The following is a 103,351-nucleotide window of genomic DNA, read 5'->3' as shown; positions in this document are numbered from 1 at the left end:
AAAAGCTAACAGAAAGGGTTAACGCAAACTGCGTTAACTCTTTTTTATTTATATTCATTTGAAACCATGGGCCTTCGGCCCGATATTCTCCAAAATCTCCGGATATCTTCATAATAGCGGTAATGGGGTACCGGTTCGAGCCTAAGGTCTCTCACCTTTAAAGCCTCAAAAAGGGAGTAAGGAATAAATTCCTAACTCCCTTTAATTCGCATTTAATACGATTCCCCATTACTGCTATTATAGAATCCGAGATTTTTCCGAATATCAGGCCTCAGGAGGGAAGAATAAATAAAAAGTTAATCCTTTCTTGAATAAGAGAAGGTGACAGGTGTGTGCAATACTGAGTTCTCTGGCGCGGGGAAGGGAGAATATAAAGTGTGTGCTGAAAAATGGGTAAAGAAAAAACGGATGAGGATTCATCCGTTTTGTTGTATTTTATGACAGAAGAAGGTGAGCGAGAGTAGGTCTGCGCTGCCTCCAGGGCTGAGGTTACGCTCGATAAGGACGTTGTCGTAGTCCTCGAGTCGGTTAGCGAGCTGCTCTTCTGTGAGGTTTTTGGCTTCTTCGAATAATTGTTGTGCTTCTTGTTGCACTTGTTTATACGCATCGATTCCGCCACGGTGAATAAGGTTTCCGTCTTCGACAAATGTCATTAGATACAGAAGAAGGAGTAGGTCGCGGTGACGTGGTGTGTGCGTGTCTAGTGTATTGTAATAGTCGAGGGCTTTTGCAAGGCTTGGGTAGCCTGTTGCTGCTTCGCCTCGAATTCCTGTGATGCCATGTTCGACGTAGAGTTTTTCACCGTAAGAGAGATGTTCTTTTTGGTCGAGGTTGGCAAAGTCCACTTCGATGAGGTGGCGCGTCATTAGGTGGCAGTAATGCAAGGCTTCAGGAATGTCGCCTTTTGTATGAGCTGTAGCCCCTAAGACGAGGGCAAAGGAGAAGTTGGCTCCTTTATGAGTGTTAATATTGTTGGTAGCGGCCATCATTGCGTCTTCGGCTTGTTTTCCAAGGAATCGAAGCTCGTTAAATAAGTCGAGTGGAGTGCCATTGTGGCGGCTTCCTGCTTCGGCGTAGGCCAGTAAATAAGGGCGGAGAGCAACGATACTTTGATAGAAGGTTTCCTTTGTCATGTCCTTATGAGCGCCGACAGAAATAGGGTCCACTAAGCCGGGTTTTGGCGCGAGATTGACTTCTTGTAGAAGTGCGTCTGTAGCCACTTTTGCTAAAAACTCAGGATTAATCAATGTGTAATTTCTCCATCTGTTTCAAAATAAATTGTAATGAGCGGTCTAAGTGCTCGTGTGTAATCAGCGTGATTTGTTCCACATCGTTATTGAGCATGCCGCGATAGATGAGTTTGTGTTCCTCGAGCGCTTTTGTACGGCGTTCTGATGAACGGATCGATAGGTCGCGGAAGTAAATCACGTATGTACGTAATTCAAATACGATTTCTTTTAGACGTGTCATTTGGCATTTTTCGTAGATGAAATCATTGAAAGTCGTGAAGTTTGCAAGTACTTCGTCGACTTTGTCTTCGTTGTTGAGACGTTCGCATTCTTCGAGGATGCCGCTCAACTCTTTGAAGTCTTCTTTCGTCATAAGTTTCATCGCATTAATTGTTGCCAATGTGTCGAGTGATTTTCTAATTTCGTAAATTTCATGGGCATCTTTAATGGAAATTCCTTTTACGATGACACCAATCTTAGGGATGTGCTCTACTAGGTGCTCTTTCGTTAACTCGTTAAGAGCGTAGCGAATGGGTGTACGGCTGATGTTTAACTCAGTCGAGAATTCTTTCTCGTTAATACGCGTACCTGCAGGGATTTCTCCTAAGATAATCGTTTTACGAAATGCTTCGTAGAGCGAAATTTTAAGAGGTTTGTTTTGGGTAATATCTAAATTTTTCTTTACCGCTTGGATAATCGCTGACATAGTAGCCTCCTGGAAATTATTGTAAACATTAGAAATAGTATAAACGATAAGATGGTAAAATGCACAAAAAAAGACTTGTTAGGCTAAGCCTAAACAAGTCTTTTTCACAAATTCAATTGTTTGATTATTGTGGTAAGTATAATGGCATGTGACCCATTAATACGATTGTTACAACGAAGATGACGAAGATAACAGCTGCGTATTTAGCTGATTCTTTTTGCCATTCACCCATGTCTAATCCTGTTAGACGTAATAGTAAGTAGATGAACGCTACTAATGGGCTTAATAAGTGGAATGCTTGACCCATTAATGAAGCTAATGCCATTTGCATATCTGTGAAGCCGTATTGACGTCCAACTTCAGCGAATGGAATTAATACTCCGTAGTAGAATCCGTCGTTTGTTAAGAAGAATGTACCAGGGATCGAGATTAATGCAATGATTAATGACCAGAATCCTGCTAATTGTTTAGGGATGATTTGAACGATGCTATCTGTTAAAGCAGTTGCCATTCCAGTTCCTTGGAATAATCCCATGAATACTCCGGCACCGAATACTAGTAATACTACTTGTACAGCATCCCCAGCGTTGTCCCCAATACGTTTAGATTGAGCTTTTAAGTCTGGGTAGTTAATCATTAAGGCTAAACCTGTACCAACTAAGAATAATACAACTGGTTTCACTTCGATTGAATTGATGAATGAACCAGCAACTAACCAACCGATTAATACGATTGTTAAGATAGCGTTGATTACGAAGTTTTGTGGACGACGTTTTTCTAATACTTCAGGATCAGAAATTGTAGTCAATTCGTTTAATTCTTCTTCAGTTAATTCTTGGATACCTAAACGAGCGCGTTCTTTTTTACCCATTGAGCGAGCAACAAAGAAGATTACGTAAAGAACTGAAAGAATCATACCTGGTGCTAAGTAAGCTAGGATATCTGCTTCTACACCAAGAACTGACATCGCACGAGCAGTAGGTCCGCCCCATGGTAATAAGTTCATGATAGTGTTTTGTAAGATAATAAGAACCCCTAAGTTCATTAATTTCATGTCTAATTTTTTGTAAATTGGCACGAAAGCTGAGCAGCAGATTAATGTAGTTGTTGTTCCGTCACCGTTTAATGATACGGCAGCAGCAACGATAGCAGTAGCCATCAATACTTTCATTGGGTCGCCTTTAGCGAAGCGAATCATTTTGTTAGTGATTGGATCGAATAATCCAGCGTCTAACATTGTAGAGAAGTAAAGGATTGCGAATAGAAGCATAATTCCTGTTTCAGCAGTCCCTTTCATCGCTGTTAATTTATCTTTTGAGTTATTTCCGAATAACCCTTGGCGAATTAATGTACCGATGTTAACGTCTTGGACTTGACCTGTAGCAACTAAAATAATTGCAAAAACTAATGGAATTAATACTAAAGCTGTAAATGGTGACATTTTTTTCTTCATGATAACGTACATGAAAATTGCCATCATTACGTAAGCTGAAATTGTGATAACCATCATATCTTCCTTTCTTTATTAAAAAAATTTGTTTTTTTAGTTGGAGAACCGTTCAGTCGCTAAAACCTGAATGGGAGCTCCACGAACTCATTGGGTAGAATGAATTCGTTTACTTATAGCGATATCTTAAACAATATTTAATAAAAAAGATAGTGTTTTCATAACGAAAAACATTAAAAGAACAGTTTGATGTGACAAATTGAGCATAACTTTTATATCCTATATATAATAAAACACCAAAAGAACAGGGAAAACCCCAGTTTCTAGTTTAGGAATGATAATGTTTTCTGTATAATAATTGCATGTAGATTATGTTGGGAAGGGAGTGAAGGAATGGGAATTCTCCAACGATTATTTGGCAAGAAGAATTCTGAAGCAACGGAACACGCATCGACGCAGTCTGCACAGACAGAATCTGAATGGGAAAAATTAGAAGCTTTTGTACCGGTAGAAGCAGAAGAAGCTAAGCACGTCTCCATCATTGCAGCGGCGATTGCGGCATCAGATTATCCTGAAAGCCAATTTGTGGTCAAACGCGTCCTTAAACGCAACCCAGAAACCAAGATTATCTCGGTTATTGCCTCAGCGATTGCTGCAGGTGAATCAAACGACAGTCAATGGGCTGTTAAAGAAATCTACCAAAAACGCAAATCATAATATATTTTAGGAGGAATGTTACGATATGTTACGTAAATTCAAAATTAAAGTAGACGGTCAAGAGTACCAAGTAGAAATGGAAGAAATCGGAGCAGTTGCCCCAGCAGCTCCTGTAGCACCAGTTGCAGCTCCAGCGGCACCTGCAGCACCAGCAGTAGAAGCTGCTCCAGCTCCAGCAGCTCCTGTAGCATCAACACCAGCCGGCGCAGACGCAATGCCATCTCCAATGCCAGGGAACATCTTACGTATTTTAGTAAACGTAGGAGACACTGTTACTGAAAACCAACCATTAATGATTTTAGAAGCAATGAAAATGGAAAACGAAATCGTTGCAGCTAAAGCAGGGGTTGTAGCAGGAATTCACGTTAAAGAAGGTCAAGTGGTAAACCCAGGAGACGCTTTAATTACAATTAACTAATTTTAATAACTTTCAAGGAGTGAAACAGTGGAAACATTAGTTCAAAATATAATGTCTATTACTGGCGGCCAAATCTTCATGATGCTTGTCGGTGCCCTATTAATGTACTTAGGGATTAAAAAAGAGTACGAACCAACATTATTAGTACCAATGGGATTAGGTACAATTTTAGTAAACTTCCCTGGAACTGGGGTTCTTGACCAAGTCGTTGGTGGACAACAACAACACGGGGTTCTACAAATCTTATTCGAAATCGGTATCGAAACTGAATTATTCCCATTATTAATCTTCATCGGTATCGGTGCGATGATCGACTTCGGTCCATTATTACAAAACCCATTCATGTTATTATTCGGTGCGGCAGCTCAATTCGGTATTTTCTTCGTAGTCGTTGTAGCTGTATTATTCGGATTTGACATTCGTGAAGCAGCTTCAATCGGTATCATCGGTGCTGCTGACGGCCCTACATCAATCTTCGTTGCGAACCAATTAGCCCCTCAATTACTTGGAGCGATTACGGTTGCGGCCTACTCATACATGGCGCTTGTTCCGATTATCCAACCAATCGCTATCAAGATGGTTACAACAAAAGCAGAACGTCGTATTCGTATGACATACCACGCTTCAGGCGTATCTAAATTAACTAAAATCTTGTTCCCAATCATTATCACAATTGTGGCAGGTTTCATTGCTCCAATTTCATTACCACTTGTTGGATTCTTAATGTTTGGTAACTTATTACGTGAATGTGGCGTTTTAGATAACTTAGCTCAAGCGGCTCAAAATGAATTAGTAAACATTGTTTCTATTCTATTAGGGATTACAATCTCAGTTAAAATGCAAGCTGATTTATTCTTAAATGTTCAAACATTAATGATCATCTTGTTCGGTTTAGTAGCCTTCATCATGGACTCAATCGGTGGTGTGGTATTTGCTAAAATCTTGAACTTATTCCGTAGAGAAAAGATCAACCCAATGATCGGAGCTGCAGGTATCTCTGCATTCCCAATGTCAAGTCGTGTTATCCAAAAAATGGCGACAGACGAAGATCCTCAAAACTTCATCTTAATGTACGCTGTTGGAGCTAATGTTTCTGGACAAATCGCTTCAGTTATTGCTGGTGGATTATTATTATCATTCTTCATGTAATAATATAGAAGGAAAAGGAGGAAAACGATGACTTTCAACGCAGAACATTTAACACAAGCTTTCGAATTAATGGCTTTAGGGATGGGTGGAGTTTTCCTAGTATTAGGAATTCTATATGCCGTTTCTGCTCTTTTATTAAAAGCATTCCCGCCAGGTAAGGAGTAAGATTCATGGAAAATTTCATTCTCAAACGGTTATGGCTCGATCGCGATAAAAAAGCACGCCAAGATTGGGAATGGTTAATGGATCAGGCTAACCTTGGTAAAACAGAGCAGGTTGATTATACAATTGCGATTTACCATACTTCTGGTGAACCTGCAGCAACCGGTTCTTTAGACCGCAACATTTTAAAATGTTTAGTGGTTTGTAAAAAGTATCAATCAGAAAATCTGTTAACGCATCTCGTGATGGCGCTCTTAGATGAATTAAGAGAACGTTCTTATACAAATAGTTTTGTCTACACGAAGCCAAAGAATATTGTCTTCTTTAAATCTTTGGGGTATCGCGTAGTTGCCGAGACAGAAAATCTTGCCTTTTTAGAACAAGGCATTCCGTCCTTTAGTGATTACTTGAAATTGCTAAAAGAACATTTCGTAGAAGGAACTAGCAATAGTGCGATTGTCATGAATGCGAATCCTTTTACACTGGGACACCAATACTTGGTAGAAACGGCTGCTCGTCAGTCGAGCCACCTCTACGTATTCGTTGTTTCCGAGGATCGTTCGTTCTTTCATACGAATGACCGAATGGAAATGGTGAAACGAGGCGTGAGTCATCTGCCGAACGTAACGGTGCTTCCGACTAGAGACTATATGGTCTCTAGCGCTACTTTCCCATCGTACTTCTTGAAAGAGAAGGCGGATTTGGAAGTGGCAAAAGTGCAAGCAACATTGGATGCAACACTCTTCTTAGAAAACATTGTTCCAACGTTACAATTGACCAAACGTTATGTTGGTCAAGAACCACTCTCTCCAGTAACCTCCGTTTATAATGACGCGCTAAGAGCTGCTTTTGGGAGCGACTTAGAGCTAGTGATTATAGACAGACTTTCTGCCGGGGACGAAGTGGTGAGTGCGACGCGGGTGCGCGCTGCCATTCAAGACAAAAACGTAGACGAGTTGAAACAGCTCGTTCCAGCAACTACGTATCATTATTTAGAAGAAAAACATTTCATTGGTTAAAATCCAAAAGAAAAGGTGGAAACAATAATGGAAATTAAAAAAAGTGCAGTAGTCGGCACTTTGGAATCAAGTGACATCATGATCACTTTAAATCCAAGTACCGCTGGTCGAATCGACATTCAATTAGAAAGTAGTGTCGAAAAACAATTCGGAAATCAAATCCGTCGTGTGATCGAAGAAACTTTAAAAGAATTAGGGGTTACTTCAGTAGAAGTCATCGCAGTTGATAAAGGTGCTTTAGATTGCACAATTCAAGCTCGTACAGTGACAGTGGTTCACCGTGCAGCAGAAGTTGAAAACTACGACTGGAAGGAGATCGACTCATGGAACGCTTAAGAAGAACAATGATGTTCGTACCTGGTTCAAACGCAGCAATGTTGCGTGACGCTCCACTTTACGGCGCAGACTCAATTATGTTTGACTTAGAAGATGCTGTTTCTTTAAAAGAAAAAGACTCAGCTCGTGTATTAGTACATTTCGCTTTAAAAACTTTTGACTACAGCAATGTAGAAACAGTTGTACGTATTAACGGTTTAGATACAACAGGTGCTTTAGATATTGAAGCCGTTGTATTAGCTGGTGTTAACGTTGTTCGTTTACCAAAAACTGAAACAGCTCAAGATATCGTAGACGTGGATGAAATCATCACTCGCGTTGAACGTGAAAACAACATCCCAGTAGGTCGCACTAAAATGATGGCTGCGATTGAATCTGCTGAAGGTGTGTTAAACGCTCGCGAAATCGCTAAAGCAAGTGACCGTTTAATCGGTATCGCTTTAGGTGCTGAAGACTACGTAACAAACATGAAAACTCGTCGTTACCCTGATGGACAAGAGTTATTCTTCGCTCGTAGCATGATTTTACACGCGGCTCGTGCTGCAGGAATCGCTGCAATCGATACTGTTTACTCTAACGTAGACAACATGGATGGATTCCGTGAAGAAGTAGAACGCATCAAACAATTAGGTTTCGATGGAAAATCTGTTATTAATCCTCGTCAAATTCCTGTGGTTAATAAAGTTTATGCACCAACAGAAAAAGAAATTCAAAACGCTAAAGAAGTTATTTGGGGAATTCGTGAAGCTGAAGCTAAAGGATCAGGTGTTATCTCAGTTAACGGTAAAATGGTCGATAAACCAATCGTGGAACGTGCTGAGCGCGTAATCGCATTGGCAAAAGCGGCTGGATTGATTAGCGAGGAGGAAATTTAAGATGGTATTAAATAAAGCTGGACGTGAAATTCCACAAGAATATGCAGATCAATATGGGGTATACGAAGGTGAGTTAGCTCGCATTAAACCTTATGAAGCAGCTAGCCGTAAAATCAAACCTGTTGAACCTCGTCAAGAAAAATTATTAGGTAGCATTCGTGAAGCTATCGAAAAAACTGGCTTAAAAGATGGCATGACAATCTCATTCCACCACCACTTCCGTGAAGGAGACTATGTAATCAACATGGTTATGGATGAAATTGCAAAAATGGGGATTAAAAACCTATCAATCGCGCCTTCTTCAATCGCGAACGTACACGAACCATTAATCGAACACATCAAAAATGGTGTCATTACAAACATCACTTCATCTGGTTTACGTGATAAATTAGGGGCAGCCATCTCTAGCGGTATCATGGAAAACCCAGTTGTGATTCGTTCACATGGTGGACGTGCTCGTGCGATTACTGCAGGAGACATCCACATCGACGTTGCCTTCCTTGGAGCTCCAAGTTCTGACGAGTACGGTAACATCAATGGTACAAAAGGAAAAGCAACTTGCGGTTCTTTAGGATACGCAATGATCGACGCTAAATACGCTGACCAAGTAGTTGCCATTACTGACAGCCTTGTACCTTATCCAAACACTCCAATCAGCATTCCGCAAACAGACGTGGACTACGTGGTTGTTGTAGATGAAATCGGGGATCCTAAAGGGATTGCCAAAGGGGCAACTCGTTTCACGAAGAACCCTAAAGAATTATTAATCGCAGAATACGCTTCTAAAGTAATCACTGGTTCTCCATATTACAAAGAAGGATTCTCATTCCAAACTGGTACAGGTGGAGCTTCTCTTGCTGCAACTCGTTTCATCCGTGAAGCAATGATTAAAGACGGCATCAAAGCAAGCTTTGTACTTGGTGGTATTACAAACTCAATGTGCGAATTGTTAGAAGAAGGTTTAGTTGAGAAAGTCATCGACGTTCAAGACTTCGACCACCCATCAGCAATTTCACTTGCAAACAATGCAAACCACTATGAAATCGACGCAAGCATGTATGCAAACCCATTATCTAAAGGTTCAGTAATTAACCGTTTAGACGTTGCAATTCTTTCTGCTTTAGAAGTAGATACAGACTTCAACGTAAACGTAATGACAGGTTCTGACGGAGTTATCCGTGGAGCTTCAGGTGGTCACTGTGATACAGCCTTTGCTTCAAAAATGTCAATGGTTATCAGCCCATTAGTACGTGGACGCATCCCTACATTCGTAGAATCAGTAAATACTGTGATTACTCCTGGTACAAGTGTGGACGTGGTTGTTACTGAAATCGGTATTGCGATCAACCCTAACCGTCAAGACTTAATTGAACACTTCAAAGGGTTAGATGTACCTCAATACACAATCAAAGAATTACAAGAAAAAGCATACAGCATCGTTGGAAACCCAGAACCAATCCAATATGGTGATAAAGTGGTTGCGGTAATCGAATACCGTGATGGAAGCATCATCGACGTTGTTCGCAATGTTTAATTCTTTGTTTGATGGAGCACCGGTGGATATCATGCAAATGCTTGATGCCAGAGAAAGACGTGCTCGTACCCAACAACAATTACTAGAACAATTCAATCCGTGTGTGCTCGTGTCCATCACGCTGAATATTCCAGGTCCTGTTAAAAATTCAGAGGCGATTACAGCCGTCTTCGCCTCTGTCATTTCTGAATTAGATGAGGCGTTAATGCCTTTTGAAAACCTTCATCAAGAAGACTTCTCGCTTGGGACAGGAATGGAATTTTACCGCGTACTTCGCGCAAATGCACTTCGTGTAAAGCGCGCTTGTACGGAATTTGAAGAAGGACACCCACTCGGACGATTACTCGATATCGATGTCGTGGAAATGGCTGGAGAGACTCCAACGCCAATTTCCAGAACAACTCTTGGAATGACTCCAAGACGTTGTTTTATCTGCAATGAGGAAGCAAAAGTGTGCGCCCGTTCTAGAAAGCACACGGTCCCAGAGATGCAAGAGCATATTGCGCGCATCGTTGCAGCATACACATCCATCGAAAGACCTTAAGAAAGGAAGATATTATGAGCAAAATTATCCGTTTAACTGAAACGGTTTTGCGTGACGGACAACAAAGTCAAATCGCGACTCGTATGTCAACTGAAGATATGTTACCGATCTTGGAAACATTAGACCAAGCTGGCTTCCATGCGTTAGAAGTATGGGGAGGAGCAACTTTTGACTCTTGTATTCGTTTCTTGAATGAAGACCCATGGGAACGTCTACGTCAAATTCGCGCAGCAGTTAAAGATACAAAATTGCAAATGTTATTACGTGGACAAAACCTATTAGGATACCGTAACTATGCTGATGATGTGGTACGTTTATTCGTAGAAAAATCTGTACAAAACGGAATCGACATTATTCGTGTATTCGATGCTTTAAACGATGTTCGTAACATGAAGACATCCATCGAAGCAACAAAATTAGCAGGCGGACACTGCCAAACAGCAATCTCTTACACAACAAGTCCAGTTCACACTGTGGACTATTATGTTGATTTAGTAGGACGCATGGCAGAATTCGGTGCAGATTCAATCTGTATTAAAGACATGGCTGGGGTATTAACACCTCAAACAGGTTACGAATTAGTAAGCCGTATTAAAGAAAAAACTGATCTTCCTTTAGAAGTTCACACTCACGCTACAAGTGGTATTTCTGAAATGACTTACTTAAAAGTAGCTGAAGCAGGTGCAGACATCATCGACACTTGCTTATCATCATTCTCTGGTGGTACAAGCCAACCTGCAACTGAATCTATGGTGTTATCTTTAGAAGAATTAGGATTTAATACTGGCGTGGACATGAAGAAAGTAGAAGAAGCAACAGCTCACTTCAACGGCATTCGTGATAAATTCCGTGCAGAAGGAATCTTAAACCCTAAAGTAAAAGATACAGAACCAAAAACATTAATTTACCAAGTACCTGGTGGAATGTTATCAAACCTATTAAGTCAATTAACAGAACAAGGCTTAGCTGACAAATACGACGAAGTATTAGCAGAAGTGCCAAAAGTACGTGCGGACTTAGGGTACCCACCACTTGTAACGCCATTATCACAAATGGTTGGGACACAAGCGGTAATGAACGTGATTTCAGGCGAACGTTTCAAACTCGTTCCAAAAGAAATCAAAGACTATGTTTTAGGATTATATGGACAAGCTCCAGCAGAAATTAATCCTGAAGTAAAAGCGAAAATTATTGGAGATGCAGAAGTTGTGACAGTTCGTCCAGCTGACTTAATCGAAGATCAATTACCAGAAATCCGTGAAGAGATTAAAGAGTACGCTAAATCTGATGAAGATGTATTAATGTACGCACTCTTCCCGCAACAAGCAAAAGACTTCTTAGGACGTCGTGAAGATCCATTCTACGATGTACCATTACAAACAGTAGAAGTTACTTTAGACTTAAAATAGTTTTGCTAGAAAGCTGAAAAGCTAGGCCCCGCAGCCCGGCTTTTCAGCTTTTTGTGTGCTTTAAACTGTGTTATAATGAATAGAATAGACAAATGTAAAGGAAGTGAAGGAATGGGACGTTTTAGAGAAGATATGGATACTTATAAGAGAAATGATCCAGCGGCAAGAAGCAGCTTGGAAATCGTCTTGACGTACCCAGGATATCACGCAACGGTCTTACACCGGGTGGCGCATTGGTTCCATACGAAGGCGAAAATGAGACTCCTTGCACGGATGGTCGCTGGATTTAGCAGATTCCTAACGGGCATCGAGATTCATCCAGGCGCAACGATCGGAAGACGATTCTTTATCGACCATGGCATGGGAATCGTTATCGGTGAGACCACTATTATTGGAGATGACGTGAGAATGTTCCATGCGGTGACCTTAGGCGGAACCGGGAAAGATACAGGCAAGCGTCATCCAACCATCGAAAACGGCGTGCTTTTATCAGCGCATTCGCAAGTCATTGGACCTGTAACGGTTGGAGAATATGCCAAGATTGGAGCAGCGGCAGTTGTGTTAGACGACATTCCTGCACACACCACAGCGGTTGGACTGCCGGCACGAGTGGTCCGCGTCCATACACCAGAAGAAATTGAAAGAGATACGACTATCGGAGGAAACTTATGATTCAAATCTACAATACCTTAACAAGACAAAAAGAAGCATTTAAACCGATTAAAGAAGGAAAAGTGAGCATGTATGTGTGCGGGCCAACGGTTTATAACTATATTCATATCGGAAATGCACGTAGTACGGTTTCCTTTGATACGATTCGTCGTTACTTTGAATACCGCGGTTATGACGTGAATTTCGTTTCGAACTTTACAGATGTGGATGATAAAATTATTCGCGTGGCCAACGAAACAGGCATGACGGCTGAAGAAGTCTCAAAGAAATATATCGAAGCGTTCTTTGAAGATACAAACGCCCTAAACGTGAAGAAGGCAACACTAAATCCAACGGTAATGAACACAATGGATGACATTATTGCCTTTGTAGCAGATTTAATCGAAAAAGGCATGGCGTATGAATCAGAAGGCGATGTGTATTTCATCACTGAGAAATTCGAAGGATACGGAAAACTCAGCGACCAACGTATCGAAGACTTACAAATGGGTGCAAGTAATCGTACAGCCTCAGAAGATGATGCGAAGAAACGCAATCCGTTAGACTTTGCATTGTGGAAGAGCGCAAAACCAAATGAAATTAGCTGGAACTCTCCATGGGGCAAGGGACGCCCAGGATGGCATATTGAATGCTCGGTAATGGCGACAAAACACTTAGGAGATACGATTGATATTCACGGTGGTGGACAAGACTTAGCGTTCCCTCACCACGAAAATGAAATCGCGCAAAGTGAGTCAAAAACTGGCAAGAAATTTGCGAACTACTGGATGCATAATGCGTTTGTGACGATGGGCGAAGAGAAAATGAGTAAATCTCTTGGAAACTTCGTGCTTGTTCATGACTTAATCCAACAACTCGACCCACAAGTACTTCGTTTCTTCTTAGCAAGTGCGCACTATCGTCGTCCATTAAAATTTAGTGAAGCGGCTCTTCAAGAAGCTGCCGTGAACCTTGAAAAAGTACAAACGACCTTCAAGAATGCACGCTACCGCTTAGAAACAGCCGTGGATGCATTGCCAGAAGATGCAGAACGCTTAGCAAAATTCGAAGCAATTGAAGCGGAATTCCAAAAAGAAATGGATGATGACTTTAATGCGGCAAACGGTATGACGGTGTTATATCAATGGTTGAAAGAATGGAATGTGTATTTAGAACAAGAAGTCGTTTCAAAAGCAGTACTCGAAGCGCTCCTTGAAAAAGCAACTGTTCTATTTGGAATCTTCGGTATCGTTGAAAAACAAGAAGCACTGCTCGACGATGATATTCAAGCATTAATCGATGAACGTCTTGAAGCGCGTAAAGCGAAAAACTTTGCTCGCAGTGACGAGATTCGTGATTTACTAAAAGAACAAGGGATTGTATTAGAAGACACTCCACAAGGAACAAGATGGAGAAGAGAAGCATGACAGAAAAAAACTGGAAGCTGCTAAACGGTTTGGCCTTGGCTTACATGGGTGACGGGATTTATGAAGTGTATGTCAGAAATCACGTGATGCAAAAAGGACTTACAAAGCCAAATCAATTACATGCGACCGCAACAAAATTTGTTTCGGCAAAGGCACAAGCGCGCTTGATGCAACAAATGCTGGAACAAGAAAACTTCTTAACGGAAGAAGAATTAGAAATATACAAACGAGGACGCAATAGTAAGAGTCATACGGTTGCCAAAAATGCAGATGTAGGGACTTACCGTATTGCGACTGGTTTTGAAGCATTAATGGGGTACTTATATTTATCAGGCCAACAAGCCCGACTAGAAGAACTCATTAATTGGTGCTTACAACAAGTGGAAGGTGAACAGTAACATGGCACGAAATGAATATGCACCAAAGAAAAAATCAAGAAACGGAAATCGTCCAGACCGTGGGCGTCCTGAACGTAGTGAAAAGAGACAACGTCCTGCTCGTGAACACGTGGAACGCGTAGAAACTCAAGAAGTAGTAGACTTCGTGTTTGGTCGCCATGCAGTGGTAGAAGCCTTGCAAACGCCGGACCGCGTGAACCGTGTCTTTATTCAAGAAGGAACTTCTGGACGAGATGCTGCAAAAGTCATTGAACTCGCACGTGAAAAGGGTATTCAAGTTCAAACCGTTCCAAAGACGAAGATTGAAGATCTTGTCGGCAATGCCGTTCACCAAGGACTCGTGGCTTCGATTGCAGCCTACGAATATGCCGACTTAGAAGACGTCTTTAAGAAGGCCGAAGAAAAAGGCGAAGATCCATTTATCGTGATTTTAGACGGAGTGGAAGATCCGCATAATTTAGGAAGTATTTTACGTACGGCAGACGCAACAGGCGTTCATGGGATTATTATTCCAAAACGCAGATCGGCTTCATTGACAGCGACTGTTGCCAAAGCCTCAACGGGTGCCATCGAGCATGTGCCGGTTGTTCGCGTGACGAATTTAACGCAGACGATTGAACAATTGAAGGCGCGTGGCATTTGGGTGTTTGGGACCGACATGAATGGAACGGACTACCGCAAATGGAATACAAGTGGCCCTCTTGCGATTGTGATGGGGAATGAAGGAAAAGGCGTCTCTCGTATCGTGAAGGAAAGCGTGGACGAAATGGTGACGATTCCGATGGTGGGACATGTCCAAAGTCTGAACGCGAGCGTGGCGAGTGCCTTAATGATGTACGAAGTCTTCCGTAACCGTTCGTTATAGGAAACGGGGGATGCACATTGAAAAAGCAACTCTATATTATTGATGGCTACAATATGATTGGTGCTTGGCCGGAATTGGTGGCATTAAAGAAGCAAGATGACTTAGAGAGCGCGAGGGATTTACTCATTCAACGGTGCTCGAATTTTCAGAAATTTGAAAATATCGAAGTCTGGATTGTCTTTGATGCGCAGTTCGTACCAGGAATTACCCAGTCATTTGACGAAGCCGAAGTGAAAGTGATTTTTACGGCTGAAGGGGAGACGGCGGATAGTTATATTGAGCGTACCGTATCAGAAATGAATATGCGTCTTGTTCAAGTATCTGTAGCAACCAGTGACTTGGCCGAGCAGTGGCTCATTTTCCAAAAAGGAGCCCTGCGTAAATCAGCTAGAGATTTTTATAAGGAATTAGAAAGTAGTAGGGATAAACAAACGGAGATGGCACGAACTTTCCATCATAAAGGAAGTACGCGTCGAAATCCCTGGAGTGACGCACAAATGGCACTATTGAATCATTTGCGCTTTAGCTTAGGAGGCAGTGTAAAAAAGAAAAAATAGTGAATTAGCGCATTTCAAATACGCAACTTCACACTTTCTTCATAAATTGTGGTGTGTGATTTCATATTAATGATGTACAATCTGTGAAGAAAACTTATAATAATTATAATTTAGCTATAAAAAAGGAGTGTATGTCATGCATATCTTAATGATTGAAGATACAGAAGCAGTTTGCGAAATGATGGAGATGTTTTTTGAAAACGAAGGTTGGAAGGCAAGCTTCTATCACGATGGTAAAGAAGGTCTTGATGCGTTCTTAGAAAACCAAAACAAATGGGGCGTTGTCATCTTAGATGTGAACTTACCAAGTATGGACGGAATGCAAATTTGCCGTCAAATCCGCCAAGTGAACCAAAACGTTCCAATCGTAATGCTTACAGCACGCGATTCAGAAAGTGACCAAGTCATCGGTCTTGAAATTGGTGCGGATGACTACGTTGCAAAACCATTCAGTGCCGTAACAATCATGGCTCGTATTAAAGCATTATTACGTCGTACACAACGCGCTACTGTTGCAGACAACACATTTGCTTCAGAATTCGATGTTGAAACAGATCACGTGAAAATCAATACGAAAACACACGAAGCATTTATCGATGGCAAACAAATCGAAAACTTAACACCAAAAGAATTTGACTTATTAATGGTTATGGCGAAACACCAACGCCAAGTATTCACTCGTGAACACTTATTAACGAAGATTTGGGAAGATCCATTCTATGGTGATGAACGTACGGTTGACGCTCACATCAAGAAACTTCGCCAAAAAATCGAGGCTGTTGGTCCTCATGTAATTCATACGGTTTGGGGCGTAGGGTATAAATTTGACGATAGCGAGTTGTAATCCATGAAATACTTTTATCAGCAACTCTTCGGGTTCGTTTCCGTGGTGCTGTTAACGATTGCTGCCTGTGGAATTCTTTTCTACAACGTAATGAGTAATAATGTGTATACACAGCGGTCTCAGCAATTACAGTCGTATGCTAAAGGATTAATTGCGACTGATATGAGTGATGCGGATATTTATAAGTTGGGTACCATTTTACGCGAAGAAAATGTCAGTATAGCGATGTTTGATGAAAACAACGCGATGACCTATCCGTCTAGTAGTTTAGATACAAATTCTGCACTAACAGAGGATGAATTAAATCACTTAAAAAATGGTGCTGCGATTAACTTGAAAGAAGTTCAAATGAACTTTACCGGAGAAGCCGTAGATAACTTAATCACGGTCTACTATCCCATTATTAAAAATGGACAGTATAAAGGATATGTGGCTTTAGCCAGTCCGATGAGTCGTATTCAAACCGAAGTACGCGAACTTCGTAATTCGATGTTTATTGCGTTTGGTGCTGCGATTATCATTGGAATTATGATGAGTTTTGTTTTTGCAAACTATCAAACACGTCGGATCAACAAACTACGTAAGGCGACTCATAAGATTTCGGAAGGGGACTTCGATGTTAAACTTCCTGTCGAAAGTCGAGACGAGTTTGACGACTTAATGAAAGACTTTAACAACATGGCGCGTTCGCTGCGTGAGTCTGAAAAAGAGGTTGAGCGACAAGAAAATGTCCGCCGCCAATTTATGATGGACGTGGCGCACGAAATGCGTACACCATTGACAACCATGAATGGATTGCTCGATGGCTTGAAATACAATATGGTGCCAGAGTCTCGTCGTGGACGTTCACTGGAACTCATTTCTAGTGAAACACAACGATTGATTAGGCTTGTTAACGAAAACCTCGACTACGAGAAGATTCGTTCGAACCAGATTGTATTAGTACAACACCGTTTTGCAGGGATTGGAGCTATCCAGACCGTTGTAGAACAAATTCGCGAACTAGCGAAAGTAAAAAATAATATTTTGCGCTATGAATGCGATACAGACTTCAGCGTTTACGCCGACTATGACCGCTTTGTCCAAATCTTGGTGAACATTACAAAGAATGCCAACCAATTTACGGACAACGGGGAAATTCTAGTGAAGGCGTGGAACGAAGGTAAAAAAGCGATTGTCGAGATTTCTGATACAGGTATCGGAATTGACGAGAGAGAAATCAAAGAAATCTGGGAACGTTTCTATAAAGCAGATGTTTCAAGAAAGAGCACGAAGTACGGAGAAAGCGGCCTTGGCCTTGCGATTGTGAAGTCGCTGGTAGATAGTCACCACGGTAAAATCTCTGTGAAAAGTGAAGTTGGCAAGGGAACGACCTTTAGAGTGGTATTTCCTGGCGAAAGTGAATTGTAATTTAAGGAGAACGAACAAGGAGGAAGGAAATGTATTTACTTGGCCCATTCTATCAATGGCTAGTCCAATTATTTGATGGGCGAGTGAATCACCTTCCACTTGTTCGTTTGTTTATTTTTAGTGTAGACCACGCAATCGTCCTGTTTATCGGATGGTTGATCGTTTGGTCTATTTATTTATCTTCACGTAGAAAAGGGGAGATCTCCTGGAAGTGGGAACTCTACCGAAATTTATTTATCTTCTATATTATATTATTAGCGCAACTGACGATTTTTAGAAATACCGATGAGACCTTTACGGTAAAAGTCGTCACGCACCCGCTCTCGGATATTATGTGGGTGCCGTTTGTTGATAGCATCAAGTTATTTATGCAAGGTTCAGTCTTTGCAGCGTATTATAATGTAGTAGGAAATATCGTCTGGTTTATGCCGCTTGGATTTTTCTGCGGACTACTCTATGGCAAAAAGGATGGACAATATCGTTCGCTTTGGTATGGCTTTTGGACGTCCTTTACGATCGAGTTTTTCCAATTTATCTTCTACACCGGCGTCAGCCATATCGATGATATCATCTGTAATGTGTTCGGAAGCTGGATGGGTTTCTTACTATATCGAGGCATTATGAAATGGAGGGGAAAATAATCTATGGGAACAATCATCGTGAAACAAAAAGCAGCGGGATTGATTAAAAAAGGAAGTCCACTGATTAGTCAGATGGACCTAGCGCAAGAACTTCGCGCAGATGAAGGCGAAGTGGTGAAAGTGTATGACCAACAACGTCATTTCTTAGGAATGGCCTATGTCGGATTCCAAAATAAGGGAGTTGCATGGGTATATAGCCGTTCGGAAGACGAAGCGTTGGATGATGCGTTCTTTAGTGGCATTTTCAAGACGGCATTCGAGAATCGCCGTGCACTCATCCATTCGGAGAATACGACGACTTTCCGTCTCTTCAACGGCGAAGGCGACGGCTTTGGCGGAGTGACGATTGACTGGTACGACGGTTTTATAGTTGTCTCTTGGTATAGCGAGGGTGTCTATCATTACCGTGACTTGATTTTAACGCAAGCACTTGCTTCGTTTGAAGGTGTCAAAGGGGTCTACGAAAAGATTCGTTTCAAGAATGAAGCAGACTTGCCAGAAAGTCAGTTTGTCGGCGGAGTAGAAGCGCCAGAACCATTAATCGTATTAGAAAATGGTGTCAAATACGCGACGTATATGAATGAAGGATTGATGACTGGAATCTTCCTAGACCAACGCGAAGTGCGGGAAACGATTCGCCAGCGTTACAGTGCAGGACGTACCGTATTGAATACCTTCAGTTATACCGGTGCCTTTTCGGTTGCTGCAGCAATGGGTGGCGCAACTAAAACAATTAGCGTAGACGTTGCCAATCGTAGTCTTGAGAAGACAAAAGAGCAGTTTGCAGTCAACGGCATCGACCCAGAAACGCAACAAATCTATGTCATGGACGTGTTCGATTATTTCAAATACGCTGTGAAGAAACAGTTGAAGTTTGATACGGTCGTGGTAGATCCACCAAGCTTTGCTCGCACGAAGAAGAGAACCTTCTCTGTAGCAAAAGACTACGGCAAACTAGTGGAACAAATCACGCCATTAGTCGCACCAAAAGGAACGCTCGTGTTATCTACAAATGCGGCAAATGTGAGCGAATCTCAATTTCAACAAATGATTGAGAAAGGAATCCGTGAAGCAGAAGGCAATCGCAAGTTCCGCATCGTCTTGAAAAAAGGATTACCAAGCGATTTCGCAGTTCCAGTAGCTACACCGCTAAGCGATTATCTCAAAGTTTTCTTTATTGAATTTAACAACTAGCACACCTGCCCAAAATTCACTTATAAGTGAATTTTGGGCAGCTTTCGTACGCACCGCAAACTCCCTGCACAAAATGCGTCCTTATGCCATTTCTGCAGCACGGGAGGCCATTAGAGGCACCGACATGTCATTTTCATCTTTTGGCACAAATCCCATTGCAACGCGATTTCTAGCAGTTCACTTTTTTGCAAAAAAATCTCATTTTCTACAAACCACGAAAATCTTGCGGGTTTTATAACCACAGCATTGGGGAAGTGCAACCAATGTGAATTACTGACTCTAGGGGGAACCCCGTAGAGTCAGTTTGAAGCTTGGTAGGAATTGAGACGACAGGCTCAATCCGGTGCCCCTATGCAGTGGTTATAGAACAATCCGCAAGGATTGGAAGTGGTTTGTAAGACCAACGTAAGTTTTTTCTCAAAAAATAGTAGACTATAAAGATTGCATTGCAAATTAAGTTTTGATATAATACCAAAGTGCATGAAAATGCACATGTCGGAACACCGTGGGAGGAGAAATCTTCATCTCCATTAAACCACGCACGAAACAATCAAGGAGGTAATGTCTCGTGGCTAAAAAAGTTGTAAAACTAGTTAAATTACAAATTCCTGCAGGTAAAGCAACTCCAGCTCCGCCAGTAGGTCCAGCTTTAGGTCAAGCACAAGTGAACATCATGGGATTCTGTAAAGAATTCAATGCTCGTACAGCTGACCAAGCAGGTTTAATCATTCCGGTTGTGATTTCAGTTTATGAAGACCGTTCATTCGACTTCATCTGTAAAACACCACCAGCAGCAGTATTATTAAAGAAAGCTGCTAAAGTAGAAAAAGGTTCAGGCGAACCAAACAAGAAAAAAGTTGCTACTGTAACTCGTGATCAAGTTAGAGAAATTGCTGAATTAAAAGCACCTGACTTAAATGCAGCAGACGTAGAAGCTGCTATGCGCATGGTCGAAGGTACAGCCCGTTCAATGGGATTTGTAGTAGAAGGCTAAAAACAAATGCAGCTTCCAAAAGTCCCTAGCACGAGTGTTTCACTCATGGACTTTGTGGGAGGTAAAACCGTTAAAACCACACAATAGGAGGAAATTATACAATGGCAAAGAAAAGCAAAAAATATTTAGAAGCCGCTAAAAAAATCGATTCTTCTAAAGCTTACTCAGTTGAAGAAGCAATCGCATTAGCAAAAGAAACAGATTTCGCTAAATTTGATGCATCTGTAGAAGTTGCATACCGTTTAGGTTTAGATCCAAAGAAAGCTGACCAACAATTACGTGGAGCAGTTGTGCTTCCAAACGGAACTGGTAAAACTCAACGAGTTTTAGTATTCGCAAAAGGTGAAAAAGCTAAAGAAGCTGAAGCAGCTGGTGCAGACTACGTTGGTGACAGCGAATTAGCTCAAAAAATCCAAGGCGGATGGTTTGAGTTCGACGTTATCGTTGCAACACCTGACATGATGGGTGAAGTTGGTCGTTTAGGTCGTGTATTAGGACCTAAAGGCTTAATGCCAAACCCTAAAACAGGTACTGTTACAATGGACGTAACTAAAGCTGTTGAAGAAATCAAAGCTGGTAAAGTTACTTACCGTGTTGACAAAGCTGGTAACATCCACGTTCCAATCGGTAAAGTTTCATTCTCAGATGACAAATTAGTAGAAAACTTCAAAACAATTCACGAAACATTATTACGTATCAAACCTGCTACAGTTAAAGGTCAATACGTACGTAACGTTGCTGTGACAACTACTTTCGGCCCTGGGGTTAAAGTAGACGTAGCTTCTCTATAATTTAAAACGAAATGATAAAAAGCCAAGCCTCGTGCTTGGCTTTTTTGTTTTCTAAAAAAATAGATAAGTTGAGGAAGATATATTAAAATCTAAGTAAATACATCGAGAATGGTATTAATAAATTTCAGATGAAAAGGGAATTTGAAATATGGGTAAACTGTTAAAAAGAACGTGTATTGGAATCGTTAGTGTTTTGGCTGTAATTGGATTAATAATAGGAGGATATCAATTAAAGCAACAAGCGGAATATAATGAAATGGTACGAATTGTTAAGAGTGAAGAGGTGAAAGCCATCATCGAAGAGGATTTAAATGATATTCACGAAGGAGCTCTTAAGGAAGGAAATAGTATTTATTCATATCAAATAGACGAAAAATCGATTAGACATAATCCAATGGGAGGCGTTATGTTTCATATTATTTTGAACTCTGATGAAAAATTAGTAGTTTATTATACGTTACAAAAGGATAGTCGTACAGGTAAAATTGAGTATTCAGGTGGGGGGTATTCGCAAGAAGTTGGTAAATTAATTGGAGATGGGAAGTAATGTTATCGGAAGATAGTTGATACTCACTATTTTCCATTGATTTTTCCTCTGATTTGATCAAACACTTCGGAATGTGTATAACGTGTCTCGTCAGTTTCGGTAATTCTGTCAGCAACGTCAAGCTCTCTCTCAACAGACTCCATGAGGGTAGTATACTGTTCTACGCTGAGGACGACCATTGAGCCATGACCATTTTTAGTCAGAAATACGGGAACATTGTCGTTTAAAACGATCTCTTCAATTTCAGGAAACTTATTACGTAAATCGGATACGGGTCTAATATGAATCATAGTACATGCTCCTTTCTTATCAATATTTTATCATAAAAATAGCAAAAGAGATACCGTTAGAATTTTTAAGATAGAATTGAGTTCTTTCTTGACAGAAGAAAGTCAATCATGTAAACTAATAAAAGTTGAATGCGACCGAAGACAGTAGGGGGCACTAGCCTTAATATCCTACCGAGGGAGAACAAGTTGATCTTATTTCTCTATGTCTTTGTGGGTATAGAGTTTTTTTTATGCCCTACCTAAATTTCAGGAGGTGAAAAACGAAGATGAGTGAAGCAATCATTGCTAAAAAAGCGCAACTAGTTACAGAAGTTGCTGAACAGTTCAAAAACGCATCATCAGTTGTTGTTGTTGACTATTTAGGAATTACTGTAGAAGAAGCAACAAATCTACGTGCAGAATTACGTAAAGCAGGTGTACAATTTGCAGTTGTTAAAAACAGCATTTTATCACGTGCAGCTAAAGAAGCTGGTTTAGAAGGAATGGATGACATTTTCAAAGGACCATCAGCTGTAGCTTTCAGTAACGAAGATGTAGTAGCTCCTGCTAAAATCTTAGCTGACTTTGCTAAAAAAGTTGAAGCTTTAGAAATTAAAGCAGGTGTTGTTGAGGGTAAAGTTTCTTCAAAAGAAGAAATCGAAGCTCTTGCAAAATTACCAAGCCGCGAAGGGTTACTTTCAATGCTATTATCAGTATTACAAGCACCAGTTCGCAACACTGCATTGGCAATCAAAGCCGTTGCAGATCAAAAAGATGGCGCAGCAGCTTAATAAAGCTAGCTAGCTAACTTAAAAACACAAACAAAATTTTATTAAATAACCAAAAAATGGAGGAAATTAAAAATGGCATTAAACATTGAACAAATCATTGCTGACATTAAAGAAGCAACTGTATTAGAATTAAACGACTTAGTAAAAGCTATCGAAGAAGAATTTGGAGTAACAGCAGCAGCTCCTGTAGCTGTAGTAGCTGGTGGCGCTGGCGAAGCTGCAGAAGAAAAATCTGACTTCACTGTAGAATTAACTTCTGCTGGAGACCAAAAAATTAAAGTAATCAAAGTTGTTCGTGAAGCAACTGGATTAGGATTAAAAGAAGCTAAAGCATTAGTTGATGGCGCTCCTGGCGTATTAAAAGAAGGCGTAGCTAAAGAAGAAGCTGAAGCATTAAAAGCTCAATTAGAAGAAGTTGGAGCTTCAGTAACATTAAAATAATTTTTAATGACACTTTGAAAGGTCGGACTATCCAGTCCGGCCTTTTTTGTGTAGAATAAAAGAGATTTGGTAGTGGAAAGGGAGCTTTTTGATGAGATTTCATGAATTTGGAGATAATCATAATCCTCATATCCTATTGATTCATGGTGGAGGGAATTCGTGGTGGAATTATTTGAGACAAGCACGTCTTCTCTCAGATAAATACCATGTGATTTTACCAGTTTTAGATGGACATGGTGAGGAGTACCAAAAGGAGTATGTATCCACGGAGCAATCTGCACAAGAGATTTTGGAGTATATAAAAGACCAATGCGATGGGCATGTATTTGCTTTAGGTGGAGTCTCTCTTGGAGGACAAATCGTCATGGAGCTACTTTCGTTAAATGCTCATATAGCTGACAAAGCCATTATTGATGGAAGTCTATGTATTCCACAACCTAAACTAGCGAAAATGAGCATCGCCTTTGTAAAAGTTTTTGGGAAGTTGATGTTCGGTAAGGCTGCATGTAAAATGCAATTAAAACTCATGAGAAAGCTGTATCCAAAGATGGCTTATCCGGAAGAATTAGAAAACTACTATTTGGAGGATATGCCACGGTTACCGATGAAAACATTAGTAACGATTTATAACACCTATATGGCCAGTTATCAATTGAAGCCAGCGATTTCCGACAGTTCAGCAGAGGCCCTCTATATTTATGGAGAAAAAGAAATGAAGTGCGTGAAGGAGTCGGCAAAGCTATTTCAACAAATGCATCCTAATTGCACGCTGTATGAAGCAAAGGGATATAATCACGGATATTTATCCACTTATCTTCCCTTGGAGTGGATGGAATTAGTAACACCATTTTTAGAAGGAACCGAATAGTATTAAAAAGGAAAGGAGGTTTAGCAATGTCACTTACGAGTCATATTGTCCGTACGTTATTTACGATTGGGGACTTAAAACGAGACTTGGGTTGGGTTCCACCAACCAATGTCGAGGCTGTTGAAAATGTATCTTACGGATCCTGCGACAAGTGGCATCTGCTGGATCTCTATCGTCCAAAAGAGACGGAAGGCAAATTGCCAGTGTTGCTTAATATTCACGGTGGTGCTTGGGTATATGGAGATAAGAAGGTATACGCTCCGTATTGTATGTATTTAGCCTCTCAAGGATTTGTGGTAGTGAATGCTAGCTACCGACTTGCACCAAAGCACACTTTCCCAGCTCCTTTAGAAGATGTCGGGGCTATGGTAGAGTGGGTTGTAGACCATGCAGAAGAATACGGCTTGGATATCTCGAATCTGTTCTTTGTGGGAGATTCTGCAGGAGCGCATTTGGCGACAGCGTATACGGCTATTCAGTTGAACGAAGCTTATGCGAAAAGTTTTCCTGGAATTAAAGTAGATGAAAGATTTATTCCAAAAGGCTTGCTGTTAAACTGTGGCGTATTTGATATGGAAGTGGAATGGAAGAAACAAGGACGCGCATTGACGCCGTTTCTTACGGATTTACTTGGAGCAAAACCAACTGTTGAAGCGGTGAAGCAAATGAGCCCAGCGCAATATATTACTTCAGAATTCCCACCGGTCCATTTAACAACGAGTAATGGAGACTTCTTACGAAAGCATTCGTATCGTCTGAAAGAAGTGTTGGAGAAGAAGGGTGTGGAAGTCGTCTTTAAGGAATATGGAGAGAAAAAGAAACCTCAAGGACATGTATTCCATTTGAATCTTAAAAATAAAGTAGGGCAAGAGTGCAACGCAGACCAGTTGGAGTTTGTAAAACAAATGATGAAAAAATAAAACTCGAAGCAAAATTTGCTTCGAGTTTTTTGTGGTTAAGTTTTTATTTTCTCAACTGATGCGTCAACTTATAACTACTTTCCAAAATGTCGTTAGCACGGCTTTCGTCTTTTTGAAGAAGACCTAAGTAGAGTAAGTCGACTAAGAAGAGCGAGTCGTTACGACTTGTAATGGCTGCGGAACGAATCGATTTTTCATGGCGAGGAACTTTAAGGCAATAGGTGCTGAGAGCGTCTAGATTGCCGTTGCCTTGTCCAGTAATCGATACGGTTGGGATGCCGCGTTGTTTAGCAATTTCAAAGGCTGCATTAACTTCTCTTGTGTTCGCAGAGTAGCTAACACCAATCACTAAGTCATTTTCTGTAGCGTTGCTAAGGCTTGCCAGTTGAATATGTGAGTCAGTGTGATACACGATATTTTTACCGATACGGCTGAGTTTAAAGTAAATATCGCTGCAGACTAGTCCTGAAGCGCCAACCCCAAAAGTATAGATTTTATTTGCGTTTTTGAGTAAGTCAATCACATGATCTAGCGTGTCGTCATCGATGAGTTCAACGGTCATTTCATAGGAACGAGTAACCGTCTTAATTAATTTTGATTGAATTGTTTTAATTGAGTCATCCTTGTCGATTTGTTCGTCGATGGATTGTGAATTTTGTTGCGCCAAATTCACCTTGAAGCGAGAATAAGAACGGAACCCGATTTTTTTAATATATTTACTAATAGAAGAAGACGAAACCCCAATTTCATCTGCTAATACATGAATGCTCGAAGAAAGCACGACATCAGAGTGTTTGGCGATAAATTCTTCAATTTTTTTATCTGTGGCTGTTAAAAACTTTTTCATGGAATCCCTACCTTTTTGAGAAATATTGTTTCCGATTTCATTATACAGTATTGAAATAAAATTTACAACGCTGTATAATAAGTTTAAGAAAAACGATTTCATTATGAATTTTAGTGGAATTTTTAAGAGGAGGTGGAGAAAATGGATGACATTTCAAAATTGATGACAGAGCAAGTCAATGACAGAAGTAAGGATATTGAAACACAGTCAATTGGTGAGATTTTACGTTATATGAATGACGAAAACAGAAAAATTACCGATGCGATTGAACAGTGCATTCCAGAAATTGAAAAAGTGACAGCAGGTGTTGTACAAGCATTCGAGAAAGGAGGCCGATTGATCTATCTGGGCGCGGGGACTTCTGGTCGACTTGGTGTTCTGGACGCAAGCGAATGCCCGCCAACATTCGGTGTATCACCGGAAATGGTAGTGGGAATCATTGCGGGTGGAGATTATGCTCTTCGAAACGCTATTGAAGGCGCCGAAGACGATGAAACCTTAGCCGAAGCACAGTTGAGAGACTTGGATCTTGTCAAAGAGGATGTAGTCATCGGAATTAGCGCGAGTGGACGGACGCCTTATGTCGCAGCAGGACTTGCCTATGCCAATGAGGTTGGCTGTTTCACAGGTGCGATTTCTAATTCTCCAAACGCTTTAATTTCTAACATTGCTTCGGTTGGTATCGAAGCGATTACTGGTCCAGAAGTGGTTACCGGATCTACGCGAATGAAAGCAGGTACAGCTCAAAAAATCATTCTCAATATGATTACAACGACTGCAATGATTCAAGTGGGGAAAATTTTCAAAGGATATATGGTCGATGTTCAACCAACGAACCTAAAGTTGAAACAGCGAGCAACCAATATTCTCTCTAAAATCACAAATCTTTCTCCTGAAGACGCAAGACGTGTTCTTGAGGAAAATGATTTTGATTTAAAAGTCGCTATTATCTCTCAAATACATCATATTTCGGCAAAAGAAGCAGAACAACTGCTTCAGGCAAATCAGATGAATATTGTCAAGGCAATGAAAAATAAGGAGGCTTAATAAAATGGATGCAAAGAAAGTAGCAAATGAAATTTTAAATAAAGTCGGACAGAAGGAAAATGTAGTCAGCAACGCTACATGTATGACTCGCTTACGTCTGACAGTAGCAGATACATCTAAAGTGGATGTGGCTGGATTAAAAGATGTAGATTCAGTATTAGGGGTTGTAGAACGTGAACAAGGGGTTCAAATCGTTTTAGGACCTGGTAAAGTGACTGAAGTTGGTCGCGAATTTTCTGAATTAACAGGAATCGAATTAGGTAGCGTAGACGAAGTAGACGCAGCTGATTTAGCAAAAGAAAATAAAAAAGAAAATAAAGCAAAACATAATGGACCAGTTCAACGCTTCTTGGAACATATCGCTAACATTTTCGTACCATTATTACCAGGGATTATCGCTGCTGGTTTAATTAACGGTATTTCAAACGTTATTAACGTATCTACACAAAATGCGTATAACTTTGAATGGTGGTACCAAGCAATCCGTACAATGGGTTGGGGCCTATTCACCTTCTTGCCTTTATATGTAGGTTACAATGCTGCTCGTGAGTTCAAAGGAACTCCTATTCTTGGGGCAATCGCAGGAAGTATGTCTCTTGGTGTTACAACAATGCCACTTCTATTAAAAACAGATGCTGGTCAAGTGTTGATGCCATTTACGGATAAACCTTTCAACCCAGGTGCTGGTGGTTTACTAGCTGCATTAATGATGGGGATTGTCGTGGCTTACTTAGAACGCGCTATTGATAAAGTAATCCCATCAATGTTGAAGACATTCTTAACACCATTATTAACATTAATCATTGGTGCATTCTTATCAGTATTAATCATCCAACCTGCTGGTGCTGCGTTAACTCAAGGTATTTACACAGTATTAAACTTCGTATATGAACAATTAGGAATCTTCGGTGGATACATCTTAGCCGCTGGATTCTTACCAATCGTATCTGTTGGTTTACACCAAGCGTTAACTCCAATCCACGTTCTATTAAACAATCCAGAAGGGCCAACTCAAGGGATCAACTACCTATTACCAATCTTAATGATGGCCGGTGGTGGACAAGTGGGTGCAGGTTTAGCATTATACTTGAAGACTAAGAACAAAAAATTAAAACAATTAACAAGAGATTCATTACCTGTGGGTATCTTAGGTATCGGGGAACCAATGATGTACGCTGTAACACTTCCTTTAGGTAAACCATTCTTAACAGCCTGCTTAGGTTCTGGTTTTGGTGGTATGTTAGCAGTTCTATTCCACTTAGGTACTGTATCTCAAGGAGTTTCAGGGTTATTTGGTGCTTTAATTATGGTACCAGGAACTCAAGTACTCTTCTTAACTGCAATGGTCGGAGCTTACATCGGTGGATTTGTTATCACATGGCTCTTCGGTGTAGATGAGGATCGTATTAACGAAGTATATGGAAACAAATAGAGCAAACATTTCTTTTGGGCGCTCCATCTATATCAATCTTGGTGAACAAGTTGTGACACAAGTATTAGAAGAAATGAAAGCCGCGCGTCAAACCGTGGCTTTTACTTCTTTTCAATTACCAGAACATCCGCTTGAAATCTCGGATATGACACGTCTTGTGGAGCTTGCTCGCTCATATGAAGTAGATTTAATTCCAGACATCGCCCATAAAGATCTTACCAAAGAAAACATAGCAGCTCTGAAAAAAGCAGGGCTATCGTACTTACGTCTGGACGAATTTGGGGACGAAGCGTTTATCGAACGTTGCGGCAAGGCGTTTACGCTGGTCGTGAATGCTTCAACGTTTACGCACCGCGAATACAAACTATTGGAACGACTCGGATTTGCTCGTCGAATCATCGCTTGTCATAATTATTATCCAAAAGTGTATTCAGGGATTTCGCTTGAAAAATTCACGACGATTAATCAAAAATTACATGCGCTCGGTGTAAAAGTACTGGCATTTATTCCGGGAGATGAGCCTTTAAGAGGGCCACTTCATGAAGGATTGCCAACCGTTGAAACGCATCGTACATTGGATACGCGATTGGCGATTTGCGAACTCATTAAGGCGCATACCGATATGATTTTAGTGGGAGACACATTTATTAACGCCTCCACTCAAAAAGTCATGAAGGAATTCCTAGAAGGGTTCGTGTCACTAAAGGCAGAAGCATCCGTGGAATTAACAGGTAAAGTTCTTCGTGACCGTATCGATGCTAGTGATTTTGTGTACCGTATACTCGGTACTCGCGGCTGGGCCTTACTTGGCGGAGAGGTTTCTACAACAACCCGCACTGTTGGAGAAATCAATCAAGCAAATAGCCAGTATGGTCGTTACCAAGGCGAAATCGAAATCGCTAAAGTTGAGTTGCCACAAGACGCACGTCAAAATGTCATCGGGCACTTACTTCCATCTGAGATTGCCGTATTTACGGCTTTACCAGAAGGATTTGGCATTCAATTAGAAGTCAAATAACAAACAGCAATCCATCCGCCATTTTTGGCAGGGTGGATTGTTCATTTTTCTATACAACATTAGAAAAATAAGCCATTTTATGATACTCTAGATGAGTATAAATTTAATAGAAACAAAGGGGGCCTTTGGATGATAGAGCTGATTGCAACAGTTGAATCCATCCAACAAGCAAAAGACTTGCTTGAAGCGGGCGTGGACACGATCTATTTTGGAGAAGACCAATTCGGACTTCGCCTTCCTATGTCGTTTACACGTGAGGAACAAAAAGAATTAACGGAATTGGCGCACCAATATGGAAAGAAAGCAAGCGTTGCTGTAAACGCGATTTTCCATAATGAAGGAATTGCGCTTGTACCTGAGTATTTAACATTTTTAAAAGAAATCGGTGTCGATAACATCGCGGTAGGAGATCCAGGTGTGGTTCAAATTATGAAGAACCCTGAATACTCAATTCCATATCGTTATGATGCCGCGGTTTTAGTAACAAGTAGTCGTCAAATCAACTTCTGGGGAAAACGTGGTGCCGTTGGTGCGGTGATTGCGCGTGAAATTCCTCGTGAAGAAATGAAAATTTTGGCAGCAGGTGTAGAAATTCCAATCGAAGTTTTAGTGTACGGAGCAACTTGTATCCATCATTCAAAACGCCCACTGTTAAATAACTACTTTAACTATATTGAGAAAAAAGAATCTGTTGAAAAACGTCGCGGTTTATTCGTATCAGAACCTGCCGATGAAGATTCTCACTATTCAATCTACGAAGACATTAACGGAACGCATATTTTCGCGAATAACGACGTGTCTCTTGCTCCATATTTGTTAGAACTAACAGAAATGGGCATTCCACAATGGAAATTAGACGGAGTTCTTGCTCCTGGTCAAGATTTCGTGGAAGTTGCGAAATTATTCGTGAATGCTCGTAATGAAATCGAAGCAGGTACATGGACTCCTGAGAAGAGCGCTAGCCTTGAATTACAAGTGCGCGCACACCATCCAAAAGTTCGTGGCCTAGAAGCAGGATTTTACTTATTAAATCCAGAAGATGTGAAATAGGAGAGAGTCAAATGGGAAGAAAGATATTGAAAAAACCTGAAGTACTTGCTCCAGCGGGTACTCTTGAAAAACTAAAAACAGCTATTTTATACGGAGCTGACGCGGTTTTCCTTGGTGGGGAAGCGTACGGACTTCGTAGCCGTGCAGGGAACTTCGACTTTGCAGAAATGAAAGAAGCCGTTGATTTTGCCCATGCACATAATGCAAAAGTATATATTGCCGCTAACATGGTGACTCACGAAGGCGACGAAAAAGGCGCGGGAGAATTCTTCCGTACGGTTCGTGACATCGGTATCGATGCAGCCATCATCAGTGACATGGCCTTAATGGATATTTGTGCCTCAGAAGCGCCAGGATTACCAATCCATTTATCAACACAATCTTCAGCAGCCAACTACGAAACGCTAAACTTCTGGAAAGACGAAGGATTAGAACGTGTTGTATTAGCGCGTGAAGTATCAATGGACGAAATTAAAGAAATGCAAGAAAAAGTGGATGTAGAAATCGAAGCCTTTATCCACGGTGCAATGTGTATTTCTTATTCAGGACGTTGCGTATTATCAAACCACATGGTGCATCGTGATGCTAACCGTGGTGGATGTGCTCAGTCTTGTCGTTGGAAATACGGCCTATTCGATATGCCATTTGCCGGCGAAAAGAACATGGTCGGCGCGGGCGAAGAAGGCATTGAAGAGAAATTCTCAATGAGTGCCGTTGACCTATCTATGATTCAACATTTACCAGACTTAATCGAAGCTGGTGTAGATAGCTTGAAGATTGAAGGTCGTATGAAATCAATTCACTACGTTTCAACGGTTTCTAACGTTTATCGTGCAGCGGTTGATTCATACTGCGAAGATCCAGATAACTATGTATGTAAACAAGAATGGATTGACGAGTTATGGAAAGCAGCGCAACGTGAATTAGCAACTGGTTTCTACTACCAAGTTCCAACCGAAGAAGAGCAATTATTTGGCCCACGTCGTCAAATTCCTCAATATGCTTTCGTTGGGCAAGTGCTTGAATATGATCCAGAAACGCAAATGGCAACCGTGCAACAACGTAATAACTTCAAAGTCGGAGACCATATCGAGTTCTACGGACCAGGAATGCGTCACCACGAAGAAGAATTAACACAATTATGGGATGAAAATGGCGAAGAAATCGAAGCAGCTCCTCACGCAATGATGATTTGCAAGATGAAAGTAACTGAGCCAGTGAAACCTTTAGATATGATTCGTAAACGTCGTTAAGACGAATTTTTAAAAGAAAGAAGGAATGAAAATGTCATTACCAAATTGCCCTAAATGTGGTTCAGAATACACATACGAAGATGGCGTATTATTAGTATGCCCGGAATGTGCGTATGAATGGGAACCTGGTTCAGAAGTTGAAGAAGGTCCAGTAGCCATCGATGCTAACGGAAATAAATTACAAGATGGCGATACTGTAACAGTTATCAAAGACTTGAAAGTAAAAGGCGCTCCGAAAGATATTAAGCAAGGTACACGCGTGAAGAATATTCGCATCGTGGAAGGCGATCATAATATCGATTGTAAGATAGATGGATTTGGCGCAATGAAACTTAAATCTGAGTTTGTTAAAAAGATTTAATGGGAGTCCCGTAGGGACTACATTCAAGCCCTTTGGATATCTTCATAATAACGACAACAGCTATACCGGCGTAAGCCTAGGTCTTACGCCTACCGAGCCTCAAAGATTCTCTAGAAAATAAATTTTCAAGAGAATCTAATTCGCATCGGTTACTCGTCGCTATTGTTGTTATTATAGAATCCAAAGTGCTTTTTCTGTAGTCCCTCGAGGAAACCTGAACTTTATAACAGATCAAAATAAGTTTCATTGCTTCTCTTAAGGAGCAGGCTTCGGCTGTAGTGCTTTTTTGATACGAAATAGTGTAAAATGGTGATTGTAGTAAGGAGTGATCTTATGGAACGACAAACAATGGGGCAAGAACGGTTGAGTGCATTTATTGATGCGGTGATTGCCATTATTATGACGATTTTAGTATTGGAATTAGATAAACCGAAGACTCTTGATTGGCAAGGATTATGGGAACTGCGTGAAAACTTTTTTGCATATGCATTGTCCTTCTTCTGGTTAGGGGCTATGTGGGTGAATCTGCATGCGTTTTCTCATAGAACTGAAAAAATTACGCAAAAGACAGTTTGGGCGACCGTAATTATGTTATTTTTTGCTTCTCTATTCCCATATGCAACAAGTCTAATTGCGATGGATTTTTATAATCCAACCGTGCAGGTGTTTTATGGAATCATTGTTTTGCTCATCACTACAGCGACATTAAGTTTTTATAGAACGGTTTCTGAGGTTAATCCGACTGACGAGTTACAACGATTGAGGGAACAGCGTAATAGGTGGATAAAGTGGGATATTCTATTGAAGCTAAGCGGACTTATTTGTTCAGCAACTATTTTTCCGATTGGAACCAGTTTGGCAGTGTTTATCACCCTTTGTGGATTCGTTATTCCAAATCAATTCCGTAAATAAAATTTAATAAATAAGGATTATATGCATGAGAATAGTTTTCTTATGCATATTTTTATTGGGAAGAATGGGCCTGCGCTCTTGAAATTTAATTTCCACTGTGTTACATTCAAAGTAAGGAGTAGAAAACGCTTTTGTGTAGGCGTTTCTGTGACTTTTATCACAAAATTCGTTTAGGAGAAATGGCAGTTTTGGAACAGTATCATACAGGTACCATTCGATTGATGGGAACCGTCATCGAATTGAAAATTGCGCATCCAGAAGGCGAGCGTTTAGTGGCTGAAGTTTTCGAGCAATTGAAGCGATATGAACATCGTTTTAGCGCAAATGACCCAACTTCAGAGCTAATGGCCGTGAATTTGGCAGCGGGGAAACATGCAGTTTGTGTTCATCCAGAGATTTTTCATTTAGTAAAAATAGGACTGGAAAACAGTTTAGCTGCGGGAAGTCGGATGAATATCTTGATTGGCCCAGTTGTTCAGACATGGCGCGTGGGCTTTAGTGATGCACGAGTACCAACGGATGAAGAGATTAATGCCAAACTGCAACTGACCGATGCAACGAAAGTCGAACTGAATGAAGAGAGTCAGACGATTTTTCTGTTGGAAGAAGGAATGCGAATCGACCTTGGTTGTATTGCCAAAGGGTATATTGCCGACTTGGTGATAGAGCAGCTAAAAGAGCAAGGAGTCTCTTCTGCGCTCATTAATCTTGGTGGGAATGTTCTTACACTAGGGCCAGCTGTTCATCATGAAGATGGGAATTGGTGGATTGGAATTCAAAACCCTAAACTCCTGCGTGGAGAAAATGTGGCGCTTCTTCCGATTCAAGATGAGTCGATTGTGACATCAGGTGTCTACGAACGGGTACTAGAAGTGGATGGAAAGAAATACCATCATATTTTGGACCCTCATACTGGATATCCAGCAGAAACAGACGTTGCGAGTCTGACGATTGTATCGAAGCAATCCGTGGATTGTGAGATATGGACGACTAGACTTTTTGGGAAAAAAGCACACGAAATCTTATTCGAAGTGGAACAACACCCTAACATCGAAGCTGTGTTGATTTTAGAAGATGATCGTATCTTCTACACATCAGGACTGGCTTCAAAGATTCAATTACTCGAAAGGAAGTACTCAAATGGTTAAATTAATCGGTTTAGTCGGAACAAACTCTAAAAAATCAACAAACCGTCAACTATTACAATACATTCAAAAACATTTTTCAGAACAGGCGGAAATTGAACTAGTCGAAATTAAAGACATTCCAATGTTCAACAAACCAACTCCAAAAGTAGTGCCACAAGAAGCACAAGCAATTGCAGATAAAATCGCTGCAGCGGATGGAGTCATCATTAGTACACCAGAATATGACCACTCATGCCCAGCTGTATTAATGAACGCCTTAGCATGGTTATCTTATGGTATCTATCCATTATTAAATAAACCTGTCATGATTACAGGGGCATCTTACGGAACATTAGGTTCTTCACGTGCACAAAGTCAATTACGTCAAATCTTAAACGCGCCAGAAATTAAAGCACGTGTTTTACCAAGTGATGAATTCTTATTAGGTCACGCCTTACAAGCATTCGACGAAGAAGGTAACTTAAAAGATACAGCAACTGTTGAAAAATTAGAAAAGATTTTCGAAGATTACTTATTATTCATTGAAATTACAAAACAATTAGTTCGTGCAAACGAAGCTCGTGAAAAAGAAGCGAAAAACTTCTCATGGGACAGTTCTAAAAAATAAGGAGTGACAGTAGAAAATGAAAATTATTGGTATCGTAGGATCAAATGCGGAATTTTCGCATAACCGTTTATTATTACAATTTATCGAAAAGAAATTCAGTGACTTATTCGAGTTTGAAATCTTAGAAATTAAAGATATTCCAATGTTCAACCAAGACGAAGATCAATCTAAGAGTTTCCCAGTACAATACATGTACAACAAATTAATTCGTGCAGATGGTGTGATTATCGCTACACCTGAACACAACCACACAATCACAGCTGCGTTGAAGAGCACATTAGAATGGATGTCATTCAACTTACACCCATTCGAAAACAAACCTGTCATGATTATGGGAGCTTCTCACTATGATCAAGGGACTTCACGTGCGCAAGTGCATTTACGTAAAATCTTGGACGCTCCAGGGGTAAACGCATATGTATTACCAGGGAACGAATTCTTATTAGGAAAAGCAAAAGAAGCATTTGATGAAGAAGGAAACATTAAGAGCGAAGGAACAGTAGCGTTCTTACGTTCATGCTTAGAAAACTTCGTGAAATATGTGGAGGTTGTAAAAGTGTTACGCAAACCATTACCAACACCGCCAGAAGATTTAGACTGCACAAACCCAATTGCAACAACAGTTCAAGGCGTAGATCCAGATGATCCAGAATGGGTTGAAAAAGCAAGTGAAATCGTTGGTGCTGCTCAAGGAAACGACTATGTTCGCTTAGACCACGGTTTATTAACGGTTGACCAAATCGATATGTTCTTAAAAGCATTACCATTTGAAGTGACATATGCCGATGACAACAACCAATTCTTGTACTATAACTTCAACAAACCAGCAAACAAAATGTTGGCTCCACGTGTGCCAGCTCAATCTGGTAACCGTTTAGGAACAGTTCACCCACCACGTACATTCAAAAATGTGGAATACCTCATTGCGAACTTACGTGCAGGTAACGTGGATTACTTCCGTACAATCGTTCCAAACACTCCACCAGAAATCATCAACGTACACAACTACCAAGCAATGTACTATCCTGATGGTTCTTACGCTGGAATCAACGAAATCGTATTTGACTTCAAACCATGGTTAGATTGGTACTTACAAACAACTGGCCAACGTTTAGTAAGCGCAAATGGTGCTGCACCTGTAGCGGACGCAACAAGTGGCGCTTCAAACAGCGGACATTCAGCTCCAGCTCCTGCAGCAGATGCAACAAGTGGTGCTTCAGATAGCGGACACTCAGCTCCAGCTCAAGCACAAGCAGTAGATGCAACAAGTGGTGCTTCAGAACACTAAAATTTAAAGCGAGAAAGCTAGGCGAATTTTTGCCTAGCTTTTTTTGTGTTTTTTATAGACACAATGGACCTTTGTTCACGCTTCAGAAACAACTGGAAACTGTTTTCTTAAAATTAACAAAAATGTAATGTTCCTAGTATCCAAGTGTAGTGGTTTTGAGCTATAATAAATAGGAGTTTTAGGAATGGAGAAAAACAGTGGGGACTATGAATTATCAAACAACACCTTCTCAAGCACCGACGCACCCACATCCTCCCAAGCAAAAAGAGAAAAAACGGAGTGCGGCATTCGATGGCTTGAAAGGTTTTTTTATACTAGCAATTATTACATATTATTATTTCCAACATTTATTACCGGGCGGATTTTTAGCCGTTAATGGATTTTTAGTGGTCGGAGGCTACTTGACGTTCCGGAATAATATCAAAACATTCGCGGAAGATTATAAAGAGCGTTTCCCAGTGAGAAGTTTGAAGAGAATGTTCTTCCCGATGCTCTTTATGATTGTCGTGACGGTCGCGTTTTTATTCGTGGCGGCACCGCAATTACTTTCTAATATCCGAGGCATGGCGCTTTCGGCAATATTCTTCGTGAATAATGATTATCAAATTTTCTCTCAACAATCATACTTTGTGCAATCGGCGAATCCGAGTCCGTTTGTGCATCTCTGGTATGTATCCCTTTATGTGCAATTATTAATCGTAGGGTATCTGCTTCGAAAACTGATGAAGAAATTGAACTTCCTCAGAATGCAGGAGTTCGCGTTACTCGCATTCTTGACGCTCGCGTCTGCAGCGGGAATGGCAGCACTCTATTGGTTTGAACAAGATCCGTCTCATGTGTACTACTTAGTATCAACGCGTCTGTTTTCGTTCACATTCGGGGCATTACTTAGTTACATTCATGAAGGAAAATTACTACTTCCTGAGCGAGAATCAGGCTCTGTTGTTCCAAACGCATTGAGCCTCATTTGTTTAGGAGCTTTAGGCTGGATGTTTACAACGTTCAATGGAACGCAAGCAGAAGTGTATTATATGATGATGTTTATTTCATCTTTTGTGATGATGCTTCTTCTCTCTTGTACGATTCGCGAGGGTGTGGGGGTTCATTACCTCTTCAGCTTCAAAGGATTTACGTTCTTTGGAAAGAGAAGTTTCTCATACTACTTATGGTTCTATCCGATTCATCTGATTGCGCCAACGTTTTTACGTGAGATTAATGAACAGTGGTTATCAGTAGGAATTCAATTTGCATTAATTTTTGTGATGGCGGAAATCACGTATCAACTGTTTGAACGAGACCGCTTCGTTCTTCCGATTGGACAAGCGCATAGTCCGTATAATTTAACGGCCTATGGAAAATCGAATCTTCCAAAAGGTATGAAGCAATTTGGACTCGTGTTCTCACTCATGTATGTGATTTGTATCGGGCTTGCAGGTCTTGGATTTGCACAAGAAAAGAATCAAAACTCAGCCGTACAAGAGGTTGAGGAGAAGATTCGTCAAAACCAAGCGCTCTTACAAGAGACGACGGCCGAACCGACAACAGAAGGAACAACGACGATTAGTAATGAAGCGAAAGCCAACACGGAACAGCAGGTGAAGCAAACGCCGATTACGTTTGTGGGTGACTCAGTGTTACTAGCGTCTGCGAATAAACTTCGCGAAGTCTTCCCGAATGCCTATGTGGACGGAGAAGTGGGACGTCAGTTGTATTACAGTACGCCAATCGTTCAGAAGCTTGCGCAACAAGGTCGACTTTCTCAAACCGTGGTATTCGTCCTCGGTTCGAATGGGGCTTTTGCGGCTTCTCAAATCGATTCTCTGATTCAAGCAACGGGGAACCGTGAAATCTTCTTAGTCACAGCCGGTTATGAAATTAAATGGGCTAAAGAAGTGAATGAGCAGTTAAAAGCAGCTGCAGAACGTTATCCAAACGTTCATTTAATCGACTGGGGAACTTACGCCAAAGGGCATACAAAACAATGGCTCTTTGAAGACGAAATTCATCCAAACGATACAGGGGCAGCAGAATTAGCGAACCTCATCTTGCAAGAAATGGTAAAATTAAAATTACAATAACCGTGGAGACGACTCGATTTTGAGTCGTCTTTTTTATTTTTTAAAAATATTTTTGAAAACGCTATTGACATTTGAGTGTACTAAGCGCATAATACAGTTAAAGGTAAGTGTATTAACCGGTTAATACACTGATTGGGAATCAAAGAAAGGAGTTACTAATGATCGTATTTGATAAAAGAAGTCCGGTCTACGAGCAAATAATCGCCTATTTCAAAGCGGAAATTGCCTCCCACAGAATGGAAGCAGGCCAAGAGCTGCCGAGTCGGCGTGAATTTGCGCAAACCATGCAAGTGAATCCCAATACGGTCCAACGTGCCTTTCATGAATTGGAGGTCATGGGGTTGATTACGACTGGAAATAATGTCATGAGTCGTGTGACAGAAGATGTAGAACGGATTGAGCAACTAAAAGATGAAATGTTAGATGAGGCGATTGGAAGCTTTACAGAAGCGATTAAGCCTCTCAACTTAACTGCAGAAGATGTTATCGAACATCTCAAAAAACAATTGTAAGGAAGGAGCGGTACTATGTTAACTGTTCAAAACTTAAGCAAGAGATTTGGAAAGAAACAAGTGTTGAATGACATCTCATTTAACGCGAAAAAAGGGGAAGTGACGGCTCTTATTGGTGTCAACGGAATTGGGAAAACAACGATTATGAACTGTATTGCAGGACTATTACCATTTGATAAAGGGAAAGTTGTTATCGATGATATGCCAGCCCGTAAAGTGTTTGCGGAAAAGGTGAGCTACATTACAGATAGTTCGATTATTTCTCCAGACCAAACAGTGGACGAGGCAATTGATTTTATGCGCACGTTCTATCCAAACTGGAATCGTCAAAAGGAAAGACATTTATTAGACTTTTTCCGTTTGAATTTAAAAGATGAAGTACGATCACTCTCGAAAGGGAATGTTGCTAAACTGAACTTGCTTCTCGGGATGGGGCTGGATACAGATTACATCTTGATGGACGAACCATTTTCAGGAATCGACGTGTTTACCCGTGAAGAAATCGCGCGTGTGTTTACAAGCGACCTACTTGATGGACGGGGCGTATTGATTACAACGCATGAAATTAATGATATTGAGTATATCGTCGATAAAGCAGTGCTCTTAAACGATGGACGTGTAGTGAAGGAATTCTATCCAGAAGAAGTCCGCGAAGAAGAGGGCAAATCAATTGTCGATGTGATGAGGGAGGTATACTTACCATGAAGAAAGTCATCAACTTAACGATTTATAATATCGGCCAGGCGAAAGGATTCATCCTCGTGGTGGCCTTACTTCAAATCTTATTGCAACTAGGGTTGAAGGTGAAGACCCTTGCGACGACTGGGTTATTAACCGGACAATTGCGCATTGTGAGTCCTGATATCGTGAAACAAGTCGTGCTAGACCAACTCTCAATCGGACTTCCAGTGTTCTTTGCGGGAACAGCGATTTTGGTTTACTCGGCAGTGATTTGGTCGAGAGAATGGAGCAGCAAAGGCTCATTTATTTACCGTCTACTCATGCTTCCAGGATCCCGTTTTGGAATCTACTGGGCTAAATTATTAACAATGCTTGTGATTACGTTCTTCTTACAAGCCGTTCAAGTAGTTGGGGTGTTCTTAAACTACTACCTCACAAGCTTCTTTATTCCAGAGTTTGCACAGTACCACATCACACCATGGTCGCTTGTGACAAACTCTATGGCAATGCCGCTTCTAGTGCCACAATATGCGGTGCAGTTTCTTCTCATTTTGACGATGGGGATAGCCCTCATCGTGACGGTCTTCCAACTCGCAATTCTTGTCTTTGGGGTTGAGAAGAAGGGGTACGTTCGTAAGGTAACTTCGGTCGTCCTCTACGTTTTAGTCATTGTTGTGACATTCACAGCTATCATGCGCACACAATTTGTCGTTCGTTTAATTGGAAATGAAGCGATGGTCTTTTTAATCGGTAGCATGCTCATTTGGATTGTTTTAAATATGCTACTAAGCGATTATTTATTAAATCATAAGGTTAGTGTGTAAGGAGGGGTTATCATGAAATCAAGTAAATTTGCAACAGCAGTATTTGCCTTTAGTGGACTTGTGTTTCTAGCAACAGCTGGGCACGCAGCGTATCAAGAAGTGAAGCCTGCTCCGGTATCGATTCAATTAACCGATGAAGAGAAAAAATTAGTCGACGGAGCAACCTTTGAAATGTCGTATTCCACAGATGATTTGACGTCGTCTAAGGGCGCAGAGTATGCACTTTTAGATGGAGACGTAAAACGTGTTGGATTTTCCGAGAATGCCTACAACTTCCAAACGAAAAAGAGATTGGCTGACTTTTCTTTTACAGACCGTCCAAATTATGACAATCTGGTGGCGTTTAAGGGGTATGACCTTCTATACGGCTTGACTTATAGCTTTGAAAGCACAACAGATCCAAAAGTGAATTTTAGTATCATCAATAAAGAGACGAAGAAGGTCACAACTGTATCGGTTCCGATTACGAAAGAAGTGCGCGGGGACGATAGTCATTTCATCACGGATGTCACTTTCTATAGAAAAGGCAATACCGTGTATGGAGTGGTTCCGATGCCTGAGTATGAAAATAGAGGCTCGAAAGCACCAACCTATTTCTTAGTAACATTCTCTGTGAACTTAGAAACGGGAGCAACAACTCCGGCAAAACGCGTGAAATTACCAGAGGAATACGCTTCGATTGCATGGGGAGAAGCCAAGAGCTCTCGCATGTATGACCCACAAGTGCTGCTGTTTAAGAGTATGTATTCAAGAGATGAAAAATTCCGCTTAATGACTTTTGATGCTGAGACAGAGAAGTTTACAGAAATCACACCTGAACAGGGCATGAGTGCGGTACAATCGATTCTATACACAGTGGGAGACAAAGCCTATATTGCGTTGGCAGATGAGGTGCCTGCATTTACTGGGTCGGATACGTATGTGAAAGCAAGTGAACGCAAAAATAACGAGACAAAATACTATGTTCTTAATGCAGGGGCACAGAAACTAGAAGAAGCCTTTACGACTGAAACAGATGTCTATGCGCCACAAGTGTACTTGAACAAAGGCAATCTTGTGATGATTACTCTTGTCGATGGCAAACCAACGCTACGTGTGCAATCAATGGAAACAAAAGACATTCTTCTTTCGAAGACGATTGATGTGAAGGATGATGTGTTCTTTATCGATACACGTATGTACGGCATGATGCGTATGAAATAAAAAAATAAGTACAAAAAGAGAGTTCTACCAGTGTGGTAGAACTCTTTCTATTTAAGATTGTTGTTCTTTAAGATGCGGATTTGGTAGTAAGTGGTTTACCCCAATCGCAATGAGCGCTCCGATAATTGTATCGAGAATTCGTTGAATCGCGTAGGCGGTATTTTGGCCTGCCTCTATATTGAAGAAGATGACAAGGAAAGTGGCGCATGAGTTAATCACACCGGTCTTGTTGAATCGATTACAGAATAAAATAATTATTACGATACCAGCAGGTGCCAGTAGTAAATCGGTATATTCTGGAAATGGGAGAACGGCTCTTACGTAGAATAAGATGATAGCCACGACTCCGCCGGTTGTATTTCCGATACAACGAGAAAGTGCGAATTTAAACGTTTGTTGATGGTCTGTTCGCAAGCTGAAAATAGCGGACAAGGCGGCTAACATTGGCGAACCACGATGTAAGACTCTAAATAAAACCACGCAAATAAACACAGACACGGCTGTTTTAAAAGTACGAAGTCCGATATGGAATGGATTATTTGACGATTGTGGCACGCTCTCACCTCTGCTTTTTTTAGATATCGCTATTATAATATATGTGTTTAAAAAATGGTAGAGTTATTGAACAATGCACCTAATAGGTGTATAATGTGTTCAAGAGGTGATGAAGATGCATGAAGCATTTGTATTAATTGTAGTGAACGCTGTTAGAGAACGTTATGTCTCAGAAAAGGCATTTTATACAGAAGAATTGGGGATTAGTGGCCAAAGTTGGACGAGATGGAAGAACGGGGAACGTGGATTGAAGGCAGAAAATCTGCAAAAAATCGCACGCCTGTTTACGGATTATGAGTGGATGCTCGCGAATAAAGTCGCTCGAAATGCAGATGTGCTTCCGGAAGTCGCTTCAGACCCAGTGGCTGAATATTTACGTTTGAAGGTGGCGATTGCGAGTCGCTGGATTCGTCAAGAAAATGTCCGTGTGGATTGGAAAACGGCTGCTGTCAGCAAGGGTAAATTCAAGGAAAATGTTACGATTTTACGTGTGGCAACGGCATATGGTCACTGGAGTTACCAAGATATTATTGAGATTCGTGTGGTAGGAATTACCCATAAACAAATCGGTACGAAAAAACAAGCGCTCCTTGAATGGATGCATGATGAAAAAGCACAACAAAAGTATTTGGAATATAGCAAAAATGCGTTTGTTCCAGAATCTACTTTAGAGGAATAGAAGTTTGCAAAATGAATGCGATACTCTCTTTGGAAACAAGGGGGTATCCATTTTTTTATAGGCCATTTTATGATAAAATTGAAAAGATAAAGAAAGTGGTGAAACTGTGGCGAAAAGAAAGAAAAGAAAAAATAAATTCGTCTTTCATCTTGTCGAGTGGTTCAAGTCATTATCGAAATTGACGGGACTTCTCATCGTAGCTGTAGCAAGCGTTCTTTTGGCCGGGACCATCACATGGTTATCTGAACATAAATCCGAGCCACAGGAAATACATGTGACACAAGATGAATTTTTAAAAGTACTCATCCCAGCGGCGCAACAAGCGTATAAAGACTATGGCGTGTTGCCAAGTGTGAGTTTAGCGCAAGCGATTCTTGAATCGAACTGGGGAGAGAGTTTATTAGCAAGTAAATATTATAATTTATACGGCGTGAAAGGGTCTGCTACTGAACCCAATGTCATCCTAGAAACCGCAGAATTCGTGAACAACACATGGATTACGATTAATGGGCGGTTCCGCGTGTATGAAAGCTGGGCAGAATCAGTTGAAGCCCATGCCCAATTATTAGCGTACGGTGTGGACTGGGACCCAACACTCTATCACAAGGTGCTTGGGGCTAGAAACTACAAACAAGCGGCACAAGCCTTGCAAGATGCAGGTTATGCGACCGATCCAACTTATGCGCAAAAGCTTATTCAAATGATTGAAGAGCATGAATTATATAAATACGATCAATTACCAACAGAAGAAACAACCGTGTCCGTACGAAAGAGTTCGTAACGTTCAAACGGATTAGTAAAGGAGAGGATATTAATGAGTCAGTTATTACCAGGAGCCATCATCGGAATTATCGGTGGAGATGAGCAAGTCGCATCCATCGCTCGCGAAGCAAGAAAAATGGGGTACGTTGTGTACTGCTACCACCAATCGAACGAGGCGGCTATTTCGATGGCTGAGTATGAAATCGTCTCTTCTTACAAAGACCGTGAGGCGTTATTAGATTTCGCAGAAAAAGTAGACACGGTTTTATTATTAACAAACTTAGTGCCAGTCGATGTGCTTTACGAGATCAGCAGCAAAACTCGCTATTATCAATCGTTTGAACTGGCAGAGATTTCGCAAAATCGTACAGTTGAAAAATTATTCTTAGATACGCATGCGATTAACCTTGCACCATACAGCTTAGTGACAACGGTCGGCGAATTACCTTCGATTGTCCAGAGTATCGGCCTTCCAGCGTACTTAGAAAGCAATCTTGTGAAGAATCGCGTGGAAGAAAAGTTAGAGCTTTACGATGAAGACTTTGAAGAGCGCGTTCTTGAAAAACTAGAAGAAGGCCCATGTATGTTAACAGCCTTCGTCCCAGCGCAACGTCATTTTACAGTGACCGTTGTACGTGACTACGAAGACCGCGTGACAGTCCTTCCGATTTCAGAAGATGTCTACATCACGGGTAAATTAAAATACAGTATCGTTTCTCGTCGACTAAATCCAGAATGGGTGCAAGAATTGAAACGCATCGCCTTCAAGATTATGGATAATTTATCTGGAACGACCATTCTTTCGATTCAAGTGAAGATGGGAAATAACGGTATTTTCTATGTGGATGGGGTTAACCAATTACCACTCGTGCAACAACAGTTCAGCAGCGCCTTCTTAGGCCATAGCATGTCTGAAATTCTTGTGCGCGTGGCAACAGGGCTGCCAATCGAATACAAAGAAATCAAAGAAGAAATGATCATCGTGCCAATTTACGAATCGATGATGGAAAAAGCAAGTTTATTAACGTTATTGAAACCACAATGGGACTTCGAGTTCTTCCAATTAACACCAAAACGCGCAACTGACGTGCTTGGTGTGATTCGACTACGCGGAGCTTCAAGTGTGGATTTACTCAGAGAAATTGAAGTAACAGACTTATTTTTCAACGTTCAATAACCTTTACGAAAGGACAGAGTTGTGAAAAATTCGAGTGATTTAATTAAGGGAATGAACCCTCGCCAAAAAGAAGCGGTCATGCATACGCAAGGGCCACTTCTAGTCATGGCTGGCGCGGGGAGTGGGAAGACGCGTGTGTTAACCCACCGCATGGCCTATATTTTGGCAGAAGAAGCGGTACAACCGTGGAATATTTTAGCGATTACGTTTACGAATAAAGCGGCCAACGAGATGAAAGAGCGTGTGGCGGCACTTGTCGGAGAACAGGCACAAGACATGTGGGTATCAACTTTCCACTCGATGTGCGTGCGTATCCTTCGTCGTTACTGTGAGAATATCGGGTTAGCCAAGTCGTTTACGATTATCGATTCAGGCGACCAACTTTCAGCGATGAAACGAATTATGCAAAAGCTCGATATCGATACGGATCGCTTTGAGCCACGTGGGGTGTTGGCAAGCATCAGTAATGCGAAAAATAATTTCGAAGATGCTGAAACATTTGCGAAGAACCATTTGGACTATGTGAGCCAAATTTATGCGAAATGTTATAAAGAGTATCAAGCAGAAATGCGAAAAAATATGACGGTAGACTTCGATGACCTTATCATGTTGACCGTGAAATTATTCCAAGAACATCAAGAGGTGTTGGATTATTACCAACAACAATTCCACTATATCCACGTGGATGAGTATCAGGATACCAACCACGCGCAATACTTATTGGTGAAGCTCCTTGCAGATAAATTCAAAAACATCTGCGTTGTAGGGGATGCCGACCAAAGTATTTACGGATGGCGTGGGGCTGATATGGAAAACATCTTGTCATTTGAACAAGATTATCCGGATGCCAAAGTGGTCCTTCTCGAGCAAAACTACCGTTCGACAAAGACCATCTTAAAAGCAGCCAACCAAGTCATTGAAAATAATGTGAATCGTAAGCCGAAAGAATTGTGGACCGACAATGAAGCAGGTGAGAAAATCACGTATTACTGCGCCTTTTCTGGGGATGATGAATCTCGTTATGTCATCAGCACGATTCAAAAAATGGTGAACTTCGACGGGTATGACTATAGCGATTTTGCGGTGCTTTACAGAAGTAACGCGCAGTCACGTACTCTTGAAGAAGATTTACTAAAGGCGAATATGCCATTCAAGATGGTCGGAGGCCAGCGTTTCTATGAACGCATGGAAATTAAAGACCTTCTTGCTTATTTACGACTACTAGTGAACCCAACGGATGACTTTAGTTTCAGACGTGTGGTGAATGCGCCAAAACGCGGTATCGGAGATAAGAGTATCGAAAAACTCGCTCTCTTTGCCGAAATGCATAGTTTCTCGCTACTTGAAGCAGCCGGAAGTCCGTTAAACGGCATTTCTGGAAAAGCAGGTAAGGGATTAGCTGATTTTGCACAACTCATCGCCGATTTAACGAAGATGCAAGAGTTTGTGACATTAACAGACTTGATTGAAGAAGTGATGACAAAATCAGGGTATATTACAGCCCTTGAACAAGCACGTACGATGGAAGCCGATGCGCGTATCGATAACATGCGTGAGTTCTTATCGGTAGCCAAAGAGTTCGAAGAACAACGACTCGATACAGAGGCTGAAGAATCACCACTCGTCCAATTCTTAACAGACTTGTCACTAGTGACAGATATGGAAAGCGAAGAAGAAACGAGCGCTTCTCAAATCACCTTAATGACCTTGCACGCGGCAAAAGGACTTGAGTTCCCGGTTGTGTTCCTTGTCGGAATGGAAGACGGGATTTTCCCATCAGGACGATCACTCCAAGAAGATGGCGAAGAAGAGGAACGTCGCTTGGCATATGTAGGGATTACCCGTGCTGAGAAGAAACTCTTTATGACCCGTGCGTACTCACGACTTCTTTACGGGAAGACACAAAACTATCGTGAGTCACGATTCATGCAAGAAATTGATGACAGCTTATTAGAAAAAGAAGGCGTAACGGTGAGTGATTCGTATTACTCAAGCAGTTTCTATACGAACGATTCGAAATCTTCTTATGGAACGCGTAGCCAAACGTCATCGTATGGAGCACGTAGCACCTCTCAGTCTACGTCATCAACAGGTGGCGGAGGATTATTTGACCGCTATCGCTCAAGTAGCCAATCGTCTAATGGCGGTGGCTATTTACAAAAGAAACAAACGACACCAGCGCGTATTCAACGTGCGGATAAGCCACAAGCAAGTTCATCTTCAACAGATGGATGGACTGTGGGCATGAAAGTGTCACATAAAAAATGGGGAACAGGAACCGTTGTCCGCATTACTGGTGAAGGGGACCGCCAAGAGTTAGATGTGGCCTTTGCAGGAATGGGGATTAAACGACTCCTTGCAAGTTTTGCCCCAATCGAAAAAATCGAAGAATAGAGGATGAAGATGAGTACAACGATTCAACAAAGAATTGAAGAGCTAAAAGAACAATTAAATCGTTGGAGTCATGAGTATTATGTGGAGGATAAGCCTACTGCAACCGATGCACAGTACGACAAGGCATATCATGAACTAGTGGCGCTTGAAGTTGAACATCCGGAATTCGTGACGCCTGATTCGCCTACGCAGCGTGTGGGTGGAGAAGTGCTCGACCAGTTCCAGAAGGTGACGCACACGAATCCAATGCTCAGCCTTTCAAATGCTTTCTCAAAAGAAGACTTGGAAGAATTCGATGCGCGTCTTCGTAAATTAACGAACCGTGCGATTGAATATGTGTGTGAATTGAAAATCGATGGACTCTCTATCGCGTTGACGTATCAAAACGGACAGCTCGTACTCGGAGCGACTCGTGGTGACGGAACGACTGGGGAAGACGTAACAGGGAATGTTCGCACGATTAAATCTGTGCCACTTTCTCTAAAAGAACCTTGGAATATCGAAGTGCGCGGGGAATGTTATATGCCGAAAAAAGCATTCGTAGCACTAAACCAGTCGCGTGAAGAAGAAGGACTCGAAGTTTTTGCTAACCCAAGAAATGCGGCGGCAGGAAGTCTTCGTCAGCTCGATCCAAAAATTGCGGCGAAGCGAAACTTATCCGTATTTCTTTATAGCAGTCCAAGTGTGGAAGAACTTAATGTTTCAACCCAAGAAGAGCTATTAGAAAAAATGGCAGAGATTGGCTTTGTCACAAATCCAGAGCGCTTAAAATGCCAAACGATTGATGAAGTCTGGAATTACATTGAGACGATTGCAGCGAAGCGTCCAGATTTACCATATGAAATTGACGGTATGGTGATTAAGGTGAATGACTTTGCCGCTCAAGAAGAAATCGGATTTACCGTGAAAGCACCACGTTGGGCGATTGCGTATAAATTCCCGGCAGAAGAAGCGCAAACGATTGTCCGCGATATCGAGTGGACGGTTGGGCGTACGGGGGTTGTAACGCCAACTGCGGTGATGGATCCCGTTCAACTAGCAGGAACGACGGTGCGCCGTGCGAGCTTGCATAATATTGACTTGATTAAGGAGCGCGACATTCGTCTAGAAGACACCGTTGTGATTCATAAGGCTGGAGACATTATTCCAGAAGTCACACGCGTAATTTTAGAGAAACGTCCTGCAACGAGTCAGCCGTACGAGTTTCCAACGACTTGTCCGGTCTGTCATGCAAAATTAGAACATTTGGAAGAAGAGGTGGCGATTCGCTGCTTGAATCCAAAATGTTCTGCTCAATTGACAGAAGGGTTAAGCCACTTTGTTTCACGAAATGCGATGAATATGAGTGGAATTGGGCCACGTGTCATTAAGCAACTCTTTGAAGAAGGGCTTGTTCTCGATGTGGCAGATTTATATCAATTAACACTAGACCAGCTATTAGCGTTAGATAAAATTCAACAAAAGAGCGCAGAAAATATTCTTGAAGCAATTGAGAAGAGTAAAGAAAACTCATTGGAACGCCTCGTTACAGGACTTGGAATCCGTCATGTCGGAACCAAGGCGGCGAAAGAATTAGCGCAACATTTTAAAACGATGACAGCTTTGAAAGAGGCGAGCATTGAACAATTGTTGGAAATTGATGGTTTAGGTGATATTATTGCTTATAGTGTAAAAACTTATTTTGAACAACCATCTGTTCAAGAATTAATTCAAGAATTGCAAGATAGTGGCGTGAATATGACCTATCTTGGAGTGACAAAAGACGACTCAGCTGCCTCAGGACACGTCCTCAGCGGTAAGACGGTCGTATTAACAGGGACTTTAGAACAATTAACAAGACAAGATGCAAAAGAAAAACTCGAATCGCTTGGCGCCAAAGTGACTGGTTCTGTTTCTAAGAAAACGGACGTGGTGATTGCGGGTCATTCTGCCGGAAGTAAATTAACGAAGGCCAATGACCTTGGTATCGAAGTTTGGAGTGAGCAACAGTTTCTCGATTCTCTTGCATAGAAAGGATGTCACATGAGAAAGAAATTACGATTGGGATTACTTGGATTAGCCAGTGTGATTTCGCTTGCTGCCTGTGCAGACGTTACAAGAGCGAATCAACCTAGCACGAATACCAATAAAGATTCCAATACAAAAGTAGTACAATCAACAACAAATCAATTATCAAACAATTTTTACCGCGCGCTTATCACAAATGGTAAATACGAAGTGAGCCAAAACCGCGGTGCGACATTAAGCTTAAACACAGGGTTCAACTTAAAGAACTTTGAAACAGGATTGATTGACCTTTCAAGAAGCGTGTTCCCAACGAACCAATACTTCTTCAGAGAAGGCCAAATCATCGATGCGGAAACAACTGCAAAATGGATTGCGCGTAAGAGTGATAAAAATCCAGACGGGTTAAACCCTGCTGATAACGGAGATACGTCTCCAACAGGTCGTGCGCCAATTTATTTAGCGCAAATCCTCGAACAAGACTACATGATTCAAACAGAAAACAACTTTGAATTAGGTGGGATTAGTATCGGGATTGCGATGAATAGTGTGGATTACTACACGAACGATGGCAAAGACGCCGAAACAGAAATCTCAAATGAAGCGATGATCGAACAAGCCAAAGCGATTGCCAACACAATCCTAACAAGACTGCGTCAAAATGATGCATTGAAGGCTGTGCCAATCGTATTTGGAGTGTTCCGTCAAACGTCTAAAGATGATATCGGCGGTGGGGTATACGTTCTTGAAGCAACTTCAGTAGAAGGAACAGAGATTACAAACTGGTCAAACGTGAACCAAAAAGTAGTTGTGCTTCCATTAGTGAACGAATCTGCGACAGAAGAGTCAACAGCATTTGAAAACTTTAGAACAGAAGTGCAAAACTTCTTCCCGAACCTCTCAGGAGTAACGGCTCGCGTGATGTATCAAGATAATGTGGCTAAGAAGATGGTCGTGAATATCATGACGCAATTCTATGGCGAATCAGAAATTATCGCTTTAGCACAGCACGTAACAGACGTTGCGAATAAATACTTACCGAAAACAACACCGGTAGAAGTTCGAATCAGTTCAATCAATGGAGTAGAGGCGTTCTTACTGCAAGATATGTCGCAAGGTGTCTTCACCTACCATATCTTTGATTAACGTTGACGGAGGCAGAAGTGCCTTTTACAATAGTAAAGTAATGATTTTGAAAGCGAGGAAAAAACATGGCCATTGAGGAAAAAGAAGTTAGACACGTTGCCAAACTTGCAAAGCTAACTTTTGCCGACAATGAAATCCTTCATTTTACAGAACAAATGAGCGATATCATTGATATGGTGGAACAATTAAACGAAGTAGATACAACGGGTGTGCCTGTCACAACTCACGGATATCCATTAGTGAATGTGATGCGTGAAGATGTTGCTGAAAAAGGAACAGACCGCGACTTGTTAATGCGTAATGTGAAAACAAGCGAAGATGGATTTATTCAAGTGCCTGCAATTATGGGTGAAAACGAGGAGGGTGAAGCGTGAGTATTATTGAAAACAAAACATTAGTTGAGCTTCACGAAGGCCTTCGTAATAAAGAATTCACTTCTGTGGAATTAACAAAAGAAACATTCGAACGTATCCATGCTTTAGAACCTAAAGTAGAAGCGTTCGTGACATTAAATGAAGAAGAAGCACTGCAACAAGCAGCCGCTGCTGATGAAAAAGGCTACGGCGAAGAAGCTTCTCTTCAAGGTCTTCCAATCGGGATTAAAGACAATATCGTCACTCGCGATCTTTTAACAACTGCTTCAAGCCGTATGTTGGAAGACTTCAACCCAATTTACGACGCGCACGTAATGGAATTATTAAAAGCAGAAGGTGCGGTGAACGTTGGTAAATTAAACATGGACGAATTTGCCATGGGTGGTTCAACAGAAACTTCTTACTTCAAGAAAACAAAAAATCCGTGGGACTTAACAAAAGTTCCTGGTGGATCTTCAGGTGGTTCTGCCGCAGCGGTTGCTTCAGGCGAAGTACTAGCTTCACTTGGTTCTGATACAGGTGGTTCTATCCGCCAACCTGCAAGTTTCACAGGGATTGTTGGGATGAAACCAACTTATGGTCGTATTTCTCGTTACGGTTTGATTGCCTTTGCGTCAAGCTTAGACCAAATCGGACCATTTACACGTACCGTTCAAGATAACGCCTTAGTATTAAGCGCGATTTCAGGTTATGATCACCGCGATTCAACAAGTGTGCCACAAGAAGTGCCTGCTTACCATAAAGGATTAACAGGTGACATCAAAGGCATGCGTATCGCGTTACCAAAAGAATATTTTGCGGAAGGTGTGGACCCTGAAGTTCAAGCAGCTGTCTTAAAAGCGGCTGACCAATACCGCGAAATGGGGGCTATCGTAGAAGAAGTGAGCCTACCTCACTCTAAATACGGTATTCCAGCGTACTATATCATCGCTTCATCAGAAGCTTCTTCTAACTTACAACGTTTCGACGGAATCCGTTACGGTCACCGTTCAACAGAAGCAGAAACATTAGAAGATTTATACGTGAAGAGCCGTTCTGAAGGGTTCGGAATGGAAGTAAAACGTCGTATCATGCTTGGAACATTTAGCTTAAGTTCTGGTTACTACGATGCATACTTCAAGAAAGCGGGTCAAGTACGTACTTTAATCAAACAAGACTTTGCAAAAGTATTTGAAAACTATGATTTAATATTAGGACCTGTAACAACTTCTGCCGCATTCGGATTAGGCGCACACAGTGACGACCCAATCGCAATGTACATGGCAGACTTATTAACAGTTCCTGTAAACTTAGCTGGGCTACCAGCGATTTCAGTTCCTGCTGGCTTCACAAACGAAGGCCTACCAGTCGGAATTCAATTAATCGGAAATTACTTCCAAGAAAAAACGATTTACCAAGCAGCGTATGCATTTGAACAAGCAAATGATTACTACTTACGCCGCCCACAATTATAAGGAGGAACAATGACATGAACTTTGAAACAATTATTGGTTTAGAGTGCCACGTTGAATTAAAAACTGATTCAAAAATGTTCTCTCCATCACCAGCGCATTTCGGTGCTGAACCAAATACAAATACAAACGTGATCGACTGGGGATATCCAGGGGTACTTCCTGTCGTGAATAAACGCGCGTTAGAATTCGGGATGCGTGCAGCTCTTGCGTTGAACTGTACCATTTCACAAGATACAAAATTTGACCGTAAAAATTATTTCTACCCTGATAATCCAAAAGCGTACCAAATCTCTCAATTCGATTACCCAATCGGTCATGATGGCTGGATTGATATCGAAGTAGAAGGACAAACAAAACGTATTCGTATTGAACGTGTCCACTTAGAAGAAGATGCGGGTAAAAATACGCACGGAACAGACGGATTCTCATATGTGGACTTAAACCGTCAAGGAACTCCACTGATTGAGATCGTATCAGAAGCAGATATGCGTTCTCCTGAAGAAGCCTATGCGTACCTTGAAGCACTTCGTCAAATCATCATGTTTACGGGTGTTTCTGACGTGAAGATGGAAGAAGGTTCAATGCGTTGTGACGCGAACATTTCAATTCGTCCTTATGGTCAAGAAAAATTCGGTACAAAAACAGAGTTGAAAAACTTAAACTCATTTAACAACGTACGTAAAGGGTTAGCGTTCGAAGAAGTTCGTCAAGCGAACGTTCTACGTAATGGAGGAGAAATCCTACAAGAAACACGTCGTTTTGATGATGCGACTGGTCAAACCATCTTAATGCGTGTTAAAGAAGGTTCAAGTGACTACCGTTACTTCCCAGAACCAGACCTACCAAACTTCCATATTTCAAATGAATGGATTGAAGAAGTGCGTGCGTCAATTCCTGAAATGCCAAGCAAACGTCGTGAACGTTATGTGAGCGAATTTGGCTTGCCAGAATACGATGCAATGGTATTAACGTTAACAAAAGAAATGTCTGATTTCTTCGATGCAACAGTTGCGGCTGGTGCCGATCCTAAACAAGCGTCAAACTGGTTAATGGGTGACATCTCAGCGCACATGAACAGCAAGAAATTAGAATTGAAAGACTTGAAGTTAACGCCAGAAAGCTTAGCAGAAATGATTCAATTAATCGCAGACGGAACCATCAGTTCGAAATTAGCGAAGAAAGTCTTCTTGTTATTAGCAGAAGAAGGCGGAACGGCAAAAGGCGTTGTTGAAAAACATGGTATGATTCAATTGAGTGATCCTGCTCAGTTATTACCGATTATTCAAGATGTGTTGGCGAACAATGCACAGTCGATTGAAGACTTCAAGAATGGTAAAGACCGTGCTGTTGGATTTTTAGTTGGGCAAATCATGAAGCAAACGAAAGGGAAAGCAAACCCTGGCGTTGTAAACCAACTATTACAACAAGAGTTAGCGAAATACTAAAATAAAAGAATATATATTTGATGGCTACGAATTTTTCGGCTTCTTTTTGGGGTTCGAATCCTTTCGGATTGCTGTTATAAAAACTGTTATGAGGTACCGGTTCGAGCCTATGGTCTCTCACCTTTAAAGCCTCAAAGAGGGCGTAGGGAAAAATTTCCTTACGCCCTCTAATTCGCATTTAATACGAATTCCCATAACTGTTTTTATAACATCCGAAAGGTTCTCCCTTCCAAAAAAGTTCCGAAAATTCTCCGCCATCAAAGACTTTTTTGAATTTACGAACCTTTTTAGAATAGGGGTTTGCAATGCAGAGTTTGCTTGCCCGCTAAAAATCCAGAAAGGGAGAAGGGAAGAAAACGAGAGGGGGATGGACTGTGAAGTTAACGATTGAAACGGTTTTGAGTCAAGGCGGAGAAACGATGAAGCAGCGGATGCTAGCGGATGCGACGCGTCTTCGCAAAGACTCTGGTTTTGTGCTTAGTTATGTAGAGGATGAAACGAATACGCGTGTGAAAGTGGAAGTGGATACAACAGGGGAAGTGCCGCATGTGACACTTCATCGTCAAGGCGATGCGCGTAGTAAAATGGAATTCAATAAAACAAAGGCGACGAAAGGAATCTATGAATTAGGTGCCGGTCGTCAAATGCATTTTGATATTCAGACAAAACAACTACACGTGGAAGAAACGGAAGAAACCATGCTAGTGGTTCTGGAATACCAGTTATTCCAACAAAGACAGCTGATTACAAGCTCGCTTGTGACGTTCCATTTACAAATAGGAGAAAATGCATAAAAAATCTCTCTAAAGTAGCACAATATGAAGAATCTGTGCTATACTGTTTAGGATGAACAGGAAAGGAAGTGTAACCATTGGAATTAAAGAAACTCGATGGCATTAATAAAAACGAATTATCAATGGTCGAAGTAGCGCATGCTATTTTAGAAGCTAAGAATGAAGTTTTAGATTTCAACCAATTATTAGTAGAAATTCAAGAATACATGGAATTAAGTGACGAAGCGTTAGAATCACGTATGGCTCGCTTCTATACAGACTTAAATATCGACGGAAGCTTTATCTCACTAGGAGATAACCGTTGGGGATTACGTGCTTGGTATCCAATCGATTCTATCGATGAAGAAATTGCGACATCTATGGAAGACGAAGAAGTGAAGAAACCTCGTAAGAAACGTAAGAAAGTTAACGCGTTCGGCAGTGACGATCTTATCGATTACAACGATGATGATCCAGAAGATGAAGAGCTTATCGATGATGAAGAGCTTGATAGCGATGACTTAGACGACGATATCGATGTAGATCTTGAAGACGATGTAGATGAAGAAGACGAAATTGATGCTTACCGCTCTGACTTAAACGAACTAGGTGCTGACGAAGACTTAGTCGACGAAACAAGTGTAGAAGAAGATTTAATTATCATTGATGACGAAGATTTAGATAAAGACTTCGACGAAGAAGACGATGAAGAATAATCTTTGGAAATAGTTAGAAAAATAATGGCACAACTTATGAAAAATTTTTATTCATAAGTTGTGCTTTTTTGTGAAAAAGGTGTATAATACACCTGATGAGGGTAAATTTGGAGGAAAAAATTTGAAAAATAAACTACTCAAAATATTTGATAAGACGTTCTTAAAATTTATCGTCGTTGGAATTATAAATACATTGTTCGGAACGGCTATTATGTTTTCCAGTTTTTATATACTAGAACAACTTCAATGGTTTTCTTACGATATCAATTATTGGACTTCATCAGCGTTGAATTACTTATGCGGAAGTATCTTGAGTTATTTCCTTAATAAGAAATATACGTTTGAGGTGAAGGAAACAAGTAAGGAATCCATCATCCGATTCGCGATTAATGTATCCGTATGTTACTTTTTAGCATATGGAGTCGCAAAACCTTTAGCTTTGTATCTTTTCCAAGGAGCAGGAGAGAGACTACAAGGGTATATCGCGCTCGTGATTGGCATGGGGTTGTTTGTATTATTAAATTACGTGGGACAACGTTTTTGGGCGTTCAAACAAGATGAGGCCACAGAGCCAAGAAAAGGAATGGAGGAAAAAAATGAAATCTAGCTTCAAGAAAACAGTAGCTTTCGTTGCGATGATTGCATGGGCGATTTTAGGATTAACGTTAATGCAACCTGTGAACGCAGCTACAGTAACACCAACAGTGTCAAACTTAAAAGCAACAGCAGCTGGTCAAAAGGTAACATTTTCTTTCGACTGGGATTTAACAGGTAAATCTGTTAAAGAAGGAGACACTTTCACAATCGATGCTCCAGAAGGTGTCAATATCACTGAAATCGCAACACAATCACTACAAGCAAACGGCGCTGAAGTGGCGACAGTTTCGATGACAGGTAAAAAGATTACTTTTACTTTCAAAAAAGCAATCGAATCAATGAACCAAAACGTAAAAGGTGGATTCTCATACAAAGCGGAATGGGATAACACTCCAGGAAACCCTGGCAACAAAACAGCTACTTCAAAAGTAGGTTCAGAATCAGTGGTAATCACTCGTCCTGACGGTCCTGGCGTATTTGAATCAGTAATCAATAAATACAACCTTACTGGGGACTATGTATCTAAAGAGTTCAAATTAGACGCATCTGAAAACTATGCATGGATGAAAGTCGGAGATGACTACTACTTAACTAAATGGTTCATCCGTATTAACGGAGATGGCAAAAAACAAGCTTTAACAAACCCAGTGGTAACAGACCGTATTCAAGCTCCAGCGGTAGATTACTCTAAAATCACTTTTGCTCCAGCTGCGAACCATGCAGCAAGTGAATTCTTTGTGGGAACTTACTTAAAACCATCATTCACATTAAGAAAAGGTGGAAAAGTAGTTGCTTCAGGTTGGGATTTCTGGAAACATGTTAAGTTCGATGCAGACGGTAATGGATTTACTGTGAATTTATCTGACGTAAGTGATGTGTTTAAAACAGCTACAGACGATGAATTAATCATTGAATACCAAACATTAATTCCTAAGACTACAATCCGCGTAGATAACAACGCTACATTGAAATCTGACGAAATCACAACTCCACAAGAAGACCCAGCGTTCTGGAACAACACAGAATTGAAATTCTGGGTGACTGGTGACACAACAGTTACAGTTCAAAAAGAATGGGTTGGCGATAGCGAAGCAGACCGTAAAGACATCACAGTTCAATTAGTAGCTAATGGTCAAAAATTAGACGGTATGACTAAGACTTTAACAAAAGGGTCAGACTGGAAAGCAGAATTCACGAACTTACCTGGTATTAAAGACGGTAAGAAAATTGAGTACTCAGTAGAAGAAGTAAACACTCCTGATGGATATACTTCAAAAGTTGAGAAAATTGATGATTCAAACGTGATCAAAGTTGTGAATACTTCAAACAAACCAACTACAACAACTACTGAAGCGACAACAACAACAACGACGACGGAAGCACCGGCGACAACAACAACAACGACGACGGAAGCACCGGCGACAACAACAACAACGACGACGGAAGCACCGGCGACAACAACAACAACAACGACGGAAGCACCGGCGACAACAACAACAACGACGACGGAAGCACCGGCGACAACAACAACAACAACAACGACGGAAGCACCGGCGACAACAACAACAACAACGACAGAAGCAGGAACAACATCTTCAACAACTGGTTCAACTACCGTGGTTCCTCCAGTTTCTGAAACTTCAACAACTACTCCAAACCCAGAATTACCAAACACTGGTTCAATTCGTGACGCTTACTGGGTATTATCAGCAATCTTCGCTACAATTGGTGCAATCGTATTTGTAACAAATAAAAAAGCTGAAGAAAAATAATTTAAAATGTAAATTTTAGACGAGCAGGTTTTCCTGCTCGTTTTTTGTGTTCTTATCTCTAAAAATGAACGTTACGATGTAAGTTGTGTATATTGTTCGTAAAATTATACAAAACAACACGTTAAACAGTTGCTTTTTCAAAATAAAAACAGTAAAATCATAACTATCCTAACAAATGGTTTAAGAATGTACGGTTTTTGAACCGAGTTGGAGTTGCATTTATTTCTGTCGATTATTTTTAAGGAGGACTTATGAAAACATTAGAAGAACGTATTCTAAAAGATGGCTATGTTTTAGGCGAAAACATCCTTAAAGTGGATTCTTTTCTGACTCACCAAGTGGATTTGAACTTGATGAAAGAGATTGGAAAAGTCTTTGCGGATAAGTTTAAGGACGCTGGTATTACAAAGGTTGTAACGATTGAAGCATCTGGAATTGCTCCAGCGCTTTATACAGCAGGCGCACTTGGGGTTCCGATGATTTTTGCGAAGAAATCAAAGAACATTACGATGAACGAAGGCATCCTCACTGCTGAAGTTTACTCATTTACAAAACAAGTCTCAAATACTGTCTCTATCGCAAGTAAGTATCTTTCACAACAGGATAAAGTCCTTATCGTCGACGATTTCTTAGCGAATGGACAAGCCGCAAAAGGACTCATCGAGATTGTGGAACAAGCCGGCGCTAAAGTGGAAGCCGTTGGAATCGTTATTGAAAAATCATTCCAAGATGGACGTGGGCTCCTAGAAGAAACAGGCATCCCAGTCTTTTCACTAGCACGATTAGAACGTTTTGAAAATGGACAGGTCGTATTTAAGGAGGCAGAGTTATAATGCAACAACAAGAAAAACACTCAAAAGCGATGGTGCTTGGGCTCCAACATTTATTAGCCATGTACTCTGGTTCAATCCTTGTACCGATGATGATTGGGAAAGCTCTCGGATATAACAGCGAACAATTAACGTACTTAGTTTCAACAGATATTTTCATGTGCGGGATTGCCACTTTTTTACAACTCCAATTGAACAAATATTTTGGAGTAGGGCTTCCGGTCGTGTTAGGGGTTGCCTTTCAATCGGTGGCGCCATTATCGATTATCGGACAAAGTCACGGTAGTGGAGCGATGTTTGGAGCTCTTATCGTATCGGGGATTTTCGTCGTTCTGATTTCTGGTGTTTTCTCCAAACTAGCACGATTCTTCCCAGCCATCGTTACTGGGTCTGTCATTACAACCATTGGATTATCACTCATTCCGGTGGCTATCCTAAATATGGGAGGAAATACTTCTGATCCAACTCCACAAAGTTTAGCCTTATCACTCATTACGGTTCTCATTATTTTACTAGTCAATATCTTTGCAAAAGGCTTCATAAAGTCGATTTCGATTTTAATTGGGTTGATTGTGGGAACTGTACTTGCGACGATGATAGGAGTAGTGAGTTTTGCTCCTGTTGGCGCAGCGCCGCTTTTACATGTTCCAACTGCATTCTATTTTGGAGCTCCAACCTTTGAGGTGACTTCCATCCTCATGATGTGTATCATTGCGATGGTTTCAATGGTAGAGTCTACTGGGGTGTACTTAGCACTTTCTGATATTACAAATGATCCAATCGATGAAACACGTCTTCGTAACGGATACCGCGCGGAAGGGATTGCTGTTTTGCTTGGTGGGATTTTTAATACATTCCCATATACAGGCTTCTCTCAAAACGTTGGTTTAGTAAAAATGTCAGGAATTAAGACAAGACTTCCAATTTACTACGCAGCTGGCTTCCTAGTGTTGCTAGGTTTACTTCCAAAATTTGGTGCGTTGGCACAAATTATTCCAGACCCTGTTATCGGGGGAGCGATGATTGTACTGTTTGGTTTCGTAGCGCTTCAAGGAATGCAAATGTTGGCGAAAGTGGATTTTGCTAATAACGAGCATAATTTCCTTATCGCTGCAGTTTCGATTGCGGTCGGCGTGGGCTTTAACAATAGCAATCTCTTTAATAGTTTCCCAACAGAATTGAAAATGTTCTTCTCAAACGGAATCGTCATGGCCAGCATCCTTGCCGTCGTCCTAAACGCGATTCTCAACCGTAAGAAGAAATAAATAAACTCCGTTATCTCCATTCAAAGAGAAGGTCTCCCCACCTTCTCTTTTTTCTATTTCTCCCTTAAAGTTTCCTTGTCTCCAGCGGGCCAGCCTCCTGAAATTGTTCAAACTATCCATGCACACAAATACTATGAGAAGCAAAACTAACACCATCGTGTAGCGGTAAAAATTACCGAATTCAGTTGGATTTCCAGCTTTCTACATAGATGATTTCGAAGAAGCTTGCGGATTTTATAATCGCAGTAACGGGGAATCGCATCGAATGTGAACTACGCGGAGTAGGGATAAATCCCGTACTCCGCGTTTGAAGCTTCGAAGGTGCAAGACCTAGGCTTGCACCGGTGCCCCGTAACAGCGATTATAAAAAGAATCCGCAAGGATTCGCAGAAATCATCAGCACTAAAAAACTCCAGAATCACCCAACTAAATCTCAGCATAATTTCTCACCCTCCACAATGTTTTCAGTTAGTTTTCACTTCTCGTATTTTTCGCGTAGGTATGGTATACTATGCCTATCTTTAAACAATTTCAAGGAGGCTCTTCCCAACATGGCTGAAGACAAGAAAACATTTTACTTAACCACACCGATTTACTATCCAAGTGGCAACTTACACATTGGTCATGCCTATACAACTGTAGCCAGCGATGCTATGATTCGCTATAAAAAACTACAAGGGTTTGACACTTACTTCTTAACAGGAACAGATGAACACGGACAAAAAATCCAAGAAAAAGCCAAAGAAGCAGGCGTTTCTGAAATTGAATTCGTCGATAAAATTATTTTCGGCATTCAAGACCTTTGGAAAAAGCTAGACATCTCTTACGATGACTTCATTCGTACAACACAACCACGCCATACAAAAGCCGTCCAAAAGATTTTCCAAAAATTAGTGGACAATGGCGACATTTATCTTGGTGAATACGAAGGTTGGTATTCAGTATCAGACGAAGAGTACTTCACTGAGTCTCAATTAGTCGAAGTATACCGCGATGCTGAAGGAAATATGATTGGTGGGGTTGCGCCAAGTGGACACGAAGTAGAACTCGTTAAAGAAGAATCTTACTTCTTCAGAATGAGTAAATACGCAGACCGCTTATTGCAATACTATGAAGAACACCCAGATTTCATTCAACCAGAATCACGTAAAAATGAGATGATTAATAACTTCATCAAACCAGGTTTAGAAGACTTAGCCGTATCACGTACATCATTTGACTGGGGAATTCCAGTGCCAAACGATCCTAAACACGTGGTTTACGTATGGATTGATGCGTTATCGAACTATATTACAGCACTAGGATATGGTAGCGACGACGAAACATTATTCAACCGCTACTGGCCTGCAGATGTACATTTCATCGGAAAAGAAATCGTTCGTTTCCACACGATTTACTGGCCAATTATGTTAATGGCATTAGATTTACCATTACCGAAGAAAATCTTCGCACATGGCTGGTTATTGATGAAAGACGGTAAAATGTCTAAATCTAGAGGGAACGTCGTAGACCCTAACACATTAATCGAACGTTACGGATTAGATGCACTTCGTTACTATTTATTACGTGAAGTGCCATTCGGTTCTGACGGAATCTTCACTCCAGAATCATTCGTAGAACGTATTAACTATGACTTAGCCAATGACTTAGGAAACTTATTAAATCGTACTGTTGCGATGATTAATAAGTATTTCGATGGAACCATTCCTGCACACACTGCACCGGTTTCCACATTTGACCAAGAATTAGTGGATGCTTCAAAAGCGATGATCGTGGAAGTCGAAGAAGCAATGGAAAATATGCAATTCTCAGTGGCTCTTGCAGCAATCTGGAAATTCGTTTCTCGTACGAATAAATATATCGATGAAACAACTCCATGGGCAGCCGTGAAAGACGAAGCACGCCAAGAAGAATTAGCACGTACAATGAACTACTTAGCAGAAAGCTTACGTATCATTGCCGTTGCCTTACAACCATTCTTAACAGAAACTCCAGGAGAAATCTTGGCACAATTAGGAATTACAGATAGTGCCTTAATGGATTACCCTTCATTACACACATTTGGAGTGATTCCTGAAGGAACTAAAGTGGTTGAAAAAGGACAACCAATCTTCCCACGTTTAGACGTTGAAGAAGAAGTAGCTTATATTCAAGCGAAAATGGGTGGAGCGCCAGTCGAAGAAGAAAACACAGACTGGAACCCAGAAGAAGTGGAACTATCAAGCGAAAAAGAAAGCATCAAATATGACGACTTCGATAAGATTGAATTGAAAGTCGCAGAAGTCATCGAATGCGGACCAGTGGAAGGGGCAGACAAATTGCTTCAATTCCGCTTAGACGCTGGAGATGCGGGCGGTCACCGTCAAATCCTTTCTGGTATCGCAGAATGGTATCCAGATCCAAGTATTTTCGTTGGAAAGAAAGTCGTCATCGTTGCGAACTTGAAACCACGTAAAATGCGCGGACAAATCAGCCAAGGAATGATTCTTTCGGCTGAAAAAGATGGCGTCCTACAAGTGGTGTTTGCACCAGACGGAATGCCAAACGGCTCAACAGTAGCTTAATTAAATCAAACGAGAGCGCGACCCTTCGAATGCGAAGAAAGGCATTTGAAGGGTTGTCTATTTTAAAGGAGTTAACTATATGAAAAAAGGTTTATTAACAGGGTTACTACTCTTTGGATTTTTCTTTGGAGCAGGAAACCTCATTTTCCCACCAACATTAGGATATCAATCAGCTGATCAACTTTGGCCAGCAGTTATCGGATTTATCGTTTCTGGGGTCGGTCTTGCGATTGGAACCCTTTTAATCGGAACAGTGATTAATGGTGGGTTTAAGAAAGAGTTGGACGAAAAGATTCATCCGATTTTCTCATTGGCATATTTAATTGCATTATATTTGGCAATTGGACCATTCTTTGCGATTCCACGTACAGCAACGGTATCCTATAATATCGGGGTAGCACCGTTTCTACCTGATTCAAAATCAGGACTTATTATTTACGCGGCGATTTACTTTGCAGTAGCCTTTTACTTGGCGTATAACCGTTCATCACTATTATCAAGCATCGGAAAAATCTTAACACCGATTTTTGCAGGGTTAATTTTAATCTTAGTGGTTGTTGGAGCGTTCAAGTATGGACAAATGACTCCTGAATTAGCTGGGCAAACAGAATTGACAGCAGCGAAAGCTTTCGGGAATGGCTTTATCGAAGGATATAACACACTAGATGCTTTGGCAGCAGTAGCCTTCTCAGTAGTTGCCGTGAACACGTTAAAAGAGTTCCATTTCAGCTCTAAGAAGGAGTACGAGAAAACAATCATGAGCGTTGGCGTTGTAACAGCAATTGGATTCAGCGTATTGTATATCGGACTAGCATTCCTTGGAAATCATTTCAACGTGGCAAGTGCCTTAGCAAAAGATGCAGATTTAAACGTTGGGTCATACGTATTAACAATGGCTTCACGCGAGTTATTCGGTACATTCGGACAAGCCTTCCTAGCGGTGATGGTAGTCATTACCTGCTTAACAACAACGGTAGGGTTAATCGTATCTGTAGGGGAGTTCTTCGAAGAAACATTCCCTCGCTTCTCTTATAAAGTGTATGCGACAGTATTTACCTTAATCGGATTTGGTGTAGCGACACTTGGTCTTCAAACGATTATCACCTTCTCACTTCCAGTATTGATGATTTTATATCCAATTACAGTGGTGATTGCGTTCTTCGTATTAGTGAATAAGAAAGTAGCATTCTCTAAGAGAGGGATGCAGCTAACAGTGGCGTTGACAACGATTATTTCAACAGTTTCAAGTTTAGCTTCTGCGTTGAAATTAGAAGGATTAGCAAAAGCGTTGGAAATTCTTCCGTTACAAGGGTTGTCGCTTGGATGGATGGGACCGGCGATTGTTGGTATTTTAATCGCCCTCATCTTACCTGACAAGATCAAAGGTGAAGCATTCGACTTCGAAGCATTTCAAACAAAATAAAAGGGAACTTTACTAGGTGATTACTGCGTATCCCTACGGGGATTTTCATAGTAGCGGTAACGTTGCACCGGTTCGAGCCTCTTCGAGTCTCTCACCTTTAAAGCCTCAAAGAGGGCGTATGGATTAAAAATCCTACGCCCTCTTATTCGTTTTAATGCTTAGCCACGTTACTGCTACTATAAAAATCCCCTAGGATACTTCGTAATCATCTATTTTGTTTATGCTTTTTATTTTGTGGGAATGCGTTGAACTTGTTGGTAAGAGGAGAAGGCTCCCAGGATTAAATCGCGCATAGTAATGGCAAGAGCCAAGGTCTCTTTGCCTATGCAAATGCAGATAGTGCAATTACGTTCGAAACCTTCGCACTGTGAAGGTTTCCTATAGAATCCGTAAGATACTTCGTAATCATCTTTTTTATTTGTGGTTATATTTATTTGAAATGCTTCAAACTCTTCAAAAAAGAAACAAGAAATTAGACAAAAAGAAACTCCGGCTGGGATTCCAGTCGGAGTTTTTGCATGCTAAAGGGCTTCGATAAAGCGCTCAGAGTGAGTTTGCCACATATCGGGATTGAAACGAGCGATTTCAGGAATGAGAATCATGTGGTAGAGTCGGACCGTGCTTCCGTCTTTGACCTCATAGGAGTACTCGTATAAAAATCCAATCCGTTTGGCAAAGTCGCAAGAGTCTGTGTGCGTACTTTCTACTTTTAAATAGAGCTCTGAGATGCCCTGCTCAACAAGGTACGGATGTAATAATTGAAAGGCTTCAATTAAAATGTCACGATGCCAATATTCTTCGAGCAGCGCGAAATCCATTAGATGACTTTGGTCTGTGGAGACTTTCATAAAGCCAATTGGCAGGTCGTAATTCTTCATTTCAATGATAAAAAAGTACGGATCGTTGTCCATTAGGTGTGTATAAAAGTTCTCTGCATTTAAATGAGACGTTGCAGATACCCATGGAAGATTAGACGTTGCTAGAGGGTCCGTTAGCAAAGCCACTACAATCTCCATGTCAGTTTCGTGAAAGGGCCTTAGAGAGATACGTTGTGATGCTAGTGTAGGTACGTTCATAATCGCTACCCCCTTTCTCTACCTGCATTATAGTAGTAAAAATCAGGAAAGTAAAGAGGAAGAATTGCGTTTACAACAATAATGAAAAGGGTTCCGAAATAGTCTGAAAAGAACGGAAAATTTCCTAGGATGTGAGTCTTCTTTTATCGTGACTTTTGTCATGGTGAGTCGTGACGGACGGGCCTACTGAGTGACCTTTGTTTTTGTTAAAGTAGAATCATCAAGAACAACACATGGAGGCAAACATGATTACAGTAGAAAAAATTACAAAGCGTTTTGGAAACAAGACAGCATTAAATCAAATTCAATTTAACGTCGAAAAAGGAGAAATCTTCGGGTTCTTAGGACCGAGTGGAGCAGGGAAAACAACCCTCATCAATATCCTAACTGGCCAACTTAAAGCCGACGAAGGAACGACACAACTTCTTGGTAAAGATACAAAAGACCTTACCCCAGAAGACTTAGCACATATCGGTCTCGTTGGAGATTCAAGTGGCTACTACGAAAAATTAAGTCTCGAGAAGAACTTAATCGTCTACGCAAAGATTTACGGATTACCAAATAGCCGCGTCGATGAAGTGCTTGAACAAGTAGGACTACTCGAAAGTAAGAAGACAATCGCGGAAAAACTTTCAACAGGGATGCGTCAGAGAATGTTTCTCGCAAGAGCACTTTTAAACAGACCAGAGTTACTCTTCCTAGACGAACCAACGAGTGGGCTAGACCCAATGACCTCTAAGAAAATTCACCGATTGCTGGAAGAACTAAAAGCAGCGGGCACAACAATTTTCCTAACGACACACGACATGGTCGAAGCCACAGAGTTGTGTGATCGCATTTCCCTACTAAACCAAGGAGATCTAGTAGAAATCGGAACACCACGAGATATTATTCAAAAATATAACAAAGAAAAACGAGTGAAAGTGACCTTCACTGACCATAGCGCACAAGTGAGGGCTTTTGAAGACTTAAAAGACCAAGACATGACGCAAGTGGAGCTCATTCACTCAATGGAACCAACATTAGAAGACATCTTTATTCAATTGACAGGAGAGAAATTAAATGATTAAAAGAATTAGCGCCTTAATTTGGCTACGTACACAAATGATTTTAAGCAATGGAGCAATGCTATTCCAAATCGTATTCCCATACGGAATGCTTGTGGCATACAACCATTTCATGAACAAAGACGGCAACCCACAAACAGCCGTACAAATCCTATTCATGATGATTCCGCTGGCGCTTAGCTTATCAGTCGGATCAATGATTACAATTATGCTTGCTGAAGAAAAGGAAAAGAAAAACTTGAAAACTCTCTTCTTAAGCGGCATTCACTCAGTCGAATACTTAATCTCAATCTTATTCTACCCAGTAGTTTTAGCATTGATTACGATTGTAAGTTTCCCAATGATTGTTAAAGCGGATCTTTCAGGTCGTTGGATGGAATATGGTGCAATCGTTGCGAGTGTGGCTATCTGTGTGATTTTACTCAACTTATTAGTGGGTGCTTTGACAGATACGCAAGCAAAAGCGCAAGTAAATGGTGCGATTCCGATGATGGGGATTGCGTTCTTACCGATGTTCTCAATGTTGAGCGATGCGGTATCAAAAGTGACACACTATACATTCATGGGGAACTTTGTGGATTTCTTTACCAAAAACGATTTCGCCTTAACAGCCCAAAACTTCATCGTCCCTGGTGTATGGATTGTGGTGCTACTCGTCTTAAACTTCTTCTTCTTAAAACCTAAAGCAAAGAACTAGGATACGAGGCATCGCGTTCAGAAATGGAACGTTGGACCGGAACAACGCAAAGGACTCGAAGCGAGTCGTGCGGATGTTTCGGGAAACGCACGCCATTTCTGCGATGACGAGTTCAACTACAAAACTATGTAAGGTATATTCTGGCGATGGTGCTTTGAGAGTTAAGGCTCCATAGACAACTAGGACTTCGAGTTTAAAATATTGAAAATATTGATTTAATCAGGTTTCCTCCAAAGAGTGTAGCTTTTTGGAGGATTTTTTGAGCAAAATAGTATAAGAAAAAAGCAAGATGTAACATTTTTGTTACGTAACAAAAATGTTACACTTAAGAAAAATGGAGGTGTGTTTATGAGGTATAAACGTGAATTTACTGAGGAAAACTTTGAAGAGTTAATGGAATTGCCGTATGGGAGAATGGTAAAAACGGCTGCGATTCTACAACTGATTGAAGAAGAAGGGGTTACTCCAGAGATGATTGAAAAATGGGGAGATTATGACGAAGATGAAGGGATTATGTATTTGAAGTTTGAAGTGGAAGATATTACGGAAGGAGTGAATGGCAGTGAGTTCCTTAAGAACAGAGAAGTTCTCGATTATTTCTTCGCGCTATCCGAACTTTAAAGAGGATGTAGCGAAAGAATTGGCGAGACATAGGGCTGCACTTCGTATTATTCGTCTTAGAATGGAAAGCAATTTATCCAGAGAGGAATATGCAAATAAAGTAGGTTTTAAACGTACAGCACTGGCTAGGTTGGAGCGTGGAGAAGGAACGCCTAATCTATCGACGTTAATCGAACTAGCACACAAAAACGGATATGAGGTGGATATTCAGCTCAAGCCGTTTGGATATTAATCAAATGGAATTGGTTACTCTGATACTTGTTGGAGTAGCCTTTTTATTTCCACTAAAAGACGGTATAATAAACGTGATAAACTCTGGAGGAACAGAAATGAAGAAAAACGAATTTTATACAGTAACCATTGAGGATTTAACGCATGAAGGACTGGGCGTTGGGAAGGTCGATGGATTCCCGCTATTTATCGAAAATAGTATTCCAGGAGAAGTCGTGCGCGTGAAGACGATGAAGATTGGAAAAAGCTATGGCTACGCGCGTGTGGAGGAGTGGCTGGAAGTGAGCCCGAATCGTGTGGAGGTGAAAGACGCCCTCGGTACACGTGTGGGGACAATGCCGTTGCAACATATGACCTACGAGAGCCAGCTGGCCTTTAAGCAGCAACAAGTGAAAAATGTGATGACGAAAATTGCGAAAATGCCAGAATTAGAAGTTCGTCCAACGCTTGGAATGGAGAGTGCGCTGGGCTACCGAAACAAGGCGCAAATTCCAGTGCGTATGGTAGACGGACAGTTAACGACAGGTTTCTTCAAGAAGAACTCTCATGATTTGATTCCGATGGAAGACTTCCATATTCAAGACCCTGAAATTGACCGCTTGATTGTGGCCGTACGTGATATTTTAAGAAAGTATCCAGTGGTGGCGTATGATGAGGCCAACAACACTGGCGACTTGAAGCATATTATCGTTCGACGCGGGTTGCGTACGAAGCAAGTGATGATTATTTTTGTGACGAGAACAAAGGTGTTGCCACAAGCAGAGGCAATTGTAAGAGATATTACAGCGGCGCATCCGGAAGTGGTGTCTATCGTGCAAAACATCCAACCGAAGCCAACGAACGTCATCATGGGACGTGAGACGAAGGTGCTATTCGGGGAAGATGTGTACGAAGAGAAACTGTTCGAATTCACGTTCAAGATTAGCGCGCGTTCGTTCTTCCAAGTCAATACTGTGCAAACCGAAGTGCTCTATCAACAGGCCATTGACGCTGCGGACTTGAAGGGTGGTGAGACGGTCGTGGATGCGTATTGCGGTATCGGGACGATGAGCTTGGCCTTTGCCCGCGATGCGAAGAAAGTCTATGCCATGGAAATCGTGGATGATGCGATTGTGATGGCCAAAGAAAATGCGAAACTGAATGGCGTGACGAATGTGCACTTTGAAACGGGGGCGGCTGAGAAAATTATGCCACGCTGGAAGGAAGAAGGCATCCAGCCAGATGTGATTGTGGTGGATCCACCGCGCAAAGGGCTCGACCTTGCGTTTATCGAAGCGGCATGTGCAACAGGACCTGAACGTATCGTATATGTCAGCTGTAACCCAGCAACACTTGCTCGCGACCTTGTCCACTTCAAGGAACGTGGATACGAGGCGCAGTACGTGCAACCCGTGGATATGTTCCCGATGACCGCGCATGTTGAGGCAGTATCACTGCTTGTGCGAGCTGGGGCATCAGTGAAGTAGAAGTAGATGTTGTGGTTATTTCGAGATGGAAAAGTAGAGAATATAACCGTATGCAGGATAGTTTTTTATTATAGATATGGGCTATGTAATGCACGGCTCATATAATTGAGCATTAAAAGCTGATAATAATGAAGAAACCTTAGCCACTGGACTTGATTATGAACTTGTCGCAAAGTTCGCTCAAGAGTTTATGGAATTATATGATGAGATTTATTTTAAACAATGACAAATTAGTGTTGTGGGGGGACAATAATGCTGGAAAAAACACTAGAAACTTCATCAGGAGTGATTCATTATTGGATAAATGAAATTAATAAACAATCAAGAATCGCTCTTATATTTTTACCTGGCCTTACTGCTGATCATAGACTGTTTGACAAACAGATAGAATATTTTAAGGATAAGTTCAGAGTATTGGTGTGGGACGCACCTGGACATGCTTCGTCATATCCTTTTGACCTTGATTTTGATTTGTTTGATGAAGCAAAATGGCTGAATGAAATATTAATCAATGAAGGAATTGATCAACCAATCTTAATTGGACAATCAATGGGAGGTTATCTAGGGCAGGTTTATGCAGAACTATATTCTGAAAAACTAAATGGTATTGTTACAATTGATTCACCTCCTCTTCAAAGGAGGTATTATACCGTAATAGAATTATGGTTATTAAAAAGGGTAGAAGCAATATATAGATTTTATCCATGGAAAACACTTTTGAGACAGGGTACGAAAGGCGTATCAACAACTGAATATGGAAGAAAATTAATGTTAGATATGATGATGGTTTACGATGGAAACCAGAAAAGATATTCTCATCTAGTAGGACATGGATATAAAATCTTAGCAAAAGCAGTAGAAAAAAATCTGGCTTATGAAATAAAATCTCCACATATGCTGATATGCGGTAAAGAAGATCGAGCAGGTTCTTGTATCCGATATTTGAAATCATATGAGAAAATATCGGGAAAGCCTGTTGAGTGGATTGATAATGCTGGGCATAATTCCAACACAGATAGACCAGATGTTGTAAATAAATTGATTCATAAATTTGTGAAAAAGTGTGCCAAATAAATCCTAATTTCTCGAGATTAACCTTTTTAACGATAGCCTCATATTATTGTTAAAAAGTATGTGGATATGTTTTTCATGACTGCGCATGTTGAGGCGGTATCACTGCTTGTACGAGCTGAGACATCAACAAAGTAAAAATTGAATATATTGATATTTCCAGCACCAGATGGAGGAAAAACAATGCATCATATTGAGATTTATGTAAGTAATTTAGATAAAACCAAGGAATTTTATTCTTGGATACTTAGCATTTTAGGTTTTGAGTTGTTTCAAGAATGGAAAGATGGATTTTCCTATAAAAAGGACGAATTTTATATTGTTTTTGTACAGACAAAAGAAAAGTATCTTAATAACGGATACAATAGATGCAATATAGGCTTAAATCACCTTGCTTTCCGTTGTCAAACCAAGGATAAAATTGATCAAATTAGGAAGTATCTTATTCAGAGAAATATAGTTTTACTTTATGATGATAGATATCCAAATGCTGGTGGAACTGAACATTATGCAGTCTATTTTGAAGATCCAGATAGGATTAAAGTAGAAATTTGCTTGGATTAACTTAAAAATTGTCAGTAATGATGATTGATGTTAAATTTCAGTTTATAGCTATGTTTCCACATATAGACAGGTTCACTTGTTTCATGTTGAGGATATGTCACTACTAGTACGTTCTTAGACAGGAGGAAAAAAATAATGGAGATTTTGGAAATTAATCCTATTTCGGTAAAAAAAAGAATGACTGAACTCCTATTTGATTATCTTCTAATCATAACTTACTTGGGTATTCTGTTTCTTTGCGCTATAACTTATTACTACATTGTTTTTAATGGGGTACCAATGCAAACAGAATTTCAGGCGCAGACGCTTACATTTTTTATCAGTGTTCTACCAATCATGCTTTATTTCACATTTTCGGATTATGCAAAAAATGGAAGTTTTGGGAAATCAAAAGCAGGGCTTCGTCTGGTCTATCAGAAAAAAACAATTCAGGCCAGCTTTATTAGAAATCTCATCAAATTTTTACCTTGGCAATTAGGGCATATGGGAACTATTCATGGAGTCTATAGTGATTTTGATCTAGTATCCATTATCCTTTCGTCTTTAGCAACCTTACTTGCACTGTTGTTACTGGCAATGGCAATTTTTAGAAAAGATAAAAGGCATCTAGGAGATTTGCTAGCTCATACACAGGTTCAGCTAGAGGGTGACAATAAGTGATTCAACTTAGAAGTTAGAAAACGCGGATACGTATCACAATACGTGCAAACCGTGGATATGTTCCCGATGACTGCGCATGCAATGTACACCCAAGAAAACGAGCAAGGGGAAGTGTGATTGGCTGCGTGCTAGTTCAAACGGAATGCCCAACATATTAATCTAATATAAGTATTAAAATGTGTAGACAAATGCAAATTTTGGAGGTAAAGATTATGGCTTCAAGTAAAGAGTATTTAGATTTTATTTTAGAACAACTATCCGAGTTGGAAGAAATAACATATAGATCAATGATGGGCGAATATATTGTTTATTATCGTGGGAAAATTGTTGGTGGGATTTATGATGATAGGTTTTTAGTGAAGCCTGTTAAATCTGCAATAGCATATATGCCAAATTCAAAATATGAGTTGCCGTATGATGGAGCAAAGGAAATGCTATTGGTAGATGATGTTGACAACAAAGAATTTTTAACCGGCTTATTCAATTCAATGTATGATGAGTTACCTGCACCAAAACCAAAGAAATAATCGAATTCGAGGTGGCTTAAAATGCTTGAGATAAAAGAAACAATGATTGAGGATATCAAATGTGTTCAACAGCTTTGGGCTGATGGGGATGTCATGAAGTTCGTCGGTTTTCCGGACGGCTTACATCAAACAGATGAAGGGATGCAAAATTGGTTTCGGTGGATTAAATCGAACAGACCGACTTTAAACCACTATTCAATTTTCGAAGACGGGAAATACTGCGGAGAATCGTTCTATGAAATCGACGCAGAGCATCGAAGCGCCGCTCTGGACATAAAATTGTTTGGATTTGCACGGGGATGTGGAATTGCAACGGCCGGGCTCTCCCATGCAATCAAAGAAGCGTTCCTAAACGGTGCAGAGATTGTATGGGTCGATCCGAATCCAGAAAACATGAAAGCAATCGCGTTGTATGAGAAACTTGGCTTTCAGCAGAAAGACTTTCCGGAGTACCTGGTTTCGGAGGGTGAGGAGAAAACCTCAATTTATATGGAACTTCGCAAAAACTGATTCATAAGTAAACTATATTTTTAATGGATATTTTATAAGGAGGGTATATATATGTTAGGAGCAATTGTGGGAGATATTGTTGGTTCAGTTTATGAATGGAACAATATTAAAACGAAGGATTTTCCGTTGTTTAGGGATGACTGCTTTTTCACAGATGATACGGTGATGACCTGTGCTGTGGCGGAAGCAATCATGAATGGCGGTCAGAAGGATGACTTCATTGATGCCATGAAGAAGTATGGCCGAATGTATCCAAATGCGGATTACGGTGCCAGGTTTAACCAGTGGCTTATGACCGACAACCGTGAGCCTTACAATAGTTTTGGGAATGGTTCTGCGATGCGCGTTTCTCCGTGTGCTTGGGTGATGGAGGCCACAACAGACGAGTTGCCGTCCGAGGGGAAACGTCTGGCGCAACTTTCTTCAGAGGTGACGCATAACCATCCAGAAGGGGTTAAAGGCGCAATGGCAACGGCTGATGCAATCTTTATGTGCCGTTACTTCTTCGGTAGTAATAACCCTGCGGAGGTTAAAAGACGCATCAAGGAACGTATCGAGAAAGAGTATGGATATGACCTTTCTAAAACGCTGGATGAAATTCGTCCTACGTACCGTTTCAATGAAACGTGTCAGGATACCGTTCCTCAGGCAATCGTTGCGTTTCTAGAAAGTACAGATTTTGAAGATGCAATTCGAAATGCGATTTCTCTTGGTGGAGACAGCGACACTCTTGCTGCAATCACAGGAAGTATCGCCGAGGCAGCTTATGGAATTCCTGAGTGGATTCAAGATAAGGCCTATAGCTATCTCGATGAGCCTTTGAAAGAGGTGGTCAGACGATGGGAAGAATTCGTAGTAATCAAATAACCGTATATATAGGTGTATGTCCACACGTTGACGGACATGCGGATTGACGTTACCGTCGTAGATTTGAAGGATGGAGGGGATGGTTTGGCGGATAATAGACCTAGTTTTAAAGAAATCAAATCATTTGAAGAATTTAACCAATACTATTGGTATCGAGAGGAAATTTCCCAAATTTGTAAGTCTCTTGGTTTAGAGTACAGAGGTACGAAGAAAGAATTGACTTTTATAATTGAACAGTATTTTCAGGGAAATAAAATAGAGAAATCTTTGAGGAAAAGCCGTAAAACTCAATCCGAAGTAATCACTTTAGAGACTCCACTCCTGAACTGTGGGTTTTCTTTTAATCAGAAGTTTAGAGATTATTTTTCAGCAGTAACTGGGGTTAGTCCGTTTAAATTTAATGCGGATATGGCAACTGCTTGGCGAAAAGTAAAAAGGGATAATGATCTACAATTTACGATTCAAGATATGATTAAAATTTATTATGGAGAGTCAGATTATGCCAAGTATGATCATTCGGCTTGTCAGTGGAATCAATTTTTAAAAGACTTTTGTACGGATGAATGTAGCCATCAGTATGCTAACAAGTTAACTGTTGCATCTATCCTTTGGAAGGAAGTTCGAGATTCAAAGAATGAAAAAGTTTATTCCAAGCAGCTTCTAAATGAATATAAAAGCAAAATAGAGGCATATCGTAAATGAGCAACTTCTCTTTCTTCTGTCTGATACGTTGTTGCGAAAGCTTCTGTGTACTTTTAAGAGGATTATAGATTGCATGCAGGACTACTGGATGTACATCGTGAGCGCTTGTTTCATTCCTATTGACGGTAGCAATATAATGTTTAGAAAGAAAAAGCTTAGGAGGGTTATCGATGGTTATATTGGAATTGTATCAAGGTGATTATCAAAAAGATTTAGTCGCGTTTGATTCTTTAGAAGAAGGGAAAGCCTTTGTATCTCAAATCCCGGGGTATACTCTAGAAAACGAAGATGGGTTTGAAGTGGAGTATGTGAATCCTAAACACTTGCCGGATTATATGGAAATTGTCTTCAACGGAAATATTGTTCCTTTTTCTAGGTTTTCGTTTGATCCTGAAGAAAATGTCGAGATTATTTGGAAAGAAATTTCGAATCTATCTGTTAAAAACGATAAAGTGGTCGAAGGAGCTACAAAAGTCGATGCTTATGTTGTGAATAACGATGAAGATAAAGCCTATATCGAAGCCAGAGAGATAAACTTCCGCAAGGCAAAAGCTTTCTTAGAAAGTAAAGGGTATGAAGTCGATAGAAGCTATTTTGGAAGTGAAGATGGCGAAGCAATTCTCTACAGAAAGAAAGGCGCCGAAGATTGGCACTTCTTATGTCACTTAGACCCGCTGTTTGTAGAGATTGAAGATGTTGAAGGGTTTGTGGAGAATATTGAAGAATCGGAAGAAGCGTCTAAATAGAAAGAAGGAAAAATAAAGTTGAATAGAATAGTAGACGATCAGATAACGCTTATTCCTTATTATAGAAATGATGACATCTCCCTTCTTTGGTATCAAGATAGTGAGATATGCAAACAAGTAGATAATACTGATCAGATTTACGATCTAACAAAACTTCATAAAATGTATGATTACCTAACTTCACATGGTTCTTGCTATTATATCCAATATGAAGGAGTGTTAGTTGGAGATGTGACACTCCAAGATAACTCGGAACTTTCTATAGTTATCAGCAAAGAGTATCAGAATTTACAGATTGGAAGACGATGTATTTCTGAAATGATACAGCTGGCGAAAGAACAAAAAATGGTAAAGGCCTCTGCACAAATATATCCTTTTAATACTCAAAGTCAAAGAATGTTTTTGGCTTTGGGATTTCAGAAGGTAGATGAAGAGTGGTATGAATATAAGTTGATTTAGGGTAGTTGTAGATCATTTTATATATTTAAATACTGGTCCGTATTTTGTATATCAAAGAACAGCAAATTGAAAATAAACTCATAAAAAACATATAAAGGAGTACGATTAGTGAAAGCATTAATTGTTTTAGATTGTCAAAAAGGAATGTTAGCTAGAGGGAATTTTGACCTGCTTAAAGAGAATATTTTGAAGTTACAAGAGATGTTTAAAGCGAGCGGGGACCTCATTATTCATACGCGTCATATTGATGAGAATGAAGAGAGTATTATTTACAATGGTGATGAACGAGGAGAGCTTGACGAAGAGCTTTCTGCGGATGCGGATTTTATCGTAGAAAAAGACTCGCCAAATATTTTCCAGAGCGAAGAGTTGAAGGCGATTCTTGCGAACCATCCGGTAGATGAAGTGGTGATTACGGGACTGAACGCGGAATATTGTTGCTTATTTTCTGCTATTATCGCTTCAGACAGAGGCTATAAGGTGACTTATATTGAAGATGCAACGGGAAGCGTCAATGACGGCGACACTTATGAAATGCCAGGGCTAGACCTTGTTGACTTCGTTGGCTGCGTCTTGGATTGGTCTGGGCAAGTCGAGGTCCTATACTTCGATGAGTTCAAAGAGAGAGGGTAACAGTTGAATTTGATAGAAGCAGGCAAAGTAAAATTTGCTTGCTTCTTTGTGTAATTAAGCAAATTATCCCTTAAAAACGGATGTGATTTAAGGGAAAACAACCTGAAAAAGTGTTGCTGTTTCGAATAGGATATAGAACAATTTTAAGAGATGTTGAGAAACTTCTTATTTCACAAGGAAGTCAAAAGCAAAAAGAAATGTGTTATAATGGTTGTATTCATTTTTCAGAAAGAAGTGATTACCATGGATTTTCGAGTAAAAGGAGATACGTATAGATATGGCGTTAGAGTAACGGCGATTGTAGTGAGGGATGGCAAGTTGCTCACTTATAAAGTAGAAGACCAAAATCACTTAGTTGGCGGGGCGATATTAGTGGGCGAAGCAAGCCGTAAAGCTGTAGCCAGAGAAGTGAAAGAGGAACTAGGTGTAGACTGTGAAGTTGAAGAGTTGATGTTCGTTGTTGAAAATCGATTTGATTATAAAGGAGAACTCCATCATATGATTGAATTTCATTATAAAGTGACTCTTCTAGGGGAGGTGCCGTCTCATACGTTGGATGAGGGAAAATATGAGTGTGAATGGATAGACCTTCAACGATTAAGAGAGTATGATATACGACCTCAATACTTAATAAAAGAATTACCTCTTTGGAAATCTGGAATAAAACAGATTGAAATAGGGTTAGAATAGATTATTTTCCAAACTAACTAAGCCGGAGCCCATCGAAGGGCTCCGGCCTTTTTTTATTTAGCAACTGCCTTCTTGTAGTACAGCTCTAATCCTAGCGCTGCAACTAATAGTACCGCACCGACTGGTAAGTAGAGGGTTGGGTAAACTGAGCTTGTTCCGTAGATGTCGAAGACTCCCTTGAGGAAGCTACCGAAGATGAAGGTGAGGACACCCATCTTGTAGGCTGCTTGTGCGTCTTCTGACTCCAGGAAGGTTTTCCCGGTCATTTTTGCTACGAGATTTGGCATGACTCCAAGCACGAGTGGAATCATAAAGAGCAAGTACATGAATGGGGAGTAGACTTGGTGGCTGAAGAATTCATACACCGTTCCGACGACGAGTGTTACCACCGTTGCGACTGTGTAGAATGTCAGTCCTGTTTTCTTTTTATAAATAGACAATGTCACTCACCTCTCTTTCTTCGATGTTTCGACCGTATGTTGTCGGTTTGTTAATGATTTGTCCGTTAAAATACATGGTTGATGATCCGCCACCGTCTAAGTTATAAGCGGTTGTGACGTTCAATTCTTTCATAAAATCAGCTAATTGTTTCAACGATAATCCTTTACTTTCGCTCGTACGTCCGTCTGACACCACGAATACATAAGTGCTATCGTCGATGATTCCGATGGCTGTACGCGGATTGCTCGCCATGGCTTTCCCAACTTCGTCTGAACTGTCAACGGCTATTTGTCCGTTTTCAATCAACGCTGGGCCAAATGACAAGACTTGCATTGCGCCGTTGTCGACTAACTGTTGGGCCGTGATGTCGCCTTCTTTGATGATGCCGAAGCTTCCGTCTTTGTAGATGACTAAATCTTCTTGTCTAGCATTCTGACTCTCACTTCGTAACAGTTGTCCGTTACGAACGACGTATCCAGCATCTCTAGCGCCGTAGTAGTCTCCGTTAATCGCAAGGACTGCGTTTACGCTTTTAGCGGTCGTTGATGTCTTCGCGGTTACGTTTCGACCGTATGTTTCGTCGGCCAAGGCGGTCTTAATCGACGCGTTGCCTTTGATTTTCACCGTTGCGACGTGGATTTGCGTCTTATTTCGCTCGTACGTGTCAATCGTGATGGATTTCGTATCGTCTTCGTAGGCCGTAGCCGTGCTCACGGTTGGTGTTGTAGAAGTGCCAGTGCTACTAGAGCTACTTGAATTATTTGAGTTTCCTGACGTTCCCGTGCCGCTTGCGCTCGTTCCTGTGGCCGTATTCGTTGCCGCTGCCGTTTCGTTACTGAACTTTGCCAGGCTCTTTGAGATGAAGAGCGTATCGGCCACGACCATTCCCGAAGCCCCAATGAGGACTGCTGTATAAGCGGTCGTTAATATTTTTCTGAGTGATTTTCCTTTTTTGTTATTTGACATAATGCACACCTTTCTCTTGTCCAAAAATGACTTTCTTCTGTACAAACCAGTTAAAGAAGAACATCCCGATTTCGGTAATGATTTTACCAACGAGTGGTCCGATGCCGAATCCGTAGCTGAGGACCATTAAAATTAATGTGTTCAGCGTTAATGAGAAGCTGGCGAGTAAAATATAGCCGCCGAGTTCTTTTAGAAATGGTTTGTCGCTGGCAAAGACGAACTTCTTATTCACGAAGAAGTTGAATCCTGCGCTAATCACCCTTGCGACCACGTTAGCGGTCACGAGAGGTACGCCGATAAAAATCTGGAAGGCGTAGAGGGTGTAGTTTAGAAAAAAAGAGAGAATTGATGATAGGGCGAATTGGAAAATCTCTTTGTAGATTCTGAATGAATCGCGAAGAGGATTAAAGTGTGAACCCTCATTTTTGTTCTCGTAAATGGTTTGAATTTCTAGTTCACAGAATGGGCGTTTTTCTTTTGCCCAAACCATCAACACGTTCATTTCGTATTCGAAACGTGATCCTGAAATTTCAAGTATTTTCTCTAAATGCGTGCTTGAGAATCCACGAAGACCGGTTTGTGTATCACTAATTTTCGTGCCGCTTGTAAGCTCGAAAATTTTCAAGGTGATTTTATTTCCGACACGGCTTCGAAGTGGGACGTGGGTTCCGTCGAAGTTACGAACGCCAAGTACGAGGCTGTCTTTCTCAAGAGATGCCCTGGTGGCGATACGCACGATGTCTTCTGGACTATGTTGTCCGTCTGAGTCCGCCGTTACGATGGCCACTTCCTCGTCTGCGTAAGTTTCTTTAATGTAGCGATAAGCTGTTTTTAAGCCTTCACCTTTACCTTTGTTTTCAGGATGCGTTAAAACGGTCGCTCCTGTGAGTTGGTTGAAGATAGGAAGATATTTCTCCCCACTGCCATCATCGACAACGACTACTTCTAAGTCTTTGGCGATTAGTTGTTGCGTTAAAGGAATTAATTTTTCCTCTGGTTCATATGCTGGAATAATGACGATTATTTTCATGTTTGTCACCGCTCGCCTGGTTTGGGGAGCTTCTCCTTTCCGTTTGGATAACTATACTTTGCACCATGAACTTAAAACTTACTTAAAAGAGGTGGAAAAAAATAAAAAAGCTCGGTAAGATAGTAAAGAAGAAATAAAAAATGGAATAAAATGTATCGATAGAAAAAATGAAAAAGGAGGTACGACAATGGCAACAATAGAAAGTGGAGCGAGATTTGGGATTCCGCTGGTATTCCTAGTGAGTTCTGTGTTTATTGCGACATGTGTGCTTGTCATTTTCATTCGCCGATGGACAGCCGCAAAACAGAGCGGAGGTCCGTTCATGGCAGCTTTTCATATCGCAAATGGAACATTTTACATTCATGTGGCGTTCTGTTTCAAAAAGCGTCGTATTCCTCTATCATCTATTCGCCGGATTTCGTTTGATTTCATGCGTGGTCGAAAAGGTGGAGGTGCTCGTTATTTCGTCATCATCGAACAAAAGGATGGAACCACGACCATGTTCTTCATGGGAAAGAGCAAAACCAATGATGCGCTGCTAGAGCAGTTGCCTCAAGCTGTGAAGCGGTATCCGATTAAGGTTTCCCTAAACTAATTTGAAAAAGCAGTACCTATAGTAACATCTCACATTGCACGATGAGTGCGTGAGTGCTATAATAGGTACTGTTTTTTATATGGATATGACTTGTTTTCATAGAATTTACACAAAATGAAAATTATTTACAACAGAAAGGGGAGAACAGAATGTCTACTCATAAAAAAGTATCACTTTCAGAAGTAAACCAATCGATTGAGACGCCGAAGAATAATAATTTCTGGCAAAACTTAAAAGCTTTCTTAGGACCAGGAGCGCTTGTAGCAGTAGGGTACATGGACCCAGGTAACTGGATAACCAGCGTGGTCGGAGGGGCTTCGTACAAATATACATTGCTCTTCGTAATCCTTATTTCGTCATTAATCGCAATGCAGTTGCAACAAATGGCAGGAAAACTTGGGATTGTAACGCGTATGGACTTAGCACAAGCAACAGCCCATCACGCACCAAAATGGCTTCGTCACATTTTGTGGGTCATCGTCGAATTAGCACTGATGGCGACAGACTTAGCGGAAGTGCTTGGATCAGCCATCGCCTTGAACCTCTTGTTCGGGATTCCAATCATGGGAGCCATCTTCATCACGGTTCTGGACGTATTCTTGCTTCTTGGAATTATGAAGCTCGGATTTAAGAAAATCGAAGCGATTGTATCAACGTTGATCTTAACGATTCTATTGATTTTCGTGTATTTAGTAGCGTTAGCCGAACCAAGTATCTCAGGAATTCTCACTGGATTCTTACCAACGGCGCAATTGTTTGATAAGACAGCTCCTGGACACGACAGCATTTTAACATTGGCGCTAGGGATTGTCGGGGCAACGGTAATGCCGCATAACTTATACTTACATTCGTCACTCTCACAAACGAGAAAAGTGGACTACACAGACCCAGACAACGTGCGTAAAGCCGTTCGTTTCATGACATGGGACTCAAACATCCAATTGAGCTTAGCGTTCGTCGTGAACTCACTTCTATTAATCTTAGGAGCAGCGTTATTCTTCGGACACGCCTCTGAAATCTCTGCCTTCTCGCAAATGTACAATGCATTGCAAGATTCGAAGATTGCCGGTGCGGTCGCAAGTTCGACATTATCGACACTCTTTGCAGTGGCGCTCTTAGCAAGTGGACAAAACTCAACAATCACAGGAACATTGACAGGACAAATCGTGATGGAAGGTTTCTTACATATGAAACTACCACAATGGGTGATTCGTCTGGTGACTCGTTTATTCGCCTTACTACCGGTGATTGTCGTAGCGATGTTATTCGGTTCGCAAGAAAAAACATTGGACCAACTCTTGGTTTACTCACAAGTATTCTTATCAGTGGCGTTACCATTCTCCATCTTCCCATTGATTTACTTCACGTCGAAGAACTCACTCATGGGCGAATTTACCAACGCTAAATGGAATACCTTCCTTGGATACGCGGTAGCTGTAATCCTAACGATTTTAAACTTCAAGTTAATTTTTGATTTATTCTAAAACGAAACGGGCATCTTCGGGTGCTCGTTTTTTTGTATAGTTTTCCTAAATTTCACAAAGGTTTTATTGTATTTTTCTAGAGAATAGGATAGATTATAAGTGAAGGATGGAACCGCATTCAACGGTTCGTCGATACGAGTAGAATGAGGAGGATGGTTATGAGTTTTCCATTTCGTGAAGATCCAAATACGGCAACAATCCTGTGCAAGCATATTGCAAGAGGAGAACAGCCGATTTTATATGTAAGTCATGACGAGGACGATGGCATGTGGCAGTTTTTATGCAACGAGGAGCATACTATTGAGGGCTTGATGTTAGTGACCTTGAAACAAGCCTATGAGCTCGATGCATCTATCGGGGAAATCAAAGACTTACCTCTTGGGAAAGAGGCTTGGAGGGAACATCCACAAATGCCGTGGAGAACTTAAAGTTGAGGATGAATCGCTTGGTAATCGTAGAAAACGACAGTGAGAGGGAGAAAAGAATGAAGAGTATTTCGAAAACAGTAAAATTAGGACTTTGTGCAGCCGTACTGATTGGCTTAGCAGGTTGCGCTAAGACGCAAAAAGAAACGACAACACAGGCAGCTCCAGAGACGACAACAGTAGCGGCACAATCGCAGGAAGCGCCGCAATGGGTTGCGACCTATACCAATATCAGCAATCCTTCAAGTGTGGAGGAAGTGAAGGCGTTGTTGTCCGCATATTTAGATAAAGAAAGTGTGGAGAAGTTCTTTGAGTTCGTGAATGACTACAATGAGACTGTCGGCGAAACGGGCTTGCAAGGGGATTTTGCGTCGTTTACAAAAACGGAGTATGACGTTGAGAAAATCAGTTCGCTTTGGACTGCAAAACACGGCGATTTTGTCGGAACGAACTGCCGCATCAATACGTATGCGTTGTTGAAGAATAAGATTACGATTCCGAAGATTGCTGCGGATAGTGAGCTCTTATTTATCGATAATGATGCGATTGATAAGGGACATCTCTTTAGTGCGGATGAAAAAGAAGACTTGAATCGTTTGTTCTCGCGTGTGGAAACGGAAGCCACGACAGATGTGAAGACGCATGCGAAGAAGATGGAACAGTTCCTATCGCAATTTACTTTTGACGAGAATGCGCGCATGCTCTCAGTCGTGATTCACGATAATTTGGACGGGGAATCGCTCTTTATTGGCCACGTGGGAGTCTTAGTGCCAACGGGTGATGGGTTCTTATTTGTCGAAAAACTCACCTTCGAGGAGCCATACCAAGCAATTAAATTCAAGACAAAAGAAGATGTCTACAAGTATCTTGAAACGAAATATCAAGACTATACCGGAGAAGGCTTAGCCAAGCCATTTATTATGGACAATGCGAAATATGTGGAGAAATCGTAGGAAACATCGCCTGAGTTGTTCTTGAATCCAGACAGGAATATAATAGTATGTATATCAAAAAAGGGAATAGAAAAGAGGATATAAAATGGATATAAAAGATTTTACAGAAAGAGAACAAGAACAAATTAAAAAAGGATTGAGCACAGCGGTGTTGACGGACAAAGAAGCGGCTAAGAAAATTCTAGCGCTAGTGCCAGAAGAATGGATTAAGGCAATTCCGTTCTTAGTCAGAGGTCATGCGACAACAAAAACTGTTCAACGTATCGCAAAAGAAAATCCTGAACTGTACGCAGTCGCAAAACAAGAAGGCGAACTTCCTGAAAAAGAGCGCGAAGAATTGCGTGAAATCATCACTGGAATTTTCCAACAAAAGATGAACAAACATAATATTAAATAATAACAGTGCCGTGCATGAATTCGTGCATGGCGCTTTGTTTTTTCGCTGGAATACGATACAGTAGGAAGTGAGAGAAAATGAAGTAGGAGAAAGGGAGTAAGAAAATGGAAAGAATTGAACCAGTAGAATTTCAAGCGTTGCATCAAAAAGAGGACATCACGATTCTAGACGTTCGTGAAGTGGATGAATTCCAAGCAGGACATATCGAAGGTGCTGTGAATGTGCCGCTTAGTACGTTAGATAAAGGATACGAGCAACTGGATGCGTCTAAACGCTATTATGTGATTTGCCAAGGCGGGATGCGCTCGGAGCGTGCCTGCCAGTTCTTGGAGACAAAAGGGTTTGATGTGGTAAACGTTGAAGGGGGAATGAATCAGTGGAAAGCTTAAAGCAAAAAACCGAGGTGCAACTAGTTCCTTTTAACAAAAGTTTCCTTGAAACGATTTGGAAGAGTGGTTTTTCTACAGACCATCCAGCGTGGACGAAGTTTAACGCGCCTTATTTTAATGATTACCGCAAGTTTGATGATGCGGAAAGTTTTGGAGCAAGCCCGATTGCGGACTTTTTAATGAGCGAAGATTGCAGATGTATTGTAGTTGACGGTCAGCCTGTTGGGATGGTTTCAAAATCATGGGTGGACGAAGCAACACGATGGCTAGAAATCGGGATTGTGATTTATGACGACCAGTTATGGAGCCGAGGGGTTGCGACTACCGCGCTAACGAAGTGGGTGGATGCCATTTTCCACGAAACTGATGCGCTTGAACATATTGGCATGACGACTTGGAGCGGGAACGGTGCAATGATGGTCGTTGCCGAGAAATTAGGATTCCTAAAAGAAGGCCAAATTCGTAAAGTCCGTTACTATCAAGGGCAGTATTATGATAGTGTGAAGTACGGAGTTTTAAGAGAAGAGTGGGCTACAAGAGCATAAGGATAAAGAAAGAGACTAATCAATGTGTGATTAGTCTCTTTTAGTATGTTAGTCATTATTTTCCTGGAGTGTTTGGATCTAAGCCAAATGATTGTTCAAAGAAAGGTCTTAAAGTATTGATTGTATCTGCTGTACCTTCGAGTGCGACATCATATACTTTCTCGCCTTTTTGGAAGACCCATTCGTACATATATTTTCCGTCAGTAAATACTACTTTCATTAAGAAAGCTTGCTCTCCAGCAAATTTTGCTTTTACTCCCTGAATTTGCTTCACTTCTTTGTTATTCTCCCAGTTATTATACAAACGGTTGGCAAGTAATTCTGCACCGAATTTCTCATCATCTTTTAGTTTAACGGAATCTTTAGTGTACGCGTTCATTGATAAAATATTGTATTTATCTGGTGAAGAAAATTGGAATTGAGAACCAGTGTTTTTATCTTGGTATGTTGCCCAGTCTTTAGGGACGTTAATATAACCAGATTCTTCACGGCCAACACGTTGAGTATCTTCAAATGATACTTTTTTTTCTGTAGAAGAAGCGCTGGCAGTAGTTGTTGGAGCAGTTGTCGTTGGTGCAGCTGTAGTTACTTCAGTTGTTGGCGCAGCTGCTGGTTCCGCTGTTTTCTTTTCTCCGTTTCCGCAAGCCGCTACCATTAAAGCGGATAGAAGCGTCACAGAGGTTAATAAAATTTTGTTTTTCAAATTGTTTTTCTCCTTGATTAGGTTAATACCTGGTTTTTATATTATTGTCCAGGAGTTTTTGCATTTAAGCCCCAAGATTGTTCAAAAACTGGTCTTAACGATTTAACCATGTCTTCTGTACCTTCGATTGAGACTACGTAAACGATATCCCCTTTTTGGAGAATCCATTCGAACATAGTTTTACCATCGGAGAATGTTGCTTTTATTAAGTAAGCTTTTTCTCCCGCAAAATCAGCTTTCACGCCTTGAACACTAGTTTGTTCTTTATCATTTTTCACGCCATTGAGCAAACGATTTGCAATTAATTCTGCGCCAAACGTTTCACCATCATTAAGTTTAACTTTATCTTTAGAATAAGACTCTAGATACATAATATTATATTGATCTGGTGACGAATAATAGAAGTTATCAGGGTTGTTTGAGGCTTTGAATACTACCCAGTCTTTAGGGACGTTGACATAGCCAATATTATCTTTCCCAACACGTTTTGTGTCTTCAAGTGATACTTTTTTTGTCTCTGAAGAAGTCCCAGGAGTTGTTGTTTTAGCAGTAGTCGTTTGAGTAGTAGTTGTTGGTGCAGCTGTAGTTTCTTTAGCGACTTCAGTTGTTGGTGCAGCAGCAGGTTCCGCTGTTTTCTTTTCTCCGTTTCCGCACGCAGCTACCATTAAAGCAGATAAAAGCGTTACAGAGCTTAATAAAATTTTGTTTTTCATGATGATTGTTCTCCTTAACAGGTTTATTATACTTGTATTATATCACACGCGGATGAAAAATCAACTAGGAAAATTTTTGGCTAAAAAAGAGGGATAATAGAGCATAACAACAGAGACTAACCATAGCGATTAGTCTCTGTTATTTAATTATTGATTATTTCCCAGGAGTTTTTGGATCTAAGCCCCATGTTTGTTCAATTAAGTCAAACATTTTTTGAAGAGTGCTTTTGTCTCCGTCAAAGGCTACTGTATATACTTTATCACCTTTTTGGAAGATCCAGGTAAAGAAATATTTTCCATCTTTTGTGAGAGATTGGATGACAAAAGCATCAATTCCAATCACTTTGGATTTCGCACCTTGAATTTTAGCGATTTCAGAATTGTTTTCGTATGTAGTATATAAACGGTTCGCAACCAATTCTGCACCCCAGGTGTCATTTTTTCCAAGTTTTACTTGGTCTTTAGAGTAGCCAGTTAATGTCACAACATTGTATCCATCTGCTGTGTATTGATACTGTTGTGGGTTGTTTCCTTCGATTTCTTTGAACTCTACCCAGTCTTTAGGAACATTGACATAACCAGTATCTTCACGTCCGATACGTTTAGTATCTGCAAGTGATACTTCTTTTGTTTCAGAAGAAGCGCCCGCAGTAGTTGTCGGTGCTGTTGTAGTTGGTGTAGCAGTAGTTGCTTCTGTTGTTGGAGCTGCAGTTGTTTCCGTTGCTTTCTTTTCTCCGTTTCCGCATGCCGCTATCATTAACGCAGATAGAAGCGTCACAGAACCTAATAAAATTTTGTTTTTCATCATGATTGTTCTCCTTAACAGTTGTTATAGGTCTATTTTACCATTAATGTGATGGAATTTAAATAATAGCAAAAAGAGTATAAAATAAGAGACTAATCATAGGGATTAGTCTCAGTAATTAACGATTGATTATTTTCCAGGATTTTTTGGATCTAATCCCCATGTTTGTTCAATTAAGTCAAACATTTTTAAAAGTGTTTCTTTATTTCCTTCAAAGCTTGTTGAATACACTTTGTCGTCTTTTTGGAAGACCCAGGTGAAGAAATATTTACCATCTTTTGTAAGAATTTGAACTAGAAAAGCATCCATTCCGACCACTTTTCTTTTGGCACCTTGGATTTTTTCGATGCTAGGATTTTTTTGGTATGTACCATATAATCGGTTTGCAATCATTTCTGCGCCCCACGTTTCACCTTCGACAGGTTGGTATTTGTCCTTAGTGAAGACGTTTAATGTCACAATATTATATCCATCTAATGCAGCATATTGATACTGATCGCCACCATTGGCAGCTTTGAATTCTACCCAGTCTTTAGGAACGTTGACATACCCAGTATCTTCACGTCCGATACGTTGAGTATCTTCAAGTGAAACTTCAGCCGTCTCAGAAGAAGCGCTAGCAGTAGTTGTCGGTGCTGTTGTAGTTGGTGCAGCTGTAGTTGCTTCCGTAGTTGGTGCTGCAGTTGTTTCCGTAGCTTTCTTTTCTCCGTTTCCGCAAGCCGCTACCATTAAAGCAGACAGAAGCGTCACAGAACCTAATAAAATTTTGTTTTTCATCATGATTGTTCTCCTTAAAAGTTGTTGTCACAAGGTTAGTTTACCATTTTTTACTGTTAGTTTAAATAGAAATTCATTCTTATCAAAAAGGGAGAGTATAAAAAAAAGAGACTGATTGTGCGAATCAGTCTCTTTTAGTATGTTAGTGATTATTGTCCAGGAGTTTTTGCATCTAAGCTCCATGTATTTTGTAAAATAGGTCTTAATGAGTTAATTGTTTCTTCTGTACCTTCGATTGCAACTCGATAAACGAGATCTCCTTTTAGGAAGAACCAATCATATAGAGTTTTTCCGTCTGTAAATGTTACTTTTAATAAGTAAGCTTCTTCTCCAGCGAATTTTGTCTTGACGGCGTCTAAACTAGTCTGTTGTTTGTCATCTTTCCATTTAACAAACATGCGATTCGCAACTGCTTTTGCTCCCCATGGTTCCCCATCGTTAAGTTTAAATTGCTCTTTACTAAAACTTCTGAGTAATAAAACAGTGTATTTATCTGGCGAAGAATATCGGAATAGATCAGGATATTTTTCGCTGCTGTATACTATCCAATCTTTAGGGACATTGATATAGCCAACATCTTCACGTCCAATACGTTGAGTATCTCCAAGTGAGACGTCTTTTGCATCAGAAGAAGCGCTAGCAGTTGTTGTAGGAGCAGTCGTCGTTGGTGTAGCTGTCGTTACTTCTGTTGTTGGAGCTGCCGTTGTTTCCGTTGCTTTCTTTTCTCCGTTTCCGCATGCGGCTACCATTAAAGCAGATAGAAGCGTTATAGAACCTAATAAAATTTTGTTTTTCATACTGATTGTTCTCCTTGATTGAGTTCAGAGTTTTGTTTATTGGCCTGGAGTTTTTGAATCTAAGCCCCAAGATTGTTCAAGAATAGATCTTAATGTTGCGACTGTATTCTCTGTTCCTTCCAGTAAAACGTCGTATACTTTTTCTCCTCTTTGGAAAACCCATTGGAACAAGTATTTGCCGTCTTTCAATTGAATTTTAATAAGGAAAGCATCCTCGCCAGCAAATTTTGTCTTTTCCTTTTGCGTTTTATCAACTTTAGGATTGTATTGCCAGCCTTCATACAAGCGGTTAGCTAGTAACTCAGCCCCAAAAGTTTCCCCAGCATTGACGGTTAATTGGTCTTTGCCATATCCATTAATCGTAATCATATTATATGGATCTTTTGAAGCGTATTGGAATTGAGGGCCACCGTTTGGGTCTTTGTATGCTACCCAATCTTTAGGGACGTTGAAATAACCAACATCTTCACGCCCGACCCGTTGAGTGTTATCAAGTGAGACTTCTTTTGTTTCAGCAGTTCCAGCCGTTGTTGTAGGAGTGGTTGTAGTGTTTACGGTTGTAGTTACTTCTGTTGTTGGAGCTGGAGTTGTTTCGGGCGCTTTCTTTTTGTCGTTCCCGCAAGCCGCTACTATTAGTGCAGACAGCATAGTAACAGAAGTTAATAAAATTTTGTTTTTCATAAAACCCTCCTAAATCTAACTCTGTTAATATTTTATCATGTTCCAAATAATATTAAAAGAAGCGGTAGAAAGGAATTAATTGTAAGTTTTAATATTGTCTTTTTGTATTGGAGGAGAGATAATAGTAGTGAATTAAGGCTGAAAGCATGGTAGTTTCAGCAAAATCTGAGGTGAGGAAAATGTTATTATTAAAAATAATCATATTTGCACTAGGAATCACATTTTCAAGTTTTGGTTATCTCATCGTATTCAAAAAGAAGTTTGGGCTTATCAATAATTTTGAAGCTCGTAAGAAAGTAGGGAGCCAAACAGACGCAGATGCGATTCGTGTTGGCAAGATTACGTTAACCTTAGGTGTTGGATTGCTTGTACTATTTGTGTTATTAATGATATTTACGTAGAGAAATACTGTAGAAAGAGAGTTTGGCAGTGAAGGAATTAGCATTAAGACTAGAAGATACGCAGTGGGAGAAGGCGGAGATTACGCATGATCGGCATGTTGCTCGTGCAATCGTTGTGGATGAAAAGGGATTCTTCTACTTTGTTCGTGTAGTTAGAGACGATATTTTCGGTAACGGAGCCTTTATTGAAACAGCTGGCGGCGGCGTGGAGGCAGGAGAGACTCCTGAAGAGGCGATTCATCGGGAGTTGAAGGAAGAACTTGGCGCTAACGTGGAGGTGCTGTGCAAGATTGGCACGGTGAGCGATTACTACAATCAGATTCACCGTCATAATGTGAACCACTATTTCCTCTGTCTCGTGACAAGTTTTGGGAAAACAGAGATGACTCCAAAAGAACTAGAGGAATTCGAGTTGTCTACCTTAAAACTCACTTACGAAGAAGCTTTCGAAGAGTACAAACGATGCACGGCGAAACCGTGGGGCGTACTCTTGGCGAACCGAGAATTACCTGTCTTGGAGTGGGTAAATGAGTGGTTTTCAAGCAAGGAATAAGAGTGTTTATCACAATAAATCTGTACGATAAAAATATAACGAAGCTTCATAGACCTGGCAGAAATGCCAGGTCTTTCTATTTTTGTAAAACCCTCATCGAGAAAAAATAACGTAATTAAATTATGAGAGGAGGATAAATGAAATTGTGGCTAAATTATGGTACAATTAAGTCACAAAATAAAAGGAGGAATGAATATGAAAATTATTCCGATGAGAGATTTAAAAAACACAGTAGAAGTAGAAAGACAATGCAAAGAAGAACAAGGACCTATTTTTGTGACTAAAAATGGGTATGGGAGATTAGTCGTGATGGATATCGAATATTATGAAAGCACGATTCAAAAAATGGAAGAAGCTCGCCTACTGATTGAAGCACTTGAAGATGTCGAAGAAGGTCGCATGCTAGACGGGAAAGAGGCGCTTCTAAAATTGAGGGAGAAGTATGGAATATGAGTTTGAACTGACCGCAAAAGCAAATAACGATATAGAAGGAATACTCTATTATCTTTCCAAGGAATTAATGACTCCGAAATCTGCGACTCATTTTATGGATGCGCTGATGAAAGGGTTCAATCGCATTTGTACATTTCCTGAGAGCGGAGAAGTATTAGATAACATATTTGTTCCGACAGATATGATTCGGAGAGTTCTGGTTGGTAGGTATGTTATTTATTACCTGATTATGAAAAGACAAAAGAGAATTTTGATATTGAGGGTATCTCATGAATTGAGAGATGTGAGAAATATCCTTCAACATACAAAGTTCAATATCGAAGAACCTAGTGTTACGCTATTAATTTAGTAAAATATAGGACTGACTTAGAAGATCTGACAAAAATGTCAGGTCTTTTTCTATTCGTAAAATATCCTATACGGTTTTTTCACCCGAAAGGACGAAAATTAAATAAAAACTCTATTGTATTCAGGATGTAGGAGGACTATACTAAATCTAGTTAGTGTGTTTTTTAACAAAGTGTATTAGGGGGAATTAGGGTGAAGATTCAATCGAATTGGAAATTGGGTTTGTTAGTAGTCGCTTGCGTTTCTTTGGCTGCATGTGGGGGACATAAGAAAGAGTCGAAAGCGACAACAGAGACAGTAGCGAAGGTTACAACGGTTGAAACGACGACAGTGGCACCTGCGAAGTTGCCAGATTCGTTACTTCCGTTTAAGAAGGAAAAGCAATTGGTTTTGGGAGACCTTGATAAATTAGAGCGTTCGACATCGGCTCATATTCAACTGAATATCAAAGATAAACCGAAAGCGAAAAGAGAACCGAAAATCAGTGTAGATCCAGTTGGTTGGCATAACTATAAGATGCCGATTGATGACTCCGGAAGTGGTAAAGAAGCGTGGTTGATGAATCGCGGGCATTTAGTAGGTTATCAATTCAGTGGACTCGATAACGAGTTACGGAATTTAACACCAATGACAGCCCTGTTAAATACAGGTAGTTTGTCCGATAAGGATTCGGCAAACCAAACCGCGATGCTTTTCTACGAGAATAATCTTGCGGATTGGATTAATGCTCATCCAAATGATTGGTTGGATTATAAAGTAACGCCAATTTACGAAGGGGATGAACTCATTCCTCGAAAAATTGAGTTGCAGTATGCTGGAATTAAAAGCGATGGAACTCTGATGAAGATTTCATTTGGAACAAAACAAGAGAACATCGATAAAGATGGCGTGACTCACGTAACGCTTGATAACACTTCGCCAAATGCGAAAATTGACTATGCGACAGGAAATGCGGAACCGCTATTTGCGAAGAAAGTAGAAACAACCGTTGCCCAGACTGAGGCTGTAACTGAAGCTGTAACCGAAACAACAGTAAATCAAGAAGAGTATCGAACTGTATATGTAGCTAAAAAAGGAAAATCGGATGTGTATTGGTACAATAAAGGGAACATGCCACACAATACAAATTGGGGTAATGTTGTAGAAATGACAGAAGCGCAGGCGAAAAGGTTAGGAAAACGGCATACCTCTAAAGAATGAAAAAAGAGCACCACACAATTTGTGTGGTGCTCCTTTCGTTTAATCTTCTTTTACTAAATACCCTAATTTGTCGAGGGCGTCTTCAATATAGTCGAGATCTTGTTGGTTCTCAGCTTCTACCAGATGATAATGCACACCGTCTGTTAAAGAGGACAGTGGGCGAAAGTCCGCTTGATGGATTTGCTCCAAGAAGTGCTGAACGTCACGGCGACATGTCAGTTTCACGAGCGTTTGGATTTCACCATAAACGGGGTGGTCAATTTGAATGTTTTGGATGCGACCTCCATTATCGACAATGGCTAGAAGTTCACTCTCGATAGCCTCGGTATCGTGTTTGACCTTGAAGAGGCGATGAACGTACGGCGAACTCTCTTGCTCCTTGTAGACATATCCGCGGTTCGTCGATAGAATCGTGGCCCCATCAGCGCGAAGAAGCGCGATATCTTGCACGATAATTTGTCGAGTTACGTGGAAATGTTCCGCCAGGCTTTGACCATTGAGTGGCTTTGGCGCATTTTTCAGCAGTTTTAGTAATTCAGCTTTTCGTTCTTTTGGCATAGTTTCCCTCTTTTAACGTCTTTTTTGTAAAACTTTATACACCGCTAGTGCTAATTCATAGTCTACCATACTGTGAATCACTGTACCAAATCCGACTAGGACAAAGAGGACGTAAAACATGCTTTGAAGATCCGTTCCTGAAACGGAGTAGAAGAGCACGCAGGCTAATACTTCTCCGACTGCGTGAATGAGCGCCAATACGAAGTTGAAAATCCATGACGCTTTGCGGTTTTCTAGCGTCTTTGGATATTTCTGTAGGAAAAAGGCTCCAAGTGTCGCAAAGAGAATATGCGATAGCGCGCGGAAAACGATGACGAGTGGGTACGCCCCGGAAATAAAGAATCCATACGATGACCCCAGAACGACGAAGATGGCCATCCACGGATTGATAAACATCGCAATAAAGATTGCAACGTGGCTTCCGAGTGTATACGAAGCAGGTGGAATCACCAATTTTAGTGGCATCGCGATAGGAATGAAGATGGCAATCGCGGTTAATAGTGCGGTTAGTGTCATAAAACGAACATTTTTCATCAGAATAAAACTCTCCCTTTGTTTACTGTATATACAGTAGTATAGTTCTGTGTATACAATAAATCAATAGCAAAAACTCCATTTTAAAAAAAATAAATGAAAAGAAAACCTCGATACGAGATTATTTTTCGCTTATAATCCGCTCGTTTTTCGCTTGATTCTATAAAGAAGTGGCATTACAATAGGACAAAAGAGAGGTGAGACGGATGCAAGTGAATTTTCAAATTACAGAAAAGATGTTGGGGCTGGTGCATAATATTGCGGAACTCTTGACCAAATATTCAATCGAGAAACATCCGCTTTTATTGCGTAAGGAAAATCGAATCCGCTCGATTCAATCCTCACTAGCGATTGAAAATAATAGTCTGACGTTAGAACAAGTAACGGATGTGATCGAAGGCCGAAGAGTTCTGGGGCCGCCTAAGGATATTCATGAAGTACAAAATGCGTATGAGGCGTACGATCGTGTTTTTTCGATGAACCCCTATCGTGTAGAAGATTTCTTAAAAGCGCATGAACTGTTGACGAAAGAGCTTGTAAAGCATCCAGGTCAGTTTCGATTAAGTGATGTCGGCGTTTATGATGGCAGTGGGCGAGTGGTTCATGTGGGCGCACGTCCGCAGTTTGTTCCAGGTCTTGTGGAAGAGTTATTCTCGTGGGCTAAGAACAGTGATTTGCTCGATTTGGTGAAATCGTGTCTTGTCCATTTTGAGTTGGAAATCATTCATCCGTTTGAAGACGGGAATGGTCGAATGGGCCGATTGTGGCAAAGTTTGATTTTGAGTAGGTGGAATCCGTTATTCGAATGGCTCCCGATTGAGTCTGTGATTCATGCGCATCAGCAAGGGTACTATGATGCACTCGCCACTAGCAACAAGGAAAATGATGCAACGGTCTTTGTTGAGTTTATGCTCGAAGTGATTTTGGAAACTCTTGAAGAAGTGAAAGTACAAGACCGTATCGAAGAAGAAAATTCGGAGTACATCGTCTTGCCATCATTAAAACCAAAAGAGCGAGAAGTCTTTGAACAAGTAAAAGCCTATCTTGAACAGTATGGGAATATCGGTAATCAGCAAGCACAAGAACTCACAGGGCTCAGTGCCGCAACCGTTCGACGCTACTTATCGTTGTTTGTCAAAGTTGGCTTACTGACTTCTAGCGGAAGTACGAAAGGAAAGTTATATTCATTAGGTTCTATTTAGATTCAAACGTTTCCTCATAACTTCATTTCATCATAAAACACCCCAAAAGTTAGATTTTCTGTCTAACTTTTGGGGTGCGCTTCATAAAAGAGGTTCCTTTTCGCATCTATTGTCTTTTAAAGTGAATAAGTAGCATATTAGAATTAATTTTTTAAAGCGTACATTTGATTTTTAATATACAACTCCATCTCATTAAATGCCTCATCTGTAACTTTTCCATTTTTTTGTTTGGCTAAATATAAATAAAATTGGACAGGTTCTGGCTCGTCCAGGTCAATCAGTTGAATACCGTCCAGTTTTAAAAAATCGACGAGAAGGCCGATAGTGTTTTTCTGTTGGATAAAGTTTTCGAAGCCTTGAATATCGCTAACTTCGGCCAATATATTTGGGATGATTCCGTATGAATTCATAAATTTCCAAAACACTTCATTATGAATGAAATGTTCATTAAAGAGGATAAATTTTTCATGCTCTAATTGCGAGAGATGAACATGAGACTCTTTTGATAGTGGGTGTTTTTTCGGAACGGCTAATTTAAACGGGAAAGTTGCGATTTTTTTCAAATCAAGGTTGCTGCTAAAGACTTCTTTACTCGTTCCAAATAAAGCGATATCTAATTTGTTCGAAATAATTTTCTTTGTGATTTCTTTCGAACCATCTTCTAATAAGCCGATTTCAGTTCCGAAAATCTCTTCTAGCGATGAAATATGTTTTGTTAAATCGAAGAAACGCGAAAGGGCGGCGGTAAGACCGATTTTAATACGTCCATCATGAGCGTTCTTTACTGCCGTTATTCCCATGTCCAGTTGTTGAAGAGCATTGAGCGAATATTTTTTAAAAAGTTCGCCTTCTTTAGTAAGAGACACATCTGTATGAGATTGGTTCCGTAGGAAAAGCTGCACACCGAGATCTTCTTCTAATGATTTAATGGCGTAGCTGACAGTAGGTTGACTGACTTTGAAAGTTGAAGCTACTTTTGAAAAAGATTTTAAACGGCATAGAGCATTAAAGTATTTGAGTTGTTGAAGTTTCATAAGTAAGACTCCTCATATTTAAAAAAATTATAACACATCCTCTATTTGACTATGCTAAAAGGGAATCGTTAAAATGTCAATAGGGAGCACAGGATGGGGAGAAAGAGTTTATTGGTGATAAGCTTTTCTATCTCCGCTTTTTTTATGCTCTTAAACAAAGCATCAATGGCATTTAAGCGCCATTTTGCAGATGACTATTTTATAGGAGGAATCACCATGCGTGGACACCAAATTTTAAATGATCCTTTTAAAAATAAAGGGACAGCATTTACACAAGAAGAACGTCAAGAATTAGGATTGGTAGGATTATTACCACCTTACGTTCAAACGTTAGAAGAACAAGCAGCGCAAACATATGCGCATATGCACCAAAAAGGTAGTGACCTTGAAAAACGCCTTTTCTTAATGGAAATTTTCAATACAAATCGTACGTTATTTTATTATTTATTCTCACAACATTTAGAAGAATTCAACCCAATCGTGTATGATCCAACGATTGCTGACACTATCGAAAACTACAGCGAACTTTTTGTGGATCCTCAATATGCGGCTTACTTAGATATCAATCACCCAGAAAATATCGAAGCAACCTTGAAAAATGCTGCAGGGGACCGTGAGATTCGTTTAATCGTCGTAACCGATGCGGAAGGAATTCTGGGAATTGGTGACTGGGGTACAAACGGTGTAGATATTTCTGTAGGGAAATTAATGGTGTACACAGGCGCGGCTGGCATCGATCCAGCAAGTGTTTTGCCTTTAGTGATTGATGCTGGTACAAACCGTCAAAGTCTATTAGATGATCCTAACTATTTAGGAAACCGTCATGAACGTGTTCGTGGGGACCGTTACTATGCATTTATCGACCAATTTGTTGAAACGGCAGAGCGTCTTTTCCCTAAATTATACTTACACTGGGAAGACTTCGGACGTGGCAACGCGGCCAATATTTTAAACAAATACAAAACTCAAATTCCAACCTTCAATGATGATATTCAAGGAACAGGAATTGTAACGCTTGGTGGGGTGTTTGCCTCAATGGATATTGCTGATGAAAAATTAACAGATCAAGTGTACTTATGCTACGGTGGGGGAACTGCAGGGGCAGGAATTGCTTCTCGTGTCCTTCGTGAAATGGTTGTCGACGGTCTAAGTGAAGAAGAAGCCTATAAACGTTTCTTCATGGTAGATAAACAAGGATTGTTATTCGATGATATGGACGATTTAACACCTGAACAACGACCATTTGCGAAAAAACGTAGCGATTTTGCTAACGCAGATAAATTAACAGATTTATTAGAAGTAGTGAAAACTGTTAAACCAACTATCTTAGTGGGAACTTCAACTCAACCGAATACATTTACAAAAGAAGTTGTAGAAGCGATGTGTGAAAATGCAGAACGTCCTGTCATCTTCCCATTGTCTAACCCAACAAAATTAGCAGAAGCATCAGCAAAAGACATCATTGAATGGTCTAACGGAAAAGCATTTGTTGCAACAGGAATTCCTTCAGATGATGTTGAGTTCAACGGAGTAAACTACGTGATTGGTCAAGCGAACAATGCGTTGATTTATCCTGGTCTTGGATTAGGAATGTTGGCTTCTGAGGCGAGTCTATTAACCGATGAAATGATTGGGGCAGCAGCTCATGCTGTAAATGGCATCGTTGATATTACAAAACCGGGGGCACCTGTATTACCACCGTTCAAATACGTCAATGAAGTATCGTTGAAAGTGGCAACGGCTGTAGCTAAAAAAGCACAGGAACAAGGCTTAGCTCGCGCTGCTGAACAAGATATGGAAAAAGCAGTTCGTGAATTTAGATGGACACCAAAATATTAGGAGGCGATGTAGATGTTATTTTTAACATCTCTTGAGTCCATTGTTCCAATTATTGCACTAATTGTGCTTGGATACTTCTTACAAGTAAAAGGCTTGTTCCATAATGATTTTGGCAATGATTTATCTAAACTCATTATGAATGTAGCAATGCCCGTATCGATTTTTGTTTCCGTGTTAAAATATTTAACACTAGAAAAATTGATTAGCTTGTCTGGAGGACTCATCTATACGTTTATAGCTTTTGCACTTGGATATATCGTTGCCTTCTTAAGTGTCAAAGCCTTCAAAGTGGCTCCAGGGCGAAGAGGGACTGTCATTAATACATTCGTGAATGCAAACACGATTTTTATTGGGTTACCTCTAAATATCGCACTTTTTGGGGATGATGCCTTGGCATATTTCTTGATTTACTATATTACGAATACAATTTCCACTTGGACATTAGGTGTCTTTTTAATGACAAGTGATAGTAAAGATGGAAAGAAAAAACAAGAATCGCATTTTGATTGGAAGAGATTACTTCCAGCTCCATTACTTGGATTTATTGTCTCTGTAGTATTTTTAGTAATCAATATTCCACTCCCAAGTTTTGTGTCTAGTACATTGGGATATATAGGAGGGTTAACAACCCCGCTTTCACTCGTATATATTGGAATAGTGTTAGCTAAAGCAGGAATCAAAACGATTCGATTTGATAAGGATAGTATTGTAGCGCTAATAGGTCGATTTATTGTTGCGCCTGTATTAATGTTTCTAGTTTTGAAATTAATGGCGCCAGGTATGGTAACTGCAGAATATCAAACCTTTATAATTCAGTCTGCTACACCGGCCTTAGCGGTATTGCCAATCTTAGCAAACCAAGGGGATGGAGATGTCGAATTCGCAACGAATATCGTGACTTTAAGTACAGTGCTATTCGTTATTGTCATCCCAATTCTTCAAACCATTATTGGATAACTGGGTTTCCCGGCTAACATGCTGGGACCCTTTTTTTATGGGCAAAGGATTCTTTGTATTCAGAGTTTTCTTGAAAAAAACAACATTCTACTATACTATTAGAGGGTAGAAATTCAAAGAGCAAGGAGCTTATTATGAAACAAAAATTCGGAATTATTTTAGCAGCCGGTAAAGGGACTCGTATGAAATCTGCCCTTTACAAAGTGATGCATCCAGTTTGCGGGAAACCAATGGTAGAGCATGTTGTCGACCAAGTTGAAAAAACAGGAGCTACTGAAATCGTAGCTATCGTTGGACATGGTGCTGAAATGGTACAAAACCATCTTGGAGATCGTGTTTCTTATGCCGTACAAGAAGAACAATTAGGAACAGGGCACGCAGTGTTACAAGCAGAATCTCTTCTAAAAGGAAAAGAAGGAACGACAATTGTGATTTGTGGAGACACTCCATTATTAACAAGCGAAACTCTTTCAGCTTTAATGGAAGAGCATGAACGTACAGGCGCGAAAGCAACGATCCTTACAGCAATTGCCCAAGATCCAACTGGATACGGCCGTGTGATTCGCGATGCTGACGGTTCTGTTCTAAAAAACGTGGAACAAAAAGACGCGTCTCCTGAAGAACAACAAGTAAAAGAAATCAACACAGGTACTTACTGCTTCGATAACGTAGCTCTTTTTAGCGCTTTACACGAAGTTGGTAACGACAATGCTCAAGGCGAGTACTACTTACCAGACGTATTAGAAATCTTGAAGAAACGTGGAGAAGTGGTTTCTGCTTATCCAATGAAAGATTTCGACGAAGGTATGGGTGTAAACGACCGCGTAGCTCTTTCTAAAGCTGAAAAATACATGCGCCTTCGTATCAACGAAGAACATATGCGCAACGGGGTTACTTTAATCGACCCAGAAGCGACTTATATCGAATCAACTGTTCAAATCGGGGCAGACACTGTGATTGAACCTGGCGTTGTCTTAAAAGGTAAAACAGTCATCGGTTCAAACTGCTTCATCGGAGCGCATAGCGTGGTTCGTGACAGCGTGTTAGAAGACGGCGTTCGTCTTGTAGCAGCGAACATCGAAGAATCTCATATGAAACTCGACAGCAATGCAGGTCCATTTGCACACTTACGTCCAAATTCTGTATTAGGCGAACGCGTTCATGTGGGGAACTTTGTAGAAGTGAAGAACTCAACACTTGGGGCAGATACAAAAGTAGGTCACTTAACATACATTGGCGACGCGGACCTTGGCGAAGATATTAACGTTGGTTGCGGAACTGTGTTTGTAAACTACGATGGTAAAAATAAACACCGTGCGACAATCGGTAGCCATGTATTTATCGGATGTAATGCCAATATCGTTGCTCCAGTTACAGTGGGCGATGATGTATTTATCGCTGCAGGTTCAACCATTACCGAAGATGTACCAGCTGGAGCGCTTGCGATTGCGCGTAGCCGTCAAGTAAATAAAGAAAATTACGCTTCAAAATTACCATCTGCTCAAAAAGACTAAAATTTTTCCAAAAATTTTTAGCAAAAATATTCAAAATTTAAACAAAACACGGTATGATAGTACTATAAAATAAACTTCGGGGGTTATCATTGTGGAACATTATTCCGATCCTAATTTAAAAATATTCGCTTTAAGCTCAAATCGTCCTTTGGCTGCAAAAATTGCAGAGGAAATTGGTTTAGAACTTGGTCAAGTATCTGTCACTCAGTTCAGCGATGGTGAGATTAAAATCAATATCGATGAAAGTGTACGTGGTTGCCATGTGTATATCGTTCAATCAACTTCTTATCCAGTAAATGATAACTTAATGGAGTTATTAATCATGGTGGACGCATTACGCCGTGCGAGTGCAAAAACAATTAACATTGTTATTCCTTACTATGGATACGCTCGTCAAGACCGTAAAGCACAATCTCGTGAACCAATCACAGCAAAATTAGTTGCAAACATGATTACTCAAGCCGGTGCAGACCGTGTGTTAACACTCGATTTACACGCTGCCCAAATTCAAGGGTTCTTCGACATTCCAGTGGACCACTTATTAGGAGCTCCACTTCTTGCGAACCACTTCTTAGAAAACAACTTCAAAGATAAAGATATCGTTGTTGTATCTCCTGACCACGGTGGGGTAACTCGTGCTCGTAAAATGGCTGAGTTCTTACATGCACCAATCGCGATTGTTGATAAACGTCGTCCAAAAGCGAACGTGGCAGAAGTCATGAATATCATCGGTGAAGTAAAAGGAAAAGTTGCCGTATTAATCGATGACATGATTGATACAGCTGGAACAATCACTCTTGCTGCACAAGCGATTAAAGATGCAGGTGCGCTAGAAGTATACGCTTGCTGTACGCACGCTGTATTATCTGGTCCAGCATTAGACCGTATTAACGACTCAGTGATTAAAGAAGTAGTTGTAACAGACTCAATCGAAGTTCCTGAAGAAAAAACAGGTGGCAAGATTGTTCAAATCAGCGTTGACCAATTAATGGCTGAAGCGATTCGTCGTATTCACGAAAACCGTTCAGTGAGTCCGTTGTTTATCGAGAAATTTACTATTTTAGATTAATAAAGAATTGTTAAAATAAATGAGCCGAGGCTATTGCCTTGGCTCATTTTTGTTTATACTGAATCTAACATAGGAGGTTCGTATGGAACAAAAAGTGTCAAATAAAGCAGGGTGGTTTACTCTTATCTCATTTATTTGTGGGGCGATTACACTCGTGACGTTTGAAGAGATGGATTCATCTGTACATTCTATTGAAAATATGGACGAAATCGGTGGAGCTATTTTATTGCTATTTTCAGCGATGACCATCGGCGGAATCTTCTGGATGGGGATGAATTATTGGAGAAAAACGCATCAGGAACTTGTGAAGTTGCAACATACATCGGCCACTCCTGAAACGATTGAAGACTATTACCAAGCAACCGCAAAGGCTGTTCGCAAGGTTGGCTTTTCTGCCATCATATTGGCGCTCATGATTGGAGTGTTTTCGCAGTTCAATAGTATTATTGAAGTGATTGGTTTGGTGGTGTTCCTATTTGGAATTTGCATTTGCTTATTATCGCTTGCGCCAAGATCGCTTGCCAAACAAATTCAGAAACAAAATATTCGATAATTGTTGGAGGTCTTTCATGAAACTAGATAAAGCAAAAAGTATCGCAGAAGTCTTGATGTGGCTTGGATTAGTGCCACAATGGATTTTCATGACCAGTCGTGGCGTCCCAGGAGGACTGTTGATTGCCATCTTCATCATGCCGATTCTCATGATTATGACGTTTGTGAGTTTCATGATGTATGTTTTCATTGCACTCGAAGAAAAATCGGTTAAAGATACTTGGTGGCAGCTACTTCTTACAGGTGCTTGGCTCATCTTTTTGTTATTGCTCTTCACTGGAGTCATTAGATATTGATAAAAAAGGTTTAGGACGATGATGTTAATGGAAACACGACGTTTTGAAAAACAACCAGGGTTAGTAAAAATGCATAAAGTCGCTACGGTCTTGATGTGGATTTCGTGGGCTCTTTTCTTTGTGGCGATGTTAGGAGCGGGTAACTATTTCTTAGTAGGGGAACAACTACTCCTTGTGATGCTGTCTATTATAGCAGTGGCGGCAGTGGGGTTCCTTCTCAGTTTCTCATTGTTTAGTTGGATTTCATTTCAACTAAAAACAGTGAAAGACACGGGATGGCAGTTGTTCTTAACAGGTGGATTCCTCATTATGTTCTGGTTGCTTTCAATGAGACTCTTTTATTAAGGGGAATCAAATGCAAGAAGGCGCGGGTTATGGTACAATAATCCGGCAAGAAATAAGTGAACTTAGCGCACGAGTCGCACTCACTATTGGTGATGCAGCTCGTGCTTTTCGATTGATTGAGAGAAAGCCGTTCACTTGATAGACGATTCAAAGATTGAAAAAGGAGATTAAGATGAGTTTCAAAATTGGAGATATTCAAATTGATAATAGCGTAGTTGTGGCCCCAATGGCTGGGATTTCAAACTCTGCTTTCCGTGTCACTGTAAAAGAATTCGGTGCCGGTTTAGTCGTTTGCGAAATGATCAGCGACAAAGGGATTCAATTTCGTAATGAGAAAACATTAAGTATGCTTCATATCGAGCCAAACGAGTATCCACTAAGCGTTCAAATCATGGGCGGAAATAAAGATACTTTAGTCGAAGCGGCCAAATACGTGGCTGAAAACACAGAGGCTGCCATTATCGATATCAACATGGGATGCCCTGTAAACAAAGTGATTAAGGCAGAAGCCGGAGCGAAATGGTTACTCGACCCAAATAAAGTATACGAAATGGTTGCGGCAGTAGTTGACGCAGTGGATAAACCTGTAACAGTGAAGATGCGTACAGGATGGGACCACGAGCATTTATATGCGGTTGAAAATGCCCTTGCTGCAGAACGTGCCGGAGCGAGCGCTGTTGCGATGCATGGTCGTACTCGTGTTCAAATGTATGATGGAAAAGCCGACTGGGAAATCCTTGGTGAAGTGAAGAAGAACTTAACGCGTATTCCTTTAATCGGGAATGGGGACGTTCGCTCTCCAGAAAATGCCAAACGTATGATTGATATTGCAGGCGTGGATGGCGTTATGATTGGACGAGCGGCCTTAGCGAACCCATGGATGATTCGTCAAACGGTTCATTATTTAGAAACAGGAGAATTGCTTCCTGAAAATACCGTTCCAGAGAAAATTGAAATTGCAAAATTACACTTACAACGACTTGCCAACCTTAAAGGTGAAGCAGTCGCAACGAAAGAATTCCGTAAACTGGCAGGCTATTATTTAAAAGGAGTACCACGTGCTTCTAAAACAAAAGTAGCCATTAACGAAGCTGAGAATTTACAAACCGTAGAAGCGTTATTAGACCAATTCGTGGTAGAACATTTAGAACGTGAAGAACGTCAAAAACAACGCTTGGCAGAAATTTAAGCAAAAAGTCTTGAAATACTTTCAATAAGCCCTCTTCTTTTGGTACAATAAGGAGAGTTATGAAGAACAAGCAGCGTTCAAAGGAGGAACAAACGTGTCTTTCGAAGTAGAAACACAAGAAACATTAAATGACCAATTACAAGTTCGTCGTGAAAAAATGAGTCAATTACGCGAAAAAGGAATCGATCCTTTCGGTACTGGATTCAAACAAAAAAATACAACTGAAGAAATCCACAAACAATTTGAAGGAGCTACAAAGGAATCTCTTGCTGAACAGGAGCCTGTAACAGTTCAAATTGCTGGACGTATGATGACAAAACGTGGAAAAGGGAAAGCTGGTTTTGCCCACATTCAAGACGGCAAAGGCCAAATCCAAATTTACGTACGTAAAGATGCTGTTGGAGATGATGCGTACGAAGTATTCACTAAAGCAGACTTAGGGGATATCGTTGGTGTTGTTGGGACTGTCATGGTCACAAACACTGGTGAGTTATCTGTTAAAGCAGAACAATTCGTTCATTTAACAAAAGCGCTTCGTCCACTTCCTGATAAATATCACGGATTAACAAACGTAGAACAACAATACCGTCAACGTTACTTAGACTTAATCAGTAACCGCGAAAGCTTTGACCGTTTCGTTACACGTAGTAAAATCATCCGTGAAATCCGTCGTTACTTAGACGAACGTGATTACTTAGAAGTTGAAACTCCAGTACTACACACATTAGCGGGTGGGGCAAATGCTCGTCCATTTATCACACACCACAATGCGTTAGACATGGAATTATACATGCGTATCGCTACTGAATTACATTTAAAACGTTTAGTAGTAGGTGGGATGGAACGCGTATACGAAATCGGACGTGTGTTCCGTAACGAAGGTATTGATACAACTCACAACCCTGAATTTACTTCAATCGAAATCTATACAGCTTACACAGACTACAAAGATGTCATGGATTTAACAGAAGGAATCATCTCAGACGTTGCCAAGAGAGTATTAGGAACAACATTAGTTCCTTACGGCGAACATGAAGTGGAATTAAAAGCTCCATGGAAGAGAATTCATATGGTAGATGCGATTAAAGAAGTAACAGGCGTTGACTTCTGGCCACATATGACAGACGAAGAAGCACGCGCAATTGCGAAAGAAAAAGGCGTGAAAGTCGAAGATTCAATGACATTCGGACATGTCGTGAACGAATTCTTCGAAACTTTCGTTGAAGAAACATTAATCCAACCAACATTCATCTACGGACATCCAGTGGAAGTATCTCCATTAGCCCGTAAAAACGATGAAGACCCACGTTTCACAGATCGTTTCGAATGCTTCATCTGTACAAAAGAATACGGAAATGGCTTCACTGAGTTGACTGACCCAATCGATCAACGTGAACGTTTCATGAAACAAGTAGAAGAAAAATCTGCTGGGAACGACGAAGCGCATCCGCATGATGAAGACTTCATCCAAGCGTTGGAATATGGTTTATCTCCAACAGGTGGGGTAGGTATCGGAATTGACCGTTTAGTTATGTTACTAACAAACAGCCAATCAATCCGTAACGTCCTATTATTCCCAACGATGAAAAACTTAGACTAATATTGAATTTAGTGCCCCGTTTAAGGTTCGCCTTAGACGGGGTGCTTTTTATTTAACCGCAATTATCATATTTGA

115 protein-coding genes and 1 other annotated feature are annotated in these 103,351 nt (G+C 40.7%); of the genes, 96 read left to right on the top strand and 19 right to left on the bottom strand.

Going from position 1 to position 103,351, the window contains the following annotated elements:
* Nucleotides 1–416: 416 nt before the first annotated feature.
* From citG to O3798_RS02725, 3 genes are all read right to left on the bottom strand, one after another.
* On the bottom strand, nucleotides 417–1,247 hold the full coding sequence (citG, locus tag O3798_RS02735; protein WP_371463098.1) for a triphosphoribosyl-dephospho-CoA synthase CitG: 831 nt from the start codon (nucleotides 1,245–1,247) through the stop codon (nucleotides 417–419).
* A complete protein-coding gene (locus tag O3798_RS02730; RefSeq protein ID WP_371463096.1) occupies nucleotides 1,240–1,935 on the bottom strand; it encodes a GntR family transcriptional regulator in 696 nt (231 codons plus the stop codon). Before O3798_RS02730 ends, citG begins: the two co-directional genes overlap by 8 nt.
* Nucleotides 1,936–2,059: 124 nt before the next feature.
* A complete protein-coding gene (locus O3798_RS02725) occupies nucleotides 2,060–3,442 on the bottom strand; it encodes a CitMHS family transporter (protein ID WP_371463094.1) in 1,383 nt (460 codons plus the stop codon).
* A 333-nt stretch (nucleotides 3,443–3,775) separates the two neighbouring features.
* Between O3798_RS02725 and O3798_RS02720 the strand changes: the two genes are divergently transcribed.
* The 22 genes from O3798_RS02720 (at nucleotide 3,776) to O3798_RS02615 (ending at nucleotide 21,864) form a co-directional block, all read left to right on the top strand.
* On the top strand, nucleotides 3,776–4,099 hold the full coding sequence (locus O3798_RS02720) for a hypothetical protein (RefSeq protein ID WP_371463092.1): 324 nt from the start codon (nucleotides 3,776–3,778) through the stop codon (nucleotides 4,097–4,099).
* Between the two features lie 25 nt (nucleotides 4,100–4,124).
* Nucleotides 4,125–4,517, top strand: coding sequence for an acetyl-CoA carboxylase biotin carboxyl carrier protein subunit (locus tag O3798_RS02715; RefSeq protein WP_371463090.1), 393 nt, complete (start codon nucleotides 4,125–4,127; stop codon nucleotides 4,515–4,517).
* Between the two features lie 27 nt (nucleotides 4,518–4,544).
* Nucleotides 4,545–5,666, top strand: a complete 1,122-nt coding sequence (locus O3798_RS02710; RefSeq protein WP_371463088.1) for a sodium ion-translocating decarboxylase subunit beta — start codon at nucleotides 4,545–4,547, stop codon at nucleotides 5,664–5,666.
* Between the two features lie 27 nt (nucleotides 5,667–5,693).
* Nucleotides 5,694–5,831: an OadG-related small transporter subunit gene (locus O3798_RS02705; RefSeq protein WP_371463086.1), complete on the top strand. Its 138-nt coding sequence runs from the start codon at nucleotides 5,694–5,696 to the stop codon at nucleotides 5,829–5,831.
* A 5-nt stretch (nucleotides 5,832–5,836) separates the two neighbouring features.
* Nucleotides 5,837–6,847 carry a [citrate (pro-3S)-lyase] ligase gene (gene citC, locus O3798_RS02700; protein ID WP_371463084.1) on the top strand — a complete coding sequence of 337 codons (1,011 nt, stop codon included), beginning with the start codon at nucleotides 5,837–5,839 and terminating at the stop codon, nucleotides 6,845–6,847.
* Between the two features lie 27 nt (nucleotides 6,848–6,874).
* Nucleotides 6,875–7,183 (top strand): citrate lyase acyl carrier protein, encoded by a 309-nt coding sequence (gene citD, locus O3798_RS02695; protein ID WP_371463080.1) that lies wholly within the window; start codon nucleotides 6,875–6,877, stop codon nucleotides 7,181–7,183.
* Complete coding sequence (gene citE / locus O3798_RS02690) at nucleotides 7,171–8,058, top strand: citrate (pro-3S)-lyase subunit beta (RefSeq protein WP_048709859.1); 888 nt, start codon at nucleotides 7,171–7,173, stop codon at nucleotides 8,056–8,058. Before citD ends, citE begins: the two co-directional genes overlap by 13 nt.
* A 1-nt stretch (nucleotide 8,059) precedes the next feature.
* Nucleotides 8,060–9,592 carry a citrate lyase subunit alpha gene (citF, locus tag O3798_RS02685; RefSeq protein WP_285251504.1) on the top strand — a complete coding sequence of 511 codons (1,533 nt, stop codon included), beginning with the start codon at nucleotides 8,060–8,062 and terminating at the stop codon, nucleotides 9,590–9,592.
* Nucleotides 9,585–10,136 carry a citrate lyase holo-[acyl-carrier protein] synthase gene (citX, locus tag O3798_RS02680; RefSeq protein ID WP_371463077.1) on the top strand — a complete coding sequence of 184 codons (552 nt, stop codon included), beginning with the start codon at nucleotides 9,585–9,587 and terminating at the stop codon, nucleotides 10,134–10,136. Before citF ends, citX begins: the two co-directional genes overlap by 8 nt.
* A 14-nt stretch (nucleotides 10,137–10,150) precedes the next feature.
* Nucleotides 10,151–11,545 carry an oxaloacetate decarboxylase subunit alpha gene (locus O3798_RS02675; RefSeq protein ID WP_371463075.1) on the top strand — a complete coding sequence of 465 codons (1,395 nt, stop codon included), beginning with the start codon at nucleotides 10,151–10,153 and terminating at the stop codon, nucleotides 11,543–11,545.
* 111 nt (nucleotides 11,546–11,656) lie between these two features.
* Nucleotides 11,657–12,217: a serine O-acetyltransferase EpsC gene (epsC, locus tag O3798_RS02670; protein WP_371463073.1), complete on the top strand. Its 561-nt coding sequence runs from the start codon at nucleotides 11,657–11,659 to the stop codon at nucleotides 12,215–12,217.
* Complete coding sequence (cysS, locus tag O3798_RS02665; protein WP_371463071.1) at nucleotides 12,214–13,623, top strand: cysteine--tRNA ligase; 1,410 nt, start codon at nucleotides 12,214–12,216, stop codon at nucleotides 13,621–13,623. The genes epsC and cysS overlap by 4 nt, the downstream gene beginning before the upstream one ends.
* Nucleotides 13,620–14,021: a Mini-ribonuclease 3 gene (locus O3798_RS02660; protein ID WP_298730205.1), complete on the top strand. Its 402-nt coding sequence runs from the start codon at nucleotides 13,620–13,622 to the stop codon at nucleotides 14,019–14,021. Before cysS ends, O3798_RS02660 begins: the two co-directional genes overlap by 4 nt.
* 1 nt (nucleotide 14,022) lies before the next feature.
* Entirely contained in the window at nucleotides 14,023–14,886 is an 864-nt protein-coding gene (gene rlmB, locus O3798_RS02655; RefSeq protein ID WP_371463069.1) for a 23S rRNA (guanosine(2251)-2'-O)-methyltransferase RlmB, read from the top strand.
* 17 nt (nucleotides 14,887–14,903) lie between these two features.
* Nucleotides 14,904–15,443, top strand: a complete 540-nt coding sequence (locus O3798_RS02650) for an NYN domain-containing protein (protein ID WP_371463066.1) — start codon at nucleotides 14,904–14,906, stop codon at nucleotides 15,441–15,443.
* 136 nt (nucleotides 15,444–15,579) lie between these two features.
* Nucleotides 15,580–16,287 carry a response regulator transcription factor gene (locus tag O3798_RS02645; protein WP_048709883.1) on the top strand — a complete coding sequence of 236 codons (708 nt, stop codon included), beginning with the start codon at nucleotides 15,580–15,582 and terminating at the stop codon, nucleotides 16,285–16,287.
* A 3-nt stretch (nucleotides 16,288–16,290) separates the two neighbouring features.
* The gene (locus O3798_RS02640) at nucleotides 16,291–17,697 is read left to right on the top strand and encodes an ATP-binding protein (RefSeq protein ID WP_371463064.1); all 1,407 of its coding nucleotides are present in this window, start codon (nucleotides 16,291–16,293) and stop codon (nucleotides 17,695–17,697) included.
* Nucleotides 17,698–17,726: 29 nt separating this feature from the next.
* Complete coding sequence (locus O3798_RS02635) at nucleotides 17,727–18,338, top strand: VanZ family protein (protein WP_371463062.1); 612 nt, start codon at nucleotides 17,727–17,729, stop codon at nucleotides 18,336–18,338.
* A gap of 3 nt (nucleotides 18,339–18,341) precedes the next feature.
* A complete protein-coding gene (locus tag O3798_RS02630) occupies nucleotides 18,342–19,532 on the top strand; it encodes a class I SAM-dependent rRNA methyltransferase (RefSeq protein ID WP_371463060.1) in 1,191 nt (396 codons plus the stop codon).
* 568 nt (nucleotides 19,533–20,100) lie between these two features.
* Nucleotides 20,101–20,526, top strand: a complete 426-nt coding sequence (gene rplK, locus O3798_RS02625; protein WP_005607816.1) for a 50S ribosomal protein L11 — start codon at nucleotides 20,101–20,103, stop codon at nucleotides 20,524–20,526.
* Between the two features lie 101 nt (nucleotides 20,527–20,627).
* The gene (gene rplA, locus O3798_RS02620) at nucleotides 20,628–21,317 is read left to right on the top strand and encodes a 50S ribosomal protein L1 (protein WP_048710940.1); all 690 of its coding nucleotides are present in this window, start codon (nucleotides 20,628–20,630) and stop codon (nucleotides 21,315–21,317) included.
* A gap of 148 nt (nucleotides 21,318–21,465) precedes the next feature.
* Nucleotides 21,466–21,864, top strand: coding sequence for a DUF1310 family protein (locus O3798_RS02615; RefSeq protein ID WP_371463059.1), 399 nt, complete (start codon nucleotides 21,466–21,468; stop codon nucleotides 21,862–21,864).
* Between the two features lie 26 nt (nucleotides 21,865–21,890).
* On the opposite strand, the gene O3798_RS02610 is transcribed toward O3798_RS02615, so the two are convergent.
* Nucleotides 21,891–22,154, bottom strand: coding sequence for a type II toxin-antitoxin system Phd/YefM family antitoxin (locus O3798_RS02610; protein ID WP_371463057.1), 264 nt, complete (start codon nucleotides 22,152–22,154; stop codon nucleotides 21,891–21,893).
* A 117-nt stretch (nucleotides 22,155–22,271) separates the two neighbouring features.
* Nucleotides 22,272–22,392 (top strand) — a sequence feature (ribosomal protein L10 leader region).
* Nucleotides 22,393–22,420: 28 nt separating this feature from the next.
* On the opposite strand from O3798_RS02610, the gene rplJ reads away from it, so the two are divergent.
* The 4 genes from rplJ to O3798_RS02590 all read left to right on the top strand — a co-directional run bounded on the left by rplJ (nucleotide 22,421) and on the right by O3798_RS02590 (nucleotide 25,153).
* Nucleotides 22,421–22,924, top strand: coding sequence for a 50S ribosomal protein L10 (rplJ, locus tag O3798_RS02605; protein WP_285251493.1), 504 nt, complete (start codon nucleotides 22,421–22,423; stop codon nucleotides 22,922–22,924).
* A 72-nt stretch (nucleotides 22,925–22,996) separates the two neighbouring features.
* Entirely contained in the window at nucleotides 22,997–23,365 is a 369-nt protein-coding gene (rplL, locus tag O3798_RS02600; protein WP_048710944.1) for a 50S ribosomal protein L7/L12, read from the top strand.
* A 91-nt stretch (nucleotides 23,366–23,456) separates the two neighbouring features.
* Nucleotides 23,457–24,233, top strand: coding sequence for an alpha/beta fold hydrolase (locus tag O3798_RS02595; protein ID WP_371463056.1), 777 nt, complete (start codon nucleotides 23,457–23,459; stop codon nucleotides 24,231–24,233).
* Nucleotides 24,234–24,259: 26 nt separating this feature from the next.
* Entirely contained in the window at nucleotides 24,260–25,153 is an 894-nt protein-coding gene (locus O3798_RS02590) for an alpha/beta hydrolase (protein ID WP_371463054.1), read from the top strand.
* Between the two features lie 43 nt (nucleotides 25,154–25,196).
* Here the strand turns inward: O3798_RS02590 and O3798_RS02585 are convergent, their stop codons facing one another.
* The gene (locus tag O3798_RS02585) at nucleotides 25,197–26,000 is read right to left on the bottom strand and encodes a MurR/RpiR family transcriptional regulator (protein ID WP_371463052.1); all 804 of its coding nucleotides are present in this window, start codon (nucleotides 25,998–26,000) and stop codon (nucleotides 25,197–25,199) included.
* 141 nt (nucleotides 26,001–26,141) lie between these two features.
* Here O3798_RS02585 and murQ point away from each other — a divergent pair, with 141 nt between their 5' ends.
* From murQ to O3798_RS02510, 15 genes are all read left to right on the top strand, one after another.
* Entirely contained in the window at nucleotides 26,142–27,047 is a 906-nt protein-coding gene (gene murQ / locus O3798_RS02580; protein WP_371463050.1) for an N-acetylmuramic acid 6-phosphate etherase, read from the top strand.
* Nucleotides 27,048–27,051: 4 nt separating this feature from the next.
* Nucleotides 27,052–28,479, top strand: a complete 1,428-nt coding sequence (locus O3798_RS02575; protein WP_371463048.1) for a PTS transporter subunit EIIC — start codon at nucleotides 27,052–27,054, stop codon at nucleotides 28,477–28,479.
* Entirely contained in the window at nucleotides 28,466–29,497 is a 1,032-nt protein-coding gene (locus O3798_RS02570; RefSeq protein WP_371463046.1) for a MupG family TIM beta-alpha barrel fold protein, read from the top strand. The genes O3798_RS02575 and O3798_RS02570 overlap by 14 nt, the downstream gene beginning before the upstream one ends.
* 129 nt (nucleotides 29,498–29,626) lie before the next feature.
* On the top strand, nucleotides 29,627–30,547 hold the full coding sequence (locus O3798_RS02565; RefSeq protein ID WP_371446684.1) for a peptidase U32 family protein: 921 nt from the start codon (nucleotides 29,627–29,629) through the stop codon (nucleotides 30,545–30,547).
* A gap of 11 nt (nucleotides 30,548–30,558) precedes the next feature.
* The gene (locus tag O3798_RS02560; RefSeq protein ID WP_285251486.1) at nucleotides 30,559–31,800 is read left to right on the top strand and encodes a U32 family peptidase; all 1,242 of its coding nucleotides are present in this window, start codon (nucleotides 30,559–30,561) and stop codon (nucleotides 31,798–31,800) included.
* A gap of 31 nt (nucleotides 31,801–31,831) precedes the next feature.
* Nucleotides 31,832–32,161: a zinc ribbon domain-containing protein YjdM gene (locus O3798_RS02555; protein ID WP_005607758.1), complete on the top strand. Its 330-nt coding sequence runs from the start codon at nucleotides 31,832–31,834 to the stop codon at nucleotides 32,159–32,161.
* Between the two features lie 348 nt (nucleotides 32,162–32,509).
* Nucleotides 32,510–33,073: a TMEM175 family protein gene (locus O3798_RS02550; protein WP_371463107.1), complete on the top strand. Its 564-nt coding sequence runs from the start codon at nucleotides 32,510–32,512 to the stop codon at nucleotides 33,071–33,073.
* 179 nt (nucleotides 33,074–33,252) lie between these two features.
* Entirely contained in the window at nucleotides 33,253–34,221 is a 969-nt protein-coding gene (locus tag O3798_RS02545) for an FAD:protein FMN transferase (protein ID WP_371463043.1), read from the top strand.
* On the top strand, nucleotides 34,214–34,828 hold the full coding sequence (locus tag O3798_RS02540) for an NADPH-dependent FMN reductase (protein ID WP_371463041.1): 615 nt from the start codon (nucleotides 34,214–34,216) through the stop codon (nucleotides 34,826–34,828). The genes O3798_RS02545 and O3798_RS02540 overlap by 8 nt, the downstream gene beginning before the upstream one ends.
* Before the next feature lie 16 nt (nucleotides 34,829–34,844).
* On the top strand, nucleotides 34,845–36,116 hold the full coding sequence (locus O3798_RS02535) for an NAD(P)H-dependent oxidoreductase (RefSeq protein ID WP_371463039.1): 1,272 nt from the start codon (nucleotides 34,845–34,847) through the stop codon (nucleotides 36,114–36,116).
* Nucleotides 36,117–36,322: 206 nt separating this feature from the next.
* A complete protein-coding gene (locus O3798_RS02530) occupies nucleotides 36,323–38,194 on the top strand; it encodes an acyltransferase family protein (protein ID WP_371463037.1) in 1,872 nt (623 codons plus the stop codon).
* Nucleotides 38,195–38,352: 158 nt separating this feature from the next.
* Nucleotides 38,353–38,706 carry a GntR family transcriptional regulator gene (locus O3798_RS02525; protein WP_371446695.1) on the top strand — a complete coding sequence of 118 codons (354 nt, stop codon included), beginning with the start codon at nucleotides 38,353–38,355 and terminating at the stop codon, nucleotides 38,704–38,706.
* Nucleotides 38,707–38,721: 15 nt separating this feature from the next.
* Nucleotides 38,722–39,411 (top strand): ATP-binding cassette domain-containing protein, encoded by a 690-nt coding sequence (locus O3798_RS02520; protein WP_048711145.1) that lies wholly within the window; start codon nucleotides 38,722–38,724, stop codon nucleotides 39,409–39,411.
* Entirely contained in the window at nucleotides 39,408–40,211 is an 804-nt protein-coding gene (locus tag O3798_RS02515) for a hypothetical protein (RefSeq protein WP_048711146.1), read from the top strand. The genes O3798_RS02520 and O3798_RS02515 overlap by 4 nt, the downstream gene beginning before the upstream one ends.
* Nucleotides 40,212–40,223: 12 nt before the next feature.
* The gene (locus tag O3798_RS02510; protein WP_371463034.1) at nucleotides 40,224–41,414 is read left to right on the top strand and encodes a hypothetical protein; all 1,191 of its coding nucleotides are present in this window, start codon (nucleotides 40,224–40,226) and stop codon (nucleotides 41,412–41,414) included.
* Nucleotides 41,415–41,465: 51 nt separating this feature from the next.
* Here O3798_RS02510 and O3798_RS02505 read toward each other — a convergent pair whose 3' ends face one another.
* Nucleotides 41,466–41,969, bottom strand: coding sequence for an aromatic acid exporter family protein (locus O3798_RS02505; protein ID WP_371463032.1), 504 nt, complete (start codon nucleotides 41,967–41,969; stop codon nucleotides 41,466–41,468).
* Nucleotides 41,970–42,084: 115 nt separating this feature from the next.
* On the opposite strand from O3798_RS02505, the gene O3798_RS02500 reads away from it, so the two are divergent.
* The 17 genes from O3798_RS02500 to brnQ all read left to right on the top strand — a co-directional run bounded on the left by O3798_RS02500 (nucleotide 42,085) and on the right by brnQ (nucleotide 63,344).
* Nucleotides 42,085–42,648 (top strand): helix-turn-helix domain-containing protein, encoded by a 564-nt coding sequence (locus O3798_RS02500; RefSeq protein WP_371463030.1) that lies wholly within the window; start codon nucleotides 42,085–42,087, stop codon nucleotides 42,646–42,648.
* Between the two features lie 106 nt (nucleotides 42,649–42,754).
* On the top strand, nucleotides 42,755–43,429 hold the full coding sequence (locus O3798_RS02495) for a glycoside hydrolase family 73 protein (protein ID WP_048713640.1): 675 nt from the start codon (nucleotides 42,755–42,757) through the stop codon (nucleotides 43,427–43,429).
* A gap of 33 nt (nucleotides 43,430–43,462) precedes the next feature.
* Nucleotides 43,463–44,587 carry an ATP-grasp domain-containing protein gene (locus tag O3798_RS02490; RefSeq protein WP_371463028.1) on the top strand — a complete coding sequence of 375 codons (1,125 nt, stop codon included), beginning with the start codon at nucleotides 43,463–43,465 and terminating at the stop codon, nucleotides 44,585–44,587.
* Nucleotides 44,588–44,608: 21 nt separating this feature from the next.
* The gene (pcrA, locus tag O3798_RS02485) at nucleotides 44,609–46,981 is read left to right on the top strand and encodes a DNA helicase PcrA (protein WP_371463025.1); all 2,373 of its coding nucleotides are present in this window, start codon (nucleotides 44,609–44,611) and stop codon (nucleotides 46,979–46,981) included.
* Between the two features lie 3 nt (nucleotides 46,982–46,984).
* Nucleotides 46,985–48,991: an NAD-dependent DNA ligase LigA gene (gene ligA, locus O3798_RS02480; protein ID WP_371463022.1), complete on the top strand. Its 2,007-nt coding sequence runs from the start codon at nucleotides 46,985–46,987 to the stop codon at nucleotides 48,989–48,991.
* 12 nt (nucleotides 48,992–49,003) lie between these two features.
* Nucleotides 49,004–50,131, top strand: a complete 1,128-nt coding sequence (locus O3798_RS02475) for a CamS family sex pheromone protein (RefSeq protein ID WP_175814475.1) — start codon at nucleotides 49,004–49,006, stop codon at nucleotides 50,129–50,131.
* 65 nt (nucleotides 50,132–50,196) lie between these two features.
* On the top strand, nucleotides 50,197–50,505 hold the full coding sequence (gene gatC / locus O3798_RS02470; protein WP_048713625.1) for an Asp-tRNA(Asn)/Glu-tRNA(Gln) amidotransferase subunit GatC: 309 nt from the start codon (nucleotides 50,197–50,199) through the stop codon (nucleotides 50,503–50,505).
* Nucleotides 50,502–51,959 carry an Asp-tRNA(Asn)/Glu-tRNA(Gln) amidotransferase subunit GatA gene (gene gatA / locus O3798_RS02465; RefSeq protein ID WP_371463020.1) on the top strand — a complete coding sequence of 486 codons (1,458 nt, stop codon included), beginning with the start codon at nucleotides 50,502–50,504 and terminating at the stop codon, nucleotides 51,957–51,959. The genes gatC and gatA overlap by 4 nt, the downstream gene beginning before the upstream one ends.
* A 14-nt stretch (nucleotides 51,960–51,973) precedes the next feature.
* Nucleotides 51,974–53,404, top strand: a complete 1,431-nt coding sequence (gene gatB, locus O3798_RS02460) for an Asp-tRNA(Asn)/Glu-tRNA(Gln) amidotransferase subunit GatB (RefSeq protein ID WP_048713615.1) — start codon at nucleotides 51,974–51,976, stop codon at nucleotides 53,402–53,404.
* 374 nt (nucleotides 53,405–53,778) lie between these two features.
* Nucleotides 53,779–54,198 (top strand): DUF1934 domain-containing protein, encoded by a 420-nt coding sequence (locus O3798_RS02455; protein ID WP_371463018.1) that lies wholly within the window; start codon nucleotides 53,779–53,781, stop codon nucleotides 54,196–54,198.
* Nucleotides 54,199–54,275: 77 nt separating this feature from the next.
* Entirely contained in the window at nucleotides 54,276–54,893 is a 618-nt protein-coding gene (gene rpoE, locus O3798_RS02450) for a DNA-directed RNA polymerase subunit delta (RefSeq protein ID WP_371463016.1), read from the top strand.
* Between the two features lie 121 nt (nucleotides 54,894–55,014).
* Nucleotides 55,015–55,500: a GtrA family protein gene (locus O3798_RS02445; protein ID WP_371463014.1), complete on the top strand. Its 486-nt coding sequence runs from the start codon at nucleotides 55,015–55,017 to the stop codon at nucleotides 55,498–55,500.
* The gene (locus O3798_RS02440) at nucleotides 55,490–57,262 is read left to right on the top strand and encodes an Ig-like domain-containing protein (RefSeq protein WP_371463012.1); all 1,773 of its coding nucleotides are present in this window, start codon (nucleotides 55,490–55,492) and stop codon (nucleotides 57,260–57,262) included. Before O3798_RS02445 ends, O3798_RS02440 begins: the two co-directional genes overlap by 11 nt.
* A gap of 251 nt (nucleotides 57,263–57,513) precedes the next feature.
* Nucleotides 57,514–58,095 carry a xanthine phosphoribosyltransferase gene (locus O3798_RS02435; protein ID WP_371463010.1) on the top strand — a complete coding sequence of 194 codons (582 nt, stop codon included), beginning with the start codon at nucleotides 57,514–57,516 and terminating at the stop codon, nucleotides 58,093–58,095.
* On the top strand, nucleotides 58,095–59,357 hold the full coding sequence (locus O3798_RS02430; RefSeq protein ID WP_371463008.1) for a nucleobase:cation symporter-2 family protein: 1,263 nt from the start codon (nucleotides 58,095–58,097) through the stop codon (nucleotides 59,355–59,357). Before O3798_RS02435 ends, O3798_RS02430 begins: the two co-directional genes overlap by 1 nt.
* 458 nt (nucleotides 59,358–59,815) lie before the next feature.
* Nucleotides 59,816–61,921: a methionine--tRNA ligase gene (gene metG, locus O3798_RS02425; RefSeq protein ID WP_371463004.1), complete on the top strand. Its 2,106-nt coding sequence runs from the start codon at nucleotides 59,816–59,818 to the stop codon at nucleotides 61,919–61,921.
* A gap of 79 nt (nucleotides 61,922–62,000) precedes the next feature.
* Nucleotides 62,001–63,344, top strand: coding sequence for a branched-chain amino acid transport system II carrier protein (gene brnQ / locus O3798_RS02420; RefSeq protein WP_371463001.1), 1,344 nt, complete (start codon nucleotides 62,001–62,003; stop codon nucleotides 63,342–63,344).
* 521 nt (nucleotides 63,345–63,865) lie between these two features.
* Here brnQ and O3798_RS02415 read toward each other — a convergent pair.
* Complete coding sequence (locus O3798_RS02415) at nucleotides 63,866–64,420, bottom strand: GNAT family N-acetyltransferase (protein WP_371462999.1); 555 nt, start codon at nucleotides 64,418–64,420, stop codon at nucleotides 63,866–63,868.
* A 233-nt stretch (nucleotides 64,421–64,653) separates the two neighbouring features.
* Between O3798_RS02415 and O3798_RS02410 the strand changes: the two genes are divergently transcribed.
* From O3798_RS02410 to O3798_RS02335, 16 genes are all read left to right on the top strand, one after another.
* Entirely contained in the window at nucleotides 64,654–65,490 is an 837-nt protein-coding gene (locus tag O3798_RS02410) for an ABC transporter ATP-binding protein (RefSeq protein ID WP_371462998.1), read from the top strand.
* Nucleotides 65,483–66,184, top strand: coding sequence for an ABC transporter permease (locus O3798_RS02405; RefSeq protein WP_371462996.1), 702 nt, complete (start codon nucleotides 65,483–65,485; stop codon nucleotides 66,182–66,184). Before O3798_RS02410 ends, O3798_RS02405 begins: the two co-directional genes overlap by 8 nt.
* Nucleotides 66,185–66,532: 348 nt before the next feature.
* Nucleotides 66,533–66,805 carry a hypothetical protein gene (locus tag O3798_RS02400; RefSeq protein ID WP_371462994.1) on the top strand — a complete coding sequence of 91 codons (273 nt, stop codon included), beginning with the start codon at nucleotides 66,533–66,535 and terminating at the stop codon, nucleotides 66,803–66,805.
* On the top strand, nucleotides 66,747–67,037 hold the full coding sequence (locus O3798_RS02395) for a helix-turn-helix domain-containing protein (RefSeq protein ID WP_285252722.1): 291 nt from the start codon (nucleotides 66,747–66,749) through the stop codon (nucleotides 67,035–67,037). Before O3798_RS02400 ends, O3798_RS02395 begins: the two co-directional genes overlap by 59 nt.
* 97 nt (nucleotides 67,038–67,134) lie before the next feature.
* The gene (gene rlmD / locus O3798_RS02390; RefSeq protein WP_371462992.1) at nucleotides 67,135–68,502 is read left to right on the top strand and encodes a 23S rRNA (uracil(1939)-C(5))-methyltransferase RlmD; all 1,368 of its coding nucleotides are present in this window, start codon (nucleotides 67,135–67,137) and stop codon (nucleotides 68,500–68,502) included.
* Between the two features lie 252 nt (nucleotides 68,503–68,754).
* Complete coding sequence (locus tag O3798_RS02385) at nucleotides 68,755–69,576, top strand: alpha/beta fold hydrolase (protein WP_371462990.1); 822 nt, start codon at nucleotides 68,755–68,757, stop codon at nucleotides 69,574–69,576.
* A 180-nt stretch (nucleotides 69,577–69,756) separates the two neighbouring features.
* Nucleotides 69,757–70,137 (top strand): VOC family protein, encoded by a 381-nt coding sequence (locus tag O3798_RS02380; protein WP_371462988.1) that lies wholly within the window; start codon nucleotides 69,757–69,759, stop codon nucleotides 70,135–70,137.
* Between the two features lie 132 nt (nucleotides 70,138–70,269).
* Complete coding sequence (locus tag O3798_RS02375; RefSeq protein WP_371463106.1) at nucleotides 70,270–70,797, top strand: RDD family protein; 528 nt, start codon at nucleotides 70,270–70,272, stop codon at nucleotides 70,795–70,797.
* 212 nt (nucleotides 70,798–71,009) lie between these two features.
* Nucleotides 71,010–71,324, top strand: a complete 315-nt coding sequence (locus O3798_RS02370) for a TfoX/Sxy family protein (protein ID WP_371462986.1) — start codon at nucleotides 71,010–71,012, stop codon at nucleotides 71,322–71,324.
* 21 nt (nucleotides 71,325–71,345) lie between these two features.
* Nucleotides 71,346–71,834, top strand: a complete 489-nt coding sequence (locus O3798_RS02365) for a GNAT family N-acetyltransferase (protein ID WP_371462984.1) — start codon at nucleotides 71,346–71,348, stop codon at nucleotides 71,832–71,834.
* Between the two features lie 51 nt (nucleotides 71,835–71,885).
* A complete protein-coding gene (locus O3798_RS02360) occupies nucleotides 71,886–72,701 on the top strand; it encodes an ADP-ribosylglycohydrolase family protein (protein ID WP_371462982.1) in 816 nt (271 codons plus the stop codon).
* A 36-nt stretch (nucleotides 72,702–72,737) separates the two neighbouring features.
* On the top strand, nucleotides 72,738–73,403 hold the full coding sequence (locus tag O3798_RS02355; RefSeq protein ID WP_371462980.1) for an SAP domain-containing protein: 666 nt from the start codon (nucleotides 72,738–72,740) through the stop codon (nucleotides 73,401–73,403).
* Nucleotides 73,404–73,573: 170 nt separating this feature from the next.
* The gene (locus tag O3798_RS02350; RefSeq protein ID WP_371462978.1) at nucleotides 73,574–74,149 is read left to right on the top strand and encodes a hypothetical protein; all 576 of its coding nucleotides are present in this window, start codon (nucleotides 73,574–73,576) and stop codon (nucleotides 74,147–74,149) included.
* A gap of 18 nt (nucleotides 74,150–74,167) precedes the next feature.
* A complete protein-coding gene (locus tag O3798_RS02345; protein ID WP_371462976.1) occupies nucleotides 74,168–74,608 on the top strand; it encodes a GNAT family N-acetyltransferase in 441 nt (146 codons plus the stop codon).
* Between the two features lie 108 nt (nucleotides 74,609–74,716).
* Nucleotides 74,717–75,241 carry a cysteine hydrolase family protein gene (locus tag O3798_RS02340; RefSeq protein ID WP_371462974.1) on the top strand — a complete coding sequence of 175 codons (525 nt, stop codon included), beginning with the start codon at nucleotides 74,717–74,719 and terminating at the stop codon, nucleotides 75,239–75,241.
* 243 nt (nucleotides 75,242–75,484) lie between these two features.
* Nucleotides 75,485–75,931 carry an NUDIX hydrolase gene (locus O3798_RS02335; protein ID WP_065427023.1) on the top strand — a complete coding sequence of 149 codons (447 nt, stop codon included), beginning with the start codon at nucleotides 75,485–75,487 and terminating at the stop codon, nucleotides 75,929–75,931.
* A 53-nt stretch (nucleotides 75,932–75,984) separates the two neighbouring features.
* Here the strand turns inward: O3798_RS02335 and O3798_RS02330 are convergent, their stop codons facing one another.
* From O3798_RS02330 to O3798_RS02320, 3 genes are read right to left on the bottom strand one after another with little or no spacing between them, the layout of a single operon-like run.
* Nucleotides 75,985–76,377 carry a hypothetical protein gene (locus tag O3798_RS02330; RefSeq protein ID WP_048783366.1) on the bottom strand — a complete coding sequence of 131 codons (393 nt, stop codon included), beginning with the start codon at nucleotides 76,375–76,377 and terminating at the stop codon, nucleotides 75,985–75,987.
* On the bottom strand, nucleotides 76,358–77,338 hold the full coding sequence (locus O3798_RS02325; protein WP_371462972.1) for a phosphodiester glycosidase family protein: 981 nt from the start codon (nucleotides 77,336–77,338) through the stop codon (nucleotides 76,358–76,360). Before O3798_RS02325 ends, O3798_RS02330 begins: the two co-directional genes overlap by 20 nt.
* Nucleotides 77,328–78,368 carry a glycosyltransferase gene (locus O3798_RS02320; protein WP_371463104.1) on the bottom strand — a complete coding sequence of 347 codons (1,041 nt, stop codon included), beginning with the start codon at nucleotides 78,366–78,368 and terminating at the stop codon, nucleotides 77,328–77,330. Before O3798_RS02320 ends, O3798_RS02325 begins: the two co-directional genes overlap by 11 nt.
* Before the next feature lie 187 nt (nucleotides 78,369–78,555).
* On the opposite strand from O3798_RS02320, the gene O3798_RS02315 reads away from it, so the two are divergent.
* The 7 genes from O3798_RS02315 to O3798_RS02285 all read left to right on the top strand — a co-directional run bounded on the left by O3798_RS02315 (nucleotide 78,556) and on the right by O3798_RS02285 (nucleotide 83,156).
* Complete coding sequence (locus O3798_RS02315; protein WP_371462970.1) at nucleotides 78,556–78,963, top strand: hypothetical protein; 408 nt, start codon at nucleotides 78,556–78,558, stop codon at nucleotides 78,961–78,963.
* 149 nt (nucleotides 78,964–79,112) lie between these two features.
* On the top strand, nucleotides 79,113–80,447 hold the full coding sequence (locus tag O3798_RS02310; RefSeq protein WP_371462968.1) for an Nramp family divalent metal transporter: 1,335 nt from the start codon (nucleotides 79,113–79,115) through the stop codon (nucleotides 80,445–80,447).
* A gap of 158 nt (nucleotides 80,448–80,605) precedes the next feature.
* Nucleotides 80,606–80,875, top strand: a complete 270-nt coding sequence (locus O3798_RS02305; RefSeq protein WP_371462966.1) for a hypothetical protein — start codon at nucleotides 80,606–80,608, stop codon at nucleotides 80,873–80,875.
* Between the two features lie 56 nt (nucleotides 80,876–80,931).
* The gene (locus O3798_RS02300) at nucleotides 80,932–81,825 is read left to right on the top strand and encodes a DUF4300 family protein (protein WP_371462964.1); all 894 of its coding nucleotides are present in this window, start codon (nucleotides 80,932–80,934) and stop codon (nucleotides 81,823–81,825) included.
* An 85-nt stretch (nucleotides 81,826–81,910) separates the two neighbouring features.
* The gene (locus O3798_RS02295; RefSeq protein WP_371462962.1) at nucleotides 81,911–82,222 is read left to right on the top strand and encodes a hypothetical protein; all 312 of its coding nucleotides are present in this window, start codon (nucleotides 81,911–81,913) and stop codon (nucleotides 82,220–82,222) included.
* Nucleotides 82,223–82,326: 104 nt separating this feature from the next.
* On the top strand, nucleotides 82,327–82,611 hold the full coding sequence (locus O3798_RS02290) for a rhodanese-like domain-containing protein (protein WP_371462959.1): 285 nt from the start codon (nucleotides 82,327–82,329) through the stop codon (nucleotides 82,609–82,611).
* Nucleotides 82,599–83,156 (top strand): GNAT family N-acetyltransferase, encoded by a 558-nt coding sequence (locus tag O3798_RS02285; protein WP_371462957.1) that lies wholly within the window; start codon nucleotides 82,599–82,601, stop codon nucleotides 83,154–83,156. The genes O3798_RS02290 and O3798_RS02285 overlap by 13 nt, the downstream gene beginning before the upstream one ends.
* A 55-nt stretch (nucleotides 83,157–83,211) precedes the next feature.
* On the opposite strand, the gene O3798_RS02280 is transcribed toward O3798_RS02285, so the two are convergent.
* The 6 genes from O3798_RS02280 to O3798_RS02255 all read right to left on the bottom strand — a co-directional run bounded on the left by O3798_RS02280 (nucleotide 83,212) and on the right by O3798_RS02255 (nucleotide 87,632).
* Complete coding sequence (locus O3798_RS02280; protein ID WP_371462955.1) at nucleotides 83,212–83,859, bottom strand: hypothetical protein; 648 nt, start codon at nucleotides 83,857–83,859, stop codon at nucleotides 83,212–83,214.
* A gap of 41 nt (nucleotides 83,860–83,900) precedes the next feature.
* Nucleotides 83,901–84,572 (bottom strand): hypothetical protein, encoded by a 672-nt coding sequence (locus O3798_RS02275; protein ID WP_371462953.1) that lies wholly within the window; start codon nucleotides 84,570–84,572, stop codon nucleotides 83,901–83,903.
* A gap of 154 nt (nucleotides 84,573–84,726) precedes the next feature.
* Nucleotides 84,727–85,380 (bottom strand): hypothetical protein, encoded by a 654-nt coding sequence (locus O3798_RS02270; RefSeq protein WP_371462951.1) that lies wholly within the window; start codon nucleotides 85,378–85,380, stop codon nucleotides 84,727–84,729.
* A 126-nt stretch (nucleotides 85,381–85,506) separates the two neighbouring features.
* Nucleotides 85,507–86,157 carry a hypothetical protein gene (locus tag O3798_RS02265; RefSeq protein ID WP_371462949.1) on the bottom strand — a complete coding sequence of 217 codons (651 nt, stop codon included), beginning with the start codon at nucleotides 86,155–86,157 and terminating at the stop codon, nucleotides 85,507–85,509.
* 146 nt (nucleotides 86,158–86,303) lie between these two features.
* Complete coding sequence (locus O3798_RS02260; RefSeq protein ID WP_371462947.1) at nucleotides 86,304–86,951, bottom strand: hypothetical protein; 648 nt, start codon at nucleotides 86,949–86,951, stop codon at nucleotides 86,304–86,306.
* A 36-nt stretch (nucleotides 86,952–86,987) separates the two neighbouring features.
* Entirely contained in the window at nucleotides 86,988–87,632 is a 645-nt protein-coding gene (locus O3798_RS02255; protein WP_371462945.1) for a hypothetical protein, read from the bottom strand.
* A 179-nt stretch (nucleotides 87,633–87,811) separates the two neighbouring features.
* On the opposite strand from O3798_RS02255, the gene O3798_RS02250 reads away from it, so the two are divergent.
* The 5 genes from O3798_RS02250 (at nucleotide 87,812) to O3798_RS02230 (ending at nucleotide 90,587) form a co-directional block, all read left to right on the top strand.
* Complete coding sequence (locus tag O3798_RS02250) at nucleotides 87,812–88,033, top strand: DUF3784 domain-containing protein (protein ID WP_371462943.1); 222 nt, start codon at nucleotides 87,812–87,814, stop codon at nucleotides 88,031–88,033.
* A gap of 28 nt (nucleotides 88,034–88,061) precedes the next feature.
* Nucleotides 88,062–88,586: an NUDIX domain-containing protein gene (locus O3798_RS02245; RefSeq protein ID WP_371463102.1), complete on the top strand. Its 525-nt coding sequence runs from the start codon at nucleotides 88,062–88,064 to the stop codon at nucleotides 88,584–88,586.
* A gap of 195 nt (nucleotides 88,587–88,781) precedes the next feature.
* Entirely contained in the window at nucleotides 88,782–89,039 is a 258-nt protein-coding gene (locus O3798_RS02240; RefSeq protein WP_371462940.1) for a type II toxin-antitoxin system Phd/YefM family antitoxin, read from the top strand.
* A complete protein-coding gene (locus O3798_RS02235; protein WP_371462938.1) occupies nucleotides 89,029–89,388 on the top strand; it encodes a type II toxin-antitoxin system RelE/ParE family toxin in 360 nt (119 codons plus the stop codon). Before O3798_RS02240 ends, O3798_RS02235 begins: the two co-directional genes overlap by 11 nt.
* Nucleotides 89,389–89,579: 191 nt before the next feature.
* Nucleotides 89,580–90,587 (top strand): DNA/RNA non-specific endonuclease, encoded by a 1,008-nt coding sequence (locus O3798_RS02230; RefSeq protein ID WP_371462936.1) that lies wholly within the window; start codon nucleotides 89,580–89,582, stop codon nucleotides 90,585–90,587.
* A 39-nt stretch (nucleotides 90,588–90,626) separates the two neighbouring features.
* Here O3798_RS02230 and O3798_RS02225 read toward each other — a convergent pair whose 3' ends face one another.
* Both O3798_RS02225 and O3798_RS02220 read right to left on the bottom strand, forming a co-directional pair.
* Complete coding sequence (locus O3798_RS02225; protein ID WP_371462934.1) at nucleotides 90,627–91,145, bottom strand: transcription repressor NadR; 519 nt, start codon at nucleotides 91,143–91,145, stop codon at nucleotides 90,627–90,629.
* A gap of 12 nt (nucleotides 91,146–91,157) precedes the next feature.
* Nucleotides 91,158–91,679: a hypothetical protein gene (locus O3798_RS02220; protein ID WP_175814529.1), complete on the bottom strand. Its 522-nt coding sequence runs from the start codon at nucleotides 91,677–91,679 to the stop codon at nucleotides 91,158–91,160.
* A 206-nt stretch (nucleotides 91,680–91,885) separates the two neighbouring features.
* Between O3798_RS02220 and O3798_RS02215 the strand changes: the two genes are divergently transcribed.
* Nucleotides 91,886–92,881: a Fic family protein gene (locus O3798_RS02215; protein WP_371462933.1), complete on the top strand. Its 996-nt coding sequence runs from the start codon at nucleotides 91,886–91,888 to the stop codon at nucleotides 92,879–92,881.
* 143 nt (nucleotides 92,882–93,024) lie between these two features.
* Here the strand turns inward: O3798_RS02215 and O3798_RS02210 are convergent, their stop codons facing one another.
* Nucleotides 93,025–93,915: a LysR family transcriptional regulator gene (locus O3798_RS02210; RefSeq protein WP_371462931.1), complete on the bottom strand. Its 891-nt coding sequence runs from the start codon at nucleotides 93,913–93,915 to the stop codon at nucleotides 93,025–93,027.
* Between the two features lie 216 nt (nucleotides 93,916–94,131).
* Between O3798_RS02210 and O3798_RS02205 the strand changes: the two genes are divergently transcribed.
* The 9 genes from O3798_RS02205 (at nucleotide 94,132) to lysS (ending at nucleotide 103,276) form a co-directional block, all read left to right on the top strand.
* Nucleotides 94,132–95,754: a malolactic enzyme gene (locus tag O3798_RS02205; RefSeq protein WP_371462929.1), complete on the top strand. Its 1,623-nt coding sequence runs from the start codon at nucleotides 94,132–94,134 to the stop codon at nucleotides 95,752–95,754.
* A gap of 12 nt (nucleotides 95,755–95,766) precedes the next feature.
* Complete coding sequence (locus O3798_RS02200) at nucleotides 95,767–96,711, top strand: AEC family transporter (RefSeq protein ID WP_371462927.1); 945 nt, start codon at nucleotides 95,767–95,769, stop codon at nucleotides 96,709–96,711.
* Between the two features lie 134 nt (nucleotides 96,712–96,845).
* The gene (gene glmU / locus O3798_RS02195; protein ID WP_371462924.1) at nucleotides 96,846–98,225 is read left to right on the top strand and encodes a bifunctional UDP-N-acetylglucosamine diphosphorylase/glucosamine-1-phosphate N-acetyltransferase GlmU; all 1,380 of its coding nucleotides are present in this window, start codon (nucleotides 96,846–96,848) and stop codon (nucleotides 98,223–98,225) included.
* Nucleotides 98,226–98,313: 88 nt separating this feature from the next.
* Nucleotides 98,314–99,294: a ribose-phosphate diphosphokinase gene (locus O3798_RS02190; protein WP_371463100.1), complete on the top strand. Its 981-nt coding sequence runs from the start codon at nucleotides 98,314–98,316 to the stop codon at nucleotides 99,292–99,294.
* An 82-nt stretch (nucleotides 99,295–99,376) separates the two neighbouring features.
* On the top strand, nucleotides 99,377–99,847 hold the full coding sequence (locus O3798_RS02185; protein WP_371462922.1) for a hypothetical protein: 471 nt from the start codon (nucleotides 99,377–99,379) through the stop codon (nucleotides 99,845–99,847).
* A 16-nt stretch (nucleotides 99,848–99,863) separates the two neighbouring features.
* Entirely contained in the window at nucleotides 99,864–100,142 is a 279-nt protein-coding gene (locus O3798_RS02180; RefSeq protein ID WP_371462920.1) for a hypothetical protein, read from the top strand.
* A gap of 27 nt (nucleotides 100,143–100,169) precedes the next feature.
* Nucleotides 100,170–100,487, top strand: coding sequence for a hypothetical protein (locus O3798_RS02175; protein WP_371462918.1), 318 nt, complete (start codon nucleotides 100,170–100,172; stop codon nucleotides 100,485–100,487).
* A gap of 172 nt (nucleotides 100,488–100,659) precedes the next feature.
* Nucleotides 100,660–101,676 carry a tRNA dihydrouridine synthase DusB gene (gene dusB, locus O3798_RS02170; protein ID WP_371462916.1) on the top strand — a complete coding sequence of 339 codons (1,017 nt, stop codon included), beginning with the start codon at nucleotides 100,660–100,662 and terminating at the stop codon, nucleotides 101,674–101,676.
* 94 nt (nucleotides 101,677–101,770) lie between these two features.
* The gene (gene lysS, locus O3798_RS02165; protein ID WP_371462914.1) at nucleotides 101,771–103,276 is read left to right on the top strand and encodes a lysine--tRNA ligase; all 1,506 of its coding nucleotides are present in this window, start codon (nucleotides 101,771–101,773) and stop codon (nucleotides 103,274–103,276) included.
* The last annotated feature ends 75 nt before the right edge of the window (nucleotides 103,277–103,351 follow it).

The organism is Granulicatella sp. 20925_1_45, from assembly GCF_041433555.1.
Lineage (GTDB): Bacteria > Bacillota > Bacilli > Lactobacillales > Aerococcaceae > Granulicatella.
This window is presented reverse-complemented; position numbering and strand designations above follow the sequence as displayed.

What these genes read in the sequence shown, in the direction of transcription:
- O3798_RS02730 (WP_371463096.1), bottom strand. Translation starts at nt 1,935, where the DNA reads ATGTCAGCGATTATCCAAGCGGTAAAGAAAAATTTAGATATTACCCAA.
- O3798_RS02725 (WP_371463094.1), bottom strand. Translation starts at nt 3,442, where the DNA reads ATGGTTATCACAATTTCAGCTTACGTAATGATGGCAATTTTCATGTAC.
- O3798_RS02720 (WP_371463092.1), top strand. Translation starts at nt 3,776, where the DNA reads ATGGGAATTCTCCAACGATTATTTGGCAAGAAGAATTCTGAAGCAACG.
- O3798_RS02715 (WP_371463090.1), top strand. Translation starts at nt 4,125, where the DNA reads ATGTTACGTAAATTCAAAATTAAAGTAGACGGTCAAGAGTACCAAGTA.
- O3798_RS02705 (WP_371463086.1), top strand. Translation starts at nt 5,694, where the DNA reads ATGACTTTCAACGCAGAACATTTAACACAAGCTTTCGAATTAATGGCT.
- citC (WP_371463084.1), top strand. Translation starts at nt 5,837, where the DNA reads ATGGAAAATTTCATTCTCAAACGGTTATGGCTCGATCGCGATAAAAAA.
- citD (WP_371463080.1), top strand. Translation starts at nt 6,875, where the DNA reads ATGGAAATTAAAAAAAGTGCAGTAGTCGGCACTTTGGAATCAAGTGAC.
- citE (WP_048709859.1), top strand. Translation starts at nt 7,171, where the DNA reads ATGGAACGCTTAAGAAGAACAATGATGTTCGTACCTGGTTCAAACGCA.
- citF (WP_285251504.1), top strand. Translation starts at nt 8,060, where the DNA reads ATGGTATTAAATAAAGCTGGACGTGAAATTCCACAAGAATATGCAGAT.
- citX (WP_371463077.1), top strand. Translation starts at nt 9,585, where the DNA reads ATGTTTAATTCTTTGTTTGATGGAGCACCGGTGGATATCATGCAAATG.
- O3798_RS02675 (WP_371463075.1), top strand. Translation starts at nt 10,151, where the DNA reads ATGAGCAAAATTATCCGTTTAACTGAAACGGTTTTGCGTGACGGACAA.
- epsC (WP_371463073.1), top strand. Translation starts at nt 11,657, where the DNA reads ATGGGACGTTTTAGAGAAGATATGGATACTTATAAGAGAAATGATCCA.
- cysS (WP_371463071.1), top strand. Translation starts at nt 12,214, where the DNA reads ATGATTCAAATCTACAATACCTTAACAAGACAAAAAGAAGCATTTAAA.
- O3798_RS02660 (WP_298730205.1), top strand. Translation starts at nt 13,620, where the DNA reads ATGACAGAAAAAAACTGGAAGCTGCTAAACGGTTTGGCCTTGGCTTAC.
- rlmB (WP_371463069.1), top strand. Translation starts at nt 14,023, where the DNA reads ATGGCACGAAATGAATATGCACCAAAGAAAAAATCAAGAAACGGAAAT.
- O3798_RS02645 (WP_048709883.1), top strand. Translation starts at nt 15,580, where the DNA reads ATGCATATCTTAATGATTGAAGATACAGAAGCAGTTTGCGAAATGATG.
- O3798_RS02640 (WP_371463064.1), top strand. Translation starts at nt 16,291, where the DNA reads ATGAAATACTTTTATCAGCAACTCTTCGGGTTCGTTTCCGTGGTGCTG.
- O3798_RS02635 (WP_371463062.1), top strand. Translation starts at nt 17,727, where the DNA reads ATGTATTTACTTGGCCCATTCTATCAATGGCTAGTCCAATTATTTGAT.
- O3798_RS02630 (WP_371463060.1), top strand. Translation starts at nt 18,342, where the DNA reads ATGGGAACAATCATCGTGAAACAAAAAGCAGCGGGATTGATTAAAAAA.
- rplA (WP_048710940.1), top strand. Translation starts at nt 20,628, where the DNA reads ATGGCAAAGAAAAGCAAAAAATATTTAGAAGCCGCTAAAAAAATCGAT.
- O3798_RS02615 (WP_371463059.1), top strand. Translation starts at nt 21,466, where the DNA reads ATGGGTAAACTGTTAAAAAGAACGTGTATTGGAATCGTTAGTGTTTTG.
- O3798_RS02610 (WP_371463057.1), bottom strand. Translation starts at nt 22,154, where the DNA reads ATGATTCATATTAGACCCGTATCCGATTTACGTAATAAGTTTCCTGAA.
- rplJ (WP_285251493.1), top strand. Translation starts at nt 22,421, where the DNA reads ATGAGTGAAGCAATCATTGCTAAAAAAGCGCAACTAGTTACAGAAGTT.
- rplL (WP_048710944.1), top strand. Translation starts at nt 22,997, where the DNA reads ATGGCATTAAACATTGAACAAATCATTGCTGACATTAAAGAAGCAACT.
- O3798_RS02595 (WP_371463056.1), top strand. Translation starts at nt 23,457, where the DNA reads ATGAGATTTCATGAATTTGGAGATAATCATAATCCTCATATCCTATTG.
- O3798_RS02590 (WP_371463054.1), top strand. Translation starts at nt 24,260, where the DNA reads ATGTCACTTACGAGTCATATTGTCCGTACGTTATTTACGATTGGGGAC.
- O3798_RS02585 (WP_371463052.1), bottom strand. Translation starts at nt 26,000, where the DNA reads ATGAAAAAGTTTTTAACAGCCACAGATAAAAAAATTGAAGAATTTATC.
- murQ (WP_371463050.1), top strand. Translation starts at nt 26,142, where the DNA reads ATGGATGACATTTCAAAATTGATGACAGAGCAAGTCAATGACAGAAGT.
- O3798_RS02575 (WP_371463048.1), top strand. Translation starts at nt 27,052, where the DNA reads ATGGATGCAAAGAAAGTAGCAAATGAAATTTTAAATAAAGTCGGACAG.
- O3798_RS02570 (WP_371463046.1), top strand. Translation starts at nt 28,466, where the DNA reads ATGGAAACAAATAGAGCAAACATTTCTTTTGGGCGCTCCATCTATATC.
- O3798_RS02565 (WP_371446684.1), top strand. Translation starts at nt 29,627, where the DNA reads ATGATAGAGCTGATTGCAACAGTTGAATCCATCCAACAAGCAAAAGAC.
- O3798_RS02560 (WP_285251486.1), top strand. Translation starts at nt 30,559, where the DNA reads ATGGGAAGAAAGATATTGAAAAAACCTGAAGTACTTGCTCCAGCGGGT.
- O3798_RS02555 (WP_005607758.1), top strand. Translation starts at nt 31,832, where the DNA reads ATGTCATTACCAAATTGCCCTAAATGTGGTTCAGAATACACATACGAA.
- O3798_RS02550 (WP_371463107.1), top strand. Translation starts at nt 32,510, where the DNA reads ATGGGGCAAGAACGGTTGAGTGCATTTATTGATGCGGTGATTGCCATT.
- O3798_RS02545 (WP_371463043.1), top strand. Translation starts at nt 33,253, where the DNA reads ATGGCAGTTTTGGAACAGTATCATACAGGTACCATTCGATTGATGGGA.
- O3798_RS02540 (WP_371463041.1), top strand. Translation starts at nt 34,214, where the DNA reads ATGGTTAAATTAATCGGTTTAGTCGGAACAAACTCTAAAAAATCAACA.
- O3798_RS02535 (WP_371463039.1), top strand. Translation starts at nt 34,845, where the DNA reads ATGAAAATTATTGGTATCGTAGGATCAAATGCGGAATTTTCGCATAAC.
- O3798_RS02530 (WP_371463037.1), top strand. Translation starts at nt 36,323, where the DNA reads ATGAATTATCAAACAACACCTTCTCAAGCACCGACGCACCCACATCCT.
- O3798_RS02525 (WP_371446695.1), top strand. Translation starts at nt 38,353, where the DNA reads ATGATCGTATTTGATAAAAGAAGTCCGGTCTACGAGCAAATAATCGCC.
- O3798_RS02520 (WP_048711145.1), top strand. Translation starts at nt 38,722, where the DNA reads ATGTTAACTGTTCAAAACTTAAGCAAGAGATTTGGAAAGAAACAAGTG.
- O3798_RS02515 (WP_048711146.1), top strand. Translation starts at nt 39,408, where the DNA reads ATGAAGAAAGTCATCAACTTAACGATTTATAATATCGGCCAGGCGAAA.
- O3798_RS02510 (WP_371463034.1), top strand. Translation starts at nt 40,224, where the DNA reads ATGAAATCAAGTAAATTTGCAACAGCAGTATTTGCCTTTAGTGGACTT.
- O3798_RS02500 (WP_371463030.1), top strand. Translation starts at nt 42,085, where the DNA reads ATGCATGAAGCATTTGTATTAATTGTAGTGAACGCTGTTAGAGAACGT.
- O3798_RS02490 (WP_371463028.1), top strand. Translation starts at nt 43,463, where the DNA reads ATGAGTCAGTTATTACCAGGAGCCATCATCGGAATTATCGGTGGAGAT.
- ligA (WP_371463022.1), top strand. Translation starts at nt 46,985, where the DNA reads ATGAAGATGAGTACAACGATTCAACAAAGAATTGAAGAGCTAAAAGAA.
- O3798_RS02475 (WP_175814475.1), top strand. Translation starts at nt 49,004, where the DNA reads ATGAGAAAGAAATTACGATTGGGATTACTTGGATTAGCCAGTGTGATT.
- gatC (WP_048713625.1), top strand. Translation starts at nt 50,197, where the DNA reads ATGGCCATTGAGGAAAAAGAAGTTAGACACGTTGCCAAACTTGCAAAG.
- gatB (WP_048713615.1), top strand. Translation starts at nt 51,974, where the DNA reads ATGAACTTTGAAACAATTATTGGTTTAGAGTGCCACGTTGAATTAAAA.
- O3798_RS02440 (WP_371463012.1), top strand. Translation starts at nt 55,490, where the DNA reads ATGAAATCTAGCTTCAAGAAAACAGTAGCTTTCGTTGCGATGATTGCA.
- O3798_RS02435 (WP_371463010.1), top strand. Translation starts at nt 57,514, where the DNA reads ATGAAAACATTAGAAGAACGTATTCTAAAAGATGGCTATGTTTTAGGC.
- O3798_RS02430 (WP_371463008.1), top strand. Translation starts at nt 58,095, where the DNA reads ATGCAACAACAAGAAAAACACTCAAAAGCGATGGTGCTTGGGCTCCAA.
- metG (WP_371463004.1), top strand. Translation starts at nt 59,816, where the DNA reads ATGTTTTCAGTTAGTTTTCACTTCTCGTATTTTTCGCGTAGGTATGGT.
- brnQ (WP_371463001.1), top strand. Translation starts at nt 62,001, where the DNA reads ATGAAAAAAGGTTTATTAACAGGGTTACTACTCTTTGGATTTTTCTTT.
- O3798_RS02415 (WP_371462999.1), bottom strand. Translation starts at nt 64,420, where the DNA reads ATGAACGTACCTACACTAGCATCACAACGTATCTCTCTAAGGCCCTTT.
- O3798_RS02410 (WP_371462998.1), top strand. Translation starts at nt 64,654, where the DNA reads ATGGAGGCAAACATGATTACAGTAGAAAAAATTACAAAGCGTTTTGGA.
- O3798_RS02405 (WP_371462996.1), top strand. Translation starts at nt 65,483, where the DNA reads ATGATTAAAAGAATTAGCGCCTTAATTTGGCTACGTACACAAATGATT.
- O3798_RS02400 (WP_371462994.1), top strand. Translation starts at nt 66,533, where the DNA reads ATGAGGTATAAACGTGAATTTACTGAGGAAAACTTTGAAGAGTTAATG.
- rlmD (WP_371462992.1), top strand. Translation starts at nt 67,135, where the DNA reads ATGAAGAAAAACGAATTTTATACAGTAACCATTGAGGATTTAACGCAT.
- O3798_RS02385 (WP_371462990.1), top strand. Translation starts at nt 68,755, where the DNA reads ATGCTGGAAAAAACACTAGAAACTTCATCAGGAGTGATTCATTATTGG.
- O3798_RS02380 (WP_371462988.1), top strand. Translation starts at nt 69,757, where the DNA reads ATGCATCATATTGAGATTTATGTAAGTAATTTAGATAAAACCAAGGAA.
- O3798_RS02370 (WP_371462986.1), top strand. Translation starts at nt 71,010, where the DNA reads ATGGCTTCAAGTAAAGAGTATTTAGATTTTATTTTAGAACAACTATCC.
- O3798_RS02365 (WP_371462984.1), top strand. Translation starts at nt 71,346, where the DNA reads ATGCTTGAGATAAAAGAAACAATGATTGAGGATATCAAATGTGTTCAA.
- O3798_RS02360 (WP_371462982.1), top strand. Translation starts at nt 71,886, where the DNA reads ATGTTAGGAGCAATTGTGGGAGATATTGTTGGTTCAGTTTATGAATGG.
- O3798_RS02355 (WP_371462980.1), top strand. Translation starts at nt 72,738, where the DNA reads ATGCGGATTGACGTTACCGTCGTAGATTTGAAGGATGGAGGGGATGGT.
- O3798_RS02350 (WP_371462978.1), top strand. Translation starts at nt 73,574, where the DNA reads ATGGTTATATTGGAATTGTATCAAGGTGATTATCAAAAAGATTTAGTC.
- O3798_RS02335 (WP_065427023.1), top strand. Translation starts at nt 75,485, where the DNA reads ATGGATTTTCGAGTAAAAGGAGATACGTATAGATATGGCGTTAGAGTA.
- O3798_RS02325 (WP_371462972.1), bottom strand. Translation starts at nt 77,338, where the DNA reads ATGTCAAATAACAAAAAAGGAAAATCACTCAGAAAAATATTAACGACC.
- O3798_RS02320 (WP_371463104.1), bottom strand. Translation starts at nt 78,368, where the DNA reads ATGAAAATAATCGTCATTATTCCAGCATATGAACCAGAGGAAAAATTA.
- O3798_RS02315 (WP_371462970.1), top strand. Translation starts at nt 78,556, where the DNA reads ATGGCAACAATAGAAAGTGGAGCGAGATTTGGGATTCCGCTGGTATTC.
- O3798_RS02310 (WP_371462968.1), top strand. Translation starts at nt 79,113, where the DNA reads ATGTCTACTCATAAAAAAGTATCACTTTCAGAAGTAAACCAATCGATT.
- O3798_RS02305 (WP_371462966.1), top strand. Translation starts at nt 80,606, where the DNA reads ATGAGTTTTCCATTTCGTGAAGATCCAAATACGGCAACAATCCTGTGC.
- O3798_RS02300 (WP_371462964.1), top strand. Translation starts at nt 80,932, where the DNA reads ATGAAGAGTATTTCGAAAACAGTAAAATTAGGACTTTGTGCAGCCGTA.
- O3798_RS02295 (WP_371462962.1), top strand. Translation starts at nt 81,911, where the DNA reads ATGGATATAAAAGATTTTACAGAAAGAGAACAAGAACAAATTAAAAAA.
- O3798_RS02290 (WP_371462959.1), top strand. Translation starts at nt 82,327, where the DNA reads ATGGAAAGAATTGAACCAGTAGAATTTCAAGCGTTGCATCAAAAAGAG.
- O3798_RS02275 (WP_371462953.1), bottom strand. Translation starts at nt 84,572, where the DNA reads ATGAAAAACAAAATTTTATTAAGCTCTGTAACGCTTTTATCTGCTTTA.
- O3798_RS02270 (WP_371462951.1), bottom strand. Translation starts at nt 85,380, where the DNA reads ATGATGAAAAACAAAATTTTATTAGGTTCTGTGACGCTTCTATCTGCG.
- O3798_RS02265 (WP_371462949.1), bottom strand. Translation starts at nt 86,157, where the DNA reads ATGATGAAAAACAAAATTTTATTAGGTTCTGTGACGCTTCTGTCTGCT.
- O3798_RS02260 (WP_371462947.1), bottom strand. Translation starts at nt 86,951, where the DNA reads ATGAAAAACAAAATTTTATTAGGTTCTATAACGCTTCTATCTGCTTTA.
- O3798_RS02255 (WP_371462945.1), bottom strand. Translation starts at nt 87,632, where the DNA reads ATGAAAAACAAAATTTTATTAACTTCTGTTACTATGCTGTCTGCACTA.
- O3798_RS02250 (WP_371462943.1), top strand. Translation starts at nt 87,812, where the DNA reads ATGTTATTATTAAAAATAATCATATTTGCACTAGGAATCACATTTTCA.
- O3798_RS02240 (WP_371462940.1), top strand. Translation starts at nt 88,782, where the DNA reads ATGAAAATTATTCCGATGAGAGATTTAAAAAACACAGTAGAAGTAGAA.
- O3798_RS02235 (WP_371462938.1), top strand. Translation starts at nt 89,029, where the DNA reads ATGGAATATGAGTTTGAACTGACCGCAAAAGCAAATAACGATATAGAA.
- O3798_RS02225 (WP_371462934.1), bottom strand. Translation starts at nt 91,145, where the DNA reads ATGCCAAAAGAACGAAAAGCTGAATTACTAAAACTGCTGAAAAATGCG.
- O3798_RS02220 (WP_175814529.1), bottom strand. Translation starts at nt 91,679, where the DNA reads ATGAAAAATGTTCGTTTTATGACACTAACCGCACTATTAACCGCGATT.
- O3798_RS02215 (WP_371462933.1), top strand. Translation starts at nt 91,886, where the DNA reads ATGCAAGTGAATTTTCAAATTACAGAAAAGATGTTGGGGCTGGTGCAT.
- O3798_RS02210 (WP_371462931.1), bottom strand. Translation starts at nt 93,915, where the DNA reads ATGAAACTTCAACAACTCAAATACTTTAATGCTCTATGCCGTTTAAAA.
- O3798_RS02205 (WP_371462929.1), top strand. Translation starts at nt 94,132, where the DNA reads ATGCGTGGACACCAAATTTTAAATGATCCTTTTAAAAATAAAGGGACA.
- O3798_RS02200 (WP_371462927.1), top strand. Translation starts at nt 95,767, where the DNA reads ATGTTATTTTTAACATCTCTTGAGTCCATTGTTCCAATTATTGCACTA.
- glmU (WP_371462924.1), top strand. Translation starts at nt 96,846, where the DNA reads ATGAAACAAAAATTCGGAATTATTTTAGCAGCCGGTAAAGGGACTCGT.
- O3798_RS02185 (WP_371462922.1), top strand. Translation starts at nt 99,377, where the DNA reads ATGGAACAAAAAGTGTCAAATAAAGCAGGGTGGTTTACTCTTATCTCA.
- O3798_RS02180 (WP_371462920.1), top strand. Translation starts at nt 99,864, where the DNA reads ATGAAACTAGATAAAGCAAAAAGTATCGCAGAAGTCTTGATGTGGCTT.
- O3798_RS02175 (WP_371462918.1), top strand. Translation starts at nt 100,170, where the DNA reads ATGGAAACACGACGTTTTGAAAAACAACCAGGGTTAGTAAAAATGCAT.
- dusB (WP_371462916.1), top strand. Translation starts at nt 100,660, where the DNA reads ATGAGTTTCAAAATTGGAGATATTCAAATTGATAATAGCGTAGTTGTG.